The sequence below is a fragment of the Streptomyces sp. NPDC044061 genome (genome assembly GCF_056434305.1).
In genome coordinates this window covers 159,231-267,308 of record NZ_JBWKFL010000010.1, presented here as the reverse complement: position 1 = coordinate 267,308, position 108,078 = coordinate 159,231, and the positions used below count along the sequence as shown (strand labels likewise).

Sequence of the window (108,078 nt, the reverse complement as noted above, 5' to 3'; positions counted from 1 at the left end):
GATGGGAGGAAGGCGGGAGACACGAACGAGGATAGAGGACGGTCGAACACGAGGAGAAAAAGAGACCCCCAGCACAACACCACCCCGCTCCCCCCCCCCGCTTCCTGTCGTACCTCAGGCCTGCACGTAGGCCGACTGCACGGTGGGCGGCCAACTGTCGGTGGTCAGCAGGCCCATGGAGTAGGCCTTCGAGGCCAGTTCGGTTCGGTTGACGGCCTTGAACCTGCGCATCAGAGCCGTGATCCGGTACTCCACCCCGCCCCGGCTCAGGTGCAGAACGGCCGCCAGCTTGCCCGTGGACATCCCTGCGGCGACGCCTTCCAGGATCCTGGCATCCATCGGGGCGAGCAGCATTCCACGCTGAACCATTGCCTGCGCCTTGCCGACCCGGGAAGTCCGGCCCACCAACACCAGAATGGAATCGACCTCACCGAGTGACCTGACCACCGATACGGCGATCAGCTCACCGAACAGCAGCGCGCCGTCCTGCCTGACCGCGATGAACTTTCCCCCGACACGGTCGCGCTTACCGGCGCTGAGCAGTTCCAGATCGCGGCCTATGGATCGTCGTGCCGTCGGATGCAGGAACGCCGAGAACGGACGACCGTAACTGTCCTGGGGATTGCGGCCGAACTGTGCGAGGAAGTCGATGTTGGCTTCACGCAGGCACAAAGAACGATCCAGCGTGGCCATGCACAGCCCGGACTGCTCGAACATCAACCGGAATATCTCACCGTACTTCGATTTTTGCTTCGTCGCGGTTGACGAAACATGGGCCACCGTCGTGGCACGCGTTTCATCAATCACGGTGTGAATCCTTGACGTCCTCCCGGATGATGCGCTCGACGTTCCGCTCCGCCAGCGCCGTGATGGTCACGAACGGGTTGACGCCGATGCTGCCGGGTATGAGCGAGCCGTCGGTCACATAGAGGTTCTTGTACCCGGTGACGCGGCCGTAGTTGTCGGTGGCCCTGCCGAGGACGCAGCCGCCGAGCGGGTGGTAGCAGAAGTCGTCGGCGAAGGCCTTGAGCTGCTTGCCGAAGAGGTCGTACCGGTAGATGGTGGTGTTGACCTTGTTGATGCGGTCGAACAGCGACTTCGCGGCCGCGACCGCGGGCGCGTTCTGCGCCCTGGTCCAGCGCAGGTCCGCCCGGTCCTTGGCGGCGTCGTAGACGAAGGTGCCGCGCTCCGGGTTCTTGGTGATGGCCAGGTACAGGCTGACCCAGGTCTCCAGGCCGGCGGGCATGGGGGCGATCTCGGCGAAGACAGGGTTGTCGGGGTTGTCCCAGTCGTCGATGCCGAGGGCGGGGATCGACGACTGCCTGGCGCCCGTGGGGTTCCACACGTGATTGGCCCGGGCGGTCATGACGTTGCCGTTGGGGCCCCAGCCGCTGCCGATCTCGGGGCTGAGCTCCGCGAGCGTGCCGGTCTCCCGGGCACGCAGCAGCAGTTCGGTAGAGCCGAGGCTGCCGGCGCCGAGGAAGAGGTGGCGACAGGAGATCTCCTTGGTCGCGAGCAGCTTGCCGCCGGCGTCCTTCTGCTCGACGGTCAGCAGGTAGGTGCCGTCGTTGCGCTGCCGGATCGTCTTGACCTGGTGCAGGGTCTCGATGACGACGTTTCCGGTGCCGAGGGCAGCGGCCAGATAGCTCTTGTCGAGAGAGACCTTGCCGTGGTTGTTGCCGTAGATGACCTCGGCGGCCAGCGCGGACCTGGGCACCGTGCCGTCCGCCTCACGGCGCATGTAGTCCCAGTCGTACACGTTGGGCACGAAGGTGGTGCCGACGCCCGCCTTCGCCGCCTGCTCCCGCCCGACACGCGCGTACTTGTACCACTCCGTCTGCTCGAACCAGGCCTTGTCGATGTTCCTCACGTGGAGGCCGGTGTTCGCGCGCGGGAAGTACGTGCTGTACATCTCGTCGGCGTCGACCTGGGGCAGCACCTCCTCGAAGTACGAGCGCCGGGGCGTGACCGCCATGCCGCCGTTGACGAGCGAACCGCCGCCGACACCGCGTCCCACGTACACGGACATCTGCTCGAAGTTGACCCGGTCCAGTACACCGGCGTAGGGCTCGATGTCCCGGTTGGCGACGTCGAGCCACAGGAAGGAGCCGAGCGGAGCCTCGGTACGGGTCTTGAACCAGCTGGAGCGCTTGTCGGGCTGGAGCATCCCGCAGAAGACGTCGCCGTCGGGACCCGGCTCGTTCCACAGCCGGCCCATCTCCAGCATCAGGGTGGATACTCCCGCCTCGCCGAGACGCAGGGCGGAGACGGCCGCGCCGTATCCGGTGCCGACCACGACGGCGGGGACGAACGTGCCGTCGGAGACACCGGCCGCGGTGGCGGCGGCGGCCCGGGGGGCCGCGGTGATCGTGCTCTGCCCTGCGACTGCGGCGGCGCCCAGGGCCGCCAGACCGAGCATGCGGCGACGCGACAGGGACTGGTGTGCGTTCATGTGCTGTGCTCCTGAGCGGGGAAAGAGGAAAAAGAGGAGTCGGAAGGCCGGCCGGACCTGCGCGGCCTGGTGTGTGTCCGGTGAAGTGCGAGAGCGGTCGCCGACATCCGGATCGGGTTCGCGGACGTTGCGGAGGCCGGGCCATGGGCGGACGGCCACTCAACGTGCGGAAGAGGGCGTGAGGCATGGTTCGCTCACGGGCGGACCCACGCTCCATACGTGAGTCTTCGGGCGTGCGCCGGGCCGAGCGGCGGCCGGTGGAACGCGGCCGGTCCGGGCCGTCCCGTACCAGGGACCGCGGCGGGCACTGGTGAGACGCCTCACCACGGCGCGCGGACTCGCTCCAGCCGTCCTGCCCCGGCGCCGGCGGGTGACCGGTGACGCGTGCCCGCGCCCGTTCACCTCACGATGTCATCGACGACCTCGGGCGGCCGAGCGCCGGCAGGCGGATCGGGTGGTGTCCGGCCTTCCGGCGGTCGAAGCAGCGGTTTTCCGCCAAAAACACGGTGAAAGCAGCAATTCCGAGAACAGGTCCTCGGACGAGTCATTGCACCAGCCGGTGAACTGCCGGAAATTCCTGGTTCACCTGCTGGACGGTCAGTGCGATATCGAGGCTTGCCACGCACAGGCCCGGAGCTGCAAGTGCTGTACTCAGCAAGAAAAGGCTCCCTGTCCGAAACTTGAGCACGAATCAGTCCGAAGGCCGGTGTGCGGTCGTCGGACCGTCTGCAGGGGCGTCATCGGCCCTGGACCAGCAGTGTCTCCGGACACCGGAATCGTGCGTCACCGCCCTTGCAGGGTCCTGGTCGAGCCACTGACGGCCCCTTGCCGTCGGCCGCCGCCCTTCTGCCGCCCCACTGGACGGAATCCTTGCCCAAAGCCTGCCGATTTCTTGCCGATCGGAGCAAGGCGGTGGCCTGAGGCTCGTCGCGTTCCTCATCACGGGGCCGGATTTCGCGGCACGATCCGCTGGGCCCGAAGCAGCCCGGCGCGTCCGCCACCGCCCTGGGACACCGTGTCGCGCGTCACCCGGACCGCGGCCTCCCGTGGCTCCGCCGCAGCCTCCGCGGTCGACGATCCCCCGACGTACTTACCCGTCGGTATCGGCCATCAGCGTCCATGCACGCGCAAGAGCCACCTGTCACGACCGCGGGTAACACGATTACGGTTTCTTCATGATCAGTTCTACCCAGTACCCGCTCTTCCGTGATGTAGCCGAAATCACCGACGGCACTTCACCGCTGCCGACCGTCGGCATCGACTCCGGCCGCGGCTGAACGATGGGGACCGTCATGCCCGTACCCCCGACCGCGAACGGGTCACCCACGAACACCAGCCAGGCCGAGCCCTTTCTGAGCGTTCTGGGACCCATGTCGGCGCACCTCGACGGACACGACCTCCCGCTCGGGCCGCCGCGCCGACGGACGCTGTTGGCCCTGCTGCTCATCCGTCTCGGCCGCGTAGTGCCCACCGAACTGCTTGTGGAGGAACTGTGGACTGACGGAGCGCCCCGGCACGCCGTCGCCACCCTGCAGAGCCATATCTCCCATCTGCGCCGATCACTGCACGCGGCGGCGGGACCGGGTCGTCCCTCGGTGCTGCGTCACAGGACACCCGGCTACGTCCTCGACCTCGATCCCGAGCACGTCGATGCCTGCCGCTTCGAGCGTCTGGTCACCGACGGACGGCGGCTGCTCAGGCAGAGCGATCCGGGTACCGCGCAGGCCCGGCTCACCGAGGCCCTCCTGCTGTGGCGCGGTTCGCCGTACGCGGAGTTCGACAGCCATCCGCCGCTCAGCGACGAGTGTGCCCGACTCGAACAGATCCGGCTCACCGCCGTGGAGTCCCGCGCGGAGGCGCGGCTGGCTCTCGGCGCGGCCGAGGAGGTCGCCGCCGATCTGGACGGGGAAGCGCGCCGTCATCCCACACGCGAGCGACTGGTCGGCCACCTCATGACAGCACTGTCCCGACTCGGCCGACAGGCCGAGGCGCTGGAGGTGTACGAGCGGACGCGCAGCCATCTGGCCGAGGAGTTCGGTGTCGACATCGCGGCCGAACTGCGCCAGGTCAGAGACCTGATAGTGCGCCAGGAGCCGGCAGCGAGCGCTGCGTCCGAGAAGCTCCCTCCCGCACAGCTCGCGTCCACCGGCCCCTCCCCTGCGCCGCCGGTGAGGAACGAGACCGCAGTCGGCGCGCCACCACCGGGCTCGGCAAGCTCCGACGGCTCCGACAGCACGGCCGCCACCGATCGCGGGCACGGCAGGGTGGTGGCGACCGACGACGTCCTCGCGGCAGCCGGCTCACCGTCGTCCGTCGGACGCGACGGGAACACGGGGACCGATGCGCGTCCGAAGGCGCGGGCCGATCTGCCGCCCGGGGCACGGGCGGAGGCCGACGGCGCGCAGGACGGCAGAGCACGGTGGCGAGGCTTACCCTGGCCGGCGTACGAGCCGGCAACTGCCCATGGAGCCGACGCGTCCCCGGAGCCCGAGTCGGGGCGGGCGGCTGCCCCGTCACCGTTCACCGGCCGCGGCCAGGAACTCGACCGTCTGACGGCCGCTGCCGCGAGCACCGCCGTGGGCCACGGCCACGCGGCCGGCGTCCTCGGCCCCCCGGGCGTCGGCAAGACCCGCCTGCTGCTCGAACTCGCCGCACGTCTGGAAAGCATGGCGGCGCAGCAGGAGGACACCGGTCTGGAGGTCGTCTGGAGCCACTGCTTCCCCGATGAGGGCGTCCCCGCCTACTGGCTGTGGACCCAGGTCCTGCGGCGGCTGTCCGCCACCCGGCCGGACGCCTTCCGGGAGGCGATACGACCGTACGACGCCCTGCTCGCCCCGCTCATACCCGAACGGTCGGCGGCCCGGACCGGAGACCCCGGCGTGTCCGCCAACGGGCCCCAGGACCTCTTCCTCGCCCATGACGCCGTCTGCGAGGTGCTGCTCGACCTCGCCGGGCAACACCCGCTCGTGCTGCTCCTCGAAGATCTGCAATGGGCGGACACCGCCTCCCTCGACCTCCTCAGGCTGCTGCGCACCCGGTGCCAGGGCCATCCGCTCGGGATCGTGTTCACGGCCCGGGAGTTCGAGGCCGAGTCGGACGGGACGCTGCGCCGGATCGTCTCCGACGTGTTACGCGGGCCCAGAACCGAGACGCTGCGGCTGGGCGGGCTCTCCCTGCACGGCATCGCCGACCTCGTCGAGGCACATGCGGGGTCCGGTGTGGATCCGAACGTCATCGAGGTACTGCACCGGCGCAGCGAAGGCAACCCGTACTTCGTGATGCAGTTGCTCTCCCTCGTGGGCGACCCGCGCCGACTCCGTCGCCCGGACGCGGCCGACGTACTCCTGGCGCACATTCCCACCGGCATTCGCGAGGTGCTGCACCAACGGTTCGCCGCGCTGCCCGAGCCGGTACTGCGGCTGCTCCGGCTGTGCGCCGTCATCGGCACCGAGGTGGACACCGACCTGCTGCACCGGACCGCCACGCCCGACGAACCGGTCGCCACCGGTCTCGAGGCGGCCCTGCGTGCCGGTCTGCTCGGGGAGGAGCCGCATGATCCGGGGCGGCTGCACTTCACGCACGCCCTGGTCCAGGAGACGCTCATCGACGAACTGCCCCGTGCGGACCGCCACCACCTGCACGCCAGGATCGCCGAGGCCCTGGGCGCACGCCGGAACGGGCAGATGGGCGACGAGGAGCGGGTGGCGCATCACAGCTGGCACGCCAAGAGCGTGCTGCCCGTCGCCCAGGTGCTGCCCCGGCTGCTGCTCGCCGCGGAACACGCCGAGCTGTCCATGGCGTACGAGCAGGTGGAGATCTGGCTGCGCCGCGCCCAGCACCTGATCGGGTTCCTGCCTCCGGACGATCCCGCCATGGTGCGGCTGGAGCAGAAACTGCACATCCAGCTCGGCCAGGTACTCGCCACCACGCGCGGCTACGGAGACCGCGAGGCCGAGACGGCCCTGACGCACGGTCGCGCCCTGAACGCGGCTACGCAGGCTCCCGAGGATCCGTCGGTGCTCTGGGCGCTGTGCGCGGCGCACCTGGTCACCGGCCGCTACGACACCTCGCGGCAGCTGTCCGGCCTGCTGCGGGACATCTCGCGCCAGACCCGGGAGCCCGTGGCGGCGCTCGGCGCGGCCTACGGCGAGGGCATCGTGCTGCATGTGCGCGGAATGCTGCCGCAGGCGCTCGTCGAACTGGAGCACGCCGTCGACACGGCGGACCGTGTGGCCGACGAGGGCCATGTGCTGGCACGTACCTTCCAGCACGACCCGCGCGTCTCCTGCCGCTCCTACGACACCTTCACCCACTGGCTCCTCGGGAACCGGCAGGCCGCCGATGCGCGCCGACGGGAACTACTGAGCATCACCGAGTACGAGAGCAGGCCCTCCGACCGCTCCTTCGCGCTGTACGTGGACGGGGTCGTGGCGGCCTGGGAGGGTGACGTCCACACCGCGCTCACCTCGAGCGACGAGGGTGTCCGGGTCGCGGGCGAGTACGGACTGCTCTACTGGAAGGCGATGCTGGGCGTCGTCAAGGGGTGGGGCCTGGCGCAGGCGGGAGACCCCGACGACGGTCTGACCCTCATACACACCTCACTGGCTGAACTGGGTCGGTCCGGGACGTATGTACGACACCCCCTCCACCTGGGCCTGCTGGGGCAGGCGCAGGTGGACAGCGGGCGTGCCGAGGCGGCGAGGACCACCTTCCGGACGATGCTGGCCGCGGTCGGACAACGCCGTGAGCGTGTGTACCTCCACCCCGCACTGCCCGCGACCCCGCTGCTGCACGAACTGCTGGGCCGGGGCGCCGACGAGTGGCTCGACCCGACCGGTTCCCTGTCCCCGTGAGGCACCACTGCGGGATCCCGACAAGCGGTGGCCCGGGCCGTCCGGCTCCCGGAGAGCCACCGCTCGCGCGGTCGCGGACGTCGCCGCACGGCGCTGACACCGGCGTTTCGAGGCCGGAGACTCCCACGGGAAGACACTGCTCCCCATCGTGGGGCGCGGCGCCGTCCGCGTCACACCCGCCGCTGTCCCGTACGACTTCGCCGACCGGTGGAGCAGTGGGTGGTTGCGGTTGCCCAGGCCTCTCGGAGTCGCTCGGCCAGGTCTGCGGGGACTTCCTCGGCGATGTGGTGATCGCGCGGCCCGCCGAAGCGTGGACCTCCCTTCTTCGGGTGAAGCGTGTCAGGCGGATCGTCATGCAGCTGCCCTCCTCGTGGGCCCGGATGTCCTGGTGACATCCCTCGCCGCAGGAGTCGGGGCCCGTCATGGCCGCAGGCTCCACGTCGCGGAACACGAGCGGTCGACACGCGTGTCGCCTACTCAGAGTCCCCGCAAGCTCCTGCCATGGCCATCCGCCAGGAGTCGGGAACAACCCGCCAACTGGCCGGCACCGGCCTTGCCACCTGGAGGTCTGCCCCTGCGCGCGAACACCTGCTCCTGGCCGAGAGGCGGCTCAGGAAACGCAGGAGACCCAACCTGGCAACGTGCTGCAGGCCATCCGTATGCCGGACACGGGTCCCGGCGGATCCGGCGGGCCGCAGGGGACTGATCGCCGCCGCTCTTACCGGTGCGCCTGGAGGCCTTCGGCAAGCTGTCGGTGGCTGTCGGTGGCTGTGCCGCCAGCCGACGGGCACCCGGACGGCCTCGAAGCGCGGGTGACCGTCGCGGAGACCGGCGTGCGCCTGCTCGACGAGGACCGGCACCTTCGTGGGCCACAGCCGCACCGCCGGCAGCCCGGCTCCCAAGGCGATCACCCCCAAGGCGACCACCGCTGACTGGAGACCAGCCACCGTACCGAGCCGGCAGGCCAGGGGGCGAGAAGCACCGGGAGCCGGGACAGACGGGGCAGACCGGCGGTGTGCGGCCGACGAGCCGGCGGGCGGGCATGTCGGCAGGCGCGGTCACCGGTTCCGCTCGACGGGCAGTTCGAGGCAGAGCTCGTAGCCCCCTTCGGGCGTGGGACCGGCTGTGACGGTGCCGCCGAGGAGTTCGGCTCGTTGCGCCAGGCCGACCAGGCCGTGGTGGGCGCTCGGGAGGGGGAACGCGGGTCGGGTGCGGGCGGTGTTGGTGATGGTGGCACGGAGGGCACCGTCTCTGTGGTTGATGCGGACTGTCGCACTGGCGCCGGGAGCGTGTTTGCGGACGTTGGTCAATGCTTCCTGGACGGTGCGGTAGACGGCGCGCTGCACCGTGGGCGGAAGGTTGTCGGGCAAGTGGGTTTCCAGCCTCGTCTCGATGCCGCTGGCGTCGACCAGACGCTGCAGGTCGGCGAGGGACGGCTGGGGGGTGAGCTCCGTGGGACTGCTGCCGGAGGCCCGCAGGACACTGACCATCTGCCGCAGCTCGTCCAAGGTCTGCACACTGAGGCAGCGCATGGCGGCCGCAGCCTCTCTCGCTTCGGCGTCCTGACTGCTCACCTGGAGCGCGCCGGCCTGCACGGCGATGAGGCTGACCTGATGGGAGACCACGTCGTGCATCTCCCGGGCCAGCTGCGCGCGTTCCTTCGCCAAAACGCTCTGGGCGGTCAGGAGCCGCTCGTGCTCGCGAGCCTCGCTGATGTCGGCGAGCCGCACGGACAGTTCGCGTCGGGCCTGGACGAGTTGGCCGAGGAAGACGGGAGCGGCCGCGGTTGCCAGGTCGAAGCTGAGGCGGAACAGGGTGCTCGTCCGGGACAGCTCTGTGGCGTCCAGGGCCGACCACGGCCAGGGCAGGAAGTCGATGACCGCGTACGTCAGGGCACAGCCGGCCAGCAGGAGACGGTGGCGGCTGAGCGAGGAGAGCGTGTACAGCGCGGCCGTGGGGGCGACCACCGCGTCGGTGATCAGGGCGGTGGGGAGCGTGAGGACGAAGGTCGTCAGGGGCAGGCGGCGGCGCAGCAGGAGGGCAAGGGCGCCGAGCAGTGCGCAGGCTGCCGCCGGCTGATCCGCGACGCCGACGTTGACCCATCCGTCCGCCAGCGCGAGCCCAACGAGGACGATGTCGAACAGCAGAGCCGGCGGCCGTCGGGAGCTCACCGCGCGCCATCGTCCTGCGAAAGCGCGAGCAGACCCGCACGCTCGGCGACCAGCACCGCCTGGACGCGGCTGCCGACCTCCAGTTTGCCGAGCACGTTGGTGACATGGCCCTTGACGGTGCCGGTGCTCAGATGCAGCCGTTCGCCGATGTCGGGGTTGGCGAGTCCTTCGGCCATGAGGACCAGTACGGCACGCTCGCGCTCGGTCAGCCGGGCCGCGAGGCGGACAGCGGTGGGCTCGCGGACACCGTTGTCGAGGTAGCCGTCCACCACCCGGCGCGTGACCTTGGATGACAGGACGGTCCCGCCTTCGGCCAGGAGGCGCACCAGCTGGGGAAGCTGCTCGGGGTCGGTGTCCTTGAGTACGAATCCGGCCGCGCCCGAACGCAAGGCGGTCGCCACGTATTCGTCGGCGTCGAACGTCGTGAGCATGGCGACCACCGGAGCCTGCGGCATGCGTCGGAGCTCGGCGAGAATGGTGAGCCCGTCCACGTCCGGCATCCGGATGTCGAGCAGAACTACCTCGGGATGCAGCTCCCGCACCGTACGGACGGCCTCAGCGCCGGGTACCGCCGCGGCGACCTCGATGTCGTCCGCCGCATCGAGGATGTGCGTGAAGCCCGTGCGGATCAAGGCTTCGTCATCGACCACCAGTACCCGGATCACCTGCGCCCCGCTCGTCGCATGTCCCCCTACGATGCGTACCCCGGCGCGGGCCGTCGTCGGGCGGCCGGGACGGAATTCCCGCCGATTGGCAGCGTGGCCCCGGCCGACAGGCAGGGGTGGCCCCGACCGGCCGGTGGGGTGTTTTCGGAAGGTCACCGGAGTGGGTGAGGCGGTCCGACGGTGAACCCATAAGGCATGACCCAGACAGCACCGGCGGTCGAGCCGACAGAGGTGACACCGTCGCTTGAGGAAGATCACTCCTCCGCCCCCACCGACAGGACCTCGGCCGCGCGGCTGATCGGTATCGACCTGGCCCGCGGCCTAGCGGTCTTCGGCATGTACTCCGCCCACGTCGGGCCCGATGTGACGGTAGGCGGTCCGGTGGGATTCCTGCTGGAGACGGCCCGTGGTCGCTGCTCCACCCTCTTCGCACTCCTCGCCGGCTTCTCGCTGATCATCATCACCGGCCGCCCGCATCCCCGTACCGGGCGCGCGGGCCGTCAGGCGGTAGCCAGGGTGGTGATCCGCGCCGTCGTCCTGTTGGCGCTCGGCTACGTGTTGACCGCCCTGGACACCGACGTCGCCGTGATCCTCAGCTTCTACGGACTGCTCTTCCTGGCAGTCCTTCCGCTGTACCGGTTGCGGGCGGGGTCGCTCGCCCTCATCGCCGTCGCGAGTGCGGTGGTCCTGCCCCAGGTCCTTTACACGGTCAGAACGTCCATCGAGGACGGGAACTGGGCGGACGCCTTCACTGCCCACGACCCGTTGGCCCTGATCAGCGGTACGGACGGAGTTATCGAACTTCTGTTCACGGGTGAGTATCCGGTGCTCACCTGGTTCCCGTTCCTGGTCGCAGGCATGGCAGTGGCGCGGCTCGACCTCACCCGGCCAGGCATCAGGGTCCGGCTCGCGCTCGTCGGCGGGGCGCTCGCCCTGCTGGGCTACGGCGGCTCCTGGCTCTCCCTGCGTCTGGTCCCCCACGCCCTGTCCACCGTCGCCTCCGCCACGGGCGCCCGCTCGGCATCGTCCGCCTGGTGGTCCGACACCGTCGGCGAGCCCGAGGGGCACACCCCGCTCGCCTGGTTGCTGGTGGCCGCACCGCACAGCCAGACGACGTTCTCCATCGTCGGCAACACCGGAGTCGCCCTCGCCGTGGTCGCCGTGTGCCTGACCGTGGCCGACCGGATGCCGCGCCTCACCCGCCTGGCCGCACCCGTTGCCGCGGTCGGCATGACAGCGCTGACCGTGTACGTCCTGCACATCGTCGCGCTGTGGTTCTTCAGAGATGTCTGGTACGTGCCCGCGATCGAAGGCGAGACCCTGTCCGCCATGCCAGTGCTGCTCGGCTTCATTGCAGCCGCCACGCTCCTGGCGACCGTATGGACCCGTCATTTTCGGCGCGGCCCCTTGGAGCACCTTCTCCACGTCGCGACTCGGTCGGCACGGAACGTCACATAGGGCGGCTGCGGGGTGGGCGGGCCTGGCTCGGTCGTCGCGCCAGGCCCGCTCCATGTGCCGTCGGTGGCCGGCAGCGGGCTCGTCATCGCCCGGCTCCCCTGATGAGGTCGGCCGCCTTCTCCGCGGCCATGATCGTGGGCGCGTTGGTGTTCCCGCGCGTCACCGACGGGAGGACGGAGGCGTCGACGACGCGCAGGCCCGCCACGTCGAACACGCGCAGCTCCGGGTCGACCACCGATCCGATGCCACAGGTCGACGTCGGGTGGTACAGCGTCTGCCCGGAGCGCTGGGCCCAGGCAAGCAGGTCCGCGTCCGAGTGCGAGGCCGGCGCGTCGCCGTACGCTCCCGTGACCAGATCGGTCACGGCCCGCTGCGCGGCGATCTCCAGGGCGATCCGGAGCCCGGCGACGATCGCGTCCCGGTCCGCGGCGGTCGTGAGGTAGTTGTGCACGATCCGGGGCGCGACGTCCGGGCGAGGAGACCTCAGGGTCACGGCTCCGCGGCTGGTCGGGGCCAGCACGCACGGGCCGAAGGCGAAGCCGTGCTCGGTGACCGGGCCGAGCCCCTCCTGGTGGAAGAGCACGGGGGCCGCGTGGAACTGCAGGTCCGGGGCGTCCAGGCCGTCGCGGCTGCGGAAGAAGCCACCGGCCTCGCCGATGTTGGAGGTCAGCGGGCCGCACCCCTCGCTCTGCAACAGCGCGGCGTTCTCCGGGCTCGCCGCGCTGAACAGCGACTCGACGTCGGTGCGGAAGTTCAGCAGGGTCATGTAGTGGTCCTGCAAGCCCCGGCCGACCGGCAGATCGCGCACGACGTCGATACCGAAGGCGGACAACGCGGCGGCGGGCCCGATGCCGGACAGCATCAGCAGCTTCGGGGACTCGTAGGCGCCCGCGGACAAGATCACCTCGCGCTCGGCGTGGACGACCTCGACAGTGCCGCCCCGCTCCACCTCCACACCCCTCGCGCGGCCGCCCTCGATCACCACACGGTGGGCGCGGGCCGAGGAGAGCACGGTGAGGTTCTGGCGTTCGAGCACCGGGTGCAGATAGGCGACCGCCGCGCTGCAGCGCATGCCGCCGCGCTGGGTCAGTTGGTAGCGCCCGACACCGAACTGCGTCTCGCCGTTGAAGTCGTCGTTCGGCTTGTGCCCGGCCTGCACCGCGGCCTGCACGAAGGCCGAGGAGAGGGGGTGCTCCGACCGGCCGTCGCTGACCGTCAACGGTCCGCCCACTCCGTGGAAGGCGTCCTCGCCGCGCTCGTTGTCCTCGGAGCGCCGGAAGTACGGCAGCACCTCGTCGTACGACCAGCCCGTGGCCCCGGCCGATGCCCAACCGTCGTAGTCGGCGCGGCTACCCCGGATGTAGATCATCGCGTTCATCGAGCTGGAGCCGCCGAACATCCTGCCGCGGGGCAGATAGGTCCGCCGGCCGTTGATCCCCGGCTCCGGGTCCGTGTCGAGGTCCCAGTCCAGGTCGGACTTGAACAGCTGGGGGAAGGCGGCCGGAATGTGGACCTCCTCCGCGGTGTCCGGACCACCTGCCTCGATCAACGCGACCCGGACCGTGGGGTCTTCCGACAGGCGTGCCGCCAGCACACAACCCGCGGATCCCGCGCCGACGATGACGTAGTCGTACATGCTCATCCCAACTCCTTTGGTCGAAAGGCACTTCTGAAGAGACAAAACCGAAAGGGTGCTTCTCTCGAAAGGCGCTTTCAGGCCCTCGCCGGACGGAGCGCGCGAGTGAGGAAGTGGAGCTGATCGGCCAGCGCTCGCTGCTGCCAGGGACCTTCGACGTCCAGATGGTCCACGGGGTACTCGCGCAGTTGCGCCCACCGACCGGCCTTCTCGGCGGTCCGTGGCGCTGCGCCGGACGGCGCGATGCGGTCGTTCGCGCCGACCTGCACCAGGAGCGGGCACGCCAGGCGTCCGGCGAACGTGATGGGCCGGTTCAGCCCGACCTTCAACGCCGCGCGTGCGCACACCTCATTGCGAAAGGTCCGGCCGGCGAACGACGCGCAGATCTTCAGGGCGAACCGCGGTGCACGGCTGTGGCCGGGCGTCGCTCATCGCCGGTGTCCCGACGGCGAGTGAGCGCGCGACCAAGGCCTCGTGTTCCGGTTCGAACGGTTCGCTCCGCGCCGGCTGCAGCGCCGGTCGAGGACGACGAGGACCGTCCCGAGGAGGTCCGGCTCGCGATATCGGCGGAGCGCCGTCGGACGCGCCCGGTGCGGTCGCCTGCGGCGAGGAACCGACGTACAGCACATCTGGAACCGCCTCCCCCTCCAGGCGGCCCGCCACGGCACACACGCGTGTTTCGTGCAGTGGGCCGCGTGGATCGTGCAGGAGTTCACGCGAACGTCACACACATACTCGGTGACTCAAGCGACCGAAGCGACCGGATGACACGCGGAGGCAGAGTTCAATGCAGACGTTCGTCCACACATCCCACCCCGCGCGGGTGGTCTTCGGTGCCGGCACCGTCGGCCGCCTCGGTGAGGAGATCGATCGGCTCGGCTGCTCCCGGGTGCTGCTGCTGGCCGGCGGGCCCCTCGCGGCGGCCTCCGCAAGGGTTCGCCAGGCGCTCGGCAGCCTCCTGGTGGCGGAGTTCGACGGCGCGGCCATGCACACCCCGGTGGAGGTGACCGAACAGGCTCTCGGCGTGCTCAGGGAGTCCTCCGCGGACTGCATCGTCGCTGTCGGCGGCGGTTCGACCACGGGTCTGTCGAAGGCGCTGGCCCTGCGCACGGGGCTGCCGCAGGTAATCCTGCCGACCACGTACGCCGGCTCCGAGGTGACCCCCGTCCTCGGCGAGACCCGGGACGGACGCAAGGTCACCCAGTCGTCTCCCGACATCCTGCCCGAGACCGTCATCTACGACGTCGACTTCACCCTCACCCTGCCGCTCTCCCTGACGGTCACGAGCGGCGTCAACGCGCTCGCCCACGCCGTCGAGGCCCTGTACTCCGCCGACGCGAACCCGGTCACCGACCGGCAGGCCCTCGACGCGATCTCCCGCATCGCGCGGGCGCTGCCCCGCCTCGTCGCCGACCCGGCCGACCCGGAGGCGCGCGCCGACCTGCTGCACGCCGCCTGGCTCGCCGGGACCTGCCTCGCCACGGTGGGTATGGGCCTGCACCACAAGCTGTGCCACACCCTCGGCGGCAGCTTCGATCTGCCGCACGCCGAGACCCACACCGTCGTCCTGCCGCACGCCATGGCCTACAACGCGCCCGCGGTGCCCGGCGTGATGCGCCGCATCGCCGACGCCCTGGGCGTGCCCGACGCCCCCAGCGGCGTGTACGACCTGGTCGCCTCCCTGGGCGGCCCCGCCTCGCTGCGCGGCCTCGGCATGCCGGAGTCAGGCCTCGCCGGCGCGGCCGAGCTGGCCACCTCGACGCCGTACCCGAACCCGCGCGAGCTGACCACGGAGGGCATCGCGGAGCTGCTGGCCGACGCCTGGCACGGGCGCCGGCCCGAGGGTCCTCCCGCCACGGAAGCCAGGCTGGCCCGGCTCACCGAACAGGTCGTGGCAAGCTTCGCACAGGCCCCGAACCCGCGGGTGCGCGACCTGCTGAGCGACCTGGTCCGACGTCTGCACACGTTCGTCGCCACCAACGAAGTCACCGATGCCGAATGGCAGTACGCCATCGACTTCCTCACCCGCACCGGCGGGATCTGCAGCCCGACCCGTCAGGAATTCGTGCTGCTGTCGGACACGCTGGGCGTCTCCAGCGCCGTGGATCTGCTCACCAACTCCCGTACGCCCAGCACCACTCCGTCCGCCGTGCTCGGCCCCTTCTACGTGGAGGGCCCGCCCGAGACCCCGCACGGCGCCGACATCTCCGGAGGGCTGCCCGGCACCCCGCTCTGGGTGGATGTGCGGGTCACGGACACCGACGGTGAGCCGGTCAAGGACGCGGTCGTGGACGTGTGGCAGTCCAACGAGGACGGTTTCTACGATGTCCAGCTCCCGGACCTGGAGGGGCCGGTGCTGCGGGCCCGGCTGGGCACGGACACCGACGGGCGGATCACGTTCTGGTCCATCCTGCCCTCGGAGTACCCGATCCCCCAGGACGGGCCGGTCGGGCAGATGCTCGCCGCGGTCCGGCGCCATCCCTTCCGGGCCCCGCACCTCCACTTCATGATCGACGCGCCCGGCCACCGCCGGCTCGTCACGCAGCTGTTCGTGTCGGGCGGCTCCTACCTGGACAGCGACACCGTCTTCGGCGTCAAGGACGAGCTCGTCGTCGACTTCGCGCCGCAGTCCGGCCCCACCCCCGACGGCCGCCGGGTCGACGGCGAGTGGCGCCGGCTCGAATACACCTTCCGTCTCGCCCCCCTGGCCGGATGACCGAGGAGCGCCCACCCATGACCACGACCGAAGCGCACGACATGTACGACACCGATGTCCTCGTCGTCGGCAGCGGCCCCGCCGGCGGTTCCGCCGCACTGCTGCTGGCCACTTACGGCATCCGCAGCCTGCTGGTGACGAAGTACGGCTGGCTGGCCAACACGCCGCGGGCGCACATCACCAACCAGCGCACCATGGAGGTCCTGCGCGACCTGCAGGTGGAGTCCGAGGCGCTGGCCCTCGGCAGCCCGTCCCACCTCATGGGCGACACGGTGCTGTGCACCGCGCTGACCGGGCACGAGATCGGCCGTATCCGCAGCTGGGGCACGGGGCCCGCGACGGCGAGCGAATACGCGTCGCAGAGCCCCTGCGAGATGATCGATCTGCCGCAGACCTACCTGGAGCCGATCCTGGTGAACAACGCGGCGGCCCGCGGCGCCAAGGTGCGCTACGACACCGAGTTCCTCAGCTTCACCCAGGACGAGAACGGCGTCACCGCGCTGCTGCGCGACCGGGTCCGAGGCGACGAGTTCACCGTACGGGCCCGCTACCTGATCGGCGCGGACGGCGGGCGCAGCACGGTCGCCGAGCAGCTCGGCCTCCCCTTCGACGGCCGTATGGCCAAGGCCGGCAGCATGAACATCGTCTTCAAGGCCGACCTCACCCGGTACTGCGCCCACCGGCCGAGCGTCCTGTACTGGGTGCTGCAGCCCGGGGCGGAGACGGGCGGCATCGGCATGGGCCTGGTGCGCATGGTGCGTCCGTGGAACGAGTGGCTGCTGGTGTGGGGGTACGACATCGAGCGGCCGCCGCCGGAGGTGGACGAGGAGTCGGCGCGGCAGATCGTGCGCGACCTCATCGGCGACCCCGACCTGCCGGTGGAGATCACGTCGACCTCGCTGTGGACCGTCAACCACAGCTACGCCTCCGCCTATTCGTCCGGGAGGGTCTTCTGCGCGGGCGACGCGGTGCACCGTCATCCGCCGTCCAACGGGCTCGGCTCCAACACCTCCGTCCAGGACGCTTACAACCTCGCCTGGAAACTCGCGATGGTGGTCCGCGGCGAGGCCGGCCCCGAGCTGCTCGACACCTACTCCGCCGAACGGGCCCCCGTCGGACGGCAGATCGTCGAGCGGGCCAACCTCAGCCGTGACCAGTTCGGTCCGATCTTCGAGGTGCTCGGCATCGGTGGTGGCGGCGACGACAAGGCCATAGCCGACGGGCTCACGGCTATAGGCGCACCGACCCCCGAGGGCGCCAAGAAGCGGCGCCTGCTCGAAGAGGCGATCCAGCTCAAGAACTACGAGTTCAACGCGCACGGCGTCGAGATGAACCAGCGCTACGTCTCCTCCGCGGTGCTGCCCGACGACGGACCCGACGAAGTCTGGGAGCAGGACCGGGAGCTGGTGCACCAGCCGACCACCCGACCCGGCGCGAAACTGCCGCACGCGTGGCTCGTCGACGGGCAGGGCGAGCGCGTGTCCACGCTGGACGTCGTCGGGCGCGGCACCTTCACCGTGCTGGCCGGCCTGTCGGGCGGCGTCTGGGACACGGCCGCGACCGCTTGCCAGGCGGAACTCGGTGTGCCGCTGCGGGTGGTGCGCGTAGGCGACGACAACTGCCGTGACGCGTACGGCGAATGGAGCCGCGTCAGCGAGATGGCCGAGGACGGGGTGCTGCTGGTGCGTCCGGACGGCTACGTCGCCTGGCGCCGCGCCACCGCCCCCGAGAGCGCTCGGTCGGCCCAGGACGAACTGCTCGGCGCGCTGCGCCGGGTGCTGGCCCGGTAGGAAAGAACGGCATGGACAAGGTGATGGCCACGGCCCGAGAGGCCCTGGCGGATGTGACGGACGGACGGTCGTTCGCCGTCGGCGGCTTCGGGCTGAGCGGCGTCCCGGAGGTGCTCATCGGTGCTCTGTACGAGAGCGGGGCGAGCGATCTGGGGATCGTGTCGAACAACTGCGGAGTCGACGGCCGCGGCCTCGGCATCCTGCTGGCCGCGGGCCGTATCGCCCGGGTCACGGGCTCGTACATCGGCGAGAACAAGGAGTTCGCCCGCCAGTACCTCGCGGGCGAACTGGAGGTCGAACTGACGCCGCAGGGCACGCTCGCCGAGCGGCTGCGGGCGGGCGGCGCGGGCATCCCGGCCTTCTACACCCCGGCCGGCGTCGGCACGCAGGTCGCCGACGGCGGACTGCCCTGGCGCTACGCCGCGGACGGCTCGGTCGCCGTGGCCTCGCCGCCCAAGGAGGTGCGGACCTTCGACGGCGTGGACCACATCCTGGAACACGCCATCGTCACGGACTACGCGCTGATCAGGGCGGCCCGTGGAGACCGCCACGGAAATCTCGTCTTCCGCCGCGCGGCGCGCAACTTCAACCCGCTGGCCGCCATGGCCGGACGCGTCACCGTCGCCGAGGTGGAGGAACTGGTCGAGCCGGGCGTCCTCAGCCCCGACGAGATCCATCTGCCAGGGGTGTTCGTGCAGCGTGTCGTGGCGCTGACCCCCGAGCAGGCGGCCGACAAGGGAATCGAGAAGAGGACGGTGCGCGAGCGATGAGCTGGAGCAGGGCCGAGATGGCGGCGCGCGCGGCGAGCGAGCTGAGGGACGGCGACTACGTCAACCTGGGCATCGGGCTGCCCACCCGCGTGGCCGACTTCCTGCCGCCGGGCGTGGACGTCGTCCTGCACTCGGAGAACGGGCTGCTCGGCGTCGGACCCTACCCGTCGCCCGACGAGGTCGACGCCGACCTCATCAACGCGGGCAAGGAGACCGTGACCGTACGACCGGGAGCGTCCTCCTTCGACTCCTCGCTCTCCTTCGGCATGATCCGCGGCGGCCACATCGACACCGCCATCCTGGGCGCGCTCCAGGTCTCGGCCCGCGGCGACCTCGCCAACTGGGCGGTCCCCGGAAAGATGATCAAGGGGATGGGCGGCGCGATGGACCTCGTCCACGGCGCCGGCCGGGTCGTCGTGCTCATGGAGCACATGGCGAAGGACGGCACCTCCAAGCTCGTTCAGGAGTGCACGCTGCCGCTCACGGGCCGCGGCTGCGTGGACCGGATCATCACCGACCTGTGCGTTCTCGACGTCACGCCCCAGGGGCTCGAACTCGTGGAACTCGCACCGGGCGTGACGGCCGATCAGGTCGCCGTCCGGACACCCCTGGCCCTCCATCGATAGACCTGTGGGAGCATCCGATGATCGAGCGACCGCGTGACGTGTACGTCGTCGACGCCGTCCGTACCCCCTTCGGCCGCTACGGCGGTGCCCTCGCCGGCGTACGCCCGGACGACCTCGCCGCCGGTGTGCTGCGCGCCCTCGTCGACCGCAGTCCCGGCCTGGACCCGTCGCGCATCGACGACGTGTTGCTCGGCAACGCGAACGGCGCGGGCGAAGAGAACCGCGACGTGGCCCGCATGGCCGTCCTGCTCGCCGGACTCCCGGTCGCCGTGCCCGGCGCCACGGTCAACCGGCTGTGCGGATCGGGCATGGAAGCCGTCATCCAGGCGGCCCGCGCCATCGCGCTGGGCGACGCGTCCATCGCGGTGGCGGGCGGTGTCGAGTCCATGAGCCGCGCACCCTGGGTGCTGCCGAAGCCGGATCGGGCCTTCCCGGTGAAGGACCAGCAGCTGTACTCGACGACGCTCGGCTGGCGGATGGTGAACCCGCGGATGCCGGTGGAGTGGACCATCCCGCTCGGCGAGAGCGCGGAGCTGGTGGGCGCCAAGTACGCCGTCGGCCGGGAGGCACAGGACGCGTTCGCCCTGGACAGCCACCGCAACGCCGCCAGTGCCTGGCGCGAGGGCCTGTACGCGGGAGAGGTCGTCCCCGTCGACGGCGTGGACCTGACCCGCGACGAAGGCATCCGGGACAACACCTCCGTCGAGGCACTCGCTCGGCTCAAGCCGGCCTTCACCGCGGACGGCACGATCACGGCCGGCAACGCCTCGCCGCTCAACGACGGGGCGGCCGCGCTGCTGCTCGCCGACCAGGAGGGGCTCGCGGCGATCGGGCGCGAGCCCCTGGCCCGGGTTCGTGCGGCGGCGGTGACGGGCATCGAACCGCAGCACTTCGGGCTCGGACCGGTCGAGACCATCCGCAAGGTGCTCTCCAAGGCGGCGGTCGCTCCCGGTGATCTGCACACGATCGAGCTGAACGAGGCCTACGCGGCCCAGGCGCTGGCCTGCCTGGCCGCACTGCCGGAACTGGACCCGGAGGTGGTCAACCCGCGTGGCGGCGCCATCGCCATCGGCCACCCGCTGGGCGCGTCGGGCGCCCGCATCACCGGAGCGGTCGCGCACCAGCTGGCCGCCGCGGGCTCCGGCACGGGCTTGGCGGCGCTGTGCATCGGGGTGGGCCAGGGACTGGCACTCGTACTGGAACGCTGAGGCGGCGGGCCCGCCGCCTCAGCCGGACCGGCGCAGCGCGGCCGGGGTGGTGCCCAGCCGGGCGCGCATCACCCGGGTGAGGTGCTCCTGGTGGGAGAACCCGCAGGCGGCGGCCACCTCCGCGATCGGGGTGGAACCTGTGCGAAGGCGCCGGCACGCGGCTTCCAGACGCAGCTTGAGCAGGAACTGGTGGGGCGACTGGCCCGTGCTCGCCCGGAACCTCCGCGTGAACTGGCTCGAGCTCAGCGAGGCCGAGGCAGCAAGGTCGGCAATCGGCAGCGGTTCGGCAAGGCGCTGCTCCATCAGCTCACGGACGGCGGTCAGCTGCCGGTCGGACAGCCCGGACCGGTCGGGCGGGGGTGCGGTCGTCGCGCTGACGCCGTGACGGCGAACGAGCTGCGCGGCGAGCATCCCGGTGAGGTGGTCTGTGTATGTGCGGGCAGACGGCTCCCAGGACCGGACGGCGCCCTCCAGCGCGAGCATGAGCTGTTCGGCCAGTGGGTCGCTGGCCCCGAGCTCCTCGGACAGCTCGACGGGCCGCCCGCCGTTCGCGTCGCGCAGAGTGTCGTCCGTGAGGTAGGCGTGGATCGTCTCCAGCCGGCCGCCGAGCTCGACCGCGAGGGTCCGGCCGGCCGGTTGCAGGAACAGCCCACCGGCCGGGATCGCCCGTGTCCGTCTGTCCGGACCCTGCCCACGCCCTACGCTGACGGGGCCGCTGAGGTGCAGGATCAGCAGGTGGGTGGGGGCGGGATCGAACGCCGCGCGGTAGGGCTGCTCCTCCTGAGTGGAGAGATACAGGCGGTCCCATCCGAGCCCTGAGCTGCTGCGTCGTGTCCGCACGCCGGGCTGTCGCAGGATGCCGACCGTGTCGGCAGGTCCGAGTTCCGTCATGGCGCGACCTCCTCACGTCACCCCTTATGGTTGAAGAATAAACCAGAATGGAGGATGTCGAGAAGCGACCGGATCGCGCGGGTGAAGTCCACGGGCGCTGCCCTGGCGCGCATGCGGTGAGGTACTTCCTGCGTCGGGGACCACGCAGATGAGTGTGGATTGACCCTCTGCTGACACGAGGCACGCCGACAGGGCTCCGAGCTGCGCAAACGTCTTCGCACGACCGGCACGGCCGAGAGCGCCAGTCCGATGGCTATGGCGGTGACGACCGAGACGAGTTTCTGCAGGTCTTGGAAACCTTCGATGACGTGGCCGCCGGCGAGAGCGGTCAGGCGCCTACGGCTTCGATCGTCAATTCGGGGGAAAGAACTGCACTGCCCACCGGCGGAAGTGGAAAATATCGCTGCCCCCATGCGATCGGAGGACGTCGACCGTCCGCCTGGCCTCGTCCTTGCCCCTGACCGGAACGAAGATCAGCCATTTGCCCTGGCTCAAGGCAGCGGAGTGGGCCGCCAGCGTCTCGCTTTCGTAGCCACCGTGCTGCAGCCAACGCATGAGGCGGCCGAGAAGCCCATGAGAGGTTCCCCTGCTGTCCAGAAGTCGCTGCCCCTCCGGCCCATTGAGCACGTTCACGTCCGACAGAGTGATGCCGGCTTGTTCCAAGTCACGGCAGGTAGCCGTATATCGTTCCTCGTCATCCAGAACGGCAGCTACGCGTTGCATGGGATAAAGGTAGAAGCGCTCTTCATTCATCCGCGGCTGACTCACATGAACCGCTTGCTATGCGCGTATTGCGTTCTTCGTTCTGGGCATCGAAGGTGAAAGGCCGTGAGCCTCATGGGCTCATGGGCCCAAGCCACCCGCTTTCCCGAGGTAGGCGAGTGCGGCTGTGACCAGCGCCTGGACGCCGGTGTCCAGTGTGGGCTGCAGGACCGGTGCGAAGCGGGGGTTGTGGTTGACCGGGATCTCCTGGGCCACGGCGCCGCGCTGCCGGGCGGCCTGGTAGGTGGCGGGGTCGACACAGCCCAGCGCCCAGTAGGTGTACGGGGCGCCGAAGGCGTCCGGGATCCGGCTGAAGTCCTCGCTGGCGCTCTGCAACTCGACAGTGACCGCCCGCTCCTCGAACACAGCGGCGAAAGCGGCGGAGACCTCGCGGGTCACCACGTCGTCGTTGACGGTCGGCGGAAAGCGGGTGCCCTCCTCGATCTGCGGCGCGCGAGTCGCTCCGGAGGCGTCACACTCCGCATGGACGATGCGCCGCACGGCGGCCAGCACGGCCCGCCTGGTCCCGTCGTCGTAGGTGCGCACGTTCACCAGCAGTTCGGCCGACTCCGGAATCACGTTGCCGCTCGTGCCCGCCTGGACGGAGCCCACCGTGACCACGACCGGCTGGGTGGCGGCCAGCTCGCGCGAGACGATCGTCTGGAGACGGACGACGATCATCGAGGCGATCACCACCGGATCGATGGCGGCCTGCGGCGCCGAGCCGTGAGCGCCCCGGCCATGCACCGTGATCTTCACATTGTCCGCCGCGGAGAGAAAGGACCCGGCGCGCGTGCCGACCTGCCCGGCCGGATAGGGAAGCACATGCTGGGCGAATGCGACGTCCGGGTGAGGGACACGGTCGGAGAGCCGGTCGGTGAGCATCAGGTCAGCACCGTCTCCTGGCTCTTCGGCAGGCTGGAACAAGGCCACCAGCGTGCCCTTCCACGCCCCCGGCGCGGCGGCCATGAGCCGCGCCGCTCCCAGCAGGCAGGTGACGTGCATGTCGTGACCGCAGGCATGCGCCACGGGCACCCGCCGGCCGGAGGCGTCCGTGGCTTCGGCCGTGCTGGCGTAGTGCAGACCGGTCGCCTCGAGGACCGGGAGGGCATCCATGTCGGCCCGCAGCAGAACGGTCGGACCCTCGCCGTTGGCCAGCACACCGACCACACCGGTGCCGCCGATCCCCTCGTGCACCCGGTAGCCGCAGTTTCTCAGGTGTTCCGCCACACCGGCCGCGGTGCGGTGCTCCTGGTGTCCCAACTCGGGGTGGGCGTGCAAGTCCTTGTAGGCCTCTTCGAGCTCGGCCCGGATGCCACCGAGCCCGGCCAGCACGGCATCCGCGGAGTCCTTGAGCGTCATGGCCGGGTACTCCTCCCTCTCACCGGGTGAGCGCAGTGCCCGTTGATGTCACGGATTCGGACCCTTGGACGACCCTGGCCGCCAGTCGCGGCTGCCGGGCAGCCTCCAGCCCCAGTGGAACGCGGCCAGCCGCAGCGAGATCCCGACCGCGATGCCGGCCAGGACTCCTACGGTGGGTGCGCCGAGCCGACTGCAGACCACCATCACCACGCTCACCACAATCGCGACGGTCGCGTACAACGGGGTGCCACCGAAGATGGAAGGGGTCCGAGCGAGCAACAGGTCCCGGATGGCCCCGCCGCCGACCGCTGTGATGGTGCCCAACAGCACGGCCGGCAGCCAGCCCAGGCCGACAGCGAGTGTCTTCTGCGCCCCGGCGACCGCCCAGACACTCAGCGCCGAGGCATCGAGGAGATTGAAGGCCCAACCGGAGGTGGGGCGACTCAGGTCGGCTACGAAGGCCAGCAGGGTGCCGGCGATGGCGACCGTGAGATAGGTGTAGTCGGTCAGGGCCACGGGTGTGCCGTGCTGCAGCAGGGTGTCGCGGAGGATTCCGCCGCCCAGGCCGGAGACGATGCCGATGACCAGGAAGCCGAACAGGTCCAGACGACTGCCCCGGGCCAGCACCCCGCCGAGCGTGCCGTTGGCGAAGACCCCGCTCAGGTCCAGCGCCCTGGTCAGCTCGGTCACGCTCTCGGGTGACAGCGCCCTGGCCACGGACCAGCACCTCCCTTACTTCCACATTTCCACATCAAAGCAGCCAGTGCAGCCACGTGCCCGCCGGGCATGGCGTGCGAGGCAGCCTTCCCAGCCACTGGTCGGCCGGACTGCGCGTGGCCCGGCGAGTGTGCGACCGGTGACGGCACGGCTTGGCAGCGGCCGTCCGTGCCGCGCCGGCCGGCCGCTACGACCAAGGCGCGGCCCAGGAAGATGATGTGCCGGCCGTGGGCGGGGAGAGCCGGGCGACGTCCTCGTCCCGGATCTCGTGCCTCTCGGTGCGGGGCTGGGCGACAGCGGCGTCGAGGCGGCCGGCGCGACGCTGCCCGCCGGCCGGCTCGCCGCGGCGCGCGAAATCGCCGAGGTGGGCGGACCCATCGCTGTGAACAGCGTGCCGCCCGGCGCCCCGGGATCGGCAGCGCACGGCCTGGCCCTGGATGCCCTGGGCAGCGGCTTCAACACCGCGTTCCTGGTGTGTGGTGTGGCGGCCGCCGTCGCCGCGGCGTTGACCGCCTTCGGCATGATCGGGGTTCGCGTCCAGCGTTCTGCCGAGAACGAGGTGTCCACACCGCTACCACCCGGACCCGATGGCAGACCGGAATCGGCCCTCACCACGTAGGCGGCCCGGCCGTAGGGCTCCCCGAGCGGCTGTGCACGCGGAAAGGCACCGGTCACGACCGCCGGTGCCTTCCGCACTTCCGCGCACGACAGGCCCCGGCCACCGGGCCGGGCCTCTTCGTACGCGGCGCGCCCACCGGCGGCGATGTCGCTGCTGTACCAGGTGACCCGTCCGCTGACGCTGTTGCGACATGGCACGGGCACTGCTGCCGAACTGCTCGTGCCGCGGTGCAGAATGCGGTGCCGCGGCGCCGGCTCCACGCACCTGCACGGTACGAACCCGCGGTGGCGCACCGCAACGGCTGGGGGCAGGCTGGAGTAGTTCGGTATCTCTTGTGCAGTTCACGGGAGGCGGCGGTGCGGCGGCCGCGATCGGTGCGGCTCTGCGTGGGCAGGGAGCCGGATCGTTCAGCGGAGGTGACCTGGCCGTGAGGCGGCGCGATCCCCTGTTCGTGGTGAACGCGAACGGTGTGGTGGTTACGTGGAGCCGGGAAGCCGAAAGTCTGCTCGGCACGGCAGCGGCCGATGTCGTGGGGCGCCCTGCGACGAGCCTCGTCACCAAGGGAGCGGACCAGACGGGTGCCCCCATGGGGCGGGGATGCGTTCCGCATGCGTGGGGTGCGGCAGTGGGCGCTGATCTCCGCGTGGAGCCGCTGATGCGTGCCGACGGCACGGTGGCCTGGGGGGTGTGGGCGGCCGGGAACCGCGGTGGCGAACTCGGCGACGAAGTCGGAAGGGCGCTGTTGGAGGCCCTGTTCACGCAGGCGCCGGTCGGGCTGTTGGTCGTGGACGCGGACCTGCGCATCGAGCGCATCAACACTGCCTCCCGAGGCATGCGCGGCGCCTCGGTGGACGGTCTGCTCGGTCATCCGGTGACCGAGGTCCTGCACATGGCCGACCCCAAGGGTGTGGAGGCGATGGTCCGCGCCGTGTTGCGCACCGGCGATCCCGTCCTCGACCGTCTTGTGCGCGGCCGGCCGCCCCCCGAGACCGGCCCCGAGCACATCTACTCGGTGTCCGTGTTCCGTCTCCGGGACGGGAACGGTCATGTGCTGGGCGCCGTGGCCTCCCTGACCGACGTCACCGAGCGCGAGCGAGGGCGGGCACGCGCAACCGTTCGCGACGCGGCCCGAAGGAAGATCGGCAGGTCTCTCGACGTCATCACGACTTGCCGCGAACTCGCGGACGTGGCCGTACCGGAGTTCGCGGACCTGGCGGTGGTGGACGTCCTGGACGCGGTGGTTCGCGGGAACGAACCCCCACTCGGGCCGCTCTTCGGTGACGAGCCGATGCGGCGCGCCGCCTTCAAGCCGGCAACGGGCCACTCGCGGGCGATTCCGGGGGGAGACACGAGCAGGTTTCCCTTCCCCACGCCGTACACACAGAGCCTCACCGACCTCGAACCCCGCCTGGTCGCTCTGGACGAGACCACTCCGTGGTTGGCCGCGGACCCGGAACGGGGACGGGCGCTGCGCGAGGCCGGAGTCCAGTGCATGATCGTCGCCCCCGTCGTGCTGCGCGGAGCCGTACTCGGCATGGCCGGCTTTTACCGCTCCACCCGACCCGACCCCTTCACCGCCGACGACCTGGTTCTCGCGGGCGAGCTGGTGGCGCTCACCGCTGTGTGCCTGGACAACGCCCGCCGGTTCACCTACGAGCACACCATCGCCCTCACCCTGCAACGCCATCTTCTGCCGCAGGGCCACGCCTCCCAGACGGCCGCCGAGCTCGCACACTTCCACAGGCCCGCAGAGGTGAGCGGAGGCTGGTTCGACGCCATTCCGCTGTCCAGCGCCCGCCTCGCCCTGACTGTGGGCGACGTGGCAGGGCGTGGCATCCACACCGCCACCACCATGGGGCAGCTGCGCACCGCGATCAACGCCCTCGCCGCACTGGACCTGGATCCCGACGAACTCCTCGCCCGCCTCAACGACACGGTGATCCGTCTGGCAGCGGAACGGTCCGCGCTGCCGCCTGCGGACCCGCTGCGCGACGAGCCGCTGAAAGCCGCGTGCGCGTACGTGTTGTACGACCCGCTCGCCGGTGACTGCGTCATGGCATGTGCCGACTACCCGCCTCCGGTGCTCGTCCACCCGGACGGCACCAGCGAGATTCCCGACGTCCCGCGTGGCCCGTCCCTGGGCGACGAGGAGGAGCCGTTCGTCGCCGCACACATGCTGCTTGCCCCAGGCAGCATCCTCGCGCTGTACAACGACGGGTTCCTGGAGGCCTGTCGCACCACTCCCCTCGAAACGGCCAGGGACCAACTTCGCCATGTGCTGTCCCGCCGCGACCGGCCCTTGAACGAGCTGCGCGACGACGCCGTCTACGCCTTCCAGGCCGCCCGGCGACCCGAGAGCGACGCCGTCCTTCTGCTGGCCCGCACCTGGATTCTCGACGAGGTCCAGGTCGCCACCTGGACCATCCCCCCACACCCCGAGGAGGTGGCCTCGGCCCGTGACCGAGCGGTGCGGCAACTCGCCGACTGGAACTTGACCGGCAATTCTCTCGCCACCGAGATCATCGTCAGCGAACTGGTCACCAACGCCATCCGCCACGGCACGCCGCCTGTGCGACTGCGCCTCATCAAGGACCGGGTCCTCACCTGCGAGGTCTCGGACGCCAGCCCCGCCGCGCCCCACCTCCGCCATGCCCGTACCCTCGACGAAGGCGGCCGGGGACTGTTCATCGTCGCTCGGCTCGCCCAGCACTGGGGCACCCGGTACACCCGGTTCGGCAAGATCATCTGGACTGATCAGGTCCTCTCGCAACCACAGGACCCTGGCCGGCAGCCCGAGCGAAGATCGTGACCGGCCGCGAGCTCGTGAGCGGGACCGCGACACCGGAGCATCACGGCGCGCCCGCCAGGTACGACCAGCCGCCCCGCCCCAGAACGCCGGCAGCATGCCGGCGGGCATGGACAGACGCACGCCGAACCGCTGTGGCGGATGCCTCCCTACGGCGGCCACCAGTCCGGCCGCTGCGGCGAGTCCGGGGGCTGGCCGTATTCCGATTCGGGTTGCGTCGCAAATCGGCGCGGGAGCAGAAAGGCCGCCCCTTCTCTCACCTCTGCGTGCGGGGCGCTCTGCGTGTTTCATAGAGGTGTGGCCTGCGGTGCGCGACCATACGGACGCGGCACAGCACATTTTCCAGCCGGTGGGCGCCATGGCGCGCTGATTGCGTGGGTCGACGTGCTCGACACCAGCGAAGCCAACGACGTCAGGAGCGGCAGCCGGCAGAAGGAACACCGAGACAGGAAGAAGGACGGGCATGTCCGGCAGTGAAAGCGAGAATCCAGCAATTCCTTCACCGACACCCACGCCAACTCGGCGGCCCCGGACGAACCGGGACTGGTGGCCGAATCAGCTGGACCTTCAGGTTCTGCACCAGCACTCGTCCCGATCCAACCCGATGGACGAGGACTTCGACTACGCGGATGAGTTCGCGACCCTCGACGTGGACGCGCTCAAGCGTGACGTCTTCGAGGTGATGACGACATCCCAGGACTGGTGGCCTGCCGACTACGGTCACTACGGGCCGCTCTTCATCCGGATGAGCTGGCATGCCGCGGGAACGTACCGCATCGAGGACGGCCGCGGCGGTGGCGGCAGCGGCGCACAGCGCTTCGCCCCCCTCAACAGCTGGCCGGACAACGCGAGCCTGGACAAGGCGCGCCGTCTGCTTTGGCCGGTCAAACAGAAGTACGGCCGGAAAATCTCCTGGGCTGATCTTCTGGTATTCGCCGGGAACTGTGCCATGGAATCCATGGGGTTCAAGACGTTCGGGTTCGGTTTCGGACGAAAGGATATCTGGGAACCCGAGGAGATCTTCTGGGGGCCCGAGGACACATGGCTCGGAGATGAGCGCTACAGCGGCGACAGGGAACTCACCGGTCCTTTCGCCGCCGTACAGATGGGACTGATCTACGTCAATCCGGAGGGGCCCAACGGAAACCCGGACCCGATGGCTGCCGCCCGGGACGTTCGGGAGACGTTCGGGCGCATGGCGATGAATGACGAGGAGACGGTCGCACTCATCGTCGGCGGCCACACCTTCGGCAAGTGTCATGGCGCGGTCGAAGCCAGTTACATCGGCCCGGAACCCGAGGCCGCCTCCATCGAGCAGCAGGGCCTCGGCTGGCGGAACACATACAACAGCGGCACGGGCCCCCACGCGCTCACCAGTGGTCTGGAGGGCGCATGGACCACCGAGCCGACCACGTGGGACAACGGGTACCTGGACAATCTGTACGGGTACGAGTGGGAGCTGACGAGCAGCCCCGCCGGCGCCCACCAGTGGACTCCCTCTGATCCCGCGGCCAAAAGCACCGTGCGCGACGCCCATGATCCGTCGAAGCGGCACGCCCCCATGATGCTGACGACGGACCTCGCGCTGAAGGTGGACCCGGTCTACGGCCCGATCACGAAGAGGTTCCACGAGAACCCGGACGAGCTCGCGGTGGCGTTCGCCAAGGCGTGGTACAAACTGCTGCACCGCGACATGGGACCCGTCTCGCGTTACCTCGGCCCGTGGATTCCCGAGCCGCAGCTGTGGCAGGACCCCGTTCCCGACGTCGAGCACGAGCTGGTCGGGGACGAGGACATCGCCGCCCTCAAGGACAAAATCCTCACCTCGAGCCTCTCCGTCTCCCAGCTGGTCACCACCGCCTGGGCGTCGGCGGCAAGCTTCCGCGGCACAGACAAGCGCGGCGGGGCGAACGGGGCACGAATCCGGCTCGCGCCGCAGAAGGACTGGGAGCTCAACGACCTCCCCGAGGTGACCGAGGCACTGCGCACGCTCGAGCAGATCCAGCAGGACTTCAACGTCTCCCAGACCGGCGGAACGCGGGTCTCCCTCGCCGACCTGATCGTCCTCGGCGGGTGCGCGGCCGTCGAGCAGGCCGCGAGGAACGCCGGGTACGACGTCACGGTGCCGTTCGCACCGGGGCGTACGGACGCCTCGCAGGAGCAGACCGACGCGGCGTCGTTCGCCGTACTGGAGCCCAAGGCGGATGCCTTCCGCAACTACCTTCCGGCGGGCGAGAAGCTGTCGCCGGAGACCCTCATGCTGGACCGCGCCAACCTGCTGACGCTGACCGCCCCCGAGATGACCGTGCTGATCGGCGGCATGCGGGCCCTGAACACCGGCTTCAAGGGATCCTCCCACGGTGTCTTCACCCAGCGGCCGGGAGTCCTGACCAACGACTTCTTCGTCAACCTGCTCGACATGGGCACGGAGTGGAAGGCGTCGGCTACGGACGAGAACGTCTTCGAAGGCCGGGATCGCGGCACCGACGAGGTCAAGTGGACCGCCACCGCGGTCGACCTGATCTTCGGCGCGCACTCCCAGCTCCGGGCCGTCTCGGAGGTCTACGCGTCCCAGGATGCGGGAGAGAAGTTCGTCCGTGACTTCGTGGCTGCGTGGAACAAGGTGATGAATCTCGACCGGTTCGACCTCGCCTGAGACCAGCGTCCCGGTCGGCCCTCATCGGCCGCCCGGGACGCGGCGAAGTGGCTCCGGTGGACCAGCGGGCGCCGGGCATGCCGGCGACCCCAGCACCTCGCGGCGCCCCGGTGTCCACAGCAGTTCGGTGTCAGGACGCACAGGTGCCCTCTGGGGGCGTCGCCCCGAGCGGTGCGCTGCTGGAGTGGGACTCCAGCATGCGGATCAGTTCCTCGGCCCGCGGCCACTCGCCGTATCCCGAGGCCGGGTTGAGGTGGCCGACCGCGCCCAGCTCCAGGAGGCGGCTGCCCCAGTTCCGGGCCAGCTCGGCGACGCGTTCCGGTGCGCCCAGCGGGTCGTCGGCGCCGGCGGCGACGAGGCTGGGGAAGGGCAGGGGCGCGCGGGGCACGGGGGTCCAGCCGTGCCCCGCCAGTTCGGCGGGAGCGGGGTAGCCGTCCGGCAGTGGTGTCTCGAGGTCCGCCGGCGTGGCGAGCAGCGCGCCGCGCACGTCGGCGCGGTGGCGGCGGGCCCAGTGCACCACGGTGATGACTCCGGCGCTGTGGGCGACCAGCAGGACCGGTCCGTCCAGGGGCTCCAGCGTCGCGGCCAGGTTGCCGACCTGGGCGTCCAGGCTGAGCCGTTGCCCGGCCACCGGGGGTACGGTGCGGACGGCTCGTCCGGCCTCGGCGAGACGCTGGCCAGCAGGGTCTGCCAGTGGTCGGCGGCGTGGTCGCGCAGACCGGGGACGATGACCACGGTGGATTCCACGGCGCTCATGAGGGGATCTCCGAGGGGTGCTTGGGCGCCGCCTTCGTGGCGAGGCCGGCGACGCGGAGGAGGTCGCGTTCGTACCAGTGCCTGCCGACGAGGAAGGCCAGTGTCGCCAGGACCGCGACGAGGGGCACGATGCGCAGGGCACCCAGCAGGCCGAAGCGGTCCGCGAGCGCGCCCGTGACCGCAGGGCCGGGGGCCAGCCCCAGCAGGCTGTTGGCCAGGGTGAGGGTGGCGAACGCGGTCGCCGCTATGGAGGCGGGGGTCAGGTTCGCGACCATGGCCGCCGCGGGCCCGGCGGAACCGGCCGACAGCAGGCAGCCGCCGGCCAGAACGAGCAACTGAGCCGGTCCGGTGTGCAGTTGGAAGGCGAGGGTCAGCAGGAGGAGCGCGCCGAGGCTGCAGCCGGCCGCGACGACCCACTTGCGGACGGGGGCGGTGGAGCTGATGCGGTCGGAGGCCACGCCCCCGAAGATCATCCCCAGGCCGATGATCAGGGCGAAGCCGCCGGCGGCCCCGCCCGCCCTGGCCGGGTCCATGTGGTAGTAGCGGTTGAAGAAGCTCGGCAGCCACGACAACAGCGCGCCGGCGATGAACAGTTGCAGTCCGCTGCCGACATAGGCGCTGATGACCGAGACGGACGAGAAGAGACGGGGCAGGGTGCGCAGCCGCCCGCGTGCTTCCGCGCCGTCCTCGCCGCCGGAGGGGCGTCCGCGGGGCGCCAGTCTGCTCTCCTTGACCACGACCGCGTACACGGCGGCGAGCGCCAGGCCGAAGATTCCCATAGCGGCGAACGCCCAGCGCCAGCCGGCCGCCTGGGCCACGGCGCCGCCGACGACCACGCCCAGCACCGAGCCGAAGGCACCGCCGGCGATGAACGCACCGGAGAGGGTGGCCCGCAGGTTGACCGGGAAGATGCTGAGGACCACGGCGATGCCCACACTGCCGTAGGCCGCCTCGCCGATGCCGACGAAGAGACGGCCGACGAACATCTCGCCGTAACCCGCCGATACGGCGCACCCCAGCGTGGCCAGGCTCCACAGAGTGGCGGCCAGCAGCAGACTCCGGACCCTCCCCCACCGGTCGGCCATGAGGGACATGGGGAAGGTGAGCACGCCGACGGCCAGGGCCACGATGCCGCTGAGCGAGCCCAGGGCGGCGTCGGACAGCAGCCATTCGGCCTTCAGCATCGGGAAGACGGCGTTGAGGACCTGGCGGGACATGTAGTCGGAAAGCAGCAGGCCGAAGCCGAGTGCGAAGACCGTCCAGGCATAGCCTTTGGACACGGGCCACTCCGACGCGGACGATGTCGGGGCCGTGGACTGCGCAGTGGTGTGAAACTCCATTGTCATCACCTCGACTGCTCGAAAGGGGAAGGTCAGAACGGTCTGTCGCCCACGATTCCGGCGCGCTCCATCTTGCGGACGGCGGGCCAGTAGTCCTGGACGGCGTAGTGCTGGGTGGAGCGGTTGTCCCAGATGGCCACGCTGTTGGGGCTCCAGCGCCAGCGCACCTGGTACTCGGGGATCGCCGCCTGGCTGATCAGGTAGGTGAGCAGTTGGCTCGCGCCGGGCGCGTAGTCCTGGCCGAAACGCACGTTCTCGGGCGTGTGGTAGTTGACGAAGTGCGTCGCGAACGCGTTGACGAAGAGGATCTTCTCGCCCGTCTCGGGGTGGGTCCGCACGACCGGGTGCTCCGCGTCCGGGAACCGCTCCTTCAGCGCGTGGCGCCGTTCCTCGGGCATGACGGCGCCGAACGTGGCCTCGATGCTGTGCCGGGCGCGCAGTCCCTCGATCCGCGCCTTGATGTGGTCGGGGAGCCGACGGTGGGCCTCGACCATGTTCACCCAGATCGTGTCGCCGCCCACCGGGGGCGACTCGACGCAGCGCAGTACGGCGCCCATCGACGGGTTCACCCGCCAGGTGCCGTCCGTGTGCAGGGCGTTCTCGTAGTGCTCCGGCGGGCTGTCCAGATCCTTGTAGATCCGGACCAGCCCGGGATGGTCGGGGTCGCTGCCGGCGACAGGGTGGTCCTCCAGCGGGCCGAAGCGCGAGGCGAACGCGACGTGGTCGGCGCGCGAGATGTCCTGGTCCCGCAGGAAGAGGACCTTGTGCTCCAGCAGCAGGTTGTTGATCTCGGCGAAGAGGTCGTCGTCACGGGCCACGTCGGCCAGGCTCACACCGCTGAGCTCGGCACCGATGGTGCAGGTCAGCGGCTCGGCCGTGAGGGAGGTGCGGCGTACGCCCGGGCGCACCGGGGCCGGGGCCCGCCGCGAGGACGAGAGGGTGTCTGGCATCGGTGCTCACTCCTTGGGGTGGAACGTGGTGCGCCCCCTCACAGGACGAAGACGGAGGACCCGGTGGTCCGGCCGGCTTCCAGGTCGCGGTGCGCCTGCTCCGCGTCCTCGAGGGCGTAGCGCTGATTGATTTCGATCTTGATGCGACCCGAGGCGACGTGCTCGAACAGCTCACCGGCCAGCGCGGCGCGCTCGACGGGGTCGGCGATGTAGTCGGCCAGGGCGGGACGGGTGACGAACACCGAGCCGTGCAGGGCGAGTTGCATCGCGTCGATCGGCGGCACGGGTCCGGAGGCGGTGCCGAAGCACACGAGGAGCCCACGGCGCGCCAGTGAGGCGAGGGAGCCCGCGAAGGTGTCCTTGCCCACGCTGTCGAACACGACCGGGACGCCCGCGCCGTCGGTCAGCTCGCGGACCCGGTCGGCCACGTTCTCGTACCGGTAGCGGATGACGTGCTCGCATCCGTGTGCTCGGGCGATGTCGGCCTTCTCCTCGCTGGACACCGTTCCGATCACACGGATGCCGAGCAGCGCGGCCCACTGGCACACGATCAGGCCCACCCCTCCGGCCGCGGCGTGCAGCAGCACGGTGTCGCCGGCCTTCAGCGGATGGATCCTGCGCAGCAGATAGGCCGTGGTCAGGCCGCGCATGGTCATCGCGGCCGCCGTCTCGCAGCTGATCCCGTGGGGCAGCTTGATCAGGTGCGAGGCGGGCATGACCCGCTCCGTGCTGTAGGCACCGAGCGGACTTCCGGTGTACGTCACCCGGTCGCCCTCGGCGACGTCGGTGACGCCGTCGCCCACCGCCTCGACCACGCCGGCGGCCTCGACGCCGATGCCGTCGGGCAGCCGGACCGGGTAGAGCCCGCTGCGAAAGTAGGTGTCGGCGAAGTTGAGCCCGACGGCCTCGTGCCGGATACGCACCTCGCCGGGGCCGGGATCGCCGACGGCGGCCTCCTCCCACTTCAGGACGTCGGGGCCACCGGTTTCGTGGAAGCGGACGGCGTGTGCCACAGAGTGCTCCGAAGGATTCGCGCGGGTGGGTGTCGCCTGCGTGCGGGGCCTGCCCTGCACGCCGGGCGGTGGGTCAGGCCGTGACGTCGCGCAGCATGAAGCCGCGCTGTCCCGGACGGCGGTTGGGCATCATGCCGAGGCGGGCGAGGGTCTCGTCGGCGTCCGCGTAGTACTCGCCGATCTTGTAGATGCGCTTGGCGTCGGCGCCGGTGGCGATCTCGCGGCCGAGCGCCTGCGAGATCCGCACCATCTGCTCCACCTGGGCCACGGAGGACATCCGCTCGCCCCTGGCGCGCCAGAGGTTGTCCTCGTTGCCGACGCGCACGTGCTGGCCGAGGGCGATGGCGACGGCGTTCATCGGGGCCACCGCGCGCATGGAGCTCTCGATGGTCAGGACGGCGCCGTCCGGCACGCGGCGGATGAACTCGACCAGGTCGGCGGGGTGCCGGCCGGCGAAACCGCCGCCGATGGCCACGTAGTTGAGGATCAGCGGCCCGGTGTGGACGCCTGCGCGGATCAGCCGCTCCACCGTCTCCAGCTGGGCCAGGTGGGCGAGCTGGAAGTGCGGCTGGATGCCGTTCGCGCGCAGGCGCTCGAGGTGCTCGAGGTAGAACTCCGGACCGGCCTCCACGACCATGTCGCGGTACGCCCGGTAGTAGTCCGGCTTCGCGATCGACGTGCCCTCCAGGTCGTCCTCGTTCATGATCTCGACGATGTTCATCTGGCTGGTGTTGATCGCGATCGTCACCTGGTCCGGCGCCGGGGTGAGTTCGGCCAGCAGGTGGCGGGTGTCGTAGGCGAGCCACTTGGCGTCGCCGCCCTCGCCCTCGGGGGCGAAGGAGATCGAACCACCGATCTGGAGCACCATGTCCGGCACGGCCTCGCGCAACCGCCCGAGCAGTTCGTTGAACATCGACATCCGCTTGGAGCCCTTGCCGTCGAGCTCCCGGACGTGGATGTGGAGCACCGTCGCGCCGGCGTTGTGGCAGTCGACGGCCGCCTGTACGTGCTCGTCCATGGTCAGCGGCAGGTCGTCCGCGTCCCCGGGAAGCCACTCGGGGCCGTACGGCGCTGCCTGGATCACCAGCTTCTCCTGGTTCTCCGGGAAGAGTGAGTCGTCGTGGAAATGCACGGGGCTTCTCCTTGGCGTAGACGTGATCGCGTCACGGAGCAGGCGGCCGACGCGAAGTCGGGCCCGTGACGGCGGAAGTACGGGCCGAGGCGACAACTGGCCCAGTGGTCGCGGACCGGTCCGGTGGGAGTGCCCTCAGGGGGTTGCGGGGCGCTCCCTCCGGAGGCCGACCGCCTGCGCGGTGCTGCCAAGGTAGGGCGGGCGGCACGCGGCCGCTTTACCTGTCGTGACAGATGACTTGTCAATCGGGGACACGCGGCCCGGGCTCACCCGTGCCACGGCCCGCGTGCGTCCCGCGGGCTCAGCTTCCGCCGGGCACTGCCGGGCCGCCCCGGCTCTTGCGCCACTCGCGCGGACCGGCGCCGAAGTGCTCGTGGAACCACCGGGAGAACGCACTCAGCGACGAGAACCCCAGCAGCGTGGCGACCTCGGTCAGTGAACGGTTGGGGTTGGCGACGAACTGCTCCGCGAGCGAGGTGCGGGTCGAATGGAGCAGTGAGGAGAACGTCTCTCCGGAGCGGGCCAGATGGCGGTGCACGGTGCGCCGGTCGACGCCGAGGCTGCGGGCGATCTGCTCGATGGAGCAGCGCCCGGTCGGCAGCAGCGCCTCGATGAGGTCGCGCACCCGGTCCACCTCGGATGCTTCCCTGGGGGCCGCGATCGGCTCGAAGTACTGCCGGGTGTAGCTGCGTAGCTGGGCGTCGGCCATGGCGTTGGGGGCGTCCAGGTCCTCGGCGTAGAAGACGAGGCCGTTGAAGTCGCGGTCGAACTCCACCGAGGGCCCGAACAGTCGGCGGTGGCCCGCGGTGTCCCGCGGCGCCGGGTGGGCGAAGCAGACGGCCGACGGGCGCCAGCGCGGACCGAGGAAGCCGCTGAGCACGCGGTGGAACGCGCCCACGGCGAGTTCCGTGCCCTGCCGGGCCGGCTGTGGTTCGCCGAGCCTGAGGTCCACCTTGAGGGTGGCCACCCCGTTGCCTTCCGAGAGCCGGGCGTGCAGGACCTCGTTGTAGGTGTGCTGGTGGCGGATCAGCAAGGCCAGGGCACTGCGCACGTCGGGCTCTTCACGGACGAGCAGGCTGATGGGGCCCAGGTTGGAGAAGCGCCGCCGCTCGGTCAGCAGCAGACCGAAGTCCTCGCGCTCGGAGGCGGCCGCCGACAGCTCCAGCAGCCTGACCACCGCCGTGCCGGAGATCCACCGGTCCTGCACGGCCAGGTCCGCGGTGTCCAGCCCGACGCTCTTCATCAGGGCGCGGGGGTCGAGACCGAGGGACCGGCTCAGCTCGACGTAGCCGTTCAGCGCGGCGGTGCGGGCAAGTGGCCTCATGGGCACGCTCCAAGGGCAACGGGTCCCCAGAAGTTAAGTTTCCCGTCCCTGTCAGTCAAGGCCGGGCGAGCTATTCGTAGCATCCCCGTTCAACGCGGCCCGTGCGGCGACGCGGCGGATGTGCCGCCCGGCAGGCGCGCCCCGCCGCGTCCGGTCGGGGCAGCGGAGTCGGCGATCCCGGCTTCCGGCACCACCTGTGCGATGTGCGGAGTGAGTGGCGAAAACATCCCGGTAATCGGTTTTCCAGGTTTCTTACGCGAACCATTTGAGATAGTATGTGCAATTATGACGAGTAATGGGCGAGGCGGAGTCATTTCTGCCGGCGCCGGTCGTCATCGGGCAGCGGCGTCGTCATGATCTGGGAAATACTGGTCCTGGGTTTTGTACTCAGTCTCGACAATTTCCGGGTATCGATCGCGCTCGGCACCGTTCCATTCGGTTTGAAGCGCGCGGTGCAGGTCGCGCTGACCTTCGGGCTGTGGGACGCGGTCATGCCCCTGGTCGGGCTGTTGATCGGTCACCAGATCGGGGAGTCCGTCGGAGCCGTCGCCGATCTGGTGGGCGCGGCCGCTCTCGGCGGGTACGGCCTCTATCTCCTCGTCTCGGCCCTTCGTAACCCCGAGCCGGAAGAGTTGGACCACCCGTGGGCGTTGTTCGGCATTCCGCTGACGCTGAGCCTGGACAACTTGTTCGCCGGGGCGAGCCTGGGGGTCCTAGGGCTCTCGCCATGGTTCTCGGCCGCCGTCTTCGGCCTCATGACGGCAGTGATGTCGCTGGTCGGGCTGCAGTGCGGGCGGATCGCGGCGCGCCTCATCCGGATCCGCTCGGACCTGCTGAGCGGGGCTGCCTTGATCATCGCCGCCGTGGCGCTGCCGTTGTGGTTCGGCGGCTAGCCGGCTCCCCCGGCGGGCAGACCGGGCCGGTGCGGGCGGGGGACCAGCGGAAGTTCGGCCCGCGGGTGGGCGTTGGCGGCTTCGACCGCCCGGGCGACCAGGTCGTGGTCGGGCGACAGATAGCAGACCGGGTCGGTGCGGGCGGCGTCGCCGGTGAGCAGAAACGCCTGGCAGCGGCACCCGCCGAAGTCCAGCTCCCGCCGCGGGCAGCTCCGGCAGGGCTCCGGCATCCAGTCGGTCCCCCGGAACGCGGTCATCACCGGGGACTCGGCCCAGATCCACTCCAGCGGATCCTCCCGCACGCTCGCCCGCGGCAACGGCAGGGAGTGCGCGGCCGGGCACGGCAGGACGTCGCCGTTCGGCGTCACGGTCAACTGCCGGGAGGCCCAGCCGCCCATGCAGGGCTTCGGGTAGCGGCTGTAGTAGTCGGGGATGACGTAGATGACGTCCATCCGGTCCCGCAACCGCTCGCGGGCGGCCCGCACGACGACCTCGGCCGCCTCGAGCTGGGCCCGGCTCGGCAGCAGCGCGTCACGGTTTCGCCAGGCCCAGCCGTAGTACTGGGTGTTGGCCAGCTCCACCCGGTCGGCGCCCACCTCCTCGGCCAGCCCGAGCACCTCGGCGACGCGGTCGATGTTGTACCGGTGCAGCACCACGTTCATGGTGAGCGGCCAGCCCAACTCCTTGACCACGCCCATCGCCTCGACCTTGCGCCGGAAGGACGGGGTCCCGGCGATCCGGTCGGACACGGTCGGCTCGTCGGCCTGGATGCTGATCTGCACGTGGTCCAGGCCGGCGGCCCGCAGCTGCTCGGCCCTCGGACGCGAGAGCCCGAGGGCGCTCGTTATGAGGTTGGTGTAGAGACCCAGGTCGTGGGCGGCCGTCACGATCTCCACCAGGTCGCGCCGCAGCAGCGGTTCCCCGCCGGACAGATGGCACTGCAGAACGCCCAGTTCGCCGGCCTCGGCCAGCACCCGCCGCCACTCGTCCGTGGACAGCTCGTCCCGGTACCCGGCCATGTTCAGCGGGTTCGAGCAGTACGAGCAGGCCAGCGGGCACCGGTAGGTGAGCTCGGCGAGCAGTCCGAACGGGCTATCCATCGTCGAGCTCCACCCAGCGCCGGGCGACGAGCCGGGTCAGGAACTGCCGCACCTCGTCGTCGGGGACGGTCTGGTAACGAGCGCCCAGCTCGGTCACGATCTCGGCCACGGTGTGCCGCCCGTCGCACAGCTCGAGGATGGCCCCGCCGCTGTCGTTCAGGACCACCACTGTCTCGGGGTGCAGCAGGATCTTGCGCTGCCTGGTCCGGCAGAAGCTCAGCCGGACATGGCTCGCCAACCGGGGCCGGTCCGAGCCGGACACCCCGGCGCCCGGCCGGGTCGTGGCAGTGGTCCGGGTCGTTCCGGTAGGGGTGGGGTCCATGGTGATCACTCCGGGTAGGCCTGGTCGACGGCGTCCATCAGGCTCCACAGGACGTCGCACTTGAATGACAGCGCGTCGACGGCGCGCGCCTGCGACTCGGCGGAGAGACAGTGCGCGGTGACCACCTCAAGGGCGTGTTCGCAGTCGCGGGGGGCCTGCTCCAGGCGGGTGCGGAAGTAGGCGAGGCCCTCGGGGTCGATCCACGGGTACCAGCGCTCGAATGCGGCCAGCCGCGCCGCCATCAGGTCGGGGGCGAACAACTCGGTGAGCGAGGACGCCACCGCCTCCACCCACGGGCGGGTCCGGGCGAAGTTCACGTAGGCGTCGACGGCGAACCGCACCCCGGGTACCAGGTGCCGGTGGTCCCGGACCTCCTCGCGGGTCAGCCCGGTGGCCTCGCCCAGACGCAGCCATGCCTCGATGCCGCCCTCACCGGCGGCGGTGCCGTCGTGGTCGACGATCCGTCGGATCCAGCGGCGGCGGACCTCCAGGTCGGGGCAGTTGGAAAGGATCGCGGCGTCCTTGCGGGGGATGTTCTCCTGGTAGTAGAAGCGGTTGGCCACCCAGCCCCGGATCTGTCGGCGGCTCAGCCCGCCGGCATTCATCCGGACGTGAAACGAGTGCTGGTCGTGGTACCGCCGCGAGTGGTCGCGCAACGTCTCGACGAAGCCGTCGGCGTCGGTTCGCTCGGTTGTTGTCGTCACGGCTCTACACCTGGACCTCGAGGCCGTCCATGGCCACCTCTGTGCCGCTTTCCTTGAACGTACGCCGCTCTCCTTGAACGTACGCCGCTCGATCGTCGGCCGTCTCGGGCCGTCGGGAGGCGTCGTCGGCCGTCTCAGGCCGTCGGGAGGCGTCGTCGGCCGTCTCAGGCCGTCGGGAGGCGTCGTCGGCCGTCTCAGGCCGTCGGGAGGCGCCGGACCACGTCCGGCGCCGTCCCGTCCGCCAGGACCTGTCCGGCCCTAGTCCTCCAACTGATCGAGGTACATGGTCACCTCGGCCGCCACTGCGATCTCGTCGAACTCGGGCGTCTCCCACACAGCGAGCTGAGACTCCATGGATTCACCTCCTCTCCGGCCGAATGCGGCTGGCACCGGTCACGCGCTACGACGTTTCCGGGAGGGCGAAGACGAGCAGGGCGCTTCCGTGCCCCGCGCCGAGCATGCCGGGGAGGAACCCCTCGGCCCATCCGCCCCAACCGACCGGCACGGCGATGTACTGCCTGCCGTCGACCATGTAGGTGGTCGGGCTGCTGTGGTGGCCGCTTCCGCACTGGAACTGCCACAACTGCTCCCCGGTGCGGGCGTCGAGCGCGTTGAACTCCCCGGAGGCTTCCCCGGCGAACACCAGGTCACCGCCGGTGGCCAGCACCGAGGCGCACATCGGGAGTTCGTTGCGCCAGCGCCACTTCTCCTCGCCGCCGGCGTCGAAGGCGCTGATGGACCCGGCCATGTCCTCGATGTCCACCTGAACGCCCGCGCCCCAGTACGGAATGCTCTCCTTGAACTCCCGGCGTCGCCGGGTGGCCGTGGCTCCGGTGTCCTGGACCGGGACGTAGAAGAGCTCGGTCTTCGGGCTGTAGGCCGCGTGCGTCCATTCCTTGGCGCCGGCCGGGCCCGGGTAGAAGTGGACCGGTTCTCCCTCCTTTTCCGGGTACACCTTGGCCGTCACCTGGCCGTCCCTCGTGATCGCCCCCCAAGTGATGCGGTCCACGAAGGGGGTGATCCCGACCCGCTCACCGTTCGTGCGGTCGAGGACGAAGAAGTAGCCGTTCTTGTCGAAGTGCCCGAGCAGTTTGCGTCCGTCCTGCTCGAACAGGATGCACTCGGCGATGCTGTCGTAGTCCCACAGGTCGTGCGGGGTGCACTGGTAGTGCCAGCGGATCTGACCACTGTCCACGTCGACGGCGATGATGCTGTCGGTGAAGAGGTTGTCGCCCTCGCGTACCTCTCCGTCGAAGTCGGGCGCAGGGTTGCCGGTGCCGACGTACAGCAGGTTCGTCTCCGGGTCGAAGGTGCCGGTGACCCAGCAGTTCGCCCCGCCCCGCGCCCAGGCCTCGCCTTCGGCGGGCCAGGTCTCCGAGCCGGGCTCCCCGGGCTTCGGCACCGTGTAGCGGCGCCACTGGTGCTCACCGGTCTCGAGGTCGAACGCGTCGAGGTGGCCGCGTACGCCGAACTCGCCGCCGGAGCTCCCGACGATGACCATGTTCTTCACGATCAGCGGCGCGACCGTGGCGCTCTCCCCGGCCCGGACGTCTCCGTAGGTCTTGTCCCAGACCCGCTTGCCGGTGGTGGCGTCGAGCGCGAGCACACGAGCGTTCGCCGTGACGAAGAAGACCTTCCCCTGAGCCACGGCGACCCCACGGTTCACGTTCCCGCAGCACAGGGAGACGTCGAAGGGGACCGCATGCTTGTACCGCCAGATCTCCACGCCCGTCTTCGCGTTGAGGGCCCAGACCCAGCCGTCCCAGCCGGAGAGGAACATGACCCCGTCGACGACGATCGGGGCGGCCTCGAAGGAGTAGGTCGACGCGCCCGCGATCAGGCCGGTCGTGCCGGCCTGGAAGACCCATGCGGGGACCATGCGCTTGACGTTCTCCGTGTTGATCTGATCCAGCGGGCTGTACCGCTGCCCGTTGTAGGCGCCGTAGTAGGTGAGCCAGTTCTGGGGTTCATCCCGGGCATTGAGTATGCGCTCGTAGTTGACTCCGGCCACTACCGGCGGCGCGACCTCCCCGCCCGCGACCTTGCCGCTCAGGTTTCCCTGGTCGACAGCCACACCCGCGTCCACGTAGTCGACGGTCATTTCCTCCACCTCCTACTTCCTGCTACGGCCGCGGCTGTTCGGGACGGTCGAGGCGAGCCTCCGGCGGAGCGTCCCCCAGGACGACGATGGCACCGGTCAGCCCCCGGCCCTCGTCATTGCCCGTAGGTGAGCTGAACCAGTAGTAGCCCGGTCCGTCGAGGTTGAGGGTCGCGTGTCCGCGCGAATGATTCACCAGCCAGATGAACTTCCGGTCGCCATTGCTCGGCAGGAGCGCGCAGTGCGTGTTCATGTCGTCATTGACGATCTCGAGCTCGATATCGCCCCCGTGTGGCATGACCAGAATGTCGGGGTCCCAGGTCAGCTCATCCGGGTTGATGCGAATGGTGGCCTCCATGTGACCATCCGATTTCTCGGTGGCCTGTCCAATGCGTCCGGTTCCCAGCACTTGACCCAGCGCTGCCTTGTTCTGTGCGGCCAACCCGAGCTTGTCCAGCAGGTCGGCCCGCTCCTGCGCGGTCGTCATCGGGGCTTCACTCTCCTCATCCCGAATCTCCATGTCCCCTCGCACCGGCTGCGCTGCGCGCGGCACACCGCGGCCGGTTACCCACCTCCGCATGGCAGGAATATGCTGCCGAAAAAATTGATTTCGAAATTTCTTTTTCACGTCACCCGGTGCCCGTCAGCAATCCGTGGTCAAGGAGCAGGCCGGGCCGCGATGAATCACATCGAAAAGGGTGAGAAATTGCTGCTTAATAAGCACGCTACGCCGGATGGATCACACCGACAAGGGCGAGCGCCGGTCCGGGCGGATCATGCCGTTCGTCCGCCACGGGCTACCGTTCGTACCCGATGTGCCGCCGGTGAAAGGAGCCGGCCGGCACCGCACCACGTCGTTCCGGGGCCCGCGGCGGACCGGATCGGTCACCGCCGTGGAACACCGGGTCGAGCGAGGTCGTACCGATCGAGGTTCATGACCTTGTCCCACGCGGCGACGAAGTCCCGCACGAACTTCTCCCGTGCGTCGTCGCTCGCGTAGACCTCGGCGACGGCACGCAGCTCCGAGTTCGAGCCGAAGACGAGGTCGACGCGGCTACCGGTCCACTTGACCTCGCCGGTGACCCGGTCGCGAGCCTCGAAGGTTTCCGCGGTCTCGGACGTCGGCTTCCATTCCGTGCTCGGGTCGAGCAGGTTGACGAAGAAGTCGTTGGTCAGCGACCCGGGCGCCGAGGTGAAGACGCCCAGCGGCGACTGCTGGTAGTTGGCGCCCAGCACCCGCAGGCCGCCCACGAGGACGGTCATCTCGGGCGCGCTCAGGTTCAGCAGGTTCGCGCGGTCGACCAGCAGGTGCTCCGACGGCGTCCGACCGCCCTTGCCGCGGTAGTTGCGGAACCCGTCCGCGGTCGGCCGGAGCGCGGCGAAGGACTCCGCATCGGTCCACTCCTGCGTGGCGTCCGTGCGTCCCGGGGTGAAGGGGACCTGGACGTCGTGGCCGGCGGTCCTGGCGGCCTGCTCGACGGCGGCGGCTCCGCCGAGCACGATGAGGTCGGCCAGCGAGATCTTCTTCCCTCCGGTCCGCGAACCGTTGAAGGACTCCTGGATCCCCTCCAGGGCGTGCAGCACCTGTGCCAGCGTGTCGGGGTCGTTGACCTCCCAGCCCCGCTGCGGTTCGAGGCGGATGCGCGCGCCGTTCGCCCCGCCCCGCCTGTCGCTGACCCGGAACGTCGAGGCCGACGCCCACGCGGTCGAGACGAGCTCGGAGACCGACAGCCCGGAGGCGAGGATCCGGCTCTTGAGCGCGGCGATGTCCGCCGCCCCGACGAGCTCGTGGTCCACGGCGGGGACGGGGTCCTGCCAGCGCAGCGTCTCCCGGGGGACCAGCGGTCCGAGGTAGCGCTGGATCGGGCCCATGTCGAGGTGCGTCAGCTTGAACCAGGCCCGGGCGAACGCATCCGCGAGCTGGTCCGGGTGGTCCAGAAAGCGCCGCGCGATCGGCTCGTAGACCGGGTCCGACCGCAGCGCGAGGTCCGTCGTCAGAATCGTCGGGGCGTGGGTCGTCTGCGGGTCGTGGGCGTCCGGCACCGTGCCGGCCCCGCCGCCGTCTCTCGGGATCCACTGCCACAGACCGGCGGGGCTCAGCTCCAGGTCCCACTCGTAGCCGAACAGGGTCTCGAAGAAGCTGTTGTCCCATCTCGTCGGAGTGGGTGTCCACGTGCCCTCGAGCCCGCTGGTGATGGTGTCCGCGCCCTTTCCGGTGCCGTAGCCGCTCTTCCAGCCCAGGCCCTGTTCCTCGAGCGGGGCGCCCTCGGGTTCGGGGCCGAGATGGGCCTCCGGGTCGGCCGCGCCGTGGGTCTTGCCGAACGTGTGGCCGCCCGCGATCAGCGCGACGGTCTCCTCGTCGTTCATCCCCATGCGCCGGAACGTCTCGCGGATGTCCCGGGCCGCGGTGAGCGGGTCCGGCACGGTGTTCGGTCCCTCGGGGTTGACGTAGATGAGGCCCATCTGGACGGCGGCCAGAGGGGGCCGCAGCTCCCGGACGCCGCCGTGGCGTTCGTCGCCGAGCCAGGCGTGCTCGGGACCCCAGTAGACGTCCTCGTCGGACTCCCAGACGTCCGCCCGGCCGCCGGCGAAGCCGAAGGTCGTCAAGCCCATCGTCTCCAGGGCGCGGTTGCCTGCGAAGACCATCAGGTCGGCCCAGGAGATCTTGCGGCCGTACTTCTTCTTGACCGACCAGAGCAGCCGGCGCGCCTTGTCGAGGTTGCGATTGTCCGGCCAGCTGTTCAGCGGAGCGAAACGCTGCATGCCGGCGCCCGCACCACCGCGGCCGTCGTCGATGCGGTACGTCCCGGCGCCGTGCCACACCATCCGGATCACGAGCGGCCCGTAGTGGCCGAAGTCGGCCGGCCACCACTCCTGCGACGTCGTCAGCACCTCGTCGACGTCCCGCGCCAGGGCGTCGAGGTCGAGCGTCAGGAACTCCGCGGCGTAGTCGAAGTCCTCGCCCATGGGGTCGGCCATCGCGGGGTGTTTGCGGAGGATCGCCAGGTCGAGCCGGTCCGGCCACCAGTCGCGGTTGCTCGCGCCCGCGATCGGGTGACCGCGCTGCCCGGCCGGGGCGGAGAGGCCGAGGCCGCCCGCACTTCCGGCGGTCGTCTCGCCGACAACGGCGTCCGGACTGTCAGACACAGGAATTTCCTTCCTGGCACCCATGTCGTACCGGGAACTCAGATGTCCAGGGTGCGACGCACGGCCGGCGCGTTCCGCCGGGAAACCGGCACCATCTCCTTCGTCCGGTCGTCCATGACCAGAGACAGCTCGCCCTTGAGTCCGCGTTCGATCTCACGGATGCGGCTGAGGTTGACCACGTACCGGCGGTGCACCCGCATGAAGCCGCGATCCGCCAGCTCGCCGTCGAGCTTGTCCAGGCTCGGGGAGGCGGCTCGCAATCGCCCCTGATCGGTGGAGAGCCACACGTCGTTCCCCTGCGATTCGGCGAAGGAGACCTCCGACAGCCGCAGCAGCACCATCCGGTTGTCGCGCATCGCGACCAGCCGGCGCGGCTGCACCCGAGGGTGCGCGGACCCCTCCGACTGTGGCACCTGTGCCCCGTCGGAGGCACCGAACGAGACCAGGTTCCCGATCAGGCGTCCGGACGAGAAGACGGGCCGGATGCTGATCGAGGTCGGCTCGTCGGCGAGGTGGGCGAAGATCTGCGTCGAGCCGACCCAGTCGGGATTGCGGGCTGCCTGCGTGGTGGCATAGCGGGCGGCCGTGATCAGTTCCGGCAGCCCGGCGTTCCATCGCAGCGTGGGGTCGACCGCCGGGGTGCATGCCGGGACGCCCAGCAGCACGCTTGCCATGTCGTCGGCGATCACCACCTTGCCCGCGGTGTCCACCGCGGCGAGCGCCGCACCGGAGCGCGGCCTGGCCTGGGTGTAGGCCGCGACCAACTCGGCACCACTGTCCCGGGCGCGCCTCTTCAGCGGGTGCTGGGTCATGGTGACCGCGTTCGCCAGCCAGCTCTCCGCGGAGGCGGGAAGCCGGCTGCGCCAGCAGCAGATGTTCAGCACCGCGATCGGTTCCCCGGTCACCACGTCGCGCACGGCGATGCCCGCGCAGACCCAGTTGTGGAACGCCTGGCACCAGTGCTCCGCGCCCCTGATCGGTACGGGGCCGTGTGCCTCGAGCGCCGTGCCCATGCCGTTCGTGCCGGCCGCGCACTCGGACCAGCAGAACCAGGGCGCCAGATTGGACTCGCCGGCTCTGGCGAGCGTGGCTTGGTCGCCCCACTCGGCCAGGATCCGGCCAGTGGCATCGGTGACGGTGACGACGCCACCGAGGTTGCCCACTTCATGTGCCACGGAAGCGGCACGAAAACCCAGCTCGGCGAAGACGACGTCGTGCTCGGGCGTGTGGTCGAGCTCGGCGACCGCCACCGGAGCCGCTGTGAGGCGGGGATCGACCCGGTACTGCTCTCGACAGCGGTGCCAGGAGATCGCCACCACGGGCCGGACACCCGGGATCTGGTCCTCGCCCTGCACGAACCGTTCCCATGCCGCGAGCACGGTGCCGCTGCCCAGGTTCGCCGAGCCGGGCTCCAGCCGATGTACATCCCTCATGGTTCAGAACCGCCCTTGGTCCATCCCCAACACCCGACGGCATGTGCGCGGTCCGCGCCGGTCGCTCGTCGCGGCCGGGCGTGCGGCGGGCTCGGCCCTGCGTCGCGCGTCTTCCTGCTTCGTCACTCGTTCCAGGCCGTGTCACAGACCTGCACTTCCCACCCTAGGTACCGTCGTCGCGCTGCGCACGTCCCTGTCCGGGCCGGACCCAGCCGCCCAGGGCTCAGGACGGGCAGCCCGAGTCGGCGATCACGTAGTAGCCGGACGAGGTCTCCTCGAGGGTGTGGGTGACCGCGACGTTGTAGAGGCCCATGTTCTGGTTGGAGCCGTTGGCGTAGACGTGGCCGAGACTCTGGTGGGCGCGGCCCGCCGCGACCTGGTTGTAGTTGTCGTCCGTGAAGCACTGCGGCTGGTACCCGGTGGTCGTGGCCGAGACCGCCGTCGACCGGGTGCCGACGGCACCGCCGGAGTCCACGGCGGCCAGGGTGTAGGTGTACTGCGTACCGGAGCCCAGCCCCGTGTCGGTGTACGAGGTTCCGGTGGTCGAGCCGACCCTGCTGCCGCCGCGGTACACGTTGTACGACGCCGCGCCGCTCACCGCGGACCAGGACAGCGACACGGTGGTGTCGGTCGTGCCGGTGACGGTGGGCCCGGTGGGCGCGGGAAGGCTGCCGGTGCCACCCCCGCCCGCGCCGTCCAGGCCCCAGAACTTCGCGGTCCAGTACGGCGAGCAGATGTAGTCGAGGTAGTAGGTACCGGTGCTGCCGCACTGGTCGGCGCCGGAGCCGGGGTTGACCGCGAGGCCGTGCGCCATGCCCGAGACGGAGAAGGTCTCCACGGCGGGCTCACCGCTCGAGTCGTTGTACACGGCCTGTGTGGTGCCGCCGGTCAGGGTGGTGGTCGAGGACGGGGTCCGGCTGATGCCCCGGACGTCGGTCCACTGGTCGCGTTCCTCGGTGGCGTTGGCGGGGTTCACCGTGGTGTCGCCGGTGCCCTGCCAGATCGCGACGCGCGGCCAGGGCCCGCCCCAGCCGCCGGAGGCGTTGCGGACCGCGTCGCCCCACTGCTGCGGAGTCTTGTTGACCGCACTGTTCTGGCAGGTCAGAGCGCTGGAGAGGTCGCTCGCGCAACCCGCCGGGATACCGGAGTCGATCGCGCCGCCCGCGAACACGTCGGGGTAGTCGGCGAGCATCACCGAGGCCATCGCGCCGCCGGCCGACAATCCGGTGACGTAGACGCGGCCGGCATCACTGCCGTAGTGGGACTTGGCGTAGTCCACCATCTGCTTGATCGACAGCGCCTCGCCCTGGCCCCGGGTGTAGTCGGAGGACTGGAACCAGTTGAAGCAGGAGTTGGCGTTGTTGGAGCTGGTGGTCTGCGGGAAGACGACAGCGAAGCCGTACATGTCGGCGTACTTGGGCCAGCCCGAGTGGCTGTAGTAGTCGCCGGCGCTCTGGGTGCAGCCGTGCAGGGCCACGACCAGCGGCGCGCCGGACGGCAGGTTCTCGGGGGCGTACTGGAACATCTGCAGATTGCCCGGGTTGGAGCCGAAGCCCGTCACCTGCTGCAGGCTCGCTGCCTGCGCCGGGGCCGGGGAGAGTCCGAGGACCAGGGCGATCAGGGACAGGACCAGCGTCGCCGCGGAGGCGGGGCGCGGCCACGTTCGGCGCCACGAACGGCGCGGCAGCGGGTGGAGGAATGTGGGGTTCATCGTGCCACCTGGGTGATCGCGACGGGTGGGGAGGTTGGCGGCAGCCGTGCTCCCGCTCCGAATGCGGGTGCATGGCTTGGGAGTTACGGGGACGTTACGTCCCGGCTGCCGGAGGCCGTAATGGAGTTCCGCACCACCTCGCGGCAGTTGGGCCTGTGGGTTCTCACCGTTGCGGCATGACGGGCCCCGGCAGCGGGAAGCCACTGCCGGAAACCACTTGCGATACCGAACCGCTCGGTTTAGTTTTTCAATGGGACGGAGCGGTCGTCGTGTCCGCCCTCTTCGAAAGGAACCCCTCATGCGTTACGCCGTCATCGGCACCGGCGTCGTCGGCCGGACCATAGCCGCCAAGCTCACCGCTCTCGGCCACGAGACCGTCGTCGGCACTCGTGACCCCGAGGCCACCCTGGCCCGCACCGAAGCCGACAGCTACGGCAACCCGCCGTTCACGCAGTGGCAGGCCGACCACTCCGCCGTGCGGCTCGTCACCTTCGCCGAGGCAGCCGCCCGGGCCGAGACCGTGGTCAACACGACCGCGGGCGCCGTCAGCCTGGAGGCCCTGACGGCTGCGGGCGCGGACAACCTGGCCGGCAAGGTGCTCATCGACATCGCCAACCCGCTGGACTTCTCCGCCGGGATGCCGCCGTCGCTGAACCCGGTCAACACCGACAGCCTCGGCGAGCAGATCCAGCGCGCCTTCCCCGACACGCGGGTCGTCAAGGCCCTCAACACGATGAACTGCGAGGTCATGGTCGAACCGTCCCGGGTGGCGGGCGAGCACGACGTGTTCGTCTCCGGCGACGACACCGACGCGAAGAAGCAGGTCACGGAGCTGCTGGTGTCCTTCGGCTGGCCTGCCGCGAGCGTCATCGACCTCGGCGGCATCACCACCGCCCGCGGCACCGAGATGCTGCTGCCCATCTGGCTGCGCCTGATGGGCGCGCTCGGCCACGCCGACTTCAACTTCCACATCGCGGGCACCCGCACGAGCGCCTGACCCGCAGCCCGGCGGCCGGGCATGCAGACGCCGGCCTGCGCCCGACCCGCCTCCTGCTTCTCGTACGACAGGTCACTCCGGCAGATACGCGCTGGTCACCCGTGCTCCCCCACATTCCGTACCGAACCGCTCGGTACGGTAGCTCGACTATTCTGACCAGGTGAGTGGAACGGAAACCAAAGCCGCGGGGCGGCCACGCTCCGCCGAGAAGGACGCCGCCATCCTGCGGGCCGCTCTCGAACTGCTGGCCTCCCAGGGCTACACGCGCATGAGCCTCAGCCAGGTCGCCGCTGCCGCGCAGGTCAGCAAGTCCACCATTCACCTGCGCTGGAAGACCAAGGCCGACCTCCTCACCGCGGCCCTCGCCGCCGCCCGCATGGCAGACGCTCCGTCCCCCGGTGGAGATCTCCACACCGACCTGGTGAACGTCCTCAAGGACTTCGCCGCCACCGTCGAGCGGGTCAACGGCATGGCTCTCATCGGCACCTGCCTGGCCGAAGAGGCCCACACCCCGGAACTCCTCGCCCTGCTGCGCGAACGCACCGTACTCCCCCGCCGGGCCCTCCTGCGAGATGCCCTGGAACAGGCCCAGCAGGCCGGACAGATCTCCGAGGACGCCGATCTCGAGACGGCCGTGTCGGCACTGCTCGGCCCGTTCTACGCCGACTACATGGCCGGACGGGGCGGCCACCCGCAGTGGGCCGAGCAGGCCGTCACCCTGGTCCTCGCCGGACTTCGCGTCGACCACTGATCGTCCGACTGCGGCCGGCCCGGGAAGAGGTCCGCACCGCGTTCGCCGGTGGATAGCGGCCCTGTCGCCGGCCGGCGACAGGGCCGGGTTCTGTACCACGGCCACCCGCTGGCCGTCGGCGGTCAGACGGTCGTACGTCCCCTGCCGGCCCGAGGCGTCCACGGAACCACCGTGCCCAAGCGCTCTCACGGGCGGACGGGAAGGTCCTGTTCCGCCCAGATGATCTTGCCCAGCCGGGTGTACCGGGTTCCCCAGCGCTGGGTGAGCTGGGCAACCAGCAGCAGGCCGCGGCCGCCCTCGTCGGTGGGCCGGGCGCGGCGAAGGTGCGGTGAGGTGCTGCTGGCGTCGCAGACCTCGCAGATGAGGCTGCGGTCGTGGATCAGCCGCAGGCGGACGGGCGGCCGGCCGTAGCGGATCGCGTTGGTGACCAGCTCGCTGACCACCAGCTCGGTGACGAACGCGGCTTCCTCCAGCCCCCACGCGCTCAGCTGGGCGAGGGTGTTCGCGCGGGCCCGGGCGACGGCCGTGGGCTCAGGCGGGATGTCCCAGGTGGCGACCCGATCGGCCGGCAGCACCCGGGTGCGGGCCAGGAGCAACGCGATGTCGTCGTCGCCGCGGGGAACCATGACGTCGAGAACGGCGTCGCAGGAAGCCTGGAGAGACCCGGTGTGCTGGGCGAGGGCGTGGCGCAACGCGTCCAGCTCATGTGCGGCTTCACCGTCGCGCCCTGCGATCAGCCCGTCGGTGTAGAGGGCCAGAACGCTGCCTTCGGGCAGTTCGACCTCGGCCGTTTCGAAGGGCAGCCCGCCCATGCCGAGCGGCGGGCCGGCGGGGACGTCGAGAAGGCGCACGGTGCCGTCGGGGCCGTACACCACCGGCGGGTTGTGCCCTGCGCGGGCCAGGCAGCAGCGACGGGAGACCGGGTCGTAGATGGCGTAGAGGCAGGTGGCGCCGATGTCCCAGCCGGGCTGGGCGTCGGAGTCGGCGCGGGCTTCCTTGTTCAGGCGGATGACGACGTCGTCCAGGTGGGTGAGCAGTTCGTCGGGCGGAAGATCGATGTCGGCGAGGGTGCGCACCGCCGTGCGCAGCCGGCCCATGGTGGCGGAGGCCTGGATGCCGCGGCCCACGACATCGCCGATGGCCAGCGCCACCCGGGCGCCGGAGAGCGGGATGACGTCGAACCAGTCGCCGCCCACTCCGGCCCCGGTGCCGGCGGGCAGATAGCGGGAGGCCACCTCGAGCGCCGTCTGCTCCGCCAGCCTCTGGGGCAACAGGCTGCGCTGGAGGGTCACGGCGGTCGTGCGCTCGCGGGTGTAACGACGGGCGTTGTCGACGCAGACGGCCGTTCGGGCGGTGAGCTCCTCCGCCAGCAGCAGGTCGTCCGCTCCGAAGGGCTCCGGGTGCCGATGGCGGACGAAGACGGCGAAACCGAGGCCGGCGCCGCGGGCCCGCAGCGGGACCACCATCATCGAATGGGTCCCCACGGCGCGGAGCCGGGCGGCCCGTGCCGGTTCCTGTTCCGCCCATCGGGCGAGAGTGGGATCGGTCGTCCGGTACAGGGCCGGCGCGTCCGCCGCCAACCACTCGGCGGCCGGGGAGGACGCGGGGGAGGTGACCGTCTCGCCCACTTCGACCGCGGACTCGGGCGCGCCACGAAAGACGGACCGCTGGGCGGCACGCCGCATGGCGACCGGGCTGGTCACCGGGCCGGCGGGCGGTTCTTCGCCGTCGTCGAGGCGGGCCAGCAGATCGACGCAGGCAAAGTCCGCGAGCCGCGGAACGGCCAGGTCGGCCAGCTGCTGCGCCGTGACGGTCATCTCCAGGCTGGTGCCGATGCGTCTGCCGGCCTCGTTGAGGAGCAGCAGCCGCTGCCGCGCCTCGTACTGCTCGGTGGTGTCCTGCGCCGCGAAGCACACCCCGCTCGTGCCACCGTCCGGGTCGTACAGCGGGGCGAGATGGATCGCCCAGGCATGCGCCCGGCTCTCGCCCGGGACGCGCAGGTAGACCTCCAGGTACTGCCGCTCACCGGTCTCCAGCGCGCGGCGCATGGCGCGTTCGATCCTCTCGCACTCCGGGTGCGGTACCGCCTCCGTCATGCGCAGCCCGCGCAGCTGATCACCGGTGAGGCCGACCGCGCGCTCCTCGTCCGCGTTGGTCCGCACGTACCGCAGATCCGTATCGAAGATCGCCAGAATGCACGGCGACTGATCGAAGCACCACTCCACCGCGATGCCGTCGCCGGGCGGGGGCGGTCTCCGGGCCGCGCCCCACACCAGGAGCCAGTCGCCCCCGTTGCGGCCCACCCGGCGATGGGCGAGCAGCTCCCCCGACACGTGGTGGCCGTCCCGGTGCCGCAGCGCCACCTGCCCGCGCCAGCTCAGCCGTCCGGCCAGGGGCTCTCCGGCAGTCCGGACGTCCTCGGCCAGCAGCTCGGCAGCCGGCCGCCCCACGACATCCTCGGGCCCGTAGCCCAGCAGCAGCCGGGCACCCTCGCTCCACCCGGTCACCGTGCCGTGCTCATCGGTAGTGGCCGTGACGACTCCCGCCGCACCGAAAGGCTCGGTGAGCGGACCTTGGGGCGTGGTCCCGTGCTCCGTCATGGCAACTCCTGCATCAAGGATGCTTGCCTGACAGGGGTACCCGCACCGGGACGTGACCCGCCCACGGCGCTACGGCCAAGTGGAGTGCCGGTGCCGACGCGTCATCCGCGCAGACCACGGCACTGCATCACCCTTTCGGCGGGTCTCAGCCCGCCAGCAGCGCACCGGCGCCGGGGACCACCGGCTCGAGGTCGAGGGCGCGCAGCGTACGCCAGACGGTGGCGGCGGACGCGGTCACCACCGGGATGTCGAAGGCGTCCTGGACGGTCTGCAGGGCGGGCAGCGACGGCATCTGCACGCAGGCGCTGAGGACCAGGGCGTCGGCGCCCTTGGTGTCCACCGTTCGGGCCAGCTCGGGGAGCCGGGCCGGGTCCAGCCGGCCCACCTCCAGGTTGTCCGGTACCTCCAGACTCAGCGTGTCGTGCACCTGCAGACCCTCGGCCTCGAGGTAGTCGCAGACCATGCTGGTCAGCGGCTTCATGTAGGGCGTGATGACGGAGATGCGCTTCGCTCCCAGATGCTGCAGCGCCTCGGCGAGCGCGCCGGCCGACGAGAGCACCGCGGGCGCCTTGCGGTCGCCCACCGCGGCGGCCGCCGCCGCGCTCAGGCGTTCCTCGCTGCGGCGGTGGTAACCGGCGCCCTGCGCCATGATGGCGACGAGGCACGCGTACGCCATGACGTCGACATCGGCGTCGGCGAGCTCGACGGCGCAGCGGTCGGAGGCGGCGTCCATCGCGGCCAGCTCATCGGGTGTGACCTGCTGCATGCGCATCCGGGCTGAGTGGAAGGTGAAGCGCTCCGGGCGGATCTTCTCGCGAGCCTGCAGCATGGCGGGAATCTCCGTCTCCATGGTCGTGTTGGAGCTCGGGACGATCATGCCTATGCGGTGGCTGGTGTTCATGGGGTGCCCTTTCGAGGGGGAAGAAGCAGTGGTGCGGGCACGCCTGATCGGGCCGCGGCGCGACGGGCGGGTCGGCGTGGCCTGGAGGAACGGGCGTGCGCGGGGTCAGCCGGCGGGTTGGTGCTCGACGTTGTCGGTGCGGGCGTAGGGCATGGCGACCGCGCCCGGTCGCACCCACTCGAGGCGCACGGGCCGGGTGACGCTGCCGTCGGGTTCGTGGGCCAGCCGCAGGCCGAGGCCCCTGGCGGCCGTGAGGAGGGAGTCGAACCGGTAGTCCGGGTCTATGTCCAGCGCCATGCCGAGGGCCGCGTCGATCAGGTGGAGTTCGAGCAACTGGCGGGCACGCTCGCCTTCGTGGGCGCGGACGGCCTCCAGGAACTGGCGGTCGACGTGGGTGAAGTGCCCCGGCACGGCGGGTCGGGACATGTACAGCCGCTGGTGGCGGAAGATCCGCGAGTACTGCTGGTTCGTGATCTCCGCGAGCAGCGGCGGGTAGCGGTGCAGCAGGATGGCATGGAACTGCAGGTGGGCCTTCTGGAAGTCCCGGGTTCGCTCGGCCAGCCGCTCCATCTCCTCCAAGGCCTCGGCCATGGCCTTGATGTCGTGCTCCGTGATCTCCTTGACCAGGGCCGCGACCAGCGGGGGTTCCATCAGCAGCCGCGCCGCGTACGACTGCTCGGCCTGCTCGTGATGGGCGGGGCTGACCGTCATGCCGCGATTGGCCTCGGCGACGACGAGCCCGTCGGCCTCCAGGCGATGGAGGGCCTCGCGCAACGGGGTGCGGCTGACGTTGAGCTCGTCGGCCACGGCCTGTTGGGACAGCCTGATGCCCGGTGCGTAGGTACCGTCGACGATGCGGTCGCGCAGCTCGACGTAGATCTCCTCGACGGTGCGTCCTGACCTGGCCATCAGTTGCCGTCCTCCTCGTCGGAGCCGAACTGGACGGCGAACAGCTCGCTGAACCGCTCGGGGTCCTGGGCGGCCACGATCTCCAGCTGCATGGCGTCCAGCAGGATGCGGTAGCCCCGCTTGGGAACCTCGATCTCCAGCCGCTCGCCCTGGGGGGTGAACACCTTCCGGAGCCGGACGCCGGTGAACTCGTTGCCGATGCCGATCCAGTCGCCGTGACGGACGATGCCGTCGTCTTGTCGGTCACTCATCTCGCGGGCTCCTGGTTCGGCTCGGTTCGGCGGGCGGCGCCGGCGCTCAGTCGGGCGGGGGTGCGAGCGTAGACGTCGGCGCGGATCTGCTCCAGGACCGGCAGCGCCGCCCTGGCCTTCGCCACCTCGCCGAGGTCGATATCGACGACGCGGTGGGCGAAGGGTGCCTCTCCCAGGTCGGCGATGATCTCGCCCCAGGGAGCAACGGCCATGGCGTGACCGTACGTCTCGAAGGCGTCGCCGCCGGGGGGCTCGCCGTGGACGGTGGCGGACGCCACGACGAAGGCGCCGTTCTCGATCGCGCGGGAGCGCAGCAGCACTTCCCAGTGGGCGCGGCCGGTGGTGCGGGTGAAGGCGGCGGGGACGAGCAGGACCTCGGCGCCGGCGCGGGCGAGGGAGCGGTACAGCTCGGGGAAGCGCACGTCATAGCAGATGGTGATGCCCACCGTGACGCCGTTCACCTCCAGCAGCAGCGGCTCGGAGCCGGCCCGTTCCACACCGGACGCCTCGAAGGAGCGCCCGTCGACCCTCGCGTCGAACAGGTGAATCTTGTCATACGAGCCGAGCACCGCTCCGTCCCCGTCGATGACCAGCGCGGAGTTGGTGACCCGGTCCGACCTGCGGTGCTTCATGCCGCCGAGCACCACGACGGTACCGGTTTCCCGCGCTGCCTCGCGCAGCTCCACGATCTCCGCGGAGTCGACGGTGAACGCGCGCTCGCGCATCTCGCCGCTGGTGCCGAGCATCAGCCCGTTCTCCGGGAGCAGCACCAGGTCGGCGCCGTCGGCCGCCGCCCGGGCGACGGCCGTGCGGGCGTGCGCTGTGTTGCGCGCGGGATCGCGGGTGGCGTGCCACTGGGTCAGGCCGACCCGCAGCGTACGTCGGTCACTCATCGCGGGCGCTCCGCTCCGGAAGCGTCATGCCGACGACCGCCCAGCCGCCCCCGGACGCCTCCATCGGCTCGTAGGCGTACACCTCGCCGCGCACGCCCGGCCCGATCATGCCCAGCATGATGAGCCAGTTGGGGAACTCGTACTGGCCGTGGTCGAGCAGGGCGTACGGCTCGAGGTTGGCGATGTCGGTGCCGCGGCCGGCCTGGAGCATCCGCAGCAGGTAGGTGTCGAACTCCACGTCGGCCTTGCCGAACTTGCCCGGGTCCAGCCAGTGCGAGAGGCCGCCGGTGGCCAGCACGGCCACCCGCAGCCCACGCGAGGCCACGACGTCGCGCAGCACCTCGCCGAACACGCGGGCGCCGAACGGCGAGAAGGAACGGCCGGGCTGGGTGACGATCGGGACCACCGGCAGGTCCGGGCGTGGCAGCAGCAGCCGCAGCGGCACGATCTGGCCGTGGTCGAGGGGGAAGTCGGGGCACTCCTCGACCTCCAGGCCCTCGGCGCGGACGGCGTTCGCCATCGCCCGGGCGAAGTGCGGCGCGCCGGTGACGGTCAGGTCGAGGTCGGGGCGCTTGAAGAACTCCATGGAGCCGGAGTACGACTCGCCGGTGCCGATCACGTACGCGCCGGTGCGGAAGGACTGGAAGTGGCAGTCGGCGGTGATCAGCAGGATGTCCGGGTCGGCCGCCGCGAGGTCCTTGCGCAGCCGCTCGTAACCCGCCGTGAGCCTCGCGACCGCCTCCGGCGGATCGATCTCCGGTCTGGCCAGCAGGTCGGGGACGTGCGAGGCGCCGCCGGCGAAGACCAGGTTGGCCGGGACGTCGGGGACGGGCAGCGGCGAGTCGGTGTCGACGTGGAACGCTCCCGTGCTCGTCGAGTCGCTCAGGTCGTCGGCGAACCAGCGGCTGACCAGGATGGTGATTCCGTCGGGCAGTCCCGCGGAGCGGAGCCGGTCGCGGTCGCCCGAGGCGATGACGCCGGACCACTCGGCGTCGAGGCCGAGGCCGGCGCCGACCGGCACCGCGTCGGCGCGGAAGGAGCTGAGCAGTTCCTGGTCCCGGGCGAGCGTGAGGATCGCCTGCTCCAGAGTGGTGCGGTCCACGGTGCCTCCTTTGGCTGTGGAAGAGAGGAGTCCTGGGGGTTCAGACGAGCCGGCCGTCGGTGACCACGGCCTCACCGTCGATACGGACGGTGCAGCCGCGCATCGGGATGTCCAGATGCGCCGGGGTCTCGCGGTCGGCGAAGCGGTTGGGACCGGTGGACCACATGAAGTTGCCCGCGGTGGAGCGCAGTTCCTGGCCGTAGAGGCTGCGCGGGTCGTACACGTCGAAGGCCGACCAGCGTGCGGCGGGGAGCAGGCCCCAGCCCATGTGGGAGACGGCGTAGACCTCGGTGTCGTCCCACGCCTCGAAGTAGTCCCGCAGCAGGTGGGCGTCGGCGCCGGAGCCCTCGACCTCGGTGATGAAACCCTTCTCCACGGTGATGGCGACCTCGTCGCGGACGTAGCGCTGCCAGGGGATGAGCGCGTCGCCGGGCTGCAGGACGATGCGTCCCTCGGCGGTGCGGTCGTGCGGGAAGCAGGCGACGAAGCCGCTCGGCCAGTGGTCCCAGCGGTGCTCCTGGTCGACGTAGCCCCACTGGTGGGTGATGGGCAGGTCGCCGCCGCTGATGTCGGCCGTCAGATCGGTGCCCGCGGCACTCGTGACGTGCAGGGTGGAGCCGGCCCGGAGCTTGTCGCCGCCTGCCTCGACGGTCGCGCGCAGGCCGGCGTCGCCCATCAGCCGCTCCAGCACGTCGGCGGGCTCGGCGACGAACAGCATCCGCTTGCCGTTGCCCGTGATGCGGGTGCGGACGTCGGAGTGGATCAGCCCGCCGACGGTCACGTCGACGACCATGTCGCACTCGGCAGCGGCCGCGAGCAGGGCGGGCACCTCCCGGCCGTCGGCCTCGTACGGCGGGAGCATGGGGTTGGAGAGGCTGGAGGCCGTCAGCACGAGGGCGGAGGCGCCGAGGTCGCGGGCGGCGGCGACGGCGGCCTCGACGTACTCGGTCTTCTGGCCGAGCTCGGCGATGACGGCCACCTGCTGGCCGGCGGCGACGTGGCACAGACGGAGCTGTTCGACGAAGAGTTCGCGCAGGGTGCGGGGCATGATGGGTGCTGCCTTTCGGAATCTTGGATGGGATGGCGGGTGCTCCACGGAGCGGCTACGGCAGTGAGCGGATGGCTCCGCCGTCGACGGCCAGCGAGGCTCCGGTGGTGAACGAGGAGCGCGGCGAGGCCAGGAAGGCGACCGCGTCGGCGATCTCCTCCGCGGCGCCCCAGCGTCCGAGCGGGATGTCCTGGACGACCTTGCGGACCTCCTCGTCCTCGGTGGTGCCGTGGGCCGCGGACTTGGCGGCGACGATGTCGCGCATCCGGTCGGTGCCCGTGGCGCCCGGCATCACCTGGACGACGCGCACCCCGGTGGGGGCGACCTCGGCGGCGAGCTGCTTGGCCATGGCGGCGATCGCGGAGCGGAACGCGGCGGAGAGCACTCCGCCGGGGGCCGGCTGGCGCACCCAGGTGGAGGTGAGGAAGACGATGCAGCCGTTGCCCTGCTTCGCCATGTGCCGGGCGCCGGCCCGGGCGAGCTGCACGGCGGGGCGCAGCAGCAGGTCGTAGCCGGCCGTCCAGTCCTCGTCGGTGGTGTCGAGGAACGGGCCGAGACGCGGTCCTGCGGTGTTGACGACCAGCACGTCGAGCCGGCCGTGCTCCGCGACGACGTCGGGGACGAACCTGGCCGTCGCGTCCGCGTCGGCCAGGTCCAGCTTCACGGGCAGGACACGGCCGGGGGCGGTCTGCGGGACGGACGGGGCGGTGCGGGAGGCGGCCACCGCCGTCGCTCCCTCGGCGGCGAACCGGCGGGCGACCGCGGCGCCGATGCCGCGGCTGGCGGCGGTGACGGCGGCGACATGGCCGGTGAGGCCGAGATCCATGGGTGTTCCCTCCTGGGTGGTGCCGGTGTTCGGCGCAGTGGCTCTGCGTCAGTCGTCGGTCAGGGTGATGGCCTTCTCGGGGCAGTCGGCCAGCGCGGCGCGGGCGGACTCCAGGGCGTCGTCGGGGACGGTTCCGTCGCCCACGACGGCGGCGTAGCCCCACTCGTCGAGCTGGAAGACCGACGGGCAGATCTCCGCGCAGGTCCCGTAGGCGTTGCACTTGGTCGCGTCGACTGCGGCTTTCATCTGATGGATCCTCACTTGTCGTCAGGACGAGGCCGGGAAGGCCTCGGGGTATTCGGCGACGGCGGAGCGGGCCAGGGTGGCGGCGCCGTCGAGGAAGGCGCACGCGCCGCGGCGGGGCAGGGTCTGTCCCCAGCGGGCGAGGCGGTCGCGGTCGTCCGCGATGCCGGCGCCGTCGGCGAGGCGGGCGAAGGTGTCCCGGATCGCCTTGGTGCCGTTGAGGCAGACGCCGCACTGCGCGGCGGACTCGCGGGCGTACCAGGCGGACAGTTCGGCGGCGACGCGCAGCGGTGTGTCGTCCGCGCCGAGCGCGGTGATCGCTCCGCAGCCCAGGCCGCTGCCCAGCGCGCGCAGGGCGTCGTGGCAGCAGGCGGTGGCGAGGCGGTCGCGGCGCAGCATGCCGCCGAACCAGCCGCCCATCAGCACCCCGTGCACCCCGTCGGCGAGGCCGCCGCCGACCTCGTCGAACAGCTGCCGGACGGTCCTGCCGAGCGGCACCTCGTACACGCCGGGCCGGCCGCAGGCGCCGCCCAGGGTGACCAGGGTGGTGCCCGGCGAGGCGTCTGTGCCCTCGGCGCGGTAGGCGTCGGCGCCGTACCGGGCGATCCAGGCGGCCTGTGCCAGCGTCTCGACGTTGCTGACCAGCGTGGGCCGGCCGTCGACGCCGCTCTCGTGCGGGCGCGGGGGCTTGGCGGTGGGCAGCGCCGGTCCGCCGCTGAGGGAGCGGCACACCGCGCTCTCCTCACCGGCGACGTAGGTGGGCTCCACCGTGTGGATCTCCACCCCGGCGGCGCGGTCGTCGCCGTCCGCCGTGAGCTCGTCCAGCGCCGCGCGGACGGCCCGAACCGTCTCCGGGTGCGAGAGGTAGACGACGGAACGGTCGGCGCCGACGGTGCGGGCGGCCAGCAGCAGCCCGTCCAGGACGAGGTGCGGGCGGTGGGTGAGCAGCCAGCGGTCCTTGGCGGAGGCGGGTTCCCCCTCCTCGCCGTTGGCGACCACCACCCGGGGGCCCTGGCCGGCGGCCACGCCGCGCCACTTGACGTGGGCGGGGAAGGCGGCGCCGCCCCGACCGCGCAGCCCGGCGGCCTCGAGGGTGTCGAGGAACTCGGCGGGGTCGGTGCCGTACGGGCCGGGGAGGTAGGTGCCGAGGTCGCGTTCGGCGGCCAGACCCAGCGAGGAGTCCGTGCTGCCGGGGACGACCAGCCGGGGGGTGATCGCCGGGTGGGCGGCGCTCGGTGCGGCGACGGTGCTCGGCCGTGCGGGGGCTGCGGTCACGACACCGCCCTCCGGGGCGACGGATCGGGCAACAGGGCCGACGCGTCCGCGAGGCCGAGGACGTCCCCGTACTTGGCGTCGATGTCGAACAGGCTCGCCTCGTGCGGTGCCGCGGCGCGGTCGCCCACGCAGTCGGCGACGACGAAGGCCGGGTAGCCGGCCGCACACGCGTCGACGGCGGTGGCTCGGACGCACCCCGAGGTGGTGGCCCCGGTGACGATCAGGCTGTCGGCGCCGAGGGCCGTCAGCAGGGCGGCCAGTCCGGTGCCCGCGAAGGCGGACGCGGCGCGCTTGACCACGAGGGGCTCGGCCGCGGTCCGGGCGAGCCGCTCGTCCACCTCGACCCACCGGCTGCCCTCGGTCAGGACCTTCATGGCCGGCATCTTGCGCAGCCACAGCGAACCCTCGACGCCGTCGGCGGCGAACGCGATGGTGGTGAACACCACCGGCGTGCCGGCGGCCCGGGCCCGGTCGAGCAGCGTGCGGGTGGCGGTGACGACGGCGTCCAGGTCGCTGCCGGGCGGGCAGTCGGGGTCGGTGAACCCGTTGATCAGATCGACGACCAGGACGACCGGCCGGCTTCCGGGGGTGAGCCGGCCGCCGAGGCCGCGTGCCGCGTACAGATCCTTCACGGAAGCGGGCGTGCTCACAGGTCGTCACCTCCCGCCGGTGCGGCCAGGCCGCGGGCGAGCAACCCGGAGTCGGCCACCAGCACGGAGCCGGTCACGGCCGCGGTGTCGGCCGCCGAGGCGAGGGTGACGTACAGCCCGGCCAGGTCGTCGCCGGTGGGGACGCGGTGCAGCGGCAGCGCGTCCTCGGTGCCGGGCAGGACCGCGTCGCGCGTTCCCTGCCCGAGCGCGCCGATGCCGGTCATCACGGTGGGCAGGACGCCCGGGGCGACCGCGTTCACCCGTACCTTGGGGGCGAGTTCGTGGGCGAGCTGCTTGACCACGCCCAGGACGGCGTGCTTGGAGGAGGTGTAGAGCACCCCGCCCCCGGCGGCCGCGTAGGAGGCGTACGACCCGGTGAGCACGACCCGGCCACGGGTGGCGATCAGATCGTCCAGTGCCGCGCGGAGGTTGACCAGGATCGAGCCGACGTTGATGCGCCAGCACTCCTGGAGCGCCTCGCCCAGCCGCTCGCCCGGCAGGTCCACCAGGCGCACGTTGTGGTCGTACACGCCCACGCACGAGGTGTAGACGTCGACCGGCCCGAAGTGGCGGTGGGCGGTGTCCACCATGTCCACGGAGGTCTTCCAGTCGGCGGCGTCACCCGCGACCGTGGCCAGGGCGGCGGGGCGGCCGAGCCGGTCGGCGAGTTCCTCCAGCGGGCCGGGCCGCAGGTCGGCGGCGACCACCCGGGCACCCTCGGCGAGGTAGCGCCGGACGACGGCCGAGCCGAGCCCGCCGGCCGCTCCGGTGACCAGGGCGACCTGCCCGTCAAGCCTGCTGCTCATGGCTGTCCTTCGGCTTCTGCGGGGCGCCGCCCTGGGCCTCGGGGAAGACCAGGTCGGGCCAGGCGCCGGGGGCGGCGCGCATCATGTCGGCGTAGAAGGCGTACAGGTTGCGCTGGACGCCCTCCTCGTAGCGGGTCCACTGGACGCGGCCGGGGCCGGGCCAGCTCTCGACCGGCTCGGAGATGCCGATGCCGGGCTTGCCCATCTCGTAGTTGAGCTGGAAGTCGAGGAGTTCGGCGGCGGTGGAGCGGCCGGTGCGGCCGACGGTGATCCACGGCTCGGTGTCGTCCACCTCGAACGCGCCGCCCATGGAGAAGGTGCCGAGACCGGCGCGGTAGGCGCGGTCCTTCTGCTCCGGGGAGAGGTTCTTGTAGGCGGCGAACCAGTTCCACACCTCGACCTGGCCGGGGCCGTGCGGCTGCCAGACGCGCAGGGTGAGGATGCCCACCGGCGGGTGGTTGGCGCCGTCCTCGGTCATGGGCAGGGCCAGCAGCGAGAAGTTGGGGAAGACGTTGGCGACCATGACCCGGGACCGGCGGGCGACCGACAGCTGCTCTGCGCTGATCCGGCTGGTGTCGAAGGTCTTCACCAGTTCGTCGGGGAAGCCGAAGAACTTCGGGCCCGGCTCGTTCTCGTCCGGGGCCATCGAGAAGGACAGCGAGTGCCCCGGCGACGCCTGGATGTGATAGCCCATCATGTTCTCCCGGAACGGGACCGGGAAGGCACCGATCTCCCACACCGAGCGGTGCAGGGTGCCCAGGTGGTAGTCGTCGCCGGAGAAGTTGTCCGCGCCGGACTTCCAGTTGGCGTCGATCACGAACCGCTGCGGCGGGCCGAGCACCTCCATGCCGTGCTCGTTGAGCCCGAAGAGCAGGTCGAGGTACCAGGCCATGCCGCCCAGGTACTCCTTCAGCGGGGGCGCCGTGGTGTCCAGGGTGGCGAACACCAGCCCCTGGTACGACTCGACCTTGGCGGCGCTCACCAGGCCGTTGCCCTCCTTCGACATGCCGCCGAAGGCGTTGCGCCACAGCGGGGCGCCGACCAGGTTGCCCTTGGTGTTGTAGGTCCAGCCGTGGTACGGGCAGCGGAAGTGGGAGGTGTTCCCGGAGTCCGAGCGGCACACCTGGACACCGCGGTGCCGGCAGGCGTCGAACAGGACGTTGACGCCGCCCTCTTCGTCGCGGACGACGATGAAGTTGTCCTCGCCGATCTTCCGCAGGACGTAGTCGCCCTTGGCGGGGATCTCGGACTCGTGGGCGAGGAACACCCAGCAGCGCCCGAAGACGTTGCGCAGTTCCTGCCGGTAGAGGTCCGGGTTGCCGAAGATCGTCGCCGGGATGCTGCCCCGGTCGGCGCCCTCGGCGACCGCGTCCAGCAGCCGGCCGGTGTCGGTGTGGCTCGTCATGGTGTGTGCCTCGCTCAGAAGAAGATCGCCAGGTTGTGCGTGCGGATCACGGTCAGGTCGAGCAGGACGTCGCGGCGCAGCAGCATCAGCCGGCCGGCCTCGCGGCGCAGCAGGTCGACGCGCTCGCCGGAGAGCAGCTGGGGCACGCTCTGGTCCTGGCGGGTGCGGTGCAGCAGCAGGTTGCTGCGCACCTGGGCGGTGTCGGGGTCCTCGGTCGCGCGGACCCGGACGTTGGTCACGAAGTGCCGGATGCGGGAGGGCGGGTCCTCCGCCCAGGCGTACTGGGTCTCGTTGCGGGCGACGCGGCTGCTGAGCGAGCCGTAGGTCTCCAGCAGGTGGTAGGTGTCCTCCGCGAAGCCGCGCCCGCGGGCCCGTTCCACGGTCTGCCGCAGCGGCACGGCGTACGTGACGTCGCGGCTGACCATGGTCTCGAGCCACTCGCGCTCGCGGAGGTCGTCCAGAAGTTCGGCTTCGGTGTGGATCCAGTCGAGGACTTCCGCGTAGAGCGCGGTGTCCGCCAAGACCCGAGACAGTGTCGAGTCCATCCGTCACACTCCTCCGGGGTGGGTTGAACACACTTTTGCATGCACTTTTGTGTGCGACAAGACCTTGCGCGGAATTCCGCGTATTCGGTCATTTTCGCCGCGGTGGCGGGCCCGTGCACGGCAGGCCGCGGCCCCGCCCCGGCCCGGTTCGACGGGGCCGGGGCGGCCGCCGGAAGGCCGGCCGCTGCACAGAGGCCGATCAGATCAGGCGGGACGCGAAGTACGCCGTGTGCAGGGCGTCGTACACCCGGCCCGGCGCCTTGGCCGAGCCGATGGTCGTGACGGGCACCCCCGCCGCGCCGGCCTCGGCCGCCAGGGTGGCGGCCGACGGCTCCCGCCCGAGGGCGAGCACCACCGCGTCGGCCTCGACGGCCTCCTCGGCACCGTCCGCGAGGCGCACGCGGACACCCTTGTCCTCGACCTCGACGACCTCGCAGCCGGTCCGCACCTCGACGCCCACCTCGGCGAGCCGGCTCGGCAGCACCAGCACGTCGTACTTGACCTCGTCGCCCCGCATCAGCCGCTCGCCGCTCTCCAGGACGACGACGGTGGTGCCGGGCAGTTCGGCGAGCCGCAGGGCCGACTCGCAGCCCTGGAAGCCGCCGCCGACCACCACGACGCGCCGTCCCGCCAGGTCCTCGCGCCGGTCCGAGATGTCACCGGGGCCCAGCACCAGCGCCGCCGCGGCGACCGGGCCGCCGAAGGAGCGCTGCGGTGCCCCGGTCGCGACCACGACCTCGTCGAACCCTTCGGCGACCGAGGCGGCGTCCGCGGCCACCGGTCGGACCTCGATGCCGCGCCGGGTCACCTCGTGCACCAGATGGTCCCGCAGTCCGGCGAGATCCTGCTTGACGCCGGATCCGACGGCGTGGTTCAGCGCCCCGCCCAGCTCACCCGGCTCGAAGAGGACGACCGTGTGCCCGCGGTCGTGCAGGGCCGCGGCGGCGCGCAACCCGGCCGGTCCGCCCCCGGCGACGGCCACGCGCTTGCGCGCCGGTGCGGTGCCGAGGGGGAACCGTCCCTCCTCCGCCACCTCGGGATTGACCGTGCAGCCCACACTGCGCTTCTGGTCGAGCCCGCGCTCCAGACAGCCGTCGTTGCAGCGGATGCAGGGCACGATCTCCAACTGCCGTCCCTCGCGGGCCTTGTTCGTCCAGTCCGGGTCGGCCAGAAAGGCGCGGCCGAGGGAGACGAAGTCGGCGCTGGAGGACCCGAGGATCTCGTCGGCGATCCCGGGCGTGATCAGCGAGCCCGAGGCGATCACCGGGATGGACACCGCGGACTTGATCTTCTCCCAGCCCCAGCGGTGCGGCTGGCGCGGCATGTACCAGGAGCTGACCTCCCACTGCTGCAGCGCGTGGTGTCCGCCGGAGGCGTGGATGACGTCCACTCCATGCCGTTCCAGCAGTCGGCACAGCTCGACGGTCTCCTCGAGCACGATGCCGTCCGGCTCGTAGTCGGTCACCGAGAGCCGCACGCTCAGCGGGAAGTCGCGCGGCACGTGCGCGCGGACGCTGTCGACGATCTCCAGCAGGATCCGCGCGCGGTTCTCGAAAGAGCCGCCGTAGTCGTCGGTGCGGTCGTTGGTGTGCGGGGACAGGAAGTTGGTGATCATGTAGCCGTGACCGGCGTGGATCTCCACCAGGTCGAACCGCGCCATGTGGGCGCGCGCCGCCGCCTCGCCGAAGCTGCGCACCACCCCGGCGATCTCGTCGACGGTCATCGGGGCGGGCACGACGCCGAACTGCATCGCGGCCACGTCCCAGGAGGAGGACGACGCCGACTTCATCGGACTGGTGCCCAGGAAGCGCTGGCGTCCGGCGTGCACCAGCTGCAGGCCGATCGCCGCACCGGTGGAACGGACCTCGTCGGCGAGCCATCCGAGGCCGGGAACGTGGTCCTGGCGGCTCGCCCCAGGCTGACCGTGGATGGACTTGCTGGCGTCGTCGTCGACGTAGGTGTACTCGACCATCACCAGGCCGGGGCCACCCTCACCGAGCCGCCGGTAGTGGTTCACGGTGCGCGGGCTGACGGTGCCGTCCGGGTTGCAGGTGGCCGTGGTGTTGGGTGACTTCACGACGCGGTTGCGCAGGGTCAGGTCCCCTATCGCGCCGGTGCGGAAAAGGTTGTCGAAAGCCATGTGCTGCCTCTTCTGTGAGGTTCTGCGGGGTTCTGCCGGTCCGTGCCGGCCCGGGGAGCGGGCGAGGTGGTCCGACGAGCGGTCGGAGGGATCAGGAACGTCCGGGCAGGAGGCTCGCCGTGGCGCAGCCGTCGCAGACCGCCGGGGCGCCCGCCGCCGCCTCGCGGTCCATTTCCAGGACCACGTACGCCTTCTCGCAGCGGTGGCACTCGGCCCAGGTGGCGGCCGGGTCCGTCACCTCGGCGCGCGGGTCCGCGGCGTGTGTGGCGACCACCGGGCGCACCTTCACGACGACCGCGTACAGGACCGAGCTGACCACCAGCGCGACCAGCGGCGCCGCTCCGGCGAGCGCCGCAGGCACACCCGGCGCCTCCGCGAGCCAGATGCCGACGGCCGAGGCGAGTACCCAGGCGCCGAGCCCCCAGGTGACCCGGGGCAGGCGCAGCGCGCGGAACTCCGGCCCGGCCGCACGGTCCTCCGGCACCAGTACGTAGTGCGTGAGGGCGATGCCGACCCAGCTGACCAGGAACACGCCCTGCCAGGTCAGCGCGGACTGAAGGTAGCTGAAGACGTCGGTCAGCATCAGCAGGAACACCACGCCGGAGGTGGCGGCGACCAGCAGGGTGCGGCTGAGCCGCACGCCGGTCAGGTCCTTGATCAGCCGCCCCCAGTTCGCGGACGACAGGTAGTAGTTGATGCTGTTGATCCTGGCCTGTGAGACCACGATCAGGATCAGCCCGACGACGCCGAGACTGGCGATGATCGCCTGCACCACGCCGGTCTCGGCGGTGGGCTGGTCGGGGATCGCCGCGCGGACCAGGAAGATGCCGGCCGCGCCGTTCGCCGCGAACAGCCAGACGTAGAAGACCCAGCCGAAGGTGACCTTGCGGTGGAAACCCTCGTCCTCGACCTTGGCGAACCGTGCGAAGTCCACGGTGACCGGCATGCACAGGTAGATGCCCATGTAGAGGATCGCGCCCAGCAGCCAGCCGGGCAGGGCCCGGGCCTCCGGCGGGACGACCCCGCCGAAGGAGAGCCAGTCCGAGCCTCCCGAGAAGCGCACGGCGGCGACCACGACCGCCGCGACGATGCCCACGACGTAGAGCGGCAGCAGGATGCCGTTCAGCCGCGCCATCCAGGTCTGCACGCCGCCGAACATCAGCGGCAGCATGGCGACCACGATGATCACGTACCAGACACGGATGTCCCAGCCCGGCGTGTAGTGGTCGAACGCGACCGCGAGCGTGCTGCTCTCGAAGACCGCGTAGTAGGTGGTGTTGGCCGCGATGAGCAGGGCGGTGAGCGAGGCGCCCAGCACCCCGAACATCCGCCGCGAGAGCAGGGTGCTGTTCAGGCCGCTGCGCCGGCTCCAGCCGGTGAACAGGGCATTGATCAGTGAGTAGGTCACCACCGAGATACCGATGGCGATCAGCGCGTCGACGGTGCCGTACAGGCTGGCCGCGAGAGCGCCGTAGAACAGCCACACCATCGCGCTGAGCAGCGACCAGAACGACATCGTCAGCTGCCAGCGCCCGACGCGGGCGGTCAGTGGGACCAGGTGGTTGCTGTAGTCGTCGGCGCGCTGTTCGGCCACCACGGCGGGGTCGTCGGTGGATCTTGTCCGCAGCGGGGAGGGGGAGACTTCCTGGGCTAGCGACATGGCCGCTCCTGAGGGAAGAGAGTCCGGAGAGTGCACACTAAAGTGCATGCAGAAGTGAATACTTTGCATCCTCCGGGCGTTGCGTCAATGGCTGTGCCGAGGATTTTTCCCGCCCGAGGTACGACCGTGAGCAGGGCGAAAGCGTTCCGGCGCACGCGGCCGGCGCGGTCCGGAGGCCGGATCCACGGCACTGCGCGTCCTGGAAGCGAAGCCCTCGTATCCTCTGAGCATGGTCGGCGCACAGACACAGAAGGCCGAACGCGGGCCGGGGCGGCCGCGGCAGGAGCGGGTCACGGACGACACCCTCGAAGCGGTGATCGAGTTGGTGACCGAGCAGGGCGTGAAAGCGGTGACGATGGACGCCGTGGCTGCGCGTGCCGGGGTGAGCAAGCCCGCGATCTACCGGCGCTGGCCCTCCAAGCAGGCCTTGATCATCGCGGCGGCGGAGACTCGTATCGGCCCGCTGTCGGTGCCGGACCTGGGCGACGTCCGCGCCGAGCTGCGCGAGGTGCTGACGGCACGGCTGGCGGCGTACCGGCGGCCCGGTACGGCGCGGCTGCTGACGGAGCTGATGGCGTCGGCCGCCGAGGGGGGCGCTCCCCTGGGGGAGTACGCGGACTACACGGAACGGATGATGGGCGAGACCCGTCGCATCCTCCAACGGGGCATCGCCCGGGGCGAGGTGAGGGCCGATGTCGACATCCGGTCGGCCGCGACGCTCGTGGCGGCGCCACTGGTGTACCGCCTGCTGGCGGAACGCGAACTGCCCAACGCGCGGTTCGTGGACGACGTGGTGGACCTCCTCGTCCGGGCGGTCGGTCACCCGGGAACGTGAGGGCCGCCGGGCCCGCGCGTACCGCGCCCGCCGACTGCCGGGCGCCGTTGCCGGTCCTTCCGCCCGTCGTGCGGAGTCAACGGTGCGGCGCCGCAGTCCGGAGCTAGCGTCAGGGGGCCAGGCGCCGCGCGTCGCGGGCCGGGTCGATCAGCGCGACGGAGGCCGCGCCGCCCACCAGCAGCAGGACGGCCGCGAGCAGAACGGCGTGCCGGTAGCCGGCCCTTCCCTGGGTGTCGACCAGGTAGCCCGTCAGGGCGGGGGCGATCAGTCCGCCCGTGGTGACCACGGCGTTCATCAGGCCGAGGGCGCCGCCGCGTCGGCGGGCCGGGACGAACTCGGCGACCGTGGTCACGGCGACCGTCGACATCGCCCCGCACAGGCCGAAGCCGACGAGCAGGAGCAGCACGGTGAGAGGTCCACGCGCGCCCTGCGAGAGGAGGCCACAGCCGAGCGCGGAGACCAGCAGGGCGATGCCGCCGACGCGGGCGCGGGCCCACCGGCTGTTCAGGCCGCGCCGCAGCAGCCATCCGGTCAGTCCCGCCTGCCCCAGCAGCGTGATGCCGCTGACGGCCCAGATCGCGGCGACCAGACCGGCGGCGGCCGTGGTGGAGTAGCCCAGGCCGTCGTGCAGGTAGGAGGGCACCCACACCAGTGACAGGGCGATCATCCAGTAGGTGCTGAAGTATCCGACCGTGGCGCCGATCCAGGTCCTGGTGCCCAGGATGCGACGGTAGGAGACGGCGGCCCGGCACTCCTCGTCGCCGCCGTCGGAGCCGGGAGCCGCGCCGTGATCGCCGCCTTCCGGTCTGCGGTCCTTGCCGAGCATCGCCCACGCGGCCGACCACACCACACCGGCGACGGCGACGGCGGTGAAGGCGGAACGCCAGCCGTGGTGCTGGATCACCCAGGTCAGCCCCGGGGCGGCGAGCACCACGCCCAGGGCGATGCCCACGTTGATCAGGGCGCCGGGGAGATTGCGCCGGCGGTCCGGGAACCACGACAGGGCGCTGTGCTGGGCCACCGGGAAGGCGGGCCCCTCCGCGGCACCCAGCACGATCCGCGAGGCGACCAGCGCGACGAGTCCTCCGCCGAGCGCCATCGGCATCTGGGCGATCGACCACAGCAGCGCCATGCCCAGCAGCAGCCACCGCGGCCGCACCCGGTCGGCCAGCAGTCCGCCCATGGCGCCGCAGATCGAGAAGAGCAGGAAGAACGCGCTGTTGGCCAGTCCGAAGCCGGTCGCCGACAGGCCCAGGTCGCGGCGGACGGGATCGGCCGCGAGTCCGAGGACGGACTTGTCGGCGAAGTTGACCATCATGAAGACCACCAGCAACCCGGTGACGGTCCAGGCCTGCCGTCGGTGGCCACGGCACGTCGTGGCGGGGTCGGCCGGTGTGACCGGGGTGAGTTCGGTGTCGGGCACGGGGGCTCCCGCGGAGGTAGCTGCTCTCGGGCAGGCGTGGGCGATGTGCAACACAGGGTGGGGATGCCGGCGGACAGGCCGCGCCGAGCACGCGACCGATCAACGCGGCGAGAAATCGTTACGTGGAGTATCGATACCATGCGGCGTGACAGCAAGAGTTGGGAAAGAGCTCTTGCGCCCCTCCACCTCGATATCGATACTTCCCGTAACGATTTTCTGGATGCGACCGTGGAGGACCGCATGGAGACCACCGGGGCCGAGAAGAACCCCCTGCTCGAGAAGCCGCTGTTCCACTCCGGCCGCCGTGTGCTGGAGCGGACCGCGCCCGGTCAGGCACCCGCCGAGTACCGGCTGCTGCGGATCGCGCCGATGACGCCGCACATCGGGGCGGAAATCGACGGCGTGGACCTGTCCCGGCCGATCGGCGAGGAGCTCGCGGAGGAACTGCGGCAGGCGCTGCTCGAATGGAAGGTGATCTTCTTCCGCGATCAGCACGACTTCGACGCCGACGCCCACCTGGCCCTGGCCGCGGTGTGGGGGGAGCCGGAGCCGAACCCGTTCTTCCCCAAGGGCGACACCGTCGGCGTCTCACGGCTGGCCAAGGACGCCGACGCCGTCGGCCAGGAGAACATCTGGCACAGCGACCACTCGTTCATGGCCGCTCCGGCCATGGGCTCGGTGCTCCGCTCGGTCGAGGTCCCGCCGTCCGGCGGAGACACCATGTGGGCCGACATGGGGGCCGCGTACGACAACCTCGCGGACGAGATGAAGGAGCGCATCGACGGCCTCAGCGCCGTGCACGACTGGGAGCCCAGCTGGGGCGCGTTCATGACCTCCGAGCAGATCGCGGCGCTGCGCCGGTCCCTGCCCCGGGTCGAGCACCCGGTGGTCGTGCGGCACCCGCACACCGGACGCAAGACCCTCTACGTCAACGAGCCGTTCACCACCCGCATCGTCGGACTGCCCGAGGACGAGAGCCGGGAACTGCTCCACGAGCTGGGCCTGCAGGCGCGCGTCCCCGAGCTCCAGGTGCGCTTCCGCTGGCAGCCGGACTCGATCGCCGTCTGGGACAACATCGCCGTCCAGCACTACGCCGTCAACGACTACTACCCCCGGCGACGTGTGATGGAGCGCATCGCGATCGCCGGCGTCCCGCTGTCCTGAGAGCCCGGCCGATCGGCCTGCGTGCGATCCGACGGCTGCTCCTGACGGCCGTGCCGCCCGCACCCGGCGGCACGGCCACCGGCTCCTTGACCGCCCCTGCCGCGGTCGTGGCATTCCGCCCGGCGACGCCGGCAAACCCCGGTCCCACTCAGCTTGTTCGCCCCACGAAGAAGTGACGTGAACAGCCCCGCCCTCGCCACGCCCGTCCTCGACCGCGCCCTGAGGGAGCTGCGTCGCAACGCCCCGTCCTGGGCGAACTCGCCGCTCGCCGAACGCATCGGACTCCTGGACCAAGCCGCCGTACTTCGTCACCAACCGCACCGGCCGCGGCACCCTCGAACGCGTCACCCGCTTCACCACCGCTCCGAACCCCGGCCTGCTGCCCGCCCTCTTCGCGTCCGCCCTGCGCGGCTGAACCAGGAGACACCGGGTACGGGTCCGCGCAGCGAGTGGGCTCGGCGCAAGCGCCGTCCCGGAGAACGACCCCGTGCCACGGCGGGCTGCCTTCGATGGCCGCGCAGGCGACGGGCAGCGTCAGCGGCGGCGCCGCTCCGGCGCGGACAGCGCGGCGGTGAAGTCGTTCAGGGCCGCGAGGTTGTGGGCGCTGACGACGGCGTCGCAGTAGGGCAGGGCGGCTGCCATGCCGGACACGAGCGGGCGGTAACGGGGGCTCGCCGTGCGCGGGTTGGCCCATACGACGCGGTGGGCAACCCGGGACAGCCGTGCCATGTGGGTGGCGAGGTCGGCGGGGGCGCCGGTGTCCCAGCCGTCGGAGATGACGGCGACCACGGCGCCGTGCGCCATGCCGCGCCGGCCGAACCGCTCGTTGAACTCCGCCAGGCACTCCGCGATCCGGGTCCCCCCGGACCAGTCCGGGGCCGCCCGTCCGGCCCGTGCCAGGGCGTCGTCCGGGCCGGACCGGCGCAGGACGGGCGTGAGGCGGGTGAGCCGGGTGGCGAACGTGAAGACCTCGGCGTGAGTGGCGCGGGCGGCGCAGTAGAGCAGTTGCAGCATCGCGCGGGCGTAGGGCTCCATCGATCCGGAGATGTCGCAGAGCACGATGAGGTCGCGGGGGCGGGCGCGGGGCACGAAACGGTGCAGCCGCAGCGGGTATCCGCCGGTGCGCCGGGCGGCGGCGAGGGTGCGGCGCACGTCGATGCGCGCGCCGTGGTGCGCGGTGCGGCGCCGGCGGGACGGCCGGGTCGGGGTGCGCAGGACGAGGGTGCGCATCACCTCGGAGAGGAGCGCCAGTTCCTCGGCGGACAGGTCCGCGAAGTCGCGTCCCGCGAGGCGGTCGAGCGGACTGGCGGCGAGAGGTACGGGAGCCTCCTGCGAGGGTGCGTCGGCCTCCTGACGTCGTCCGTCGGCGGTGGCGATCCGGGTGTCGGAGACGCGGCCGGGCACGGTGTTGGGGAGGGACCGGGCCGGGTCGCCGGGTTGTCCGCGCTGTGCTTCACGGTCTGCGGGGCCGCCGAAGACCTCGCGGAAGACCTCGTCGAACGGCTCGATCTGCTCGGGGTCGGACACCAGGGTGGCGAGCGCGCAGTGCCGCAGCTCGCGCGTCGTCGACGGTGCCAGCAGGGTGAGCGCCCGGGCGAAGCCACGGGTGCGGTCGGGGCCCACCACGACGCCCGCGTCGTGCAGGGCCGCGGTGAACGAGGCGGCCAGTTCCGGCAGGTCAGGCATCGGAGACCGGCTCCGCGTCGACCAGCTCCGCCACTCCGGACCGGCGTACGGCCTCCAGGTCCTCGGCGTACTTCAGCACCGCCCCCAGCGTGCGGTCGGCGGCGTCGGCGTCGAGAACGGAGAGCCCCAGCGCGCGCAGCGCGCCCGCCCAGTCGATCGCCTCGGCGATGCCGGGCGGCTTGGTGAGCTCCTGCCGGGCGCGCAGCCGCGCCACCCCGTGTGCCACGCGCGCGGCCAGCCACTCGGCCGAGTCCGGGACCCGTCTGCGGATGATCGCGGCGACGCGTGCGGTGTCCGGGTAGTCGATCCAGTGGTAGAGGCAGCGGCGTTTGAGCGCGTCGTGCAGATCCCGGGTGCGGTTGGAGGTCAGCACGGCCACCGGCGGCACCAGGGCCGTCCGGGTGCCGAGTTCGGGGATGGTGACCGCCGCGTCGGCGAGCAGTTCCAGCAGGAACGCCTCGAACTCGTCGTCGGCGCGGTCCACCTCGTCGATGAGCAGCACCGCCGGCCGCGGTCCCGGGTGGCAGATCGCGGCGAGCAGCGGCCGTGGCAGCAGGTAGTCCTCGGTGAACAGGTCGGCGTCCCGCAGGGGTTCCCCGCGGGACTCGGCCAGCCGGATCGCCAGCAGCTGCCGTGGGTAGTTCCACTCGTAGAGGGCCTCGGCCGAGGACAGTCCCTCGTAGCACTGCAGCCGGATCAGCGGGGTGTCGAGCACGGCGGCGAGGGCGCGGGCCGCCTCGGTCTTGCCGACGCCGGGCTCGCCCTCCAGCAGGATCGGCTGCCGCATGCGCACGGCAAGCAGCAGTGCCGTGGCCAGGGCGTCGTCGGCCAGGTAGCCGACCGTGTCGAGACGCGAGCGCAGGGCGGGGACATCGGGTACGAGGGAGTCGAGGTCAGGCATGCGCGTAACGGGAGGGGTCGTCGGCGAAGGCGTGCCGGCACCCCGGCCCGCAGAAGTACACCCGGCCGCCGTCCCGGTCCAGGGAGAGGGTGTCGGGCGTGATCGCCACGGTCATGCCGCACACGGGGTCCACGCCCTCGGCCACGGCCCGCGGTGCGGCGGGGCCGGTTTCGGGGCGCACGGCCCGGGCCGCTTTCGGGCGCAGGGCGGTGATCTCGGCGTACACCGACAGCGCGATCTCCCCCGGGGTCCGGGCGCCGATGTCCAGACCGGCCGGGGTGTGGACGCGTGCGCGTTGTTCCTCGGCGATGTCCAGGCCGGCGAGCACCGCGGCGCCGCGCTTCGGACTGGCCACCAGCCCGATGTACGGGACCCCGGCACGCGCGGCCTCGATCAGCACGGTCTCCTCGTCGCGGCCGTGGGTGGCGATGACGACGACGTCCAGATCGGGCGGCAGCGGCTCCCCGGGCGAGGCCGGCCGGGCGTCGAGGCCGAGCGCGCGCCCCACGTCGAGCAGGGCGCGGGCGATGGGGGCGTGTCCGTAGACGTACGCCAGCGCCGGGGGGAGGTTGGCCTCCAGGAAGATGTCGAGCGTCCCGCCGGACAGGCAGGGGTTGGCCACCGTGACCAGGCCTTCGACGGGCTCCGGCACGCCCCCGGTGCCGGCATCCACGCCTGGCGTGATCCTCAGCAGCAGCGACTCGCCGGTCGCCAGCACGCGCAGGCCCTGCAGCTGCACGGTCGTCTCGGCGCAGGTGCCGCCCACGAAGCCCTCGACGGTGCCGTCGGGCAGCACCAGCGCGCTGTCCCCGGGCTTGGCGCTCGTGGGCCGTTCCGCGTGCACGACGGTGGCCAGCACGAACGGGGTTCGGCCGTGCCGGAGCGCGTCCGCGCGGGTCAGCAGTTCGGTGTTCGTCATGGCGGCAGCCTCAGGTGATCGCCATGTCGGTGCGCAGCGGCCGGCCCTGGGCGGCCCGCCACACCACGGCGGGCGTCAGCGGCATGTCGACATGGCGTACGCCGAGCGGCTTCAGCGCGTCGACCACGGCGTTGACCACAGCGGCGGGCGAGCCCACCGTGGCGGACTCGCCGACGCCCTTGGCGCCGATGGGGTGGTGCGGGGAGGGGGTGACGGTCTCGCCGAGCTCCCACGAGGGGCACTCGACCGAGGTGGGCAGGAGATAGTCCATGAACGACCCGCCGAGGCAGTTGCCGTCCTCGTCGAAGGCGATCACCTGCATGAGCGCCATGCCGAGGCCGTCGGCGAGTCCGCCGTGCACCTGGCCCTCGACGATCGTGGGGTTGATCCGGTTGCCGCAGTCGTCGACGGCGACGAACCGGCGGACCTTCACCTGACCGGTGTCCGCGTCCACGTCGGCGACGCAGATGTACGCGCCGAACGGGAAGGTGAGGTTCGGCGGGTTGTAGACGCAGCTCGCGTCCAGGTGGCCCTCGACGCCCTCGGGCAGTTCCAGGTTGGAGTGTGCGGCGAGGGCGATCTCGGCCATGGACCGTCCCTGGTCGGGGTCGCCCGTGACGAACCAGCGGCCCTTCTCCCACTCCAGGTCGTCCGGGCTCACTTCGAGCATCGCGGAGGCGACGATCTTCGCGCGTTCGCGGACCTTGCGGGCGACCATCGCGGCCGCGGCTCCGGACACCGGTGTCGAGCGGGAGCCGTAGGTGCCGAGCCCGAACGGGGTCTGGTCGGTGTCGCCGTGCACCACCTCGACGTCCTCGGGCGGGATGCCCAGTTCCTCGGCGACGATCTGCGCGAACGTCGTCTCGTGGCCCTGCCCCTGGCTCTGTACGGAGATTCGCAGGACGGCCTTGCCGGTCGGGTGGACCCGCAGTTCGGCACCGTCGGCCATGCCGAGTCCGAGGATGTCCATGTGCTTGCGCGGGCCCGCGCCGACGGCCTCGGTGAAGAAGCTGACCCCGATGCCCATCAGCTCGCCGCGCTCGCGCTTTTCGGCCTGCTCCCGGCGCAGGTCCTCGTAGTGCGCGATGTCCATCGCCAGCCGCAGGGCGCGCGGGTAGTCGCCGGAGTCGTACTCCCACCCCGTCTGCGTCCGGTACGGGAACTGCCCGGGCCGCAGCAGGTTGCGCATCCGCAGCTCGGCCGGGTCCGTACCGAGCCTGTCGGCGAGCACGTCGACCATCCGCTCGACCAGGTACACGGCCTCGGTGACGCGGAACGAGCAGGCGTAGGCGACGCCGCCGGGGGCCTTGTCGGTGTAGACGCCGGTCACGGTGCAGTGGGCGGCGGCCAGTTCGTACGAGCCGGTGAAGACGCCGAAGAAGCCGGCAGGGAACTGCGTCGGCTGGGCGGTGGCGTTGAACGCGCCGTGATCGGCGATCACATGGACGCGCAGGCCCAGGATCTTCCCGTCCTTCGTCGCCGCGATCTCGCCGTGCATGTGGTAGTCGCGGGCGAAGGAGGTGCTCATCAGGTTCTCCGAGCGGTCCTCCATCCACTTCACCGGCTTGCCGGTGACGATCGAGCCGACGACCGCGCACACGTAACCGGGGTAGATGCCGACCTTGTTGCCGAAGCCTCCCCCGATGTCCGGGGCGATGATCCGGATCTTGTGCTCGGGGATGCCGGCCACCATCGCGTAGATCGTGCGGTGGGCGTGCGGGGCCTGGGTGGTGGACCACACCGTCAGCTTCCCGGTGATGGCGTCCATGTCCGCCACGGTGCCGCAGGTCTCCAGCGGGGCCGGGTGCACCCGCGGATAGAGCATGTCCTGCTCCACCACGACGTCGGCGGCCGCGAAGACCTCGTCGGTTCGCTCCTTGTCACCCGCCGACCAGTCGAAGATGTGATTGTCGGTCTGCCCTTCCTTGTCGTCGCGGATCACCGGCGCGTCCGGGTCGAGCGCCCGGCGGGCGTCGACGACCGCCGGGAGCGGTTCGTACGCCACGTCGATCAGTTCGAGGGCGTCCCGGGCGGCGTAGCGGTCCTCGGCGACGACGAACGCGACCTCCTGGCCCTGGAAGCGCACCTTGTCGGTGGCCAGCACCGCCTGCGAGTCGTACGAGAGCGTGGGCATCCAGGCCAGTCCGAGACCGGCCAGGGTCTCCCCCGTGATCACGGCCCTGACCTTCGGGTGCGCCTCTGCGGCGCTGGTGTCGACGGACACGATCCGGGCGTGCGCCAGCGGGCTGCGCAGGATCGCGCCGTGCAGCATCCCGGGCAGCGTCACGTCGTCGACGTAGGTTCCGTGGCCGCGGACGAACCGCGCGTCCTCCTTGCGGGTCATCCGACCGAAACCGACCGGCCGTTCCTCGGTGGTCGTCATGCCCGCACCTCCTCGCGGCCGGGCGCCGGCTCGGTGCCCGCGTCGGCGGTCCCCTGCCCGCCGCCGTGCTCGGCGGCCCAGCGGATGGAGCGCACGATGTTCTCGTAACCGGTGCAACGGCACGCCTGTCCGGAGATGGCCTCGCGGATGTCCTCCTCGGACGGATCCGCGTCGTGGTCCAGCAGCCAGCGGGCTGTCATCATCATCCCGGGCGTGCAGAAGCCGCACTGCAGGCCGTGGCAGGCGATGAACCCCTTCTGCACCGGGTCGAGTTCGGCCCCGTGCGCCAGACCCTCGACGGTCCGCACCTCATGGCCGTCGGCCATCACCGCGAGTACGGTGCAGGACTTGACCGGCGTCCCGTCCAGCCAGACGGTGCACACCCCGCAGTTGGAGGTGTCGCAGCCCCAGTGGGTGCCGGTGAGCCCGAGTTCGTCGCGCAGGAAGTGCACGAGCAGCAGCCTGGGCTCCACGTCCCTCGTGTGCTGCTCGCCGTTCACGGTCACGGTGATCCGCATGTCACGCCTCCTGCCCCTGGGCGCGTGCGGCGGCGGCGCGCAGCGCCCGGGTGGTGAGCTCCCCGGCCAGATGCCGCTTGTAGTCGACCGGGCCGCGCTGGTCGGCCGCCGGCCTGCACTCCTGCGCGGCGATCCGGCCCGCCTCGGCGAAGGCCTCGTCGTCCGGCCGTCCACCGCGCAGGAAGTCCTCCGCCTGCTCGGCCACGAACCGTGGGGCACCCACAGCGGTCAGCCCGATCCCTGCCTCGGTGATGACCTCGTTGGAGATCTCCAGCACCGCCCCCGCGGCGACGACCGCATAGTCGCCGACCCTGCGCTCGACCTTGCGGTAGGCGCTGGCGTGCGAACGGATGGGCACACGGATCTCCACCAGGAGCTCCGCCTCGTTCAGCGCGGTCTCGTACGGCCCGAGGAAGAACTCCCTGATGGGGATCGTGCGCCTGCCGCCCGCACCCTGGGCGACGAGGGTCGCCCGCAGTGCCGAGAACGCCGCGGACAGGTCCTCCGAGGGATCCGCCTGACACAGCGAGCCACCCACGGTGCCGCGGTTGCGGACGAGCGGATCGGCGATGACCCGTTCCGCGTCCCGCAGGACGGGGAAGTGCTCACCGACCACCGGCGAGGCGAGCAGCTCCGCGTGCCGGACCATCGCGCCGACGGCCAGGTCATGGCCGTCCACCCGGATCAGCGCCAGCTCGCCGAGGCCGTTGATGTCGATCAGGGCTTCGGGCTGAGCCAGCCGCAGCTTCATCATCGGCAGCAGGCTGTGTCCGCCCGCCACCACCCGGGCCTCGGGGCCGTACCGGGTGAGCAGCTCGATCGCCTGCTCGACGCTGGTGGCCCTCTCGTACTGGAATGCAGCCGGAACTTGCATCGGGCCCTCCTGGAACGCTGTGCCCGTTGCTGTCCTCATGCTGCGCTCTTCACACCGGTCACGCAATCGGTGCACAAGCATTCGATGCATAAGCACTAAGTGACCGCCTCCCATTACCCGGCATTCGGGTGGCATATGCCACTGGCGGGAGTGTTCGAATGGTCATGCGCTGGATCACCCCGAACGATGGTGCTCGAACCCGCCTCAGGAGGTGATCATGTGAAGCTTTCCCCCGGACCATGGGCCGTCTCGCGGCTCTGGGCGACGGTGCGGCCGTGGGCGATCGTGGCATTCATCGTGCTGGTCCTCCTGGTGACGACGGCATACCTGGCCTGGTTCGGCCTCGAAGACCTGATGCACGCCCTGGACTTCCCCGGTCGCATTACCGGTGCCGTCATGTTCGTCGCCTCGGTCATCACCTTCGTGGGCGCCCTCGCAGTTCTGGACTACGCATTCCGGGGCTGCTTCCCGCACTCCGGCCTGGTTGCGCTGATCGGCACAGTCGCAGCATTTGTGACCAACGCCATGCTCACCCTGGAGGTGTTCAAGGACGGCGACTCCACGCCCTACCAGGTTCTGTGGGGCCTGCTCACGGGGGCCTCCGCGTTGGCCGCCTTCCTGGTGTGGCGGACAAGGGTCGACATCCCCGCTCCGAAGCGCGTGGCCGCGGCAGTGGTCGTCTCCTCGGTCCTCGCGGTGACCAATTTCGGCTATCAGCACCTCTACCAGCCGTATCAACGCGGAGGCAGACCTCTCATCACGTTGAGCGTGGGACAGGCCATGCTGAGTCAAGACCGCAAGAAGTTTGCCGTGCCGGTCGACATCAGACTCGAGAACCACAGTGAGATGGGCTTCTACGTGGTCGGCGCCGAATTCCACGCCATGGGCGAGCGGGTGCCGCTGACCACGAAGGACCGCCTCCGCCTGCAGTGGCGCGCAGACGCCCAGCAACGGCGTGAATTCCGGGAGAGAAGCCCGCTGACGCGCAGGGAGGTACGCGAGCCCGGCGAACTGGTGATGGCACAGCCGTGGATGGATCCCGGAGACTGGATCGAGGCAAGCGACAGCCTTGTCACTCGGACCGTTGTACAACTTCCCGTCAAGACGTCGTACGACCATCTGGCCTTCTATGCCACCGCGAGCTTCGGCCGTAAGGACCGTCTCGGTCTGGATCACTTCGAAAGTCTCACCTACTCATGGCATGGCGGCAAGGTTCCCCATTGGGCGAAGGAAAAAGACATCGACTCCGTCATCTACCGAGGGAGGGTGCACGAAAACAACGCGCTCGACGAACACACGCGGGACCCCCGCTACTTGAGCGTCTATTGGCGGTTCGGCACGCATGGCGCAGACGTGACGTACACCGTCGCGCGCGCGGGAGAGGAAGACCGCCAGACCAATCCACGGAGAGTCGTGGGCCGGTACGGCATCGTCGATGCCGGATCAGGCCCGATCGAACAAACCCTGTGGGACATCAAGAACCGGCGTTGACCAACCCCTCCAACCACACCACCAACGCCAGCGAGCCGTTCATACGATCCCAGGCGTACGAATCCCCCATGCCCAGCTGAGCCTCCCTCAGTGCCCGGCACAGTGTGTCGATGTCGAACATCTCCTCCACCAGCGGATGCCGGGCGGAGCGGCACAGGTCCATGAGTTCGTCGCCGTGCGTGCGCAGTCCGCGGGCGTACAGCGCGTTGAAGGGGACCTTGTCCGTTCGGGCCCTGATCCCGGGCGGGAGCAGGTCTGCCATGGCCTCGCGGAGAACCGCCTTCGGGCGTCCCGGACGGAACGTGGCTTCCGCGGGGAGGCGACGCATCGCCGTCATGACATCGGGGTCCAGGAAGGGGTGTGAGAGGAAGAATCCGTCCCGTCGCGCGCGGTGCCAGGACAAGGGGTCCGGAGCGGCGATGTAGTTGGCCGCTTCGTAGAGCGACTGTTCCGGCCTGTGGCCGAACATGAGGCGGCTCGCCGCGATGCTTGCCTCGCGGTAGCCGTGAGCCCGCGCGAAGCTGGGCCGCAGCCATCGGGGGCGGCCGAAGTTGCCGAGGCCGCCGAGTACCGTCCCGGTGCGGGCGAGTGCCGTGATCCGTTCGGCTGCCAGGGGAACGGTCGGCTGTACGACATAGGCCTGCACGATGTCCCACAGGCCCCGCTCGGTGCCCGCCGCCCAGGCGCGTGCCTCGTGCGTCATCTGCCGGAGCCGGCCCGTGCGGGCCAGCCTGTGCAGGTGGAACGGGTTGGCGTCCGCGACGGGATCGGCTCCGCAGCCGGTCAGGAGGGTGTCACAGCCCCATTCCGCCGCGGCGGTGTGCAGCCTGGCCCAGAAGGGGGCGCGGAAGGCGTGCGCGTGGGGTTCGTCCGTGTCTCCCGCGTGGTGCCGGAAGTCGTCGAAGTCGGCCACGTCGTCGGCGTCGACCATCACCGGGCGGGCCGACGGTGCGTACCGGCGGATCGCCGCCATCGCCTCTTCGAGGTACGGCTGTTCCGCGGACAGTTCTCCGTCGGTGAAGCGCCCTGCCAGCAGGACGAGGTCCCCGTCGGCCGGCAGGCGTGCCGCGAGCAGCGCGATGCTGGTGGAGTCGGTGCCGCCGGAGACGTGGCATGCCGTCACTCGGCCCATGCGGCGCCCGACGGCGTTCTCCAGTGCGAGGCGCAGGTCCTTCGCCGCCTCGTCGAGGCGGGATCCGGATGTCGGCGGTGGCGGCGGGGGCTGTGTCTCGTCGGCGCGTCGCAGCGCCCTGCCGCGCAGTCGCCCGGTGATCGAGAGCTCCACCACTTCGCCGCCGAGTACGCGGTGCACCCCGGTGAACGGGGTGAGCTCCGTATGGGGTTGGGCCAGGTTGCCGGTCAAGTAGCGGCAGAGGTAGCGAGGTTCGAGTTCCGTCACGCCGTTGCCCAGGCTGCGCGCCGAGGTGCTCACCCCGCTCACCCGGCCCTCGGTCTCCCTGAAGAACAGGGGGATGCGCGCATGCTCGTCCCGCATCAGCAGGATGCGGTCGCCGCACACCAGCACCGCCGCGAACTCGCCGGCAGGCAGCCGCGGTGCGGTTCCCGGTCGGCCGAATTCCTCGAGGAGGTTGCGCGCGCCCGCCGTCCGGTCGCGGGCCGAGCCGACCCAGCCGACGACCGCCGCGGCGCCCGCTCGGGAGGAGACCGTCGTCACGAGCCCCTGGCGCACCATGGCCTCGTCCGCCCGGAGTTTCGGTGCTCCCCCGGCCCATTCGAGGCGGAGTGCTTCCATGTCACGGTCCTCCGCAGCCGATCGAGAGCACCGGTGCGAAGGCGTGCCCGCGCGGCTCGGCGTCGGGGATGCACAGGCCGCCCGACGAGGTCCAGGCGTGCAGGGCGAACGGGTGCTCGCGCACACCGACATGGAGTACGGCCTTCAGGCCGCGCCGCCGCAGCAGGACGAACGCCGTCACGGCCTCGGTCTTGCAGTCGTCGTTGACGAGCCAGCTGGTGCGGCTAGGTGCTTGCACCGCTCTTTTCAGGCGGGCGACGTCGTCCGCGGTGGGGATGTCCGCACGGGCGTACTCCGGGGCCACCAGGGACAGGAGCCGCAGCACGCGCCCGAATCCGAGGGTCCGGATCAGCAGGTGCACCGCGCGCAGCCAGAGCCCGATCTCGGTGTCCGAACAGGCCCGTTCGCGGGTCGGCGCGCATCCGGCGCGGACGAGTCCGGTGACGAGTTCCGCTCGTTCCTCGGAGCTTTCGTCGGCGAACTTCCTGAGGTCCGCCGTCGTCATTCCGAGGAATCGCGTCCGTCTCCAGTCCGCGATCAGCGCTCCCCCGGACGTTCTGGTGACACGGCAGTGCGGTGACAGGATCCGCGTCATGGCTGCCAGGGCATCGGTGTCCTCTGCCACCGCGTATCCTCCAGGGTTCCGCCGAGAACGGTGAACGGTGTCAGGACTGGTATCCGTGCCCGTCGTAGTGGCCGCCGCTGAAGCCCCGGATCAGGCGGCCGTTGCCGAGAACGACGAGTCCGAGCGGCATGCGGCGCCGCAGAAATCGGAGAAACATCGCCTACCTCCGGAATCAGGCGGTATCGATCAAATCCGATCAAGTCCAGGCTACTCTGCCCCGATTCCCTCGCAACCCGACCAGTCGACGGGCACCTTGCAGGCAGGTGCGGTTGACCAGTCGTCAGGCATCGGCCTGTCCGGCCCTCGGAGGCCTGACCCACCCCAGCGATCGCTCCACGGCCCGCTGCCAGTTGTCGTACTCCGCCTCCCGGTGCTCGGCGTCCATGTCGGGCAGCCACTGGGCGGCCCGGTGCCAGTTGCGGCGCAGGACCTCCAGGTCGGACCAGTAGCCCGCGGCGAGGCCGGCCGCGTAGGCGGCGCCGAGGGAGACCGTCTCGGCGACCATGGGGCGCACCACGGGCACGGCGAGTACGTCGGCCACGAACTGCATGAGCAGGTTGTCCGCCGTCATGCCGCCGTCCACCTTGAGTTCCTTGAGGGCGACGGAGGAGTCGGCGTTCATGGCGTCGACGACCTCGCGGGTCTGCCAGCCGGTGGCCTCCAGGACGGCTCGCGCCAGGTGACCCTTGGTGATGTACGAGGTGAGGCCGACGATGACGCCGCGGGCGTCGCTGCGCCAGCGGGGGGCGAACAGACCCGAGAAGGCGGGCACGATGTAGCAGCCGCCGTTGTCCTCGACCGTCCGCGCGAGGGTCTCGATCTCCGGGGCGCTGTTGATCAGTCCCAGCCGGTCACGGAACCACTGGACGAGGGCGCCGGTGACGGCGATGGAGCCCTCCAGGGCGTAGACCGGTTTCTGGTCCCCGATCTTGTAGGCGACGGTGGTGAGGAGTCCGTGCCGGGAGCGCACCAGCTCGGTGCCGGTGTTGAGCAGCAGGAAGCTGCCGGTGCCGTACGTGCACTTCGCCTCACCCGGGGAGAAGCAGGTCTGGCCGAAGAGGGCGGCCTGCTGGTCGCCGAGGGCGGCCGTGATGCCGACGTCGGGCAGGAGCGCACGGGCATCGCCGTACGTCTCGGCGGAGGGCCTGATCTCGGGCAGCATCGAGCGGGGCACGCCGAAGAACGTCAGCAGTTCCTCGTCCCAGGTGAGCGAGCGGATGTTCATCAGCATCGTGCGACTGGCGTTGGTGGCGTCGGTGATGTGCAGACCGCCGTCGCTGCCTCCGGTGAGGTTCCAGACCAGCCAGCTCTCCATCGTGCCGAACAGCACCTCACCGTCCCGTGCGCGCTGCTCCAGATCCTTGACGTTGTCGAACAGCCAGCGGATCCGCAGGGCCGAGAAGTAGGTCGAGGGCGGCAGGCCGCACCGCTCCAGGAAGAACTCCTCTCCGGGCCGCTGTCCGAGCTCCTCGACGAGCGGCGCCGTGCGGGTGTCCTGCCAGACGATCGCCCGGCCCAACGGGGTGCCCGTCCGCCGGTCCCAGAGCACCGTCGTCTCCCGCTGGTTGGCCACGCCGATGGCGGAGACCTGGCCCGGGTCGACACCGGCGGCGGACAGGGACTCCGGTACGACGCGTTGCAGGTTGTGCCAGATCTCGACGGCGTCGTGCTCGACCCAGCCGGGCCTGGGAAAGTGCTGCTGGTGCTCCCGCTGCGCGACCGACACCAGACGCCCCCGGTGGTCGAACAGAATGCATCGGGTGGAATTGGTGCCCTGATCGATGGACATTACGTACCGTTCAGCCATGATCGGGTCTGCCTTCCGACGGGTCGGGGTGCGGCGGGCCTACCAGCGAGTGGCGCCCAGGTCTCTGGAGATGGCCCGCGCGGCCTCGCGCAGCAGGGTGATCAGACTCGGGCGGGGGTGACCCTGGCTGTCACAGATCCGCTCGACGGGACCCGACAGCCCGATGGCGCCGACGACGAGGCCGCCGTGTCCCCGGATCGCCGCCGCGAGCCCGGCCTCGCCCATGCTCATTTCCTGGATCTCGGCGGCCCAGCCGAGCTCCCGGACCTCGGCGAGCGCCCGGCTGAGCTGCTCGGGTACGACCAGGGTGTGCCGGGTGTACGCCTCCAGCCCCGCTTCCTGGGCCGACTCCAGGGACGCGGTCCCGTAGGCCAGCAGCACCTTGCCGAGCGAGGAGGCGTGCAGGGGCAGCAGCGAGCCGACGTCCAGGGTCTGGAGCGTGTCGTCCGGCCTGAACACGTGGTGGACGACGAGCACCCTGTCCTCCAGGGGCGTGCCCAGGCGCACCGCCTCCCCACTGCGGGCGGCCAGGGCGTCGGCCCAGTTCAGGGAGCGCGACCGCAGCTCGTTGACGTCCAGGTAACTCGTGCCGAGGTGCAGCAGGGCGGCCCCGAGCTGGTACTTTCCGGTCGCCGCGTCCTGTTCCACGAAGTCCACGTGCTGCAGGGTGCGCAGAATGCCGTGGGCCGTGCCCTTCGCCAGTCCGAGCGAGGCGGCGACCTCGCCGAGCCCGAGTCGGCGGGGCCCGCCGGCGAGCAGCCGGAGGATCGCCGCCGCCCGTTCGATCGACTGGACTGGGCCGGCCATGAAGCGAGCGTATTACCGCCGCGGACGATTCGCTCCGCGGGCAGGTCGGCGCCGGTCCGGCCGGGGACGGGGCCGGGGCGTTCGGTAATGCCGACCCACGTTCATTGACCCGCCCGGTTTGTCTTCATAACGTGCATCGAGGCCCGGCACACACGCTGCGGCACGAGTGCCCGGCCGACGCGCACACCGGAGGAGAGATCATGGCGGCACAGCTCGATACGCTGCTTCCCGAGGCTTGCGAACACGTGTGGCTCATGCCGCCCGTGCCCGGCGCCGTCTCGGCCGTACGCCGGAACGTGGGGGCGGTCCTCGCCGAGTGGGACGTGGCCCCGGAGATCGTCGAGGACTCCCTGCTCGTGGTGTCGGAACTGCTCACCAACGCGGTCGTGCACGCCCTGCCCCCGGCCATGCTGCGGCTGTCGTGGGACCGGGGCGACGGGTTCGGCACCCTGCACGTGGAGGTCTCCGACGCGGGGCCCGTGCTTCCGAGGCAGTCGCGGGTGGGTTTCGACCCGGACGAGCACGGCCGGGGCGAGGAGATCGTGCACGCCCTGGCAACGCGTCACGGCCTACGGGTCCATCCGGGTGGGTTCACGCGGTGGGCCGATCTGGTCGCGGCCTGACAGGCCTGACAGCAGTCGCCGTCGCCCGGCCGGTCAGGCCGCGTCGGCGATCGGGGTCGAGGCGGCCGTACCGGGTGCCGTCGGCCCGGACACGGCCGGTCCGTCCGTCACGCGCCTGCGGAGCAGAAGCAGTGCGGCGTCGTCGTGCAGGCGGCCGCCCACATGCGCCAGCAGTTCGTCATGGAGCGCGCCGAGCGTGCGCGCAGGCTCGGCGCAGACGTGGCGGGCCACCCCTTCGGCGAGCGGGTAGAACTCGCGGGCGTGATCGCGGGCCTCGGTGACCCCGTCGGTGTAGAGCAGCAGTTGATCTCCCTCGGTGAAGGGCATGACCTGGAGGCAGGGGGTCTGGCCCGAGAAGGCGCGCAGGCCGAGGGGCGGGGCGGGATGGGCGGACTCCAGCGCCTCGACGCCTCCGGACGCGGATATCAGCAGCGGGGGCGCGTGTCCGCAGTTCACCACTTCCAGATGTCCGGCCCCCGGGTATCCCGCGACCACGGCGGTGACGAAGTCGTCGGGGCCGAGATTGCGTGCGAGGCTCCGTTCGATGCGGTCGACGACGGCCAGGAGGTCGGGCTCGTCGTGGGCGGCCTCGCGGAAGACGCCGAGCACCAGGGCGGCAGTCCCGACGGCCGGGAGCCCCTTTCCGCGCACGTCACCGACGATCAGCCTGACCCCGTGCGGTGTGGACACCAGGGCGTACAGGTCCCCGCCGATACGGGCCTCCGCCGCGGCGGCGCTGTAGCGAACGGCCACCTGGAAGGGACCGACGGTCTCCGGGACGGGGTGGAGCAGCGCGTGCTGTGCGGCCTCCGCGACCGAGCGGACGGCCGCGAGGACCCGTTCACGACGGCCGCGCAGCGCGCTGGCCAGGCCGCTGGCCGCGGTGACGGCCAGCAGGGCGGACAGGACGGCCGTCAACTCGGAGGCGGGGACCTCCTCCCTGGCACCCAGCACAGCGGCCAGCAGCGCGGCCAGGAGGCCCACGCAGCACACTCCGCGCGGTCCGTTGGTGGTGGCGGCGAGCGCGGGTCCGGCGGCCAGCAGCGGCAGCCAGATCATTCCCGCGCCTCCGGCGACGTCGATGAGTACGACGAGGGCGAGGACCAGCACCGGTATGCCGGCGGCCAGCTGACCTGCGGCACGCCGGTGGGCCGAGCCCCGGAGAGCGGTCACACGGGCGCGCGACAGCCGCGTCGGCCGGTGGTCGCCGCCATGGTCTCGGGCGTGGCTCATGTCTCGTCCGCAGTCCTCAGCTGTAGGGGGCACCTTCCCTGAATGCCCGTTTCATCCAGGAAAAGGGGGCGGGCCCGGCAGCCACAAGGAGCGGAATTTCAGATAGTGAGCGACAGGCTTCTGGTCACGCGGCTCGCGGTCGGGATCAGGCGTGCCCGGATCTCCGGGAGCCGGGCGTGCCGCTCGACCGGCAGGGAGACGCCGAGGGAGCCGATGACGTCCCCGCAGTAGACGGGCACGGCGACGCACACCGTGCCGAGCGTGTACTCCTCGAGGTCCGTGACGGCCGGTGCCAGCGGGGCGTCGTCGAGCCTTCGGAGCAGTTCCGGGGTACTGGTGATGGTCCGTGGCGTGAGATCGGCGAGGTGGTGCCGGGAGAGATAGTCCCGGCGGGAGTCGTCGTCCATCTCGCGCAGCACGGACTTGCCGAGTGCGGTGGCGTGGCCGGCGTCCTCGAAGCCCACCCAGAGGTCCACCCTCGGGGTCCGGGGGCCGTCGACGATCTCGGCGACCCTGATCTCGCCGTCCTCGTAGAAGGTGAGGTAGGTGGCGGTGGTCAGCTCGTCCCTGAGGGCGGCGAGGGTCGGGCGGATGCGGCTGAGCAGCGTCTGTGCCCGGCCGGACGAGTGCAGTGACTTCAGTTTGTCGCCGAGGACGAAGCAGCCGTCGTCCAGTTTGCGCACGTAACCGTCGTGGACGAGGGTGCGCAGCAGGTGGTAGGCGGTGGCCAGGGGCAGGCCCGTCTCGCGTGCCAGCTGCTTCGCCGGCGCGCCGTTCTCGTGCGCGCTCGCCGCCTCCAGCAGGCGCAGGGCCCGCTGCACGGACGTGATGAGCGTCGGACCGCCGTCAGCGACCATAGGAACAGCGTGCGCCGGGCACACGGCACCCGGCAAGACCGGGGCTCGGCGGCGCGCCGGCCCACGTCAGATCCGGTGCCCCTGATCGGACAGCCACCGGTGGACGCTCTCCTTGTCCGCCGGGGTGATGCGGGCGGGCCCCGCCACGTCCGGGCCCTCGTCCTCGTTGAAACCGGTGTCCGTGATCCGGGCGGTCACCCACAGGGCCAGATCCCGCGCCGCCTCCGCCGGCAGGGCGCCGCTCTCCCAGCCCTCACGGGCCATGCGGCCGGCCTCGGCGTCATGGCGTTCCGTCTCCCGCAGCCAGACGGGCACGAGCCGCTCGACCACCTGCCGGTCGGCCCGCGACGAGACCTGCTGTCGCTCGTGTGCGCTCATGGCATCCGAGTTCCCTCGGCCCGCCGGCGATACCGCGACCGGAGCGGGCGATCGGCGTTCCGCACACCGGGCGGGTCGCTCAGCGCCGGGGACGTGGCCGGTGGGCGGACCACGCAGGTACGGCGCAGGTACTCGTGGCCCCGACCACCGCCGTGGAGCGGACCGCGCACAGCCCGCACGCAGGCGCTCGCGGCCCCGGATCGCTGCCGGTGAGCGGTGGACGACCCACGGCCGGCGCGGACACCCGCGCCCCGATCACCGCCGGAGGGCAGACCGCCCACGGCCGGCACGCGGATACCCGCGGCCCTCGCCCACTGCCTATGGCCCCCACCGTCGGCACGCCGGTACCGGCAGCCGTCGCGTGCGACCCCGACCACAGCCGACGAGCAGACCCCACATGGACGGCCGGCACAGACACCCCGCCCCCGGTCACCGCGCGGATGCGGTCAGCACCGTCCGGCAGTCCAGCCAGGCCGCAGCGCTCAGCAGGTTCTGGAGGCGGGTGAACAAGGTGAGGAGTTCGGGGCCCCACTGGGTGCGGAAGGCCGGGTCGAGGTGGGCGAGGTCCAGTTCGTTCGCGGCCGTCAGTTCGGCGAAGTCCCGCCGCAGCCTGGGTTCCGGGACGTGGGAACGGCCGGTGAAGCGGTCGTGGAAGAGGCCGTCGGGCCGGTCGAGGTGCGGGTAGGTGGCCGGGCGGTCGCAGGAGGCGTACAGGTGGACGATCGCCTCGGCCTCGGCGCCGATCACCGCCGCGAGGTCGGCACGGCGGTCCACGGGCAGCAGCCCGGTGGGGAAGCCGTCGGTGCCGTAGAACGCGTGGCAGAGTCCGGCGAACCGAAGCGCGGGGCGGGCCCCCCACGCGGTGAGCCGGGCCTGGACGCGCCGCAGGTGCGCCAGGAGCGTGCCGCCCGGGTGCGGGAGGTCCTCGGCGCCGAGTTCGCGCAGCAGGGCGACGGCCCCTTCGACGGCACCGGCGGGGATGTTCGGGTCCATGGCTCGGTCCTCTCGGGTCACGGGACGATGCCCGGGCGGAACTTCGGGACGCGTACGGTGATCTTCGTGCCGGCGCCGACGCCGGTCTCGATGACGAGGCCGTGGTCGTCGCCGTACACCTGGCGCAGCCGCAGGTCCACGTTGCTCAGGCCGATCCCGGCGGACGGCCCGCCCCGGCCGCGCAGGAGGTCGCGCAGCCGCTGCGGGTCCATGCCGACGCCGTTGTCCTCGATGACGACCCGGGCCTCGGTGCCCTCGTCCTCCGCGACGATCGTGATGCGGCCGCGGTCCACGGACTCCTCCAGACCGTGTTTGAGCGCGTTCTCGACGAGGGGTTGCAGACAGAGGAACGGCAGGGTGACCGGCAGCACCTCGGGGGCGATGCGCAGGGTGACCTCCAGGCGTCTTCCGAAGCGGGCGCGGGCGAGTTCGAGGTACTGCTCGATGGAGCGCAGCTCCTCCGCCAGGGTGGTGAAGTCGCCGCCGCGGCGGAAGGAGTAGCGGGTGAAGTCGGCGAATTCCAGGAGGAGTTCTCGGGCCCGCTCGGGGTCGGTGCGGACGAACGAGGCGATGCTCGCCAGGGAGTTGTAGATGAAGTGCGGGGAGATCTGGGCGCGCAGGGCCCGGATCTCGGCCTCGATCACCCCGGAGCGGGCCCGGTCCAGTTCGGCGAGTTCGAGCTGTACGGAGACCCAGCGGGCCACCTCGGCGGCGGCCCGGACCATGACGGCGGACTCCTCGTCGCCGAACACGGCGAGGGTGCCGGGGGCGCGGCCGTCGACGCCGAGCGGTGCCACGACTCCCCAGCGGACCGGGCAGGTGTCGTTGCCGCAGGACAGGGCGAAGGTCTGGGTGCGGCCGGTGCGCAGCGCGTGGGCGAGCCGCGCCTCGGCCTCGTCGCGGTGGTGGTCGCCGACGCCGTCCCAGGCGAGCACGGACTCCTCGTCGGTGAGGGCGAGGGCGACCGTGCCGAGCAGGGGGCGCAGTCGCCGGGCCGCCTTGCGGGCGGTGTCGGGGGTGAGGCCCGCGCGCAGCGGCGGTGCGGCGAGCGAGGCCGTGTGCAGGGTGTGGAAGGTGGCCCGTTCGACGGGGGTGCCGGGACCTGCCGGGTTCTCCTGCTGCCGGCGGGCGCCGGCGTGGCCGAGCACGGCGCCGAGGGCGAACAGCGCGAGCCCGGCGAGGGCCAGAACGACGGTGCCGAGCGCGGTCATACGGCCGGTTCCGGGCCGGTGTCGGGCAGGCCGGACCGGCCGGTCGGCGTCTCGGGCAGATGGAGCCGGGCCATGGTGGCGGCGGCGCTCGCGGGTACGCGGTCGCGGGTGGCCAGGGAGATCAGCACCATCGCGGCGAATCCGACCGGTACGGACCAGACGGCGGGCCAGGCCAGCAGGGTGTGCAGCCAGCCGGAGCGGGCCCCGCCGCCGATGGTCACCGTCACCGCGGTGAGCGCCGAGCCGCCGCCGAGGAGCAGTCCGGCGACGGCGCCGGGCGGGGTGAGGCCGCGCCACCAGATGCCGAGGACGAGGAGCGGGCAGAACGAGGACGCGGACACCGCGAAGGCGAGACCGACCGCGTCGGCCACGGGCAGGTCGCTGACGAAGGTGTTGGCTGCGGTGGGCACGGCGATCGCCGGCAGCGTCGCCAGCCGGAAGTGCCGGATGCCGAGGGTCGGCAGCACGTCCTGGGCGAGCACGCCGGCGACGGACATGGTGAGTCCGGACACGGTGGACAGGAACGCCGCGCAGGCGCCGCCCGCGACGAGGGCGCCGAGCAGGTCGCCGCCGACTCCGCCGATCAGCCGCTGCGGCAGGACCAGGACCGCGGCGTCGGTGTCACCGGTCAACAGCAGGTCCGGTGCGTAGAGCCGGCCCAGCACGCCGTAGAGCGGGATCAGCAGGTAGAAGGCGCCGAGCAGGCCGAGTACGGCGACGGTGGTGCGGCGGGCGGCTCGGCCGTCGGGGTTGGTGTAGAAGCGCACGACGACGTGCGGGAGGCCCATGGTGCCGAGGAAGGTGGCGAGGATCAACCCGTAGGTGGCGTACAGGCTGTGCTGTTCGCGGTCGGCCGACAGCGGGTTGGCCCAGCTCGACAGGGCCGCGTGACCGCCTCGCCGGTCGGGCAGGGGCACGCGGGCGCCGGGCGGGAAGCCGAGGGTGGTGTCGGGCCCGATCCGGTGGGTGCCCGCGCCGAGGGTGAGCGGCCCGCCGTCCAGGGGCTGTCCGTCGACGGTTCCGGTCACGGTGACACGTACCGGCTCGGGGACGGCGAGGGTGAGCGGGCTGTCGGTGCGCACCTGGGTGGAGCGCTGGAAGACGGGCCGTTCGTCCCAGACCGGGGCGGGGGTGTGGTCCGCGCGCCAGGCGAGCAGCAGGAACACGGCGGGCACCAGCAGGGCGGTGAGTTTCAGCCAGTACTGGAACGCCTGGACGAAGGTGATGCTGCGCATGCCTCCGGCGGCCACCGCCACGGTCACCACCCCGGCGACGACCAGCCCGCCGAACCAGCCGGGCGCGCCGGTGAGCAGCCGGAGGGTCAGTCCGGCGCCGCGCAGCTGGGGCAGCAGGTAGAGCCAGCCCACGCCGACGACGAGCACGCTCGCGATCCGCCGGACGGCCCGGGACTCCAGGCGTGCCTCGGCGAAGTCCGGCAGGGTGTAGGCGCCGGAGCGGCGCAGCGGGGCGGCGACGAAGGCCAGCAGGACCAGGAAGCCGGCGGTGTAGCCGATGGGGAACCACAGCATGTCGGCGCCCTGGGCGAGGACGAGTCCGGCGACGCCGAGGAAGGACGCGGCGGAGAGGTACTCGCCGCTGACGGCAAACGCGTTGAGCCGCGGCGGGACGCTGCGCGAGGCGACGTAGAAGTCGGAGGTGGTCCGGGAGATGCGCAGGCCCAGCGCGCCGACGAGCACCGTGGCGAGGACCACGGCCGAGACACCGGCGATTCCGTACGTCTGGTTCAACGCGCGGTCACGTCGCCCTCGTTGCGCTCGGCACGGCGCACGTACCAGACTCCCGCGCACAGCAGGGCCGGATAGGGCGCCACGCCCAGCACGAGCCAGACGGCGAACGGGACGCTCGGCCAGGTACCGGCGAGCGGCAGCACCCGCAGCAGCACGGGGAGCAGGCCCAGCGAGGCGGCCAGCACTGCGGTCGCCCTGAGACCGGCTCTCATCTGACGGCGCATCAACGCGGTGACGACGGTGTCGTCGGCCGGGGCGGCGGGGCCGCGCTCGGGTGCGCTCACCGGGCGGGGCAGTGGGCGGCGGGCGGCGTGGTCGGTGCGGGGCCGTCCGGTGACCACCTCTCTGCGAGGGACGGATTCCGCACCCATGACGCACTCCCCGACGCCGCGGTGATCACCTTCGTTGCGGCGAGTGTACGCAGCGCGTCAGCGGTGAGGTAGACGCCGGACGAGGTTCGGCACACGTCCGCCACAGTCAGGCGTCGCCCGCGCGGTCACCGTGTCGCACGCACCGCTTTCTGGGCGTGCCGGGCCAGCAGATCGCGCAGCTCCCGGGCGTTGCGGCGGCTCACGGCGAGGATCCGGTCGCCGATCCTGACGGTCAGGTTGCCGCCCTCCAGACGCAGCTCCTCGATGCGGCCGAGGGCCACGAGACGGCTGCGGTGGATGCGCACGAACCCGCGGGGGCGCCACTGCTCCTCCAGCGTGGACAGCGGGATCCGCACCAGGTGGCTGGCCTGCGGGGTGTGCAGGCGGGCGTAGTCGCCCTGCGCCTCGACGTCGGTGATGTCGGCGATGGGCACGAACCGTGTCACCCCGCCGAGTTCGACGGGGACGTGGTCGCCGAGCGCGCTGGCCGGGCCCTGTCCGGCGCGGGTCAGCTCCGCGACGCGCCGTACGGCCTCCGCGAAGCGCTCCTTGCGCAGCGGCTTGAGCAGGTAGTCCACGGCCTTGAGGTCGAACGCCCGGAGCGCGAAGTCCTCGTGGGCGGTGACGAAGACGATGAGCGGTGGGGCGGTGAAGCCGGCGAGCAGCTGGGCGAGTTCGAGGCCGTTCAGCCGGGGCATGTTGATGTCGAGGAAGACGACGTCGAGGGCGTCGGGGCCGTCGGGCCCGGTCTCCCTGGCCCGTTCGAGCCTGCGCAGTGCCTCGGTGGCGTCCAGGGCGGGCACGACGGTGCCGACCCGGGGGTCCTCGCCCAGCAGGTACAGCAGCTCCGCGAGGGCGGGTTCCTCGTCGTCCACCGCAAGTGCGCGCAACATCGCCCGCCTCTCCTCGTCTCCGTTTCCGTACGGCCACCGACATCCTTGTGAGCAGCATCCTCGGCCCGGGGGCGGCCCCCGTCGAGATGTCGCTCAGTCCGGCAGCCTCATCCGTACCGTCTCCCCCGGCCCGACCCGGACCACCCGGTCCGGCAGCCGGATGTCGATGGGGTCGCTGCCCGCGGACGACGGCATGGCGGTCTTCAGGAGGCCGGAGCGCAGGCGCAGCTGGACGCCCCAGTGGCCCCGGTAGCGCAACGAGAAGCCGTAGGACGAGAGTTCCGGGAGGTGTACGGGGTCGAGCCAGAGCATGCCGTCGCGGGTCTCCAGTCCGGTGAGGCAGCGCTGGACGAGGTCGAGGGTGCCGGCCATGGCGCCGAGGTGGATGCCCTCGCCGGTGGTGCCGCCCTGCACGTCGGCGATGTCGCCGCGCAGGGCCTCCTGGACGAAGCCCCAGGCGTCGGTGCGGCGGGCGCGGGCCAGGATCCAGCCGTGGACCACGCCGCTGAGGGTGGAGCCGTGCGTGGTGCGGTGCAGGTAGTGGTCGACCGTCGCCGACCATGTGTCCTCGTCGAGGCGGTGCCCCAACTGGGCGAACAGGTCGCGCAGTTCGGCGGGTGAGAACAGGTAGCCGAGCATCAGGACGTCGGCCTGTTTGGACGCCTTGTAGCGGTTGACGGTGTCGCCCTCCGCCTCCAGGATCCGGTCCAGGCGCCGGATGTCGCCGTAGTGCGCGCGGTAGCCGTACCAGTCCAGCTCGGCGAGGTCGCCGTAGCCGTCGAACTGGCTGACCACGCCGTCGTGGAAAGGCACGTGGAGGGTGCGCGAGACCTCCTCCCAGCGGGCGAGTTCGTCCTCCTCGAGGCCGGTGCGCTCGACGAGTTCGCGGCGGCGCGGCTCGGGCAGGGTGCGCAGCAGGTCCAGGGTGCGGGTGAGCACCCAGGCGGCGGTGACGTTGGTGTACGCGTTGTCGTCCAGTCCGGGTTCGGGCGCGTCGGGGTAGGCGTCGTGGTACTCGTCGGGGCCGACCACGCCGCGGATGCGGTGCCGGCCGAGGTGCTCGTCGTAGGTGGCCGAGTCGCCCCACAGGCGGGCGATCAGGAGCAGCATCTCGGCGCCCTCGGTGTGCAGGAAGTCGGTGTCGCCGCTGGACTCGCAGTACTGCCACACGTTGTATGCCACCGCCGAGCCGACGTGCCGCTGCAGCCGGGAGTGGTCGGGCAGCCAGTGGCCCGAGCGTGGGTTGACGTGCAGTTCCTGGGTTTCCTCGCGGCCGTCGCTGCCGCTCTGCCACGGGTACAGGGCGCCGCGCAGTCCGGCCTCGCCGGCGGCGTGGCAGGCCGCGTCCAGGCGGCGGTGGCGGTAGTGGAGCAGGGCACGGGAGACCTCGGGCAGATGGAGGTTGAGGTAGGGCAGCACGAACAGCTCGTCCCAGAAGACGTGCCCCCGGTACGCCTCACCGTGCAGCCCGCGCGCGGGCACGCCCACGTCGAGGTCGGCGGTGTGCGGGGAGAGGGTCTGCAGCACGTGGAAGAGGTGCAGGCGCAGGATGCGGCCCGGGTCGCCGGGGACGTCGAGTTCGGCCCGCCGCCACAACTGCTCCCAGGCCGTGGAGTGCGAGGTCAGCAGATCGTCGAAAGGCGGCGCCGCGGTGACCCGGTCGAGGGCCGCGCACAGCGGGTCGCTGATGGCGGGGTCGTGGGAGGTGTGCAGGGCGACGGTCTTGTCGACGGTGACGGTACGTCCGGGTGTCAGGGACAGCCACAGGCGCTGTACGGCCCGCCCCGCCTCGTGGGCGTCCGTCACGGGGACGTCGGTGGCCAGCCGGGAGGCGAGCCCGACGGCGACGTCGGAGGTACGGGTACGGCAGCGCAGCCACATGGTGCCGGGGATGGCGCCGCCCGTCTCGAGATGGGTGAGGTGGCGGCCGTCCAGGTCCCGGTAGCGGGCCACCCCGGAGTTGGTGACGGTTCCGTCGAGCGCGGCCTCGACGTCCAGCTCGACGGTGAGGCCCTCGGCGGTGAAGTCGGTGCGCAGGGCGGCGAGGTGCGGCTCGGCCATGTGGACGAGGCGGAGCTGCCGGACGAGCAGCGTGCCGTCGTCGCCGAGCCGGTAGCGGGTACGGCGCTCCAGCACGCCGGGGTCCAGGTGGAGGGCCAGGTGGTGCTCGCTCACCGGGGCGGTGTCGGGGGTGAGCCAGTCCAGCCCCGCGGGGCGGAAGCGCAGCGGCAGCCAGTTGGGGAGGTTGACCATGTCCTCGTTCTCGATGCGCCGTCCGGCGATCTCGGAGGTGAGCCGGTTGTAGCAGCCCGCCACGTAGGTACCCGGGTAGTGCACGGCGTCGGCGGCACACTCGGGCAGCGCCCCGCGGGTGGCGAAGCGTCCGTTGCCCACGGTGCACAGGGACTCCCGCAGGCGCTCCTCGGCGGGGTCGTAGCCGTCGTACTCCCAGAGCAGACCCGTCGGCGCGGCGGGCCCCCTCGGCGCGTCCCGGTTCGTCATCCCTCGGACAGCAGCCGGGTGAGGATCCGGTCCGGGGTGAGCGGCAGCTCGCGGAAGCGGATCCCGGTGGCGTGGTGGACGGCGTTGCCGAGGGCGGCGGCGGTGCCGACGATGCCGATCTCGCCGATGCCCTTGCTGCCCATGGGGTTGAGATGCGGGTCGTCCTCCTCGATCCAGTCCGCCTCGATGTCGGGGACGTCGGCGTGCGCGGGCACGTGGTAGGAGGCGAGGTCGGCCTCGGGGAAGTCGCCGAAGGGGCGGTCCAGGGTGCTGCCCTCGGTCAGGGCCATGCCCAGGCCCATGGTCATGCCGCCGACGAACTGGGAGCGCGCGGTGCGGGCGTTGAGGATGCGTCCGGCCGCGTAGACGCCGAGCAGTCGGCGGACCCGGATCTCGCCGGTCACGGTGTCGACGGCGACCTCGGCGAAGTGGGCGCCGAAGGCGTGCCGGGCGTAGGGGCTGTCGGCGTCGGCCTGCCCGGTGGTGTCGGCGCGGGCGGTGAGCCCCTCGGCGGGCAGCGGGCCGGAGTGTGCGGCGAGGCGGGACGCGAGGTCGGTGCAGGCCTCGTGCACGGCCCAGCCCCAGGAGGCGGTGCCGGAGGAGCCGCCCGCCAGCGGGGCCGGGGGCAGGTCGCTGCGGCCCACCTCGGTGCGGACCCGGTCCAGGGGCGCGCCGAGCGCGTCGGCCGCCACCTGGGCGAGCACGGTACGGGCGCCGGTGCCGATGTCGGCCGCGTTCAGCCGGACGACGAAGGTGCCGTCGGGCAGCGCCTGCGCGGTGGCGGTGGACGGCGCGACCTGGACGGGGTAGGTCGCCGCGGCCACGCCGGTGCCGAGCAGCAGCGGGCCCTCGGCGCGGGTGCCCGGGCGCGGGTCGCGGGTGTCCCAGTCGAAGCGGCGGGCGCCCTCACGCAGGCAGGCGACGACGTTCCTGCTGCTGAACGGCTTGCCGCCGGCCGGCTCGTGCTCCGGTTCGTTGCGGATCCGCAGCTCGACGGGGTCCAGGCCGAGTGCGTCGGCGAGTTCGTCCATGGCGGACTCCAGCGCGTACATGCCGGGGGCCTCGCCGGGTGCGCGCATCCAGGACGGGCTCGGGACGTCCAGTGGCACCACCCGGTGGGTACTGCGCAGGTGTGGGGCGGCGTACATGACGCGGGCGGGCATCCCGGCCTGTTCCACGAACTCCCGGACGCGGGAGGTGTACGTGGTCACCTCGTGCAGCAGGGCGGTGAGCCGGCCCTCCCGCGTGGCGCCGAGGCGCACCCGGTTCAGGGTGGGGGCGCGGTGGCCGACGACGGTGGGCAGGAGGCGGCGGGGGTAGGCCAGGGTGACGGGCCGGCCGGTGCTGCGTGCGGCCATCGCGGCAAGGACGACGTCGGGGCGCGGGGTGCCCTTGGAGCCGAAGCCGCCGCCGACGTGCTCCGCGACGACCGTGATGTGGTCCTCGGGCAGCTCGAACAGCTCTGCGAGCACGGCGCGGACGGTCGTACCGCCCTGGCTGGAGTTGTACACCGTGAGCCGGTCGCCGTCCCAGGCCGCGGTGGTCGCGTGCGGCTCCATGGGGTGGTTGTGCAGCGGCGGGACCCGGTACTCGGTGTCCACCCGGACCCCGGCGGCCGCGAAGGCGCCTTCGGGGTCGCCGTGTTCGAACTGGGCCGGCTGGCCGAGGGCCTCTTCCGGCTCGTAGGCGTCAGGGTGGTCCGGGCGGAGGTCGACGTCGTGGTCCTGGGTGGCGTAGGTGACGCGGACCGCGCGGGCGGCGGCGCGGGCCGCCTCCGGGGTCTCGGCGACGGCCAGGGCGACGCACCAGCCGCGGTGCGGTACGCCCGGGTTCTGCAGGACGGCGAGGGTTCCGTCGTCCGACGCGGCGAGGCGGGGGGCGTCGGCGGGGGTGAGCACGGCGAGGACGCGGGGCAGGGCGAGGGCGGCGGCGGTGTCCACACCGGTGACCCGGCCACGGGCCACCGCCGCGGGCACGGGCCAGGCGTGGACCCGCCCGGGCAGGGGGTGCTCGGCGGCGTAGCGTGCGGCACCGCTGACCTTCAGCCGCCCCTCGCGACGTTCGGCGGGAGTACCCAGCACGGTGGCGCGGTGCGTGTCACCGCGGTGCGTGTCGCCCTTCTGACCGGCCCGGTCGCCCGGGGACGGCTCGGCGTGGTCGGCGGGCGGGCCGGTGCCTTCGGTGGAATCGCCGAACGGGAGACCGCCGCCGACCAGGGGATCGTCCGCCGGGAGCCCGGACCGCGCCATCGGATCGTCCGCCGGAAGACCGGACCGCGCCATCGGATCGTCCGGCGGCAGCCCGGTCCGTGCCATGGGGTCGTCTCCGTGCAGGCCACCGCGGCTCATCGGGTCCTCGTGGGACGGGCCTGTGTGGGGCATCGGGATCTCCTGGGGCGGGCGGTGTTCTCCTGGGGCGGCCCGTGGTCAGACCGTCGCAGGTGTCGGGGCGAGACGGTTCAGGACGTCCAGGGCGAGGTTGCGGGCAAGGGGCACCTTGTAGGCGTTGTCGCGCAGGGGCTCGGCGCGTTCGAGTTCGAGGGCGACGGCGCCTTCGAAGGCGGCGGGGGTCGCGGCGGCGCCCAGCAGGGCCGTCTCCGCGTGCCGGGCCCGCCAGGGCTTGTGGGCGAGGCCGCCGAAGGCCAGCCCCACCTGGGCCACGACCCCGTCCGCGACCCGGAGCACGACGGCCACAGAAGCCAGGGCGAAGGCGTACGACGCCCGGTCGCGGGCCTTGCGGTAGGCGGACGGAACCCCTGCTCCGGCGGCCGGGAGGAGCACGCCGGTGATCAGCTCGCCGGGGTGGATCTCGGTGTCCCGCTCAGGGTGCACGCCGGGCAGCCGGTGGAAGTCGGCGACCGGGATGCAGCGCCTGCCCTCGGTGCCGTACAGCTCGACGCGGGCGTCGAGGGCGGCCAGGGCCACGGCCATGTCGGAGGGGTTCGTCGCGATGCAGTGCGGTGAGTGGCCGAGGACGGCGTGGTCGCGGTGGACGCCGTCGCGGGCGCCGCAGCCGCTGCCGGGCTCCCGCTTGTTGCAGGGCTTGTCGAGGTCCTGGAAGTAGGGGCATCGGGTGCGCTGCAACAGGTTGCCGCCGGTCGTGGCCGCGTTGCGCAGCTGGCCCGAGGCGCCCGCGAGGAGCGCCTGGGACAGCACCGGGTAGCGGTCGTGGACCAGCGGATGGGCCGCGAGGTCGCTGTTGCGGACGGTGGCGCCGACGCGCAGAGCACCGTCGGGCAGTTCCTCGACCGTGTCCAGCGGGAGCCGGCCGACGTCGATGAGGACGGTGGGGCTCTCCACCCCGAGCTTCATCAGGTCGACCAGGTTCGTGCCGCCCGCGAGGTAGCGGGCGCCCGGATGGGCGGCGAAGGCCTCGGCGGCCTCCTCGACGCTGCCGGGCCTGAGGTATCCGAACTCCTTCACCGGATCACGTCCTCCACTGCCTCGACGATGCGCGGGTAGGCCCCGCAGCGGCACAGGTTGCCGCTGAGCCGCTCGCGGATCTCGGCCCGGTCCAGCGGCACGGGCCGTCCGGACGGGGCCGCGGGGTCGGTGACGTGGGAGGGATGACCGGCCGCGGCCTCGGCGAGCATGCCGACGGCGGAGCAGATCTGGCCCGGGGTGCAGTAGCCGCACTGGAAGGCGTCGCGGTCGAGGAAGGCCCGCTGGAGCGGGTGCGGCTCCTCGCCGTCGCCGCCCAGGCCCTCGACGGTGGTGACATCGCTGCCGTCGAGGGTGACGGCGAGCAGCAGGCAGCTGTTGAGGCGGCGCCCGTCGACCAGGACGGTACAGGCGCCGCACTGGCCGTGGTCGCAGCCCTTCTTGGACCCGGTCAGATCGAGGTCCTCGCGGAGCAGGTCCAGCAGGACCCGCCGGTGGTCGACGAGCAGGGTGTGGGGTTTCCCGTTCACCCGGAGGGTGATCTCCGAGTGCGGGCCGAGCCGGTTTTCGCTGGTCATGGCAGGGAGGGCCTTCCGGACGGGCCGTTGTGCCGTGCAGACCGCGTATCCAGGCTGCGGCGTCTCACACGTCTCAGTCGCCTCCGGTGGCCTCGCCCGTCCTGGTCATCCGGTCCGTGACGTCGGCGGTGTCCTTCGCGGGCGGGGCGGTGACCTTCGCCTCGGTGCCGTAGTCCGAGAAGCGCAGCACGGTCGTGCTCGTCACCTCGGTGTTCCCGTGTCCCGGGGTCCGCTGCCTGAGCGGGTGCAGGGCGAGCCGTACGCTCTCCTGCCGCAGCCGGCCCCGTTCGTCCAGCCACAGGTCGACCGGGAGCGAGGACTTCCCGAGCTGCCGTGTCAGTTCCCGCTCCTGCCCTGCGTTGCCCCGGGTCAGCGCGGACACGGGCACCGCCGCCCGGTAGTGGGTCGTGGGGGTGCCGTCGAGGGTCTGGGCGCCGACGCGGGTGACGTTCCGCGAGCCGACGTCCTTGAGGTAGCGCACGGGCTCGGCGGGGTCGCTCACCTGGGACTGTCCGGCCGAGCCGTTCCGGTTCAGCCGGGCGAGGTCGATTTTCATCCAGCTCTTGCCGTCCGGGACGGCCCCGCGCCGGGCGCCGGACGGTTTCTGGTAGACGATCCCGTCGACGATCCGCTGCTCGATCGTGGTGCCCTGCGAGGTCAGCTTCAGCCGGCTGGCACCGCCCTTGAGGTCGGCGACCCCGCTGCCGTGCCCGGTGAGGGCCTGCCCGTCGGCGACGACCCTGCTGGTGACGGTCATCCTCGCGGTGCCGGCGGCCACGGTCCGGCGGTAGGCGTCGTGGACGGCGCGGGCGGGCGGGGGCGCGCTCGGCCGGGCCTGCGCGTCCCCGCCCTTTCCGGTGCCGTCCTCGCTGCCGCAGCCGGTGAGTCCGGCGGCGAGGACGACGACGGCCACGGCGCTTCCGATCTGGGCTTTCGACACGGTGGGGTCTCCTGGCAAGTCGGGTCGCTTCGGGCGTACTTGACCCGGACCCGGTTTCCCCGTCCCGTGCGGCTCACGCCCGCCGGATCACGGGTAGCGGACGAGATTCGCCACGTTCGTGCCGGAGTTGGAGGGTCCTCCCGCGTTGTTGACGACATGGCTGATGGTGCCGGTCCCGCCGAGGGAGACGGTCACCATGCTGGTGAAGCGGACATCGGGGTTGTTCGGCGCCTCGATGGCGTGGGCCGCCGTGACGGCCGGGTTGACGTTGAAGTAGCAGTAGCTGCCGAGGCCGTAGGCCTGGTGGTCGGTGACGGAGTCGGCGACCCTGTAGGCGGCGTAGCCCTGGGTGGAGCCGTTCATCCAGGCGGACTGGTTCGGCGGGTCGTAGGGCATCTCGTTCTGGAAGAAGTAGGTGCGGCCGCCGTTGCCGTTCCAGAGCACCTGGTACTTCTGGAAGTGCTCGACGAACAGCCCGTACATCGTCACGTCGTCGCCGTTGACGACGAGGCCGGTGTCGGCGGTGTTGCTGGTCCAGCCGACTCCGCTGCCGTGGTCGGCGCGCCATATCCACATGTGGTCGCCGATGACGTTGTCGCTGTTGACGACGAGGCTGGTGGCCGCCTTGCCGACGCCCGCGCCGCCGATGCGGAAGTAGACGTCGTGCAGGGAGGTCGGGTCGGCCGCGTGGGAGGCGCCGGAGCCGGCCGGCCCGACCTCGACGAGGGTCTTCGAGCCGGTGGTGCCGGCGTCGAAGAGCAGGCCCGCGATCTTGACGCCGTCCACGTCGGCGACGGTCATGGCGGTGATGCCGTTGTCCGGGACGAAGGTGGCGAGCCCGAGGCCGAGGACGACCGTGTCGGGGCGGGTCACCTTCAGGGTCTGGTCGAGGTGGTAGACACCGGGAGTGACCAGCAGGTTCTGTCCGGAGGCGAGCGCCGCGTCGATCTGTGCCGCGGTGGCGCCGGGCTTGACGACGTAGAACTGGCTCAGCGGCAGCGAGGTGCCGGCCGGGCTGCCGCTCGCCCAGCTGGTGGCCGTGGAGTCGGTACGGGTGGACGGCACGAACACCTGGTACTTCCCGGAGCCGTCGACGTACAGGAACGGCTTCTCCCGGGTGACCGGGCTCTGGGCGACGGTGGTGTGCGGCGGGTTGGGGAAGCTGGTGCCCGGGACGCCCTGGCTGCCGACGAAGACCATGTTCCAGTTCGAGCCGGTCCAGCTGCCCAGCTGGGAGTTGCGGGTCAGCCACTGCTGCTGGCTGCCCGAGTCGACCTTTCCGTCGATCTTGCTGTCGGCGAGGTAGCCGCCGGAGGACCAGCCGCCGTCGTCGAGGGCGAGGTTGCCGCGCAGGTGCATGCGCCGGTACGGCGCCGCCTGCGAGACCGCCCAGCGGTCGCCGCCGTTCTTGGGGGTGACCGACAGGTTCTCGGCGCCGCGCCAGAAGTTCTGGGTCGCGTTGCCCTGGAACCAGTCGGCCTCCGCGTGCACCGCTCCGTTCACGTTGACGGCGTCCGGGGTCAGGCCGAGGCCGAGGACCTGCGTGTAGAAGCCGACGTTGACGTCGGCGCTGTAGGTGCCGGGCTTGAACAGGACGGCGTAGCGCTGGGAGCCGAACTGGTTGGTCTCCTGCTGTTTGAAGATCGAGTCCAGCCTGCCCTGGATGGTGGCGGAGGACATCGACGGGTCGAACAGGACCACGTTGGGACCGAGGTCCGGGTCGTCGGAGTTCTGGGACACCGGGGTCACCTGGAAGCGCTGGGCGGCGGTGCCGTTGCAGGTGTACTGGACGAACTGCACGCTGTCGGCGGTGGATGCGGCGGGGTCGTCGAGGCACTTGCCGCTGTTTCGGTTGACGAAGTGGTATGCGCCGCCGCCGTCGTCGACGGGAAGCCACTGCTGGTTGGCACCGCCGCCGTAACTCCACAGGTGGACCTGGGCGTTGTCGGCGGTGGAGACGTCGGAGACGTCCACGACCTGGTTGGTGTCGTTGCGGTTGTCGATGCGGACGTAGCCGTCGCTCGTGGCGGTGAAGCGCCACTGCTGGGCCGTGGTGTTGTTGCACGTGTACTGCTGTACGGCGGTGCCGTTGGCGGTGGCGGCCGCGCGGGCGTCCAGGCACTTCCCGCTCGCGGCGTCGACGACGGTGGCGAAGCCGGTGGGCAGGGCGGCGGCCCGGGCGGGCGAGGGAGCGGCGGTCAGCAGGGACGCTGCCGCCGCGGTGACCAGCGCGGCCGCGGTGGGGCCGCGGCGGCGGGAGAGGCGAGGCACGGAGATCTCCTGGTGGACGAGGTCAGCCGGTGTAGCCGGCGAAGACGCGGGTGTAGTCCCAGTTGGACTGGGATACGCCGGAGCAGCTGTCGGCGGGGCCGCCGGTGCACGGGCGGTCGCGGTTGGCGGACCAGAAGGTGAGCCGGGCCAGGTGGTGCGCCTGCGCGTAGGCCAGGATGGTCCGGAAGTCGTTCACCGTGACGGTCTCGTTGTTGTCGGTGATGCCGTTCATGGACGAGACGCCCATGTCCCGGTAGGCCTGGTCGTCGCTGTAGTGGTAGGCGTTCTTCAGCGCGTTCTTCAGACCCTCGGCCGCCTGCGTGGTGAGGTTGCCCATGTTCTGTCCGGCGCCGCCGAAGTCGAAGGGCATGATCGCCCAGGCGTCGACCGTCAGTCCGGAGGAGGAGGCCCGGTTGATGAGGCTGGTGTCGGGGCCGCTCTGCCCGGTGCCGATGGTGATGTACACCTTCAGGCCGGGGTTGTCGGCCTTGACGGTCTTGAGCGCGTCGACGGTGCGTTGCTGCACGGTGGGGTTGCTGTAGGCGTCGGCCTCGATGTCGATGTCGATCGCCTTCAGGCCGTAGGCGCTCACGACCTTCTGGTAGGCGGCGGCGAGTTCGCCCGCGCTGGAGCAGGAACTCTCGAGCTTGTTGCCGCTGTAGCCGCCGAAGGACGGGATGACGTCACCGCCGTTGGCCCGCACGGTGTTGACCGTCTGCTGGTCGACGCCGCCGGTCAGCGGGCGGCTGCCGTCCCACTGGGGGTTGCAGTGGCCGTTGCTGAGCACGAAGGCGAGCGTGAACCACTTCACGCCGGTGGCCTGGGTGATGGTGGTCGGACTCGGCGGGCTGCCCCAGCCGTTGTAGAGGTACGGCGCCACGGCCATCGGCGCGGAGGTGCCGCCGCCGCTGTCCGCCGCCGGCGCGTTCCACTTCTGGTTGGCGCCGCCGCTGCAGCTCCATATCTGGGCCCGGGTGCCGTTGACCGGGTTGTTGTCGGTGACGTCCAGGCACTTGTCCGCCTGGGGGTTGACGATGTCGTGGGCCGCGGTGACGGTCCACTTCTGGTTGGCGCCGCCGGTACAGGACCACAGCTGTGCCTTGGCGCCGTCGGCGGTCGAGTTCCCGGTGACGTCCAGGCACTTGCCGAGGGCGCGTACGGTGCCGTCGCTGCCGACCGTCCACTGCTGGGCGGCGGTGCCGTTGCAGTCGTAGAGCTGTACGGGTGTGCCGTCGGCGGAGTTGGCCCCGGCGACGTCGAGGCACTTTCCGGCGAGGCCGGTGATGGTGCCGGTGGCGGCCTGGGCCGGGGTGGCGGTGAGCAGGCCGGAGGCGAGGGACAGGGCGGCGAGCGAGACGAACGCGGGGACAGGTCTGGCCATGTGCGGGACGGCCTTTCGCGTGGGGGGAGGCCGGACCCGGGCCCAACACCGAAGTGACGCCTGGGCGTTGAGTGGATCCGGAGCCTTTGTTTAAGGCGTGAAGTTAAAGGTCCGGACCACTGGCGTCAAGGGGGGGCGGGCCTTGCCGTCGAACCGGCCTCGGGACCCCGCTGCCGACAGCAGCGCCCTTCGACCGCTCCAGGCTCGGGAAGAGGCATGAGCCGAGGGCCGCCCGGGTGATTGTTCTGACGACCGGTCCACCGGAAAACGCCTCGTCCCGGCGAGTCGCCATACTGACCCAATGCGGATGCAGCAGAAGATTCCCGCCTTGATCCACCAAACCTGGAAAGACTCGGACGTACCCCCGGAATGGGAGGCGTGGGCCGACTCCTGGCGCCGGCGCCATCCTGGCTGGGGGTACCGTCTGTGGACCGACGCGGACAATCGCGCATTCCTCCAGGAGCACTATCCGTGGTTCCTGCCCGTCTACGACGGCTATCCAGAAGCGATCATGCGGGCCGACGCGATCCGCTATTTCCTGCTCGACCATTTCGGCGGGCTCTACGCCGATCTGGACTTCGAGTGCCTCCGCCCCGTCGACGACATCCTTGACGGGCGCGAACTCGTCCTCGGTTGCGAACCGGAGGCGCACACACGGCTGCTGCTGGCCCGCCGGAGCGGATTCGGCCGCATCGTCGGCAACGCGTTCATCGCGTCACGGCCGGGCCACCCCTTCTGGGCGCACGTGCACCAACAGTTGGTGGGCTCCCACAAGTCGCCCAGCGCGCTGGACGCCACAGGCCCCTTCTTTCTCACCAGAGCGGTCGACAGCGTCCCGGATCCCGCCTCGATCACGGTCCTCGGTCCGGAGGTCCTCTACCCCGAGGTGAGCCCGTACGCGGCAGAACTGTTCGGCCCTCAGAAGGCCGACTACGAACGCGCCTACGCCGTGCACCACTGGTCCGGCAGCTGGGTGGCGGACACCCCCGCGGGCCCACGGACCTCCGTCGGCAGACGGTTCCCGTTCTGGACGAGCCAGGAGATGCACCCCCTCGCCGACGGCATGCTCAGCCTTGACGCGCAGCGCCGCCGCTGGGCCTCGGGCGCACCCGCGCCGACGGTGTCGTGCCTGATGGTGACCAAGGACCGCTCGTCGACGGCCCGTCGCGCGATCAGGTGCTTCCGCGCGCAGACCTACCCGAACCTGGAACTGGTCGTCGTCGAGGACGGTACGGACGACGCCCTCGAACGGCACATCCGCGAGCAGGGAGACCCACGGATCCGCCATCATCGACTCCCCCCTGAGGGGCGGCCGTTGGGCGAGCTGCGCAACGAGGCGGTGGACCGGGCGACCGCGCCCTACGTATGCCAGTGGGACGACGACGACCTGTACGACCCGGAGCGGGTCGAGACACAGATGGCGGCGATTCTCGCGCTGGGCGTCGACGCCTGCTTCCTCGCCCGGGAACGGCTGTGGTGGCCCGGTCGGCGCAAGCTCGCGATCTCCTGCGCGCGCGTCTGGGAGGGGTCGATGGTGTGCGCCAAGGACCGGCTGCCGCGCTACCCGGCACTGCGTCGGGGTGAGGACACGCCGGTGGCGGAAGGGGTGGTCCGCAGCTGCCGGGTGGTGTCGGTCGACGCGCCCGAGCTGTACACCTATGTGTGTCACGGCAGCAACACGTTCGACGAGGCCCATTTTGCGGAGCACTTCGACGTGGCGACCGAGATCTGGGCCGAACCCGGCGCCTACGCCGAGCGACTGCAGGCCATGGCGACCCGACTGCCGATCGAGCCGAAGGACACCGCCCACGCCGAGACGGGCCCCGCCGCCGCCCTGGCCTGCGTCCAGGGACCACAGACGGCCGTGGAGCCGGCCCCGGGCCCGGCGAGCGAGCGGCCACGGGTGCTGGTGCTCACCCCCGTCAAGGACGCGGCCCCATTCCTGCCCCGTTATCTGGAGAGTCTTCGCGCCCTGGACTACCCGCGGGAGGCGATCTCCCTGGGCCTGCTGGAGGGCGACAGCAGGGACACGACACGAGAACTGCTCCAACAGGTCCTGCCCGGCCTCGAAGCGGAGTACCGGCGGGTCACCCTGGTGCACCGCGACTTCGGCCTGCAGTTGGAGGGCCCCCGTTGGGAGACGGGCGTTCAGCGCCGACGCCGGTCGGTGCTGGCCAGGGCCCGCAACCATCTGCTCTCCCGGGCCCTTGCCGACGAGGAGTGGGTGCTGTGGCTCGACGTCGACGTCACCGACCGTCCGGCCGATCTGATCCAGCGTCTCCTCGGAGCGCGCAAGGACATCGTCGTCCCGCACTGTGCCACCACGGCGGGCGGACCCACGTACGACCTCAACACGTTCGTCCTTCACCGCAGGGCCGGCACGCTCAACTGGTCCCAATGGCTTCGCGACGGCATCCTGCAGCCCCCCAAGGGGTTCGGCCGGACCTACCTCGACGAGCTGCGCGGACAGGGGCTGGTCCGCGTCGACTCCGTGGGTGGCACGGCACTGCTGGTTCGCGCCGACCTCCACCGTGACGGCCTGGCCTTCCCGTGCTTCCCGTACCAGCAGCTCATCGAGACCGAGGGCCTGGCCGCGATGGCACGGGACATGGGCACCGCCTGCTGGGCCCTGCCCGACCTCGAAGTGCTGCATCCGCACCACGTCCCGGATCCGGCGGGCGTCGGGGCCACCGCCCCGTCCTGACCGGCCCGGCCGGAGCACCCACTTGGCCGACTACCCGACGGATCCAGCACATGGAGTAATCGTTTTGACGCGGAAAGTAAGCAAATCCTACGGTGGCGGCACTGCCCCGGTCGCGGAACGTACCGGCCTTGCGGGGCAGCTCCCTACCCTCGACAGAGAGGTCCCACCGTGAAAGCCCGTGTCATATCCTCGCTGGCTCTTCCCGCCGCACTGGCGACCGCCGGACTGCTGAACGGCGCGGAGGCGGCCTACGCCGCGGCCCTCGCTTCGGACTCGCTCCCCACGTCGGCGACACACGCCGACCAGGCGACAGGCGACGTCGCGGTCATCTCCGGGTCCGAGCACCCCTGCACGCCCATCGGCAACATGACCATCACCGACTACGTCCACTGCTGCACGCCCATCGGCAACATGACCATCACCGGCTACCACCACTGCTGCACACCCGTCGCCAACCTCACGTTCTGCGACTACGGGCACCACGGGCACCAGTACCCCTTCGACATCTACCCCTTCGAGGGCTAGGAGCGGCGACGGCGCTCCACCACGAGCGGGTGATCCGGCGGGTCCACTGCGACACGGCCCTCCAGCAGGGCCCGAGGGGGGCTGCCGGCACCCGGCAACGCGGAATCCTGGCCACCCACTAAAGCGAAAGACGGCGCATGCCCCAGAGCTCCGATCCCATGGTTTCGGTGGTCATCCCGTGCCACGACTACGCCCGCTATCTGCCCGAGGCGGTGTCCAGCGTCCTTGCCCAGACGTTCGAGGACTGGGAACTGGTCGTCGTCGACGACGGCAGCACCGACGACACCGCCGAGGTGACCGAGGGCCTGATCGCCCGGCACCCCGACCGGCGCATCAGACTGCTCCAACAGGCCAATGCCGGGGTCTCCGCCGCGCGCAACACCGGAATCGAGGCCGCCGCCGGCCGCTACATCCTTCCCCTGGACGCCGACGACATGATCGCGCCCACGATGCTGGAGAAGACCGTCGCGGTGCTCGACAGCGATCCCGAGGTCGCCATCGCCTCTACCGACGTGTTCACGTTCACCGACGACGATCTGCCCCCACAGGTGATGCCTCTACCCGCCTACAGCAGAGAACTGCTGCTCCAGCGACTGATCATGTTCTACTGCTCGCTGTACCGCCGTGAAGCGTGGCAGTCCGTGGGCGGGTACGACGAGAACATGCGCGCCGGAGAGGACTGGGACTTCTGGGTCGGCTGTGCCGAGCACGGCTTCGATGCGTACCACATCCATGAGCCGCTGTTCGGGGCGCGCAACAAGGACACCGGACTGCATCTGGAGGCCGCCGAGAACGACCTGGCCATCCGGGCCCGGATCGTGGCCAACCACCCGGACCTGTTCAAGCCGATCACCCGCGGCTGGGCACACGCCGTGCTGAGCCAGGACGCGGAGGCCTGCCTGCGGGACGAGAACGTGCCCGACGACATCCTCACCCGGGCCGCCGAGATGGACCAGTTCCTCGCCGCGGTCATGGCCCTGCAGAGGACCACGCGGGTGCAGTACTACCACATCCGGCGCCTGGAGAAGGCGCTGGCCGCTCACAGCGGAACCGCCGACCCGCCCGGTCGGGGAAGGGAAGAGGCGCCGACGGCATCCGCCGTGTGACGGGGTGGGGGGGAGAGGCGCTTCCCCGCCCCCCCGTCCTTCCGGGCCCCGTGCAACACCGGCATGTGGGCAAGACGAACGTTCGCCACAGCAGTTGGCGCCGGATCCACCGACG

The 108,078-nt window shown here is 71.2% G+C and carries 87 protein-coding genes and 1 pseudogene; 21 read left to right on the top strand and 67 right to left on the bottom strand.

The window, feature by feature from the left end; genetic code table 11:
* Window positions 1-114 precede the first annotated feature (114 nt).
* Together AC07CM_RS18755 and AC07CM_RS18750 are read right to left on the bottom strand one after the other, a co-directional pair.
* The gene (locus AC07CM_RS18755) at window positions 115-807 is read right to left on the bottom strand and encodes a helix-turn-helix transcriptional regulator (protein ID WP_478877501.1); all 693 of its coding nucleotides are present in this window, start codon (window positions 805-807) and stop codon (window positions 115-117) included.
* Window positions 800-2,452 carry a GMC oxidoreductase gene (locus AC07CM_RS18750; RefSeq protein ID WP_478877500.1) on the bottom strand — a complete coding sequence of 551 codons (1,653 nt, stop codon included), beginning with the start codon at window positions 2,450-2,452 and terminating at the stop codon, window positions 800-802. The genes AC07CM_RS18755 and AC07CM_RS18750 overlap by 8 nt, the downstream gene beginning before the upstream one ends.
* 1,292 nt (window positions 2,453-3,744) lie before the next feature.
* On the opposite strand from AC07CM_RS18750, the gene AC07CM_RS18745 reads away from it, so the two are divergent.
* Complete coding sequence (locus AC07CM_RS18745; RefSeq protein WP_478877499.1) at window positions 3,745-7,305, top strand: BTAD domain-containing putative transcriptional regulator; 3,561 nt, start codon at window positions 3,745-3,747, stop codon at window positions 7,303-7,305.
* Window positions 7,306-8,363: 1,058 nt separating this feature from the next.
* Here AC07CM_RS18745 and AC07CM_RS18740 read toward each other — a convergent pair.
* Window positions 8,364-9,476 carry a sensor histidine kinase gene (locus tag AC07CM_RS18740; RefSeq protein WP_478877498.1) on the bottom strand — a complete coding sequence of 371 codons (1,113 nt, stop codon included), beginning with the start codon at window positions 9,474-9,476 and terminating at the stop codon, window positions 8,364-8,366.
* Window positions 9,473-10,141 (bottom strand): response regulator, encoded by a 669-nt coding sequence (locus tag AC07CM_RS18735; protein ID WP_478877497.1) that lies wholly within the window; start codon window positions 10,139-10,141, stop codon window positions 9,473-9,475. The genes AC07CM_RS18740 and AC07CM_RS18735 overlap by 4 nt, the downstream gene beginning before the upstream one ends.
* 195 nt (window positions 10,142-10,336) lie before the next feature.
* Between AC07CM_RS18735 and AC07CM_RS18730 the strand changes: the two genes are divergently transcribed.
* Window positions 10,337-11,599, top strand: a complete 1,263-nt coding sequence (locus AC07CM_RS18730; RefSeq protein WP_478877496.1) for a DUF418 domain-containing protein — start codon at window positions 10,337-10,339, stop codon at window positions 11,597-11,599.
* Between the two features lie 82 nt (window positions 11,600-11,681).
* Here AC07CM_RS18730 and AC07CM_RS18725 read toward each other — a convergent pair whose 3' ends face one another.
* Window positions 11,682-13,241, bottom strand: a complete 1,560-nt coding sequence (locus tag AC07CM_RS18725; protein WP_478877495.1) for a GMC family oxidoreductase — start codon at window positions 13,239-13,241, stop codon at window positions 11,682-11,684.
* A gap of 71 nt (window positions 13,242-13,312) precedes the next feature.
* Window positions 13,313-13,582, bottom strand: coding sequence for a hypothetical protein (locus AC07CM_RS18720; RefSeq protein WP_478877494.1), 270 nt, complete (start codon window positions 13,580-13,582; stop codon window positions 13,313-13,315).
* A gap of 440 nt (window positions 13,583-14,022) precedes the next feature.
* Here AC07CM_RS18720 and AC07CM_RS18715 point away from each other — a divergent pair, with 440 nt between their 5' ends.
* The 5 genes from AC07CM_RS18715 to AC07CM_RS18695 are packed head-to-tail and all read left to right on the top strand — an operon-like array spanning window position 14,023 to window position 20,345.
* A complete protein-coding gene (locus AC07CM_RS18715; protein WP_478877493.1) occupies window positions 14,023-15,951 on the top strand; it encodes a maleylacetate reductase and hydroxyquinol 1,2-dioxygenase domain-containing protein in 1,929 nt (642 codons plus the stop codon).
* A 17-nt stretch (window positions 15,952-15,968) separates the two neighbouring features.
* Window positions 15,969-17,741 carry an FAD-dependent oxidoreductase gene (locus tag AC07CM_RS18710; RefSeq protein ID WP_478877492.1) on the top strand — a complete coding sequence of 591 codons (1,773 nt, stop codon included), beginning with the start codon at window positions 15,969-15,971 and terminating at the stop codon, window positions 17,739-17,741.
* Window positions 17,742-17,752: 11 nt separating this feature from the next.
* Entirely contained in the window at window positions 17,753-18,511 is a 759-nt protein-coding gene (locus AC07CM_RS18705) for a CoA transferase subunit A (RefSeq protein ID WP_478877491.1), read from the top strand.
* On the top strand, window positions 18,508-19,137 hold the full coding sequence (locus tag AC07CM_RS18700) for a CoA transferase subunit B (RefSeq protein ID WP_478877490.1): 630 nt from the start codon (window positions 18,508-18,510) through the stop codon (window positions 19,135-19,137). Before AC07CM_RS18705 ends, AC07CM_RS18700 begins: the two co-directional genes overlap by 4 nt.
* Before the next feature lie 17 nt (window positions 19,138-19,154).
* Window positions 19,155-20,345 carry a thiolase family protein gene (locus tag AC07CM_RS18695; RefSeq protein WP_478877489.1) on the top strand — a complete coding sequence of 397 codons (1,191 nt, stop codon included), beginning with the start codon at window positions 19,155-19,157 and terminating at the stop codon, window positions 20,343-20,345.
* Window positions 20,346-20,363: 18 nt separating this feature from the next.
* On the opposite strand, the gene AC07CM_RS18690 is transcribed toward AC07CM_RS18695, so the two are convergent.
* From AC07CM_RS18690 to AC07CM_RS18675, 4 genes are all read right to left on the bottom strand, one after another.
* Window positions 20,364-21,236: a helix-turn-helix domain-containing protein gene (locus AC07CM_RS18690; RefSeq protein ID WP_478877488.1), complete on the bottom strand. Its 873-nt coding sequence runs from the start codon at window positions 21,234-21,236 to the stop codon at window positions 20,364-20,366.
* A 351-nt stretch (window positions 21,237-21,587) separates the two neighbouring features.
* Window positions 21,588-21,989, bottom strand: a complete 402-nt coding sequence (locus AC07CM_RS18685) for a hypothetical protein (RefSeq protein WP_478877487.1) — start codon at window positions 21,987-21,989, stop codon at window positions 21,588-21,590.
* A gap of 90 nt (window positions 21,990-22,079) precedes the next feature.
* Window positions 22,080-23,360 (bottom strand): amidohydrolase, encoded by a 1,281-nt coding sequence (locus tag AC07CM_RS18680; RefSeq protein WP_478877486.1) that lies wholly within the window; start codon window positions 23,358-23,360, stop codon window positions 22,080-22,082.
* Window positions 23,361-23,408: 48 nt separating this feature from the next.
* Window positions 23,409-24,077, bottom strand: coding sequence for a trimeric intracellular cation channel family protein (locus AC07CM_RS18675; protein WP_478877485.1), 669 nt, complete (start codon window positions 24,075-24,077; stop codon window positions 23,409-23,411).
* Window positions 24,078-24,345: 268 nt separating this feature from the next.
* Here AC07CM_RS18675 and AC07CM_RS18670 point away from each other — a divergent pair, with 268 nt between their 5' ends.
* From AC07CM_RS18670 to katG (AC07CM_RS18655), 4 genes and pseudogenes are all read left to right on the top strand, one after another.
* Entirely contained in the window at window positions 24,346-24,696 is a 351-nt protein-coding gene (locus AC07CM_RS18670; RefSeq protein WP_478877517.1) for a hypothetical protein, read from the top strand.
* A gap of 190 nt (window positions 24,697-24,886) precedes the next feature.
* A pseudogene (locus tag AC07CM_RS18665) lies at window positions 24,887-25,240 on the top strand (PAS domain-containing protein); the annotation flags it as partial.
* A gap of 81 nt (window positions 25,241-25,321) precedes the next feature.
* Entirely contained in the window at window positions 25,322-27,505 is a 2,184-nt protein-coding gene (locus AC07CM_RS18660) for an ATP-binding SpoIIE family protein phosphatase (protein ID WP_478877516.1), read from the top strand.
* 460 nt (window positions 27,506-27,965) lie between these two features.
* Entirely contained in the window at window positions 27,966-30,158 is a 2,193-nt protein-coding gene (katG, locus tag AC07CM_RS18655; protein WP_478877484.1) for a catalase/peroxidase HPI, read from the top strand.
* Window positions 30,159-30,288: 130 nt separating this feature from the next.
* On the opposite strand, the gene AC07CM_RS18650 is transcribed toward katG (AC07CM_RS18655), so the two are convergent.
* From AC07CM_RS18650 to AC07CM_RS18625, 6 genes are all read right to left on the bottom strand, one after another.
* Window positions 30,289-30,789: an RBBP9/YdeN family alpha/beta hydrolase gene (locus tag AC07CM_RS18650; RefSeq protein ID WP_478877483.1), complete on the bottom strand. Its 501-nt coding sequence runs from the start codon at window positions 30,787-30,789 to the stop codon at window positions 30,289-30,291.
* 121 nt (window positions 30,790-30,910) lie between these two features.
* Window positions 30,911-32,194 (bottom strand): MFS transporter, encoded by a 1,284-nt coding sequence (locus AC07CM_RS18645; protein WP_478877482.1) that lies wholly within the window; start codon window positions 32,192-32,194, stop codon window positions 30,911-30,913.
* 92 nt (window positions 32,195-32,286) lie between these two features.
* Window positions 32,287-33,204: a TauD/TfdA dioxygenase family protein gene (locus tag AC07CM_RS18640; RefSeq protein WP_478877481.1), complete on the bottom strand. Its 918-nt coding sequence runs from the start codon at window positions 33,202-33,204 to the stop codon at window positions 32,287-32,289.
* Between the two features lie 38 nt (window positions 33,205-33,242).
* Window positions 33,243-34,217 (bottom strand): quinone oxidoreductase family protein, encoded by a 975-nt coding sequence (locus AC07CM_RS18635; RefSeq protein WP_478877480.1) that lies wholly within the window; start codon window positions 34,215-34,217, stop codon window positions 33,243-33,245.
* Between the two features lie 73 nt (window positions 34,218-34,290).
* On the bottom strand, window positions 34,291-35,349 hold the full coding sequence (locus AC07CM_RS18630) for a beta-keto acid cleavage family enzyme (RefSeq protein WP_478877479.1): 1,059 nt from the start codon (window positions 35,347-35,349) through the stop codon (window positions 34,291-34,293).
* A 301-nt stretch (window positions 35,350-35,650) separates the two neighbouring features.
* A complete protein-coding gene (locus tag AC07CM_RS18625) occupies window positions 35,651-36,673 on the bottom strand; it encodes an AraC family transcriptional regulator (RefSeq protein WP_478877478.1) in 1,023 nt (340 codons plus the stop codon).
* 353 nt (window positions 36,674-37,026) lie between these two features.
* On the opposite strand from AC07CM_RS18625, the gene AC07CM_RS18620 reads away from it, so the two are divergent.
* Window positions 37,027-37,566, top strand: a complete 540-nt coding sequence (locus AC07CM_RS18620) for a manganese efflux pump MntP (RefSeq protein WP_478877477.1) — start codon at window positions 37,027-37,029, stop codon at window positions 37,564-37,566.
* On the opposite strand, the gene pqqE is transcribed toward AC07CM_RS18620, so the two are convergent.
* From pqqE to AC07CM_RS18575, 9 genes are all read right to left on the bottom strand, one after another.
* The gene (gene pqqE, locus AC07CM_RS18615) at window positions 37,563-38,666 is read right to left on the bottom strand and encodes a pyrroloquinoline quinone biosynthesis protein PqqE (RefSeq protein WP_478877476.1); all 1,104 of its coding nucleotides are present in this window, start codon (window positions 38,664-38,666) and stop codon (window positions 37,563-37,565) included. The genes AC07CM_RS18620 and pqqE overlap by 4 nt on opposite strands.
* Window positions 38,659-38,988 carry a pyrroloquinoline quinone biosynthesis peptide chaperone PqqD gene (pqqD, locus tag AC07CM_RS18610; RefSeq protein ID WP_478877475.1) on the bottom strand — a complete coding sequence of 110 codons (330 nt, stop codon included), beginning with the start codon at window positions 38,986-38,988 and terminating at the stop codon, window positions 38,659-38,661. The genes pqqE and pqqD overlap by 8 nt, the downstream gene beginning before the upstream one ends.
* 5 nt (window positions 38,989-38,993) lie before the next feature.
* Window positions 38,994-39,692, bottom strand: a complete 699-nt coding sequence (gene pqqC, locus AC07CM_RS18605; protein ID WP_478877474.1) for a pyrroloquinoline-quinone synthase PqqC — start codon at window positions 39,690-39,692, stop codon at window positions 38,994-38,996.
* A 258-nt stretch (window positions 39,693-39,950) separates the two neighbouring features.
* Window positions 39,951-40,046 carry a pyrroloquinoline quinone precursor peptide PqqA gene (gene pqqA, locus AC07CM_RS18600; protein ID WP_478877473.1) on the bottom strand — a complete coding sequence of 32 codons (96 nt, stop codon included), beginning with the start codon at window positions 40,044-40,046 and terminating at the stop codon, window positions 39,951-39,953.
* Window positions 40,047-40,092: 46 nt separating this feature from the next.
* Complete coding sequence (locus AC07CM_RS18595; RefSeq protein ID WP_478877472.1) at window positions 40,093-41,793, bottom strand: PQQ-dependent dehydrogenase, methanol/ethanol family; 1,701 nt, start codon at window positions 41,791-41,793, stop codon at window positions 40,093-40,095.
* 22 nt (window positions 41,794-41,815) lie between these two features.
* Window positions 41,816-42,277, bottom strand: a complete 462-nt coding sequence (locus tag AC07CM_RS18590) for an MSMEG_3727 family PQQ-associated protein (protein ID WP_478877471.1) — start codon at window positions 42,275-42,277, stop codon at window positions 41,816-41,818.
* A 398-nt stretch (window positions 42,278-42,675) separates the two neighbouring features.
* Window positions 42,676-44,841 (bottom strand): catalase/peroxidase HPI, encoded by a 2,166-nt coding sequence (katG, locus tag AC07CM_RS18585; protein ID WP_478877515.1) that lies wholly within the window; start codon window positions 44,839-44,841, stop codon window positions 42,676-42,678.
* Window positions 44,842-44,975: 134 nt separating this feature from the next.
* Window positions 44,976-46,370, bottom strand: coding sequence for a LytTR family transcriptional regulator DNA-binding domain-containing protein (locus AC07CM_RS18580; protein WP_478877470.1), 1,395 nt, complete (start codon window positions 46,368-46,370; stop codon window positions 44,976-44,978).
* Between the two features lie 223 nt (window positions 46,371-46,593).
* Window positions 46,594-48,081: an extracellular catalytic domain type 1 short-chain-length polyhydroxyalkanoate depolymerase gene (locus AC07CM_RS18575; protein WP_478877469.1), complete on the bottom strand. Its 1,488-nt coding sequence runs from the start codon at window positions 48,079-48,081 to the stop codon at window positions 46,594-46,596.
* A 298-nt stretch (window positions 48,082-48,379) separates the two neighbouring features.
* Between AC07CM_RS18575 and AC07CM_RS18570 the strand changes: the two genes are divergently transcribed.
* Both AC07CM_RS18570 and AC07CM_RS18565 read left to right on the top strand, forming a co-directional pair.
* The gene (locus tag AC07CM_RS18570) at window positions 48,380-49,078 is read left to right on the top strand and encodes an NADPH-dependent F420 reductase (RefSeq protein ID WP_478877468.1); all 699 of its coding nucleotides are present in this window, start codon (window positions 48,380-48,382) and stop codon (window positions 49,076-49,078) included.
* A gap of 160 nt (window positions 49,079-49,238) precedes the next feature.
* Window positions 49,239-49,829 (top strand): TetR/AcrR family transcriptional regulator, encoded by a 591-nt coding sequence (locus AC07CM_RS18565; protein ID WP_478877467.1) that lies wholly within the window; start codon window positions 49,239-49,241, stop codon window positions 49,827-49,829.
* 185 nt (window positions 49,830-50,014) lie between these two features.
* On the opposite strand, the gene AC07CM_RS18560 is transcribed toward AC07CM_RS18565, so the two are convergent.
* The 16 genes from AC07CM_RS18560 to AC07CM_RS18485 form a co-directional block, all read right to left on the bottom strand.
* Entirely contained in the window at window positions 50,015-52,429 is a 2,415-nt protein-coding gene (locus AC07CM_RS18560) for a SpoIIE family protein phosphatase (protein ID WP_478877466.1), read from the bottom strand.
* A gap of 145 nt (window positions 52,430-52,574) precedes the next feature.
* The gene (locus AC07CM_RS18555) at window positions 52,575-53,330 is read right to left on the bottom strand and encodes a maleate cis-trans isomerase family protein (RefSeq protein WP_478877465.1); all 756 of its coding nucleotides are present in this window, start codon (window positions 53,328-53,330) and stop codon (window positions 52,575-52,577) included.
* Between the two features lie 105 nt (window positions 53,331-53,435).
* Entirely contained in the window at window positions 53,436-54,239 is an 804-nt protein-coding gene (locus AC07CM_RS18550) for a GntR family transcriptional regulator (RefSeq protein ID WP_478877464.1), read from the bottom strand.
* Window positions 54,239-54,490, bottom strand: coding sequence for a hypothetical protein (locus tag AC07CM_RS18545; RefSeq protein WP_153536541.1), 252 nt, complete (start codon window positions 54,488-54,490; stop codon window positions 54,239-54,241). The genes AC07CM_RS18550 and AC07CM_RS18545 overlap by 1 nt, the downstream gene beginning before the upstream one ends.
* Window positions 54,487-55,383, bottom strand: a complete 897-nt coding sequence (locus AC07CM_RS18540) for a nitrilase-related carbon-nitrogen hydrolase (RefSeq protein WP_478877463.1) — start codon at window positions 55,381-55,383, stop codon at window positions 54,487-54,489. The genes AC07CM_RS18545 and AC07CM_RS18540 overlap by 4 nt, the downstream gene beginning before the upstream one ends.
* Entirely contained in the window at window positions 55,376-56,485 is a 1,110-nt protein-coding gene (locus AC07CM_RS18535) for a DODA-type extradiol aromatic ring-opening family dioxygenase (protein ID WP_478877462.1), read from the bottom strand. Before AC07CM_RS18535 ends, AC07CM_RS18540 begins: the two co-directional genes overlap by 8 nt.
* A gap of 40 nt (window positions 56,486-56,525) precedes the next feature.
* Window positions 56,526-57,533, bottom strand: coding sequence for a 2,5-dihydroxypyridine 5,6-dioxygenase NicX family protein (locus AC07CM_RS18530; protein ID WP_478877461.1), 1,008 nt, complete (start codon window positions 57,531-57,533; stop codon window positions 56,526-56,528).
* 55 nt (window positions 57,534-57,588) lie between these two features.
* On the bottom strand, window positions 57,589-58,359 hold the full coding sequence (locus AC07CM_RS18525; protein WP_478877460.1) for an SDR family oxidoreductase: 771 nt from the start codon (window positions 58,357-58,359) through the stop codon (window positions 57,589-57,591).
* A 48-nt stretch (window positions 58,360-58,407) separates the two neighbouring features.
* Window positions 58,408-58,605 (bottom strand): ferredoxin, encoded by a 198-nt coding sequence (locus AC07CM_RS18520; RefSeq protein WP_478877459.1) that lies wholly within the window; start codon window positions 58,603-58,605, stop codon window positions 58,408-58,410.
* 21 nt (window positions 58,606-58,626) lie between these two features.
* Entirely contained in the window at window positions 58,627-59,877 is a 1,251-nt protein-coding gene (locus AC07CM_RS18515) for an NADH-ubiquinone oxidoreductase-F iron-sulfur binding region domain-containing protein (RefSeq protein WP_478877458.1), read from the bottom strand.
* Entirely contained in the window at window positions 59,874-60,527 is a 654-nt protein-coding gene (locus tag AC07CM_RS18510) for an isochorismatase family protein (protein ID WP_478877457.1), read from the bottom strand. The genes AC07CM_RS18515 and AC07CM_RS18510 overlap by 4 nt, the downstream gene beginning before the upstream one ends.
* Window positions 60,524-61,333, bottom strand: coding sequence for an SDR family oxidoreductase (locus tag AC07CM_RS18505; RefSeq protein WP_478877456.1), 810 nt, complete (start codon window positions 61,331-61,333; stop codon window positions 60,524-60,526). The genes AC07CM_RS18510 and AC07CM_RS18505 overlap by 4 nt, the downstream gene beginning before the upstream one ends.
* Window positions 61,317-62,738 carry an aromatic ring-hydroxylating oxygenase subunit alpha gene (locus AC07CM_RS18500; RefSeq protein ID WP_478877455.1) on the bottom strand — a complete coding sequence of 474 codons (1,422 nt, stop codon included), beginning with the start codon at window positions 62,736-62,738 and terminating at the stop codon, window positions 61,317-61,319. Before AC07CM_RS18500 ends, AC07CM_RS18505 begins: the two co-directional genes overlap by 17 nt.
* 14 nt (window positions 62,739-62,752) lie before the next feature.
* On the bottom strand, window positions 62,753-63,283 hold the full coding sequence (locus AC07CM_RS18495) for a 3-phenylpropionate/cinnamic acid dioxygenase subunit beta (protein ID WP_478877454.1): 531 nt from the start codon (window positions 63,281-63,283) through the stop codon (window positions 62,753-62,755).
* Window positions 63,284-63,482: 199 nt separating this feature from the next.
* Window positions 63,483-65,423, bottom strand: coding sequence for an oxidoreductase (locus AC07CM_RS18490; protein ID WP_478877453.1), 1,941 nt, complete (start codon window positions 65,421-65,423; stop codon window positions 63,483-63,485).
* A gap of 91 nt (window positions 65,424-65,514) precedes the next feature.
* A complete protein-coding gene (locus AC07CM_RS18485) occupies window positions 65,515-67,083 on the bottom strand; it encodes a purine-cytosine permease family protein (RefSeq protein WP_478877452.1) in 1,569 nt (522 codons plus the stop codon).
* 229 nt (window positions 67,084-67,312) lie between these two features.
* Here AC07CM_RS18485 and AC07CM_RS18480 point away from each other — a divergent pair, with 229 nt between their 5' ends.
* Window positions 67,313-67,918 (top strand): TetR/AcrR family transcriptional regulator, encoded by a 606-nt coding sequence (locus tag AC07CM_RS18480; protein ID WP_478877451.1) that lies wholly within the window; start codon window positions 67,313-67,315, stop codon window positions 67,916-67,918.
* A gap of 109 nt (window positions 67,919-68,027) precedes the next feature.
* On the opposite strand, the gene AC07CM_RS18475 is transcribed toward AC07CM_RS18480, so the two are convergent.
* On the bottom strand, window positions 68,028-69,341 hold the full coding sequence (locus AC07CM_RS18475) for an MFS transporter (protein WP_478877450.1): 1,314 nt from the start codon (window positions 69,339-69,341) through the stop codon (window positions 68,028-68,030).
* A 240-nt stretch (window positions 69,342-69,581) separates the two neighbouring features.
* On the opposite strand from AC07CM_RS18475, the gene AC07CM_RS18470 reads away from it, so the two are divergent.
* The gene (locus AC07CM_RS18470; RefSeq protein ID WP_478877449.1) at window positions 69,582-70,505 is read left to right on the top strand and encodes a TauD/TfdA dioxygenase family protein; all 924 of its coding nucleotides are present in this window, start codon (window positions 69,582-69,584) and stop codon (window positions 70,503-70,505) included.
* A gap of 534 nt (window positions 70,506-71,039) precedes the next feature.
* On the opposite strand, the gene AC07CM_RS18465 is transcribed toward AC07CM_RS18470, so the two are convergent.
* From AC07CM_RS18465 to AC07CM_RS18440, 6 genes are read right to left on the bottom strand one after another with little or no spacing between them, the layout of a single operon-like run.
* Window positions 71,040-72,191: a vWA domain-containing protein gene (locus AC07CM_RS18465; RefSeq protein WP_478877448.1), complete on the bottom strand. Its 1,152-nt coding sequence runs from the start codon at window positions 72,189-72,191 to the stop codon at window positions 71,040-71,042.
* Window positions 72,184-73,092, bottom strand: a complete 909-nt coding sequence (locus AC07CM_RS18460) for an AAA family ATPase (protein WP_478877447.1) — start codon at window positions 73,090-73,092, stop codon at window positions 72,184-72,186. The genes AC07CM_RS18465 and AC07CM_RS18460 overlap by 8 nt, the downstream gene beginning before the upstream one ends.
* Complete coding sequence (locus AC07CM_RS18455) at window positions 73,085-74,011, bottom strand: XdhC family protein (protein ID WP_478877446.1); 927 nt, start codon at window positions 74,009-74,011, stop codon at window positions 73,085-73,087. The genes AC07CM_RS18460 and AC07CM_RS18455 overlap by 8 nt, the downstream gene beginning before the upstream one ends.
* A gap of 10 nt (window positions 74,012-74,021) precedes the next feature.
* On the bottom strand, window positions 74,022-76,394 hold the full coding sequence (locus tag AC07CM_RS18450) for an aerobic carbon-monoxide dehydrogenase large subunit (protein ID WP_478877445.1): 2,373 nt from the start codon (window positions 76,392-76,394) through the stop codon (window positions 74,022-74,024).
* On the bottom strand, window positions 76,391-76,912 hold the full coding sequence (locus AC07CM_RS18445; RefSeq protein ID WP_478877444.1) for a (2Fe-2S)-binding protein: 522 nt from the start codon (window positions 76,910-76,912) through the stop codon (window positions 76,391-76,393). Before AC07CM_RS18445 ends, AC07CM_RS18450 begins: the two co-directional genes overlap by 4 nt.
* Before the next feature lies 1 nt (window position 76,913).
* A complete protein-coding gene (locus AC07CM_RS18440) occupies window positions 76,914-77,786 on the bottom strand; it encodes an FAD binding domain-containing protein (protein ID WP_478877443.1) in 873 nt (290 codons plus the stop codon).
* Window positions 77,787-78,005: 219 nt separating this feature from the next.
* Between AC07CM_RS18440 and AC07CM_RS18435 the strand changes: the two genes are divergently transcribed.
* A complete protein-coding gene (locus AC07CM_RS18435) occupies window positions 78,006-79,277 on the top strand; it encodes a hypothetical protein (protein ID WP_478877442.1) in 1,272 nt (423 codons plus the stop codon).
* Here the strand turns inward: AC07CM_RS18435 and AC07CM_RS18430 are convergent.
* The 4 genes from AC07CM_RS18430 to AC07CM_RS18415 form a co-directional block, all read right to left on the bottom strand.
* Window positions 79,261-81,030 carry an asparagine synthase-related protein gene (locus AC07CM_RS18430; RefSeq protein WP_478877441.1) on the bottom strand — a complete coding sequence of 590 codons (1,770 nt, stop codon included), beginning with the start codon at window positions 81,028-81,030 and terminating at the stop codon, window positions 79,261-79,263. The two genes, AC07CM_RS18435 and AC07CM_RS18430, sit on opposite strands and share 17 nt — an antisense overlap.
* Before the next feature lies 1 nt (window position 81,031).
* Window positions 81,032-81,655: a lasso peptide biosynthesis B2 protein gene (locus AC07CM_RS18425; protein ID WP_478877440.1), complete on the bottom strand. Its 624-nt coding sequence runs from the start codon at window positions 81,653-81,655 to the stop codon at window positions 81,032-81,034.
* Window positions 81,656-81,935: 280 nt separating this feature from the next.
* Window positions 81,936-83,462 carry a glycerol kinase GlpK gene (glpK, locus tag AC07CM_RS18420; protein WP_478877439.1) on the bottom strand — a complete coding sequence of 509 codons (1,527 nt, stop codon included), beginning with the start codon at window positions 83,460-83,462 and terminating at the stop codon, window positions 81,936-81,938.
* 39 nt (window positions 83,463-83,501) lie between these two features.
* Entirely contained in the window at window positions 83,502-84,269 is a 768-nt protein-coding gene (locus tag AC07CM_RS18415) for an IclR family transcriptional regulator (protein WP_478877438.1), read from the bottom strand.
* 200 nt (window positions 84,270-84,469) lie between these two features.
* On the opposite strand from AC07CM_RS18415, the gene AC07CM_RS18410 reads away from it, so the two are divergent.
* Window positions 84,470-84,892 (top strand): ATP-binding protein, encoded by a 423-nt coding sequence (locus AC07CM_RS18410; protein ID WP_478877437.1) that lies wholly within the window; start codon window positions 84,470-84,472, stop codon window positions 84,890-84,892.
* A gap of 33 nt (window positions 84,893-84,925) precedes the next feature.
* Here the strand turns inward: AC07CM_RS18410 and AC07CM_RS18405 are convergent, their stop codons facing one another.
* From AC07CM_RS18405 to AC07CM_RS18335, 15 genes are all read right to left on the bottom strand, one after another.
* Window positions 84,926-86,125: a PP2C family protein-serine/threonine phosphatase gene (locus tag AC07CM_RS18405; protein ID WP_478877436.1), complete on the bottom strand. Its 1,200-nt coding sequence runs from the start codon at window positions 86,123-86,125 to the stop codon at window positions 84,926-84,928.
* Window positions 86,126-86,223: 98 nt separating this feature from the next.
* Window positions 86,224-86,982, bottom strand: coding sequence for an IclR family transcriptional regulator (locus tag AC07CM_RS18400; RefSeq protein ID WP_478877435.1), 759 nt, complete (start codon window positions 86,980-86,982; stop codon window positions 86,224-86,226).
* Between the two features lie 66 nt (window positions 86,983-87,048).
* Window positions 87,049-87,360: a hypothetical protein gene (locus AC07CM_RS18395; RefSeq protein ID WP_478877434.1), complete on the bottom strand. Its 312-nt coding sequence runs from the start codon at window positions 87,358-87,360 to the stop codon at window positions 87,049-87,051.
* Between the two features lie 429 nt (window positions 87,361-87,789).
* On the bottom strand, window positions 87,790-88,353 hold the full coding sequence (locus tag AC07CM_RS18390; protein WP_478877433.1) for a DUF6817 domain-containing protein: 564 nt from the start codon (window positions 88,351-88,353) through the stop codon (window positions 87,790-87,792).
* 17 nt (window positions 88,354-88,370) lie between these two features.
* Entirely contained in the window at window positions 88,371-89,564 is a 1,194-nt protein-coding gene (locus AC07CM_RS18385; RefSeq protein ID WP_478877432.1) for a sensor histidine kinase, read from the bottom strand.
* On the bottom strand, window positions 89,561-91,312 hold the full coding sequence (locus AC07CM_RS18380; RefSeq protein WP_478877431.1) for a sodium/solute symporter: 1,752 nt from the start codon (window positions 91,310-91,312) through the stop codon (window positions 89,561-89,563). Before AC07CM_RS18380 ends, AC07CM_RS18385 begins: the two co-directional genes overlap by 4 nt.
* Window positions 91,309-91,683 carry a hypothetical protein gene (locus tag AC07CM_RS18375; protein WP_478877430.1) on the bottom strand — a complete coding sequence of 125 codons (375 nt, stop codon included), beginning with the start codon at window positions 91,681-91,683 and terminating at the stop codon, window positions 91,309-91,311. Before AC07CM_RS18375 ends, AC07CM_RS18380 begins: the two co-directional genes overlap by 4 nt.
* 125 nt (window positions 91,684-91,808) lie before the next feature.
* Window positions 91,809-92,576, bottom strand: a complete 768-nt coding sequence (locus AC07CM_RS18370; protein WP_478877429.1) for a LytR/AlgR family response regulator transcription factor — start codon at window positions 92,574-92,576, stop codon at window positions 91,809-91,811.
* Window positions 92,577-92,669: 93 nt separating this feature from the next.
* On the bottom strand, window positions 92,670-95,078 hold the full coding sequence (locus AC07CM_RS18365) for a glycoside hydrolase family 65 protein (protein WP_478877428.1): 2,409 nt from the start codon (window positions 95,076-95,078) through the stop codon (window positions 92,670-92,672).
* Window positions 95,075-97,459, bottom strand: coding sequence for a xanthine dehydrogenase family protein molybdopterin-binding subunit (locus tag AC07CM_RS18360; protein ID WP_478877427.1), 2,385 nt, complete (start codon window positions 97,457-97,459; stop codon window positions 95,075-95,077). Before AC07CM_RS18360 ends, AC07CM_RS18365 begins: the two co-directional genes overlap by 4 nt.
* Window positions 97,460-97,504: 45 nt before the next feature.
* On the bottom strand, window positions 97,505-98,500 hold the full coding sequence (locus AC07CM_RS18355; protein ID WP_478877426.1) for an FAD binding domain-containing protein: 996 nt from the start codon (window positions 98,498-98,500) through the stop codon (window positions 97,505-97,507).
* Window positions 98,497-99,036, bottom strand: coding sequence for a (2Fe-2S)-binding protein (locus AC07CM_RS18350; RefSeq protein WP_478877425.1), 540 nt, complete (start codon window positions 99,034-99,036; stop codon window positions 98,497-98,499). The genes AC07CM_RS18355 and AC07CM_RS18350 overlap by 4 nt, the downstream gene beginning before the upstream one ends.
* A 73-nt stretch (window positions 99,037-99,109) precedes the next feature.
* Window positions 99,110-99,976, bottom strand: coding sequence for an SCO4651 family lipoprotein (locus tag AC07CM_RS18345; protein WP_478877424.1), 867 nt, complete (start codon window positions 99,974-99,976; stop codon window positions 99,110-99,112).
* Between the two features lie 87 nt (window positions 99,977-100,063).
* Window positions 100,064-102,247 carry an RICIN domain-containing protein gene (locus tag AC07CM_RS18340; RefSeq protein ID WP_478877423.1) on the bottom strand — a complete coding sequence of 728 codons (2,184 nt, stop codon included), beginning with the start codon at window positions 102,245-102,247 and terminating at the stop codon, window positions 100,064-100,066.
* A gap of 22 nt (window positions 102,248-102,269) precedes the next feature.
* On the bottom strand, window positions 102,270-103,628 hold the full coding sequence (locus tag AC07CM_RS18335) for a lectin (RefSeq protein WP_478877422.1): 1,359 nt from the start codon (window positions 103,626-103,628) through the stop codon (window positions 102,270-102,272).
* Between the two features lie 301 nt (window positions 103,629-103,929).
* Here AC07CM_RS18335 and AC07CM_RS18330 point away from each other — a divergent pair, with 301 nt between their 5' ends.
* From AC07CM_RS18330 to AC07CM_RS18320, 3 genes are all read left to right on the top strand, one after another.
* Complete coding sequence (locus tag AC07CM_RS18330) at window positions 103,930-106,332, top strand: glycosyltransferase (protein WP_478877421.1); 2,403 nt, start codon at window positions 103,930-103,932, stop codon at window positions 106,330-106,332.
* Between the two features lie 168 nt (window positions 106,333-106,500).
* Window positions 106,501-106,857 (top strand): hypothetical protein, encoded by a 357-nt coding sequence (locus tag AC07CM_RS18325; protein ID WP_478877420.1) that lies wholly within the window; start codon window positions 106,501-106,503, stop codon window positions 106,855-106,857.
* Window positions 106,858-106,994: 137 nt separating this feature from the next.
* A complete protein-coding gene (locus AC07CM_RS18320) occupies window positions 106,995-107,963 on the top strand; it encodes a glycosyltransferase family 2 protein (protein WP_478877419.1) in 969 nt (322 codons plus the stop codon).
* Window positions 107,964-108,078: the final 115 nt, after the last annotated feature.

Bases quoted from the DNA above. Each gene is read 5' to 3' on its own strand.
- AC07CM_RS18485 (WP_478877452.1), bottom strand. From the start codon at position 67,083: ATGTCGCTAGCCCAGGAAGTCTCCCCCTCCCCGCTGCGGACAAGATCC.
- AC07CM_RS18685 (WP_478877487.1), bottom strand. From the start codon at position 21,989: ATGAATGAAGAGCGCTTCTACCTTTATCCCATGCAACGCGTAGCTGCC.
- AC07CM_RS18590 (WP_478877471.1), bottom strand. From the start codon at position 42,277: ATGACGACCGCGCAGGAGCGGGCCGACCTGCTGGACAAGCTCGGGTTG.
- AC07CM_RS18430 (WP_478877441.1), bottom strand. From the start codon at position 81,030: ATGGAAGCACTCCGCCTCGAATGGGCCGGGGGAGCACCGAAACTCCGG.
- AC07CM_RS18405 (WP_478877436.1), bottom strand. From the start codon at position 86,125: ATGAGCCACGCCCGAGACCATGGCGGCGACCACCGGCCGACGCGGCTG.
- AC07CM_RS18500 (WP_478877455.1), bottom strand. From the start codon at position 62,738: ATGACGAGCCACACCGACACCGGCCGGCTGCTGGACGCGGTCGCCGAG.
- glpK (WP_478877439.1), bottom strand. From the start codon at position 83,462: ATGGCTGAACGGTACGTAATGTCCATCGATCAGGGCACCAATTCCACC.
- AC07CM_RS18530 (WP_478877461.1), bottom strand. From the start codon at position 57,533: ATGCCCCGCACCCTGCGCGAACTCTTCGTCGAACAGCTCCGTCTGTGC.
- AC07CM_RS18640 (WP_478877481.1), bottom strand. From the start codon at position 33,204: ATGCCAGACACCCTCTCGTCCTCGCGGCGGGCCCCGGCCCCGGTGCGC.
- katG (WP_478877484.1), top strand. From the start codon at position 27,966: ATGTCCGGCAGTGAAAGCGAGAATCCAGCAATTCCTTCACCGACACCC.
- AC07CM_RS18360 (WP_478877427.1), bottom strand. From the start codon at position 97,459: ATGCCCCACACAGGCCCGTCCCACGAGGACCCGATGAGCCGCGGTGGC.
- AC07CM_RS18695 (WP_478877489.1), top strand. From the start codon at position 19,155: ATGATCGAGCGACCGCGTGACGTGTACGTCGTCGACGCCGTCCGTACC.
- AC07CM_RS18690 (WP_478877488.1), bottom strand. From the start codon at position 21,236: ATGACGGAACTCGGACCTGCCGACACGGTCGGCATCCTGCGACAGCCC.
- AC07CM_RS18725 (WP_478877495.1), bottom strand. From the start codon at position 13,241: ATGAGCATGTACGACTACGTCATCGTCGGCGCGGGATCCGCGGGTTGT.
- AC07CM_RS18465 (WP_478877448.1), bottom strand. From the start codon at position 72,191: ATGCCTGACCTGCCGGAACTGGCCGCCTCGTTCACCGCGGCCCTGCAC.
- AC07CM_RS18480 (WP_478877451.1), top strand. From the start codon at position 67,313: ATGGTCGGCGCACAGACACAGAAGGCCGAACGCGGGCCGGGGCGGCCG.
- AC07CM_RS18750 (WP_478877500.1), bottom strand. From the start codon at position 2,452: ATGAACGCACACCAGTCCCTGTCGCGTCGCCGCATGCTCGGTCTGGCG.
- AC07CM_RS18505 (WP_478877456.1), bottom strand. From the start codon at position 61,333: ATGAGCAGCAGGCTTGACGGGCAGGTCGCCCTGGTCACCGGAGCGGCC.
- AC07CM_RS18550 (WP_478877464.1), bottom strand. From the start codon at position 54,239: ATGGCCAGGTCAGGACGCACCGTCGAGGAGATCTACGTCGAGCTGCGC.
- AC07CM_RS18415 (WP_478877438.1), bottom strand. From the start codon at position 84,269: ATGGCCGGCCCAGTCCAGTCGATCGAACGGGCGGCGGCGATCCTCCGG.
- AC07CM_RS18440 (WP_478877443.1), bottom strand. From the start codon at position 77,786: ATGCAAGTTCCGGCTGCATTCCAGTACGAGAGGGCCACCAGCGTCGAG.
- AC07CM_RS18705 (WP_478877491.1), top strand. From the start codon at position 17,753: ATGGACAAGGTGATGGCCACGGCCCGAGAGGCCCTGGCGGATGTGACG.
- AC07CM_RS18520 (WP_478877459.1), bottom strand. From the start codon at position 58,605: ATGAAAGCCGCAGTCGACGCGACCAAGTGCAACGCCTACGGGACCTGC.
- AC07CM_RS18700 (WP_478877490.1), top strand. From the start codon at position 18,508: ATGAGCTGGAGCAGGGCCGAGATGGCGGCGCGCGCGGCGAGCGAGCTG.
- AC07CM_RS18525 (WP_478877460.1), bottom strand. From the start codon at position 58,359: ATGGATCTCGGCCTCACCGGCCATGTCGCCGCCGTCACCGCCGCCAGC.
- AC07CM_RS18575 (WP_478877469.1), bottom strand. From the start codon at position 48,081: ATGAACCCCACATTCCTCCACCCGCTGCCGCGCCGTTCGTGGCGCCGA.
- AC07CM_RS18560 (WP_478877466.1), bottom strand. From the start codon at position 52,429: ATGACGGAGCACGGGACCACGCCCCAAGGTCCGCTCACCGAGCCTTTC.
- AC07CM_RS18495 (WP_478877454.1), bottom strand. From the start codon at position 63,283: ATGGACTCGACACTGTCTCGGGTCTTGGCGGACACCGCGCTCTACGCG.
- AC07CM_RS18335 (WP_478877422.1), bottom strand. From the start codon at position 103,628: ATGGCCAGACCTGTCCCCGCGTTCGTCTCGCTCGCCGCCCTGTCCCTC.
- AC07CM_RS18400 (WP_478877435.1), bottom strand. From the start codon at position 86,982: ATGGTCGCTGACGGCGGTCCGACGCTCATCACGTCCGTGCAGCGGGCC.
- AC07CM_RS18470 (WP_478877449.1), top strand. From the start codon at position 69,582: ATGGAGACCACCGGGGCCGAGAAGAACCCCCTGCTCGAGAAGCCGCTG.
- AC07CM_RS18450 (WP_478877445.1), bottom strand. From the start codon at position 76,394: ATGACGACCACCGAGGAACGGCCGGTCGGTTTCGGTCGGATGACCCGC.
- AC07CM_RS18745 (WP_478877499.1), top strand. From the start codon at position 3,745: ATGCCCGTACCCCCGACCGCGAACGGGTCACCCACGAACACCAGCCAG.
- AC07CM_RS18370 (WP_478877429.1), bottom strand. From the start codon at position 92,576: ATGTTGCGCGCACTTGCGGTGGACGACGAGGAACCCGCCCTCGCGGAG.
- AC07CM_RS18715 (WP_478877493.1), top strand. From the start codon at position 14,023: ATGCAGACGTTCGTCCACACATCCCACCCCGCGCGGGTGGTCTTCGGT.
- AC07CM_RS18445 (WP_478877444.1), bottom strand. From the start codon at position 76,912: ATGCGGATCACCGTGACCGTGAACGGCGAGCAGCACACGAGGGACGTG.
- pqqD (WP_478877475.1), bottom strand. From the start codon at position 38,988: ATGGACCCCACCCCTACCGGAACGACCCGGACCACTGCCACGACCCGG.
- AC07CM_RS18410 (WP_478877437.1), top strand. From the start codon at position 84,470: ATGGCGGCACAGCTCGATACGCTGCTTCCCGAGGCTTGCGAACACGTG.
- AC07CM_RS18365 (WP_478877428.1), bottom strand. From the start codon at position 95,078: ATGACGAACCGGGACGCGCCGAGGGGGCCCGCCGCGCCGACGGGTCTG.
- AC07CM_RS18620 (WP_478877477.1), top strand. From the start codon at position 37,027: ATGATCTGGGAAATACTGGTCCTGGGTTTTGTACTCAGTCTCGACAAT.
- pqqA (WP_478877473.1), bottom strand. From the start codon at position 40,046: ATGGAGTCTCAGCTCGCTGTGTGGGAGACGCCCGAGTTCGACGAGATC.
- AC07CM_RS18570 (WP_478877468.1), top strand. From the start codon at position 48,380: ATGCGTTACGCCGTCATCGGCACCGGCGTCGTCGGCCGGACCATAGCC.
- AC07CM_RS18580 (WP_478877470.1), bottom strand. From the start codon at position 46,370: ATGAGGGATGTACATCGGCTGGAGCCCGGCTCGGCGAACCTGGGCAGC.
- AC07CM_RS18625 (WP_478877478.1), bottom strand. From the start codon at position 36,673: ATGAGGCCACTTGCCCGCACCGCCGCGCTGAACGGCTACGTCGAGCTG.
- AC07CM_RS18730 (WP_478877496.1), top strand. From the start codon at position 10,337: ATGACCCAGACAGCACCGGCGGTCGAGCCGACAGAGGTGACACCGTCG.
- AC07CM_RS18460 (WP_478877447.1), bottom strand. From the start codon at position 73,092: ATGCCTGACCTCGACTCCCTCGTACCCGATGTCCCCGCCCTGCGCTCG.
- pqqE (WP_478877476.1), bottom strand. From the start codon at position 38,666: ATGGATAGCCCGTTCGGACTGCTCGCCGAGCTCACCTACCGGTGCCCG.
- AC07CM_RS18545 (WP_153536541.1), bottom strand. From the start codon at position 54,490: ATGAGTGACCGACAAGACGACGGCATCGTCCGTCACGGCGACTGGATC.
- AC07CM_RS18375 (WP_478877430.1), bottom strand. From the start codon at position 91,683: ATGGGTGCGGAATCCGTCCCTCGCAGAGAGGTGGTCACCGGACGGCCC.
- AC07CM_RS18320 (WP_478877419.1), top strand. From the start codon at position 106,995: ATGCCCCAGAGCTCCGATCCCATGGTTTCGGTGGTCATCCCGTGCCAC.
- AC07CM_RS18490 (WP_478877453.1), bottom strand. From the start codon at position 65,423: ATGGCTTTCGACAACCTTTTCCGCACCGGCGCGATAGGGGACCTGACC.
- AC07CM_RS18390 (WP_478877433.1), bottom strand. From the start codon at position 88,353: ATGGACCCGAACATCCCCGCCGGTGCCGTCGAAGGGGCCGTCGCCCTG.
- AC07CM_RS18330 (WP_478877421.1), top strand. From the start codon at position 103,930: ATGCGGATGCAGCAGAAGATTCCCGCCTTGATCCACCAAACCTGGAAA.
- AC07CM_RS18395 (WP_478877434.1), bottom strand. From the start codon at position 87,360: ATGAGCGCACACGAGCGACAGCAGGTCTCGTCGCGGGCCGACCGGCAG.
- AC07CM_RS18385 (WP_478877432.1), bottom strand. From the start codon at position 89,564: ATGACCGCGCTCGGCACCGTCGTTCTGGCCCTCGCCGGGCTCGCGCTG.
- AC07CM_RS18595 (WP_478877472.1), bottom strand. From the start codon at position 41,793: ATGACCGTCGACTACGTGGACGCGGGTGTGGCTGTCGACCAGGGAAAC.
- AC07CM_RS18555 (WP_478877465.1), bottom strand. From the start codon at position 53,330: ATGAACACCAGCCACCGCATAGGCATGATCGTCCCGAGCTCCAACACG.
- AC07CM_RS18540 (WP_478877463.1), bottom strand. From the start codon at position 55,383: ATGAGTGACCGACGTACGCTGCGGGTCGGCCTGACCCAGTGGCACGCC.
- AC07CM_RS18680 (WP_478877486.1), bottom strand. From the start codon at position 23,360: ATGACGCTCAAGGACTCCGCGGATGCCGTGCTGGCCGGGCTCGGTGGC.
- AC07CM_RS18350 (WP_478877425.1), bottom strand. From the start codon at position 99,036: ATGACCAGCGAAAACCGGCTCGGCCCGCACTCGGAGATCACCCTCCGG.
- AC07CM_RS18710 (WP_478877492.1), top strand. From the start codon at position 15,969: ATGACCACGACCGAAGCGCACGACATGTACGACACCGATGTCCTCGTC.
- AC07CM_RS18455 (WP_478877446.1), bottom strand. From the start codon at position 74,011: ATGACGAACACCGAACTGCTGACCCGCGCGGACGCGCTCCGGCACGGC.